Source organism: Lactiplantibacillus garii (genome assembly GCF_003885105.1).
Lineage (GTDB): Bacteria > Bacillota > Bacilli > Lactobacillales > Lactobacillaceae > Lactiplantibacillus > Lactiplantibacillus garii.
Genome location: NZ_QWZQ01000001.1, coordinates 57,672 through 149,175 on the forward strand (window position 1 = coordinate 57,672; position 91,504 = coordinate 149,175).

Annotated in this window: 94 protein-coding genes, 1 tRNA gene, 1 other RNA gene and 1 other annotated feature; of the genes, 21 read left to right on the plus strand and 75 right to left on the minus strand. The window is 48.1% G+C overall.

What is annotated here, in order from left to right:
• Positions 1 to 19 precede the first annotated feature (19 nt).
• Positions 20 to 1,645 carry a chaperonin GroEL gene (gene groL / locus D1831_RS00255; protein WP_125070531.1) on the minus strand — a complete coding sequence of 542 codons (1,626 nt, stop codon included), beginning with the start codon at positions 1,643 to 1,645 and terminating at the stop codon, positions 20 to 22.
• A gap of 56 nt (positions 1,646 to 1,701) precedes the next feature.
• Positions 1,702 to 1,986 (minus strand): co-chaperone GroES, encoded by a 285-nt coding sequence (gene groES, locus D1831_RS00260; RefSeq protein ID WP_125070533.1) that lies wholly within the window; start codon positions 1,984 to 1,986, stop codon positions 1,702 to 1,704.
• Between the two features lie 192 nt (positions 1,987 to 2,178).
• On the opposite strand from groES, the gene D1831_RS00265 reads away from it, so the two are divergent.
• Positions 2,179 to 2,817: a CPBP family intramembrane glutamic endopeptidase gene (locus D1831_RS00265; protein WP_125070535.1), complete on the plus strand. Its 639-nt coding sequence runs from the start codon at positions 2,179 to 2,181 to the stop codon at positions 2,815 to 2,817.
• Positions 2,818 to 2,863: 46 nt separating this feature from the next.
• Here D1831_RS00265 and D1831_RS00270 read toward each other — a convergent pair whose 3' ends face one another.
• On the minus strand, positions 2,864 to 3,529 hold the full coding sequence (locus tag D1831_RS00270) for a redox-sensing transcriptional repressor Rex (RefSeq protein WP_125070537.1): 666 nt from the start codon (positions 3,527 to 3,529) through the stop codon (positions 2,864 to 2,866).
• Positions 3,530 to 3,697: 168 nt separating this feature from the next.
• On the opposite strand from D1831_RS00270, the gene D1831_RS00275 reads away from it, so the two are divergent.
• Positions 3,698 to 5,677: an ABC-F family ATP-binding cassette domain-containing protein gene (locus D1831_RS00275; protein ID WP_125070539.1), complete on the plus strand. Its 1,980-nt coding sequence runs from the start codon at positions 3,698 to 3,700 to the stop codon at positions 5,675 to 5,677.
• Positions 5,678 to 5,859: 182 nt separating this feature from the next.
• Here the strand turns inward: D1831_RS00275 and D1831_RS00280 are convergent, their stop codons facing one another.
• The 7 genes from D1831_RS00280 to tsaB form a co-directional block, all read right to left on the minus strand.
• Positions 5,860 to 6,696, minus strand: a complete 837-nt coding sequence (locus tag D1831_RS00280) for an AraC family transcriptional regulator (RefSeq protein ID WP_125070542.1) — start codon at positions 6,694 to 6,696, stop codon at positions 5,860 to 5,862.
• Positions 6,683 to 7,768: a PTS transporter subunit EIIC gene (locus D1831_RS00285; RefSeq protein ID WP_125070543.1), complete on the minus strand. Its 1,086-nt coding sequence runs from the start codon at positions 7,766 to 7,768 to the stop codon at positions 6,683 to 6,685. The genes D1831_RS00280 and D1831_RS00285 overlap by 14 nt, the downstream gene beginning before the upstream one ends.
• Complete coding sequence (locus tag D1831_RS00290; RefSeq protein WP_125070545.1) at positions 7,765 to 8,559, minus strand: alpha/beta hydrolase; 795 nt, start codon at positions 8,557 to 8,559, stop codon at positions 7,765 to 7,767. Before D1831_RS00290 ends, D1831_RS00285 begins: the two co-directional genes overlap by 4 nt.
• Before the next feature lie 189 nt (positions 8,560 to 8,748).
• A complete protein-coding gene (gene tsaD, locus D1831_RS00295; RefSeq protein ID WP_125070547.1) occupies positions 8,749 to 9,786 on the minus strand; it encodes a tRNA (adenosine(37)-N6)-threonylcarbamoyltransferase complex transferase subunit TsaD in 1,038 nt (345 codons plus the stop codon).
• Positions 9,787 to 9,799: 13 nt separating this feature from the next.
• Positions 9,800 to 10,258 carry a ribosomal protein S18-alanine N-acetyltransferase gene (gene rimI / locus D1831_RS00300; protein WP_125070549.1) on the minus strand — a complete coding sequence of 153 codons (459 nt, stop codon included), beginning with the start codon at positions 10,256 to 10,258 and terminating at the stop codon, positions 9,800 to 9,802.
• On the minus strand, positions 10,251 to 10,829 hold the full coding sequence (rimI, locus tag D1831_RS00305) for a ribosomal protein S18-alanine N-acetyltransferase (RefSeq protein ID WP_125070550.1): 579 nt from the start codon (positions 10,827 to 10,829) through the stop codon (positions 10,251 to 10,253). Before rimI (D1831_RS00305) ends, rimI (D1831_RS00300) begins: the two co-directional genes overlap by 8 nt.
• A complete protein-coding gene (gene tsaB / locus D1831_RS00310; RefSeq protein ID WP_125070552.1) occupies positions 10,813 to 11,538 on the minus strand; it encodes a tRNA (adenosine(37)-N6)-threonylcarbamoyltransferase complex dimerization subunit type 1 TsaB in 726 nt (241 codons plus the stop codon). Before tsaB ends, rimI (D1831_RS00305) begins: the two co-directional genes overlap by 17 nt.
• A gap of 277 nt (positions 11,539 to 11,815) precedes the next feature.
• On the opposite strand from tsaB, the gene phnD reads away from it, so the two are divergent.
• The 6 genes from phnD to phnW are packed head-to-tail and all read left to right on the plus strand — an operon-like array spanning position 11,816 to position 17,263.
• A complete protein-coding gene (phnD, locus tag D1831_RS00315; RefSeq protein ID WP_125070554.1) occupies positions 11,816 to 12,871 on the plus strand; it encodes a phosphate/phosphite/phosphonate ABC transporter substrate-binding protein in 1,056 nt (351 codons plus the stop codon).
• A 37-nt stretch (positions 12,872 to 12,908) separates the two neighbouring features.
• Positions 12,909 to 13,682 carry a phosphonate ABC transporter ATP-binding protein gene (gene phnC / locus D1831_RS00320; RefSeq protein ID WP_125070556.1) on the plus strand — a complete coding sequence of 258 codons (774 nt, stop codon included), beginning with the start codon at positions 12,909 to 12,911 and terminating at the stop codon, positions 13,680 to 13,682.
• Positions 13,672 to 14,475: a phosphonate ABC transporter, permease protein PhnE gene (phnE, locus tag D1831_RS00325; protein WP_125070558.1), complete on the plus strand. Its 804-nt coding sequence runs from the start codon at positions 13,672 to 13,674 to the stop codon at positions 14,473 to 14,475. The genes phnC and phnE overlap by 11 nt, the downstream gene beginning before the upstream one ends.
• Positions 14,472 to 15,326 (plus strand): PhnE/PtxC family ABC transporter permease, encoded by an 855-nt coding sequence (locus D1831_RS00330; protein WP_125070560.1) that lies wholly within the window; start codon positions 14,472 to 14,474, stop codon positions 15,324 to 15,326. The genes phnE and D1831_RS00330 overlap by 4 nt, the downstream gene beginning before the upstream one ends.
• 26 nt (positions 15,327 to 15,352) lie before the next feature.
• Positions 15,353 to 16,147: a phosphonoacetaldehyde hydrolase gene (phnX, locus tag D1831_RS00335; protein ID WP_125070562.1), complete on the plus strand. Its 795-nt coding sequence runs from the start codon at positions 15,353 to 15,355 to the stop codon at positions 16,145 to 16,147.
• Between the two features lie 15 nt (positions 16,148 to 16,162).
• Positions 16,163 to 17,263 carry a 2-aminoethylphosphonate--pyruvate transaminase gene (gene phnW, locus D1831_RS00340; protein WP_125070564.1) on the plus strand — a complete coding sequence of 367 codons (1,101 nt, stop codon included), beginning with the start codon at positions 16,163 to 16,165 and terminating at the stop codon, positions 17,261 to 17,263.
• A gap of 71 nt (positions 17,264 to 17,334) precedes the next feature.
• On the opposite strand, the gene galE is transcribed toward phnW, so the two are convergent.
• The 14 genes from galE to D1831_RS00410 form a co-directional block, all read right to left on the minus strand.
• Positions 17,335 to 18,330 carry a UDP-glucose 4-epimerase GalE gene (gene galE, locus D1831_RS00345; RefSeq protein ID WP_125070566.1) on the minus strand — a complete coding sequence of 332 codons (996 nt, stop codon included), beginning with the start codon at positions 18,328 to 18,330 and terminating at the stop codon, positions 17,335 to 17,337.
• A 137-nt stretch (positions 18,331 to 18,467) separates the two neighbouring features.
• Positions 18,468 to 19,253 carry an acyl-[acyl-carrier-protein] thioesterase gene (locus D1831_RS00350; protein WP_125070568.1) on the minus strand — a complete coding sequence of 262 codons (786 nt, stop codon included), beginning with the start codon at positions 19,251 to 19,253 and terminating at the stop codon, positions 18,468 to 18,470.
• A gap of 1 nt (position 19,254) precedes the next feature.
• Positions 19,255 to 20,151: a 16S rRNA (cytidine(1402)-2'-O)-methyltransferase gene (rsmI, locus tag D1831_RS00355; RefSeq protein ID WP_125070570.1), complete on the minus strand. Its 897-nt coding sequence runs from the start codon at positions 20,149 to 20,151 to the stop codon at positions 19,255 to 19,257.
• 22 nt (positions 20,152 to 20,173) lie between these two features.
• Entirely contained in the window at positions 20,174 to 20,521 is a 348-nt protein-coding gene (locus D1831_RS00360) for a DNA replication initiation control protein YabA (protein ID WP_125070572.1), read from the minus strand.
• A 24-nt stretch (positions 20,522 to 20,545) separates the two neighbouring features.
• Positions 20,546 to 21,568, minus strand: coding sequence for a DNA polymerase III subunit delta' (gene holB / locus D1831_RS00365; RefSeq protein WP_125070574.1), 1,023 nt, complete (start codon positions 21,566 to 21,568; stop codon positions 20,546 to 20,548).
• A gap of 18 nt (positions 21,569 to 21,586) precedes the next feature.
• Positions 21,587 to 21,916 carry a cyclic-di-AMP receptor gene (locus D1831_RS00370; protein WP_125070576.1) on the minus strand — a complete coding sequence of 110 codons (330 nt, stop codon included), beginning with the start codon at positions 21,914 to 21,916 and terminating at the stop codon, positions 21,587 to 21,589.
• Positions 21,916 to 22,590, minus strand: coding sequence for a dTMP kinase (tmk, locus tag D1831_RS00375; RefSeq protein WP_125070577.1), 675 nt, complete (start codon positions 22,588 to 22,590; stop codon positions 21,916 to 21,918). Before tmk ends, D1831_RS00370 begins: the two co-directional genes overlap by 1 nt.
• A 175-nt stretch (positions 22,591 to 22,765) precedes the next feature.
• Entirely contained in the window at positions 22,766 to 23,017 is a 252-nt protein-coding gene (locus D1831_RS00380; RefSeq protein ID WP_125070580.1) for a YaaL family protein, read from the minus strand.
• A 15-nt stretch (positions 23,018 to 23,032) separates the two neighbouring features.
• On the minus strand, positions 23,033 to 23,632 hold the full coding sequence (gene recR / locus D1831_RS00385) for a recombination mediator RecR (RefSeq protein WP_125070581.1): 600 nt from the start codon (positions 23,630 to 23,632) through the stop codon (positions 23,033 to 23,035).
• A gap of 22 nt (positions 23,633 to 23,654) precedes the next feature.
• Complete coding sequence (locus D1831_RS00390; RefSeq protein ID WP_125070583.1) at positions 23,655 to 23,963, minus strand: YbaB/EbfC family nucleoid-associated protein; 309 nt, start codon at positions 23,961 to 23,963, stop codon at positions 23,655 to 23,657.
• Between the two features lie 100 nt (positions 23,964 to 24,063).
• Positions 24,064 to 25,752: a DNA polymerase III subunit gamma/tau gene (gene dnaX / locus D1831_RS00395; protein ID WP_125070585.1), complete on the minus strand. Its 1,689-nt coding sequence runs from the start codon at positions 25,750 to 25,752 to the stop codon at positions 24,064 to 24,066.
• A 99-nt stretch (positions 25,753 to 25,851) separates the two neighbouring features.
• Positions 25,852 to 25,949: signal recognition particle sRNA small type (gene ffs / locus D1831_RS00400), an RNA gene on the minus strand.
• 47 nt (positions 25,950 to 25,996) lie between these two features.
• Positions 25,997 to 26,503 carry a tRNA adenosine(34) deaminase TadA gene (tadA, locus tag D1831_RS00405; RefSeq protein ID WP_125070587.1) on the minus strand — a complete coding sequence of 169 codons (507 nt, stop codon included), beginning with the start codon at positions 26,501 to 26,503 and terminating at the stop codon, positions 25,997 to 25,999.
• A 2-nt stretch (positions 26,504 to 26,505) separates the two neighbouring features.
• Entirely contained in the window at positions 26,506 to 27,114 is a 609-nt protein-coding gene (locus tag D1831_RS00410) for a class I SAM-dependent methyltransferase (RefSeq protein ID WP_125070589.1), read from the minus strand.
• A 226-nt stretch (positions 27,115 to 27,340) separates the two neighbouring features.
• Between D1831_RS00410 and D1831_RS00415 the strand changes: the two genes are divergently transcribed.
• The 4 genes from D1831_RS00415 (at position 27,341) to D1831_RS00430 (ending at position 31,588) form a co-directional block, all read left to right on the plus strand.
• Positions 27,341 to 27,571, plus strand: coding sequence for a redoxin NrdH (locus D1831_RS00415; protein WP_125070591.1), 231 nt, complete (start codon positions 27,341 to 27,343; stop codon positions 27,569 to 27,571).
• Positions 27,572 to 27,710: 139 nt separating this feature from the next.
• Positions 27,711 to 29,876: a class 1b ribonucleoside-diphosphate reductase subunit alpha gene (gene nrdE, locus D1831_RS00420; protein ID WP_125070593.1), complete on the plus strand. Its 2,166-nt coding sequence runs from the start codon at positions 27,711 to 27,713 to the stop codon at positions 29,874 to 29,876.
• A 38-nt stretch (positions 29,877 to 29,914) separates the two neighbouring features.
• The gene (nrdF, locus tag D1831_RS00425; RefSeq protein ID WP_125070595.1) at positions 29,915 to 30,940 is read left to right on the plus strand and encodes a class 1b ribonucleoside-diphosphate reductase subunit beta; all 1,026 of its coding nucleotides are present in this window, start codon (positions 29,915 to 29,917) and stop codon (positions 30,938 to 30,940) included.
• A 72-nt stretch (positions 30,941 to 31,012) separates the two neighbouring features.
• On the plus strand, positions 31,013 to 31,588 hold the full coding sequence (locus D1831_RS00430) for an LOG family protein (protein WP_125070597.1): 576 nt from the start codon (positions 31,013 to 31,015) through the stop codon (positions 31,586 to 31,588).
• Between the two features lie 100 nt (positions 31,589 to 31,688).
• Here the strand turns inward: D1831_RS00430 and D1831_RS00435 are convergent, their stop codons facing one another.
• Together D1831_RS00435 and mprF are read right to left on the minus strand one after the other, a co-directional pair.
• Positions 31,689 to 32,357 carry a helix-turn-helix domain-containing protein gene (locus tag D1831_RS00435; RefSeq protein WP_125070599.1) on the minus strand — a complete coding sequence of 223 codons (669 nt, stop codon included), beginning with the start codon at positions 32,355 to 32,357 and terminating at the stop codon, positions 31,689 to 31,691.
• Between the two features lie 207 nt (positions 32,358 to 32,564).
• A complete protein-coding gene (mprF, locus tag D1831_RS00440) occupies positions 32,565 to 35,183 on the minus strand; it encodes a bifunctional lysylphosphatidylglycerol flippase/synthetase MprF (protein ID WP_125070601.1) in 2,619 nt (872 codons plus the stop codon).
• A 249-nt stretch (positions 35,184 to 35,432) separates the two neighbouring features.
• On the opposite strand from mprF, the gene D1831_RS00445 reads away from it, so the two are divergent.
• Positions 35,433 to 36,056 carry a sunset domain-containing protein gene (locus tag D1831_RS00445; protein ID WP_125070603.1) on the plus strand — a complete coding sequence of 208 codons (624 nt, stop codon included), beginning with the start codon at positions 35,433 to 35,435 and terminating at the stop codon, positions 36,054 to 36,056.
• A gap of 11 nt (positions 36,057 to 36,067) precedes the next feature.
• The gene (locus tag D1831_RS00450; protein ID WP_125070605.1) at positions 36,068 to 37,045 is read left to right on the plus strand and encodes a DNA/RNA non-specific endonuclease; all 978 of its coding nucleotides are present in this window, start codon (positions 36,068 to 36,070) and stop codon (positions 37,043 to 37,045) included.
• A gap of 116 nt (positions 37,046 to 37,161) precedes the next feature.
• On the opposite strand, the gene rplL is transcribed toward D1831_RS00450, so the two are convergent.
• The 17 genes from rplL to D1831_RS00535 form a co-directional block, all read right to left on the minus strand.
• Entirely contained in the window at positions 37,162 to 37,530 is a 369-nt protein-coding gene (gene rplL, locus D1831_RS00455) for a 50S ribosomal protein L7/L12 (RefSeq protein WP_125070607.1), read from the minus strand.
• A gap of 58 nt (positions 37,531 to 37,588) precedes the next feature.
• Positions 37,589 to 38,092 (minus strand): 50S ribosomal protein L10, encoded by a 504-nt coding sequence (gene rplJ, locus D1831_RS00460; protein WP_125070609.1) that lies wholly within the window; start codon positions 38,090 to 38,092, stop codon positions 37,589 to 37,591.
• 29 nt (positions 38,093 to 38,121) lie between these two features.
• Positions 38,122 to 38,236 (minus strand) — a sequence feature (ribosomal protein L10 leader region).
• Between the two features lie 56 nt (positions 38,237 to 38,292).
• Positions 38,293 to 38,982 carry a 50S ribosomal protein L1 gene (rplA, locus tag D1831_RS00465; RefSeq protein ID WP_125070611.1) on the minus strand — a complete coding sequence of 230 codons (690 nt, stop codon included), beginning with the start codon at positions 38,980 to 38,982 and terminating at the stop codon, positions 38,293 to 38,295.
• Between the two features lie 100 nt (positions 38,983 to 39,082).
• A complete protein-coding gene (rplK, locus tag D1831_RS00470) occupies positions 39,083 to 39,508 on the minus strand; it encodes a 50S ribosomal protein L11 (protein ID WP_003640942.1) in 426 nt (141 codons plus the stop codon).
• Positions 39,509 to 39,609: 101 nt separating this feature from the next.
• Positions 39,610 to 40,488: an alpha/beta hydrolase gene (locus D1831_RS00475; protein WP_225422741.1), complete on the minus strand. Its 879-nt coding sequence runs from the start codon at positions 40,486 to 40,488 to the stop codon at positions 39,610 to 39,612.
• Between the two features lie 48 nt (positions 40,489 to 40,536).
• Entirely contained in the window at positions 40,537 to 41,085 is a 549-nt protein-coding gene (nusG, locus tag D1831_RS00480) for a transcription termination/antitermination protein NusG (RefSeq protein WP_125070614.1), read from the minus strand.
• A 104-nt stretch (positions 41,086 to 41,189) separates the two neighbouring features.
• Entirely contained in the window at positions 41,190 to 41,375 is a 186-nt protein-coding gene (gene secE, locus D1831_RS00485) for a preprotein translocase subunit SecE (RefSeq protein WP_125070616.1), read from the minus strand.
• Between the two features lie 11 nt (positions 41,376 to 41,386).
• A complete protein-coding gene (gene rpmG / locus D1831_RS00490; RefSeq protein ID WP_057706903.1) occupies positions 41,387 to 41,536 on the minus strand; it encodes a 50S ribosomal protein L33 in 150 nt (49 codons plus the stop codon).
• 61 nt (positions 41,537 to 41,597) lie between these two features.
• On the minus strand, positions 41,598 to 42,161 hold the full coding sequence (locus D1831_RS00495; RefSeq protein WP_125070618.1) for a sigma-70 family RNA polymerase sigma factor: 564 nt from the start codon (positions 42,159 to 42,161) through the stop codon (positions 41,598 to 41,600).
• A 190-nt stretch (positions 42,162 to 42,351) separates the two neighbouring features.
• Positions 42,352 to 42,897 carry a YacP-like NYN domain-containing protein gene (locus tag D1831_RS00500; RefSeq protein ID WP_125070620.1) on the minus strand — a complete coding sequence of 182 codons (546 nt, stop codon included), beginning with the start codon at positions 42,895 to 42,897 and terminating at the stop codon, positions 42,352 to 42,354.
• A gap of 3 nt (positions 42,898 to 42,900) precedes the next feature.
• On the minus strand, positions 42,901 to 43,692 hold the full coding sequence (gene rlmB / locus D1831_RS00505; RefSeq protein WP_179950274.1) for a 23S rRNA (guanosine(2251)-2'-O)-methyltransferase RlmB: 792 nt from the start codon (positions 43,690 to 43,692) through the stop codon (positions 42,901 to 42,903).
• Complete coding sequence (locus D1831_RS00510) at positions 43,664 to 44,074, minus strand: Mini-ribonuclease 3 (RefSeq protein WP_125070624.1); 411 nt, start codon at positions 44,072 to 44,074, stop codon at positions 43,664 to 43,666. The genes rlmB and D1831_RS00510 overlap by 29 nt, the downstream gene beginning before the upstream one ends.
• A gap of 1 nt (position 44,075) precedes the next feature.
• Positions 44,076 to 45,488 (minus strand): cysteine--tRNA ligase, encoded by a 1,413-nt coding sequence (gene cysS, locus D1831_RS00515; protein WP_125070626.1) that lies wholly within the window; start codon positions 45,486 to 45,488, stop codon positions 44,076 to 44,078.
• A gap of 494 nt (positions 45,489 to 45,982) precedes the next feature.
• The gene (gene gltX, locus D1831_RS00520) at positions 45,983 to 47,473 is read right to left on the minus strand and encodes a glutamate--tRNA ligase (RefSeq protein ID WP_125070627.1); all 1,491 of its coding nucleotides are present in this window, start codon (positions 47,471 to 47,473) and stop codon (positions 45,983 to 45,985) included.
• Between the two features lie 170 nt (positions 47,474 to 47,643).
• Positions 47,644 to 48,858, minus strand: a complete 1,215-nt coding sequence (locus D1831_RS00525; RefSeq protein WP_125070629.1) for a PIN/TRAM domain-containing protein — start codon at positions 48,856 to 48,858, stop codon at positions 47,644 to 47,646.
• A gap of 19 nt (positions 48,859 to 48,877) precedes the next feature.
• Positions 48,878 to 50,254, minus strand: coding sequence for a DNA repair protein RadA (radA, locus tag D1831_RS00530; RefSeq protein ID WP_125070631.1), 1,377 nt, complete (start codon positions 50,252 to 50,254; stop codon positions 48,878 to 48,880).
• A gap of 118 nt (positions 50,255 to 50,372) precedes the next feature.
• On the minus strand, positions 50,373 to 50,909 hold the full coding sequence (locus tag D1831_RS00535) for a dCTP deaminase/dUTPase family protein (protein ID WP_125070633.1): 537 nt from the start codon (positions 50,907 to 50,909) through the stop codon (positions 50,373 to 50,375).
• A gap of 134 nt (positions 50,910 to 51,043) precedes the next feature.
• Between D1831_RS00535 and D1831_RS00540 the strand changes: the two genes are divergently transcribed.
• The 3 genes from D1831_RS00540 to D1831_RS00550 all read left to right on the plus strand — a co-directional run bounded on the left by D1831_RS00540 (position 51,044) and on the right by D1831_RS00550 (position 53,443).
• Complete coding sequence (locus D1831_RS00540; RefSeq protein ID WP_125070635.1) at positions 51,044 to 51,328, plus strand: GNAT family N-acetyltransferase; 285 nt, start codon at positions 51,044 to 51,046, stop codon at positions 51,326 to 51,328.
• A gap of 20 nt (positions 51,329 to 51,348) precedes the next feature.
• Positions 51,349 to 52,035 carry a ribose-5-phosphate isomerase RpiA gene (gene rpiA / locus D1831_RS00545; RefSeq protein WP_125070637.1) on the plus strand — a complete coding sequence of 229 codons (687 nt, stop codon included), beginning with the start codon at positions 51,349 to 51,351 and terminating at the stop codon, positions 52,033 to 52,035.
• A gap of 76 nt (positions 52,036 to 52,111) precedes the next feature.
• On the plus strand, positions 52,112 to 53,443 hold the full coding sequence (locus D1831_RS00550) for a C1 family peptidase (RefSeq protein WP_125070639.1): 1,332 nt from the start codon (positions 52,112 to 52,114) through the stop codon (positions 53,441 to 53,443).
• 227 nt (positions 53,444 to 53,670) lie between these two features.
• Here the strand turns inward: D1831_RS00550 and D1831_RS00555 are convergent, their stop codons facing one another.
• The 3 genes from D1831_RS00555 to D1831_RS00565 form a co-directional block, all read right to left on the minus strand.
• Entirely contained in the window at positions 53,671 to 54,348 is a 678-nt protein-coding gene (locus D1831_RS00555; protein ID WP_125070641.1) for a 2,3-bisphosphoglycerate-dependent phosphoglycerate mutase, read from the minus strand.
• Between the two features lie 141 nt (positions 54,349 to 54,489).
• Positions 54,490 to 55,521, minus strand: coding sequence for a DMT family transporter (locus tag D1831_RS00560; protein WP_125070643.1), 1,032 nt, complete (start codon positions 55,519 to 55,521; stop codon positions 54,490 to 54,492).
• A 79-nt stretch (positions 55,522 to 55,600) separates the two neighbouring features.
• The gene (locus D1831_RS00565; protein ID WP_125070645.1) at positions 55,601 to 56,563 is read right to left on the minus strand and encodes an AEC family transporter; all 963 of its coding nucleotides are present in this window, start codon (positions 56,561 to 56,563) and stop codon (positions 55,601 to 55,603) included.
• A 274-nt stretch (positions 56,564 to 56,837) separates the two neighbouring features.
• Here D1831_RS00565 and D1831_RS00570 point away from each other — a divergent pair, with 274 nt between their 5' ends.
• Positions 56,838 to 58,010, plus strand: a complete 1,173-nt coding sequence (locus D1831_RS00570; RefSeq protein ID WP_125070647.1) for an LCP family protein — start codon at positions 56,838 to 56,840, stop codon at positions 58,008 to 58,010.
• 66 nt (positions 58,011 to 58,076) lie between these two features.
• On the opposite strand, the gene D1831_RS00575 is transcribed toward D1831_RS00570, so the two are convergent.
• From D1831_RS00575 to D1831_RS00680, 22 genes are all read right to left on the minus strand, one after another.
• Positions 58,077 to 58,850 (minus strand): carboxyl transferase domain-containing protein, encoded by a 774-nt coding sequence (locus tag D1831_RS00575; protein WP_125070649.1) that lies wholly within the window; start codon positions 58,848 to 58,850, stop codon positions 58,077 to 58,079.
• Entirely contained in the window at positions 58,843 to 59,649 is an 807-nt protein-coding gene (locus D1831_RS00580; RefSeq protein WP_125070651.1) for an acetyl-CoA carboxylase carboxyltransferase subunit beta, read from the minus strand. Before D1831_RS00580 ends, D1831_RS00575 begins: the two co-directional genes overlap by 8 nt.
• On the minus strand, positions 59,646 to 60,971 hold the full coding sequence (locus D1831_RS00585) for an acetyl-CoA carboxylase biotin carboxylase subunit (protein ID WP_125070653.1): 1,326 nt from the start codon (positions 60,969 to 60,971) through the stop codon (positions 59,646 to 59,648). The genes D1831_RS00580 and D1831_RS00585 overlap by 4 nt, the downstream gene beginning before the upstream one ends.
• 2 nt (positions 60,972 to 60,973) lie before the next feature.
• Positions 60,974 to 61,363 (minus strand): acetyl-CoA carboxylase biotin carboxyl carrier protein, encoded by a 390-nt coding sequence (locus D1831_RS00590; protein ID WP_125070654.1) that lies wholly within the window; start codon positions 61,361 to 61,363, stop codon positions 60,974 to 60,976.
• Positions 61,364 to 61,375: 12 nt separating this feature from the next.
• Entirely contained in the window at positions 61,376 to 62,347 is a 972-nt protein-coding gene (locus tag D1831_RS00595) for a ketoacyl-ACP synthase III (protein WP_125070656.1), read from the minus strand.
• Between the two features lie 202 nt (positions 62,348 to 62,549).
• Positions 62,550 to 63,065: a PTS system mannose/fructose/N-acetylgalactosamine-transporter subunit IIB gene (locus D1831_RS00600; protein ID WP_125070658.1), complete on the minus strand. Its 516-nt coding sequence runs from the start codon at positions 63,063 to 63,065 to the stop codon at positions 62,550 to 62,552.
• Complete coding sequence (locus D1831_RS00605) at positions 63,062 to 63,481, minus strand: PTS sugar transporter subunit IIA (RefSeq protein WP_125070660.1); 420 nt, start codon at positions 63,479 to 63,481, stop codon at positions 63,062 to 63,064. The genes D1831_RS00600 and D1831_RS00605 overlap by 4 nt, the downstream gene beginning before the upstream one ends.
• A 67-nt stretch (positions 63,482 to 63,548) precedes the next feature.
• Complete coding sequence (locus D1831_RS00610) at positions 63,549 to 66,395, minus strand: sigma-54-dependent transcriptional regulator (protein ID WP_125070662.1); 2,847 nt, start codon at positions 66,393 to 66,395, stop codon at positions 63,549 to 63,551.
• Between the two features lie 194 nt (positions 66,396 to 66,589).
• Positions 66,590 to 66,973 (minus strand): DUF956 family protein, encoded by a 384-nt coding sequence (locus tag D1831_RS00615; RefSeq protein WP_125070664.1) that lies wholly within the window; start codon positions 66,971 to 66,973, stop codon positions 66,590 to 66,592.
• 146 nt (positions 66,974 to 67,119) lie between these two features.
• Entirely contained in the window at positions 67,120 to 68,034 is a 915-nt protein-coding gene (locus tag D1831_RS00620; protein WP_125070665.1) for a PTS system mannose/fructose/sorbose family transporter subunit IID, read from the minus strand.
• An 18-nt stretch (positions 68,035 to 68,052) separates the two neighbouring features.
• Positions 68,053 to 68,862 (minus strand): PTS mannose/fructose/sorbose transporter subunit IIC, encoded by an 810-nt coding sequence (locus D1831_RS00625; protein ID WP_125070667.1) that lies wholly within the window; start codon positions 68,860 to 68,862, stop codon positions 68,053 to 68,055.
• 30 nt (positions 68,863 to 68,892) lie between these two features.
• On the minus strand, positions 68,893 to 69,870 hold the full coding sequence (locus tag D1831_RS00630; RefSeq protein ID WP_125070669.1) for a mannose/fructose/sorbose PTS transporter subunit IIA: 978 nt from the start codon (positions 69,868 to 69,870) through the stop codon (positions 68,893 to 68,895).
• 290 nt (positions 69,871 to 70,160) lie between these two features.
• Positions 70,161 to 71,009, minus strand: coding sequence for a C39 family peptidase (locus tag D1831_RS00635; RefSeq protein ID WP_125070671.1), 849 nt, complete (start codon positions 71,007 to 71,009; stop codon positions 70,161 to 70,163).
• A gap of 151 nt (positions 71,010 to 71,160) precedes the next feature.
• A tRNA-Leu gene (locus tag D1831_RS00640) sits at positions 71,161 to 71,244 on the minus strand.
• Positions 71,245 to 71,299: 55 nt separating this feature from the next.
• Positions 71,300 to 72,175, minus strand: a complete 876-nt coding sequence (gene thrB / locus D1831_RS00645) for a homoserine kinase (RefSeq protein ID WP_125070673.1) — start codon at positions 72,173 to 72,175, stop codon at positions 71,300 to 71,302.
• 8 nt (positions 72,176 to 72,183) lie between these two features.
• On the minus strand, positions 72,184 to 73,470 hold the full coding sequence (locus tag D1831_RS00650) for a homoserine dehydrogenase (protein ID WP_125070674.1): 1,287 nt from the start codon (positions 73,468 to 73,470) through the stop codon (positions 72,184 to 72,186).
• Between the two features lie 69 nt (positions 73,471 to 73,539).
• Positions 73,540 to 73,986, minus strand: coding sequence for a SprT family protein (locus tag D1831_RS00655; protein WP_125070676.1), 447 nt, complete (start codon positions 73,984 to 73,986; stop codon positions 73,540 to 73,542).
• On the minus strand, positions 73,979 to 76,150 hold the full coding sequence (locus D1831_RS00660) for a Tex family protein (protein ID WP_125070678.1): 2,172 nt from the start codon (positions 76,148 to 76,150) through the stop codon (positions 73,979 to 73,981). The genes D1831_RS00655 and D1831_RS00660 overlap by 8 nt, the downstream gene beginning before the upstream one ends.
• A gap of 121 nt (positions 76,151 to 76,271) precedes the next feature.
• The gene (locus D1831_RS00665; RefSeq protein ID WP_125070680.1) at positions 76,272 to 76,706 is read right to left on the minus strand and encodes a hypothetical protein; all 435 of its coding nucleotides are present in this window, start codon (positions 76,704 to 76,706) and stop codon (positions 76,272 to 76,274) included.
• Between the two features lie 57 nt (positions 76,707 to 76,763).
• Positions 76,764 to 79,418 carry a cation-translocating P-type ATPase gene (locus D1831_RS00670; protein WP_125070682.1) on the minus strand — a complete coding sequence of 885 codons (2,655 nt, stop codon included), beginning with the start codon at positions 79,416 to 79,418 and terminating at the stop codon, positions 76,764 to 76,766.
• 238 nt (positions 79,419 to 79,656) lie between these two features.
• Positions 79,657 to 80,484, minus strand: a complete 828-nt coding sequence (gene nadE, locus D1831_RS00675) for an ammonia-dependent NAD(+) synthetase (protein ID WP_125070684.1) — start codon at positions 80,482 to 80,484, stop codon at positions 79,657 to 79,659.
• A gap of 13 nt (positions 80,485 to 80,497) precedes the next feature.
• Positions 80,498 to 81,964 (minus strand): nicotinate phosphoribosyltransferase, encoded by a 1,467-nt coding sequence (locus tag D1831_RS00680; RefSeq protein WP_125070686.1) that lies wholly within the window; start codon positions 81,962 to 81,964, stop codon positions 80,498 to 80,500.
• A gap of 157 nt (positions 81,965 to 82,121) precedes the next feature.
• Between D1831_RS00680 and D1831_RS00685 the strand changes: the two genes are divergently transcribed.
• A complete protein-coding gene (locus D1831_RS00685) occupies positions 82,122 to 82,856 on the plus strand; it encodes a WecB/TagA/CpsF family glycosyltransferase (RefSeq protein ID WP_125070688.1) in 735 nt (244 codons plus the stop codon).
• A 63-nt stretch (positions 82,857 to 82,919) separates the two neighbouring features.
• Here D1831_RS00685 and D1831_RS00690 read toward each other — a convergent pair whose 3' ends face one another.
• From D1831_RS00690 to proC, 4 genes are all read right to left on the minus strand, one after another.
• Positions 82,920 to 83,417 (minus strand): hypothetical protein, encoded by a 498-nt coding sequence (locus D1831_RS00690; RefSeq protein ID WP_125070690.1) that lies wholly within the window; start codon positions 83,415 to 83,417, stop codon positions 82,920 to 82,922.
• Positions 83,418 to 83,621: 204 nt separating this feature from the next.
• A complete protein-coding gene (locus D1831_RS00695) occupies positions 83,622 to 84,323 on the minus strand; it encodes a GntR family transcriptional regulator (RefSeq protein ID WP_125070702.1) in 702 nt (233 codons plus the stop codon).
• 25 nt (positions 84,324 to 84,348) lie between these two features.
• On the minus strand, positions 84,349 to 85,485 hold the full coding sequence (gene nagA, locus D1831_RS00700) for an N-acetylglucosamine-6-phosphate deacetylase (protein WP_125070692.1): 1,137 nt from the start codon (positions 85,483 to 85,485) through the stop codon (positions 84,349 to 84,351).
• Positions 85,486 to 85,564: 79 nt separating this feature from the next.
• On the minus strand, positions 85,565 to 86,356 hold the full coding sequence (proC, locus tag D1831_RS00705; RefSeq protein WP_125070694.1) for a pyrroline-5-carboxylate reductase: 792 nt from the start codon (positions 86,354 to 86,356) through the stop codon (positions 85,565 to 85,567).
• 207 nt (positions 86,357 to 86,563) lie between these two features.
• On the opposite strand from proC, the gene D1831_RS14335 reads away from it, so the two are divergent.
• Both D1831_RS14335 and pnuC read left to right on the plus strand, forming a co-directional pair.
• Positions 86,564 to 86,710 carry a hypothetical protein gene (locus D1831_RS14335; RefSeq protein WP_158610626.1) on the plus strand — a complete coding sequence of 49 codons (147 nt, stop codon included), beginning with the start codon at positions 86,564 to 86,566 and terminating at the stop codon, positions 86,708 to 86,710.
• 293 nt (positions 86,711 to 87,003) lie between these two features.
• Complete coding sequence (gene pnuC, locus D1831_RS00710) at positions 87,004 to 87,822, plus strand: nicotinamide riboside transporter PnuC (protein WP_125070704.1); 819 nt, start codon at positions 87,004 to 87,006, stop codon at positions 87,820 to 87,822.
• Positions 87,823 to 89,080: 1,258 nt separating this feature from the next.
• Here pnuC and D1831_RS00715 read toward each other — a convergent pair.
• The 3 genes from D1831_RS00715 to D1831_RS00725 all read right to left on the minus strand — a co-directional run bounded on the left by D1831_RS00715 (position 89,081) and on the right by D1831_RS00725 (position 90,979).
• Positions 89,081 to 89,407, minus strand: a complete 327-nt coding sequence (locus D1831_RS00715; protein WP_125070696.1) for a hypothetical protein — start codon at positions 89,405 to 89,407, stop codon at positions 89,081 to 89,083.
• A 706-nt stretch (positions 89,408 to 90,113) separates the two neighbouring features.
• Positions 90,114 to 90,473, minus strand: coding sequence for a DNA replication protein (locus D1831_RS00720; RefSeq protein WP_225422737.1), 360 nt, complete (start codon positions 90,471 to 90,473; stop codon positions 90,114 to 90,116).
• A 107-nt stretch (positions 90,474 to 90,580) separates the two neighbouring features.
• On the minus strand, positions 90,581 to 90,979 hold the full coding sequence (locus tag D1831_RS00725) for a hypothetical protein (protein WP_125070700.1): 399 nt from the start codon (positions 90,977 to 90,979) through the stop codon (positions 90,581 to 90,583).
• Positions 90,980 to 91,504: the final 525 nt, after the last annotated feature.

The window sequence follows — 91,504 nt, forward strand, 5'->3', positions numbered from 1 at the left end:
TAACCGGCTTAATAACGGTTTACATCATACCGCCCATACCTGGGTTTGGTGCGGCTGGTGCAGCTGGTGCTTGTGGTTCCGGCTTTTCAGCAACAACGGCTTCAGTCGTTAATAGTAAGGCTGAAACGGAAGCGGCGTTTTGCAAAGCAGAACGGGTAACCTTGGTAGGATCAACGATCCCAGCCTTGATCATGTCAACCCATTCGTCAGTTGCGGCGTTAAAGCCAACACCTGGCTTTTGTTCCTTGAGCTTTTCAACGATAACGGAGCCTTCAAGACCGGCGTTTTCAGCGATTTGCCGAACTGGTTCTTCCAACGCACGTTTAACGATGTTGATCCCAGTTTGAACGTCGCCGGTTTCCTTCAACGCATCAACGTCCTTGATAACGTTGATCAAAGCAGTACCACCACCGGGAACGAAGCCTTCTTCAACGGCCGCGCGGGTCGCGTTCAAAGCATCTTCGATCCGGTATTTACGTTCTTTTAATTCGGTTTCCGTGGCCGCACCAACGCGAACAACGGCAACCCCGCCGGCTAATTTAGCCAAACGTTCTTGTAACTTTTCTTTATCAAAATCAGAAGTCGTTTCACTGATTTGGTTACGGATAAATTCAACCCGTTCCTTGATGGCGTCCTTTGAGCCGGCACCTTCAACGATGGTCGTGTTATCCTTAGTAACCGTAACTTTGTTAGCTTGACCTAATTGGTCAATGGTCGTGTCTTTCAATTCAAGACCCAAGTCGTCAGTAATAACGGTACCACCAGTTAAAATGGCGATATCTTGAAGTTGTTCCTTACGACGATCACCAAAACCGGGTGCCTTGACTGCAACCACGTTGAACGTCCCACGCATCTTGTTTAAGACTAAGGTTGGTAAAGCTTCACCAGAAATGTCATCCGCGATGATCAATAATGGCTTACCTTGTTCAACGATTGATTGTAACAGTGGTAAGATGTCTTGAATGTTTGAGATCTTCTTGTCAGTAATTAAAACGTACGGGTTGTCGAGGTCGGCTTCCATCTTATCGTTATCGGTTACCATGTATTGTGATAAGTAACCACGATCGAATTGCATCCCTTCAACGACGTCCAAGCTGGTATCGACCCCACGGGATTCTTCAATGGTAATCACACCATCGTGACCAACCTTTTCCATGGCTTCGGCAATCAACTTACCAGTTTCTTGGCTTGCTGATGAAATTGAAGCAATTTGGGCAATGTCGTCTTGTGACTTAACTTCGTGTGACATACCGTGCAAGGAATCAACGGCCGTCTTAGTCGCTTCTTCGATCCCACGACGAATGCCAACGGGATTAGCACCGGCGGTCACGTTCTTCATTCCTTCGTTAACGATGGATTGCGTTAAGACCGTGGCGGTAGTCGTCCCATCACCAGCGATGTCGTTAGTCTTCGAAGCAACTTCGGAAACTAACTTAGCACCCATGTTTTCAAAGTGGTCATCCAAATCAATTGCCTTAGCAATCGTTACCCCATCGTTGGTGATGGTTGGTGAACCGTATGATTGTTCCAATACGACGTTGCGACCCTTAGGCCCTAACGTTGACTTAACGGTGTCGGCTAATTTATCGACACCTTTAAGCATAGCTGAACGTGCATCTTCAGAGAACTTTAATTCTTTAGCCATTATTTAATTTCACCTCATGAATAGTTTTTGTTTAGAATAAAATAATTTTAAATGGATTAGTCTTCGACTGCGACAATGTCCTTTTCATGTAAAACGAGGTACTTGGTTCCTTCGTACTTAACTTCAGTACCGGCGTACTTGTCGAACAATACTTGATCGCCGACTTTCACGCTTGGGGTAACCTTCGTCCCGTTATCTAAAACACGACCGTCGTTAACGGCAACAACTTTACCGCTTTGGGGCTTTTCCTTAGCGTTGTTGGCAATAACGATACCGCCAATCGTTTGTTCTTCTTCTTCTTGTTGTTGCAAGATAACGCGATCACCTAATGGTTTTAACACGTGAATCCCTCCATTTATTTTTCTTTTTTAGCACTCTTAATACTCAAGTGCTAATCACAAAGTCAACTATATCATTTTGATTTGAGAATGCAAGTGATTTGTCAATTATTAGTCAAAGAATGTCAAATCGACTATAATGGGAATACTTAAGTTGAACGACTTCTAAAATCAACCAATTAAGGACGTGAGTTAATGGCTAATCGCCGCCAATCGCTGATCATTTTGATCCTCTACTTTATTATTTACGCATTACCAAGCTTACTGGTCGCTTTTTTTCACCAGTTAGGTTCACAAGTTTTCATCATTCAAACGGTCGACTACTTAGTTGGGGCCGTCCTGCTGATCTGGGCCGCCTCCCGGATGCGCGAACGCAACCCGCTGGAACAGCACCCGCGTAACTGGCTAATCACCATTATTTGGGGGCTGGCCGGCACCATTTTGGTCATCGCGGGTCAGGCCGTGATCCTTCAAATCACTCAATTACTCGGTCAGTCGACGGCGTCTACTAATACGACGACCCTCCTAACCGTCGGGCAGCAGTACCCGTTCTTTTTCGCGGCAATCATGGTGGGCGCGCCAATCATGGAAGAAATCGTCTTTCGGAAAGTCATTTTTGGAAACTTTGCGCCGGTAACTGGTCAAATCGGGGCCGCGCTGATCTCCAGTGTGTTCTTCAGCTTCGCCCACGCGGATGGTCATTTTATCCTGTACGCTTTCATTGGCCTGCTATTCTGTTGGTTATACCGACAGACTGGTCGAATCCAAACGTCAATGATTGCCCACATTCTAATGAACACCGCCGTTATTTTACCAACTTTACTCGGAAAGTAATTAATAGCCAAATAAAAACGCCCGGATAAATTTCCGAGCGTTTTTGCTATTCGTCATCACTATCGCCGTGGTCACCTAATTGTTCACCGTAGTGTTCAATAAAGTAGATTAGCGTCTGTAATTCGTTGGTTAAATCAACGTTTTGAACCCGCACCGTATCTGGTACTGAGATGCGTAACGGTGTGAAGTTCATAATTCCCTTCACGTTAGCATCGACCAGTTCGTCAGTAATATCCTGAACAACGGTCGTTGGCACCGTTAAAATGGCGATTTCAATTTGCTGTTCGATCAGTTGTTTTTTGAGTTCCGTCATTGGGTAAACCGGCACACCGCTTTGTACCGTGTTAGCAATGGCTTCATTAACGTCGAAGGCCGCGGAGATCCGCACGTTACTATTTTTATGAAAGTTAAAGTTTAATAACGCGTGACCTAAGTTCCCAACCCCGATCAACGCCACGTTAGTTAGCGTGTCCTGATTCAAAATCTTCTTGAAAAAGGCCAACAACTTCTCAACGTCGTACCCGTAACCCCGTTTACCTAAAGCCCCAAAATACGAAAAGTCCCGCCGAATCGTTGCTGAATCGACCTTGACCGCCTCGGATAATTCCGTAGATGAAACCCGCTTTTTATCGGCATCCAAAAGGATATTAAGATAACGGTAATAAATCGGTAACCGTTTCGCCGTTGCCCGGGGAATTTTTGTTTCTGCCATTCGGACAATCCCTCCTTACCAAAAGTTTGTGAATTTGCTGACACTATTCTAGCATAATGCGTCACTTTGTGAAATAATAATTACCTATTATTCCGTATTACTAGGGCGCGCCGTTACAATATGCTACAATTATGTGACGAATCAAATGTGAAAGGAGCTTAAAAAAGCGTGATTTTACTACAAGTACAGCAAGTCATGCGGCGTTTTGGCGCCGATGTCTTGTTCGATAACGTACAAATGGACATCCAAGAACACGCCCGGGTTGCCTTAGTTGGTCGTAACGGGGCGGGGAAATCGACCCTGCTGAAAATGATTGCGGGCGAAACCGTGCCCGACGAAGGTCAGATCTCCATGCGCAAGGACTTGACGATTGGCTACTTAGCCCAAGACCAAGGTCTCGATAGTCACAATACGATCTGGGAAGAAATGAGCAGCGTATTTGCCGAGGTCCACGCCTTAGAGGATCAGATGCACCGCTTAGAAAACCAACTCAGCGACCCAGCCGTCATCGCGGATGAGCAGGCTTACCAACAAACCTTAAAAACCTACGACCAGGTCCAAACCACCTTTCAACAAAAAAATGGGTACGGCTACCGTGCCGAAATTCGGGGGGTGTTACACGGATTCCAATTCGGTGCCGACGTGTATGATAAATCAGTCACCGAACTTTCCGGTGGGCAAAAAACCCAGTTGGCGCTCGCTAAACTATTACTCGAAAAACGCGACCTCTTGATCCTGGACGAACCGACCAACCACTTGGACGTCGAAACGTTGACCTGGCTAGAAGGTTACCTCCAGTCTTATACCGGTGCGCTGTTAATCGTTTCCCATGACCGTTACTTCTTAGACCGGGTCGTTAACGAAGTCTACGACCTGTCCCACCACGAAATGGTCCACTACACCGGTAACTACGACCAGTACGTCCAAGAAAAGGCGGCCCGGATTCAGGCCCAGTGGAAACACTACGAAAAACAGCAGGCCGAAATTAGTAAGCTTGAAGACTTTGTCAATAAAAACATCGTCCGCGCATCCACCACGAAACGGGCCCAGTCCCGGCGCAAACAGCTCGCTAAGATGGACCGGCTCGAACGTCCTGACAGCGATGACAAGACTGCCCATTTTGGCTTTCACGCCGCTAAGCAGAGTGGTAACATCGTGCTGACCGTCAAGGACGCCGCCGTGGGTTATCAAGGTAAAGTCTTATCCGAACCGGACAACCTCAACGTGAAAAAGCACGAGGCGATTGCCATCGTTGGCCCGAACGGAATCGGTAAATCGACCCTGTTAAAAAGTATTTTAGGCCAAATTCCTTTCATTAAAGGGCAGGCCGTCTTCGGGACTAACGTGGTAACTGGTTATTACGACCAAGAGCAACGCAACTTACACGATAACAAGACCGTTTTAAGTGAACTATGGGACGAACACCCGACGACTCCCGAAAAAGATATTCGGACGATCCTCGGCAGTTTCCTATTTACTGGTGAAGACGTTGATAAACCGATTCACGCCCTCTCCGGTGGTGAACGGGCCCGCTTGCTGCTCACTAAACTAGCCATGCAAAACAACAATTTCTTAATTTTAGATGAACCGACCAACCACTTGGACATTGATAGTCGGGAAGTCTTGGAAGTGGCCCTTAACGATTTTGACGGGACCCTGTTATTCGTTTCCCACGACCGTTACTTTATTAACCAGGTCGCAACCAGCGTCGTCGAAGTTTCACCCACGGGGACCGAACTGTTCCTGGGTGATTACGACTACTACGTGGATAAAAAGCAGGAACAAGAAGAATTAGCTGCCGCGGCGGCCAGTTCAGCGGCAGAGCAGGAAGCAGCCGCAAACCCGGAGGCAACTCCCGTTTCAGCAGCCGCCCCGCTTTCCAAGGGTCAGCAGGACTACCAGGCCAGCAAGCAACAGCAACGTGACAAACGGAAGCTGGAGCGCTCAGTCGCGGCCCTCGAAGAAAAAATGAACGACTTGGAATCACAGGCCAACGCCATTCAAGAAGAAATGGCCCAGCCCGAAAACTTTTCCGACTCTGGTAAACTGGGTGACTTGCAAAAACAGTTAGACGCACTCAATGCCGAACAGGAACAAGCCGAAACGGAATGGACCGAACAGGCCGAGGAACTCGAAAATCTTGACTAACAAAAAATAACAGCGTGTGCCAAAAGTCGGTTAGCCGGTGAGCATTAACGGCGGATGGCGCATAATCCTGAGCTTGGATTGTTTGACATACGGGGTTAAGCGGAGCCCGTTGACTTTTGAAACCCGTTTCGACAATAATTATTCGAAGATGAATAAGAGGCTGTGACATAAGTCACAGCCTCTTATTTTTGGTTCCGGTTAGTCCCCTGACGCCGGTATTGCGTTGGCGATAGGCCGTAAATCTTTTCAAACGCCGCGATAAAGCGCTGCGCACTACTAAAACCGTTATCCAGCGCAATATCAATAATTTTCATCGAAGTGGTGTTTAATTGGTTTTCCGCCATCTCGACCCTTAAGTTTAGTAAGTAGTCCCGAAATCCCAAGCCCACTTCCTGTCGAAATAGGTGGCTAAAATATGTGGGGGATAACTGGTAGTGGCGGGCAAATTGTCGCAAAGTTAGTTTGGAACGGTAGTCCGCGTGCAGGGTCGTCAGCGTCGACTTGATCCGGTAGTCACAATGAATGTGCTCTTCACCGCCCCGGATGAGCCGGGCCCGCGTGGTTATCAGGTACAAAATTTGGTAAAGCTGCGCACCGATCCGCAACTGGTACCCCGGTGTCCGTTGCCGATACCAGTGTCCAATCAACCGCATCTGAGTGATTAATTGCCGTGTTAACGCCGAGTTTCCCCGCAATTCAAACTTTACCTGATCATAATTAGGCAAAGCACGTTTAATAAAATCATAGGAGATCAACAAAGTAACGGCCTTAACGTGTGCACTTGGTGACTTCATTTCGTGTAAGGCCCCCGAATTGACCAGTATTAATCCCGGTGCCGTAACGCGGCTCGTCTGGTTATCAATGGTCACGGTGACGTCCCCACTCGTAATTAAATCTAATTCTAAACTTCGATGCCAATGTAACGGGATCGTACGGGCCTTCCCGGTTAAATCTTGTAACAGTAACATGGCCGGAAACCGGGCGTTGACCCGGACACGTTCATAATTAGAAACTGACACTGAGTTTTGGCCTCCCAGCCCAACTATTCACTGCAAAACTAATCATAAATGCCACCGGTGCTCCAATCATCAGCCCCAAGTACCCGGGCTGACCAATGTAGGCCGGAATCGTAACCACACTCGGAATGATAAACGCCGTGACCTTTGTTCGAAACGCGCCAACGATTAAGCCGCCCACGGCCGCTGCCAGCATACTACCAACAAACTGCCGCCGATGATCCAAACCAATGCCAAAAACGGACGGCTCACCTACACCTAACAACGCCGTGACGACACCAGAAAGCGCGGCAACCCGTAACTGTGGTTCCGCCTTTGCCTGAACGTACACGGCCAGTGCCATTCCAGCTAACGCAAACAAGCTGACTCCTAGCGAGATCAAGATCGTATCATCGCCCTTAACCGCGATATTATTGATGGCAACCGGTGCCAACGCCGTACTGATTTCCAACATAATAAAGACTGGAAACAGCCCCGCTAATAGTGCCATTGCAATTACCGGACTGACTGCCATCGTATTGTTGTACCCTAGTGTAACGCCCTTAGCGACTAAATTACCAACGGGACCTAGGATAAACAGGGTTATTGGTAAAACAATTAATAAACTGATCAATGGGACAAACATCGCTTGGATCAATTTCGGCAAAACCTTTTTAAGCCCCCGTTCGACAAAGTGCAGTAGAATCACTGCAAAAATAATGGGTAATACGGTTGAGTCGTAACTTGTATTGGGTAATTTTAATCCTAAAAACGTCGTTCCCCGTTTTAACATCGCGGCCAACTGGGGCTGCACTAAGAAAGCCGCTAGTAAAACTGCCGTAAACCGGTTCGTCTGCAACACTTTCGCACTCGTAAAGGCTAAAAAGATTGGTAAAAAGTTAAAAAACACGTTCGATAATAACCATAAAACTTGGTAAGTTGGATTTTGAACCGTTAACCAGTGCAACGTGATGCAAATCGTTAACCCACCTTTTAACAAGCCCACGGCGCATAGAATATTAACGACCGGTCCAAAAATGTCGCCAATAAACTGAATCCCCTTCTCAAAATAGGGGTGTTTGTTAATGACCGTCATGCTGCTCGCCCCACTTTACTAAATGCTGCCAAAGTCTTTTTAATCGCGGCGTCCCAGAAATCCCAATCATGGATGCCGGGCCATTCTGCATAGTGGACGGGTAACTGATTAGCCAATAGTAACTGCTTAAAGTCCTGATTATCCTGATACATAAAATCCTGTTGTCCCTCATACTGTAACAATAGCGGTAGCCGTGCTTTATGTGCACATAGTTCCGGCGTAATCAGCGCCTTTAAACCGTACTGCGCATCACTCGGGTTGGGCGTCCCAAATACCGTTTGGTAGATTGGCTCAAATATGGACCGCATGTCAGCCGGTGCTTCTGCCTTCAAGTGTTCCAGTGAAACTACACTTGAAATTCCCGCAACGCCCTTGTACTTTGCTGGCTGTGTCAGTCCCAGTAACCACGCACCGTAACCCCCCATTGAAATTCCGGCAATAAAGGTGCGTTGCTGATCAATTGGGAACCAGTTTGCCATTCGATAGGGTAATTCTTGCTGAAAATAATCGTACCAGCGTTTCCCGTAAACCGCATTCCGGTAAAAACTGTGTTCCCCGTTTGCCATCACGACAATAAAGTGATAATCACTGGCATAGCGTTCAACGTTCGTCAGGCGCGTCCAACCACTCGCATTGTCACCGACACCGTGTAATAAATACAAAACCGGGTAGCGGGTAACCGCTGCTGGGGTGGTGAACTCCGTTTTGGACTTATCATCGGGAATAATCACCTGGGCCTCCGTATCGTGGCCTAAAATGCTGGAAAAATAATTCATTGTTAATAAAGCCATTCTTAAACCCTTCTCTTTTTGTAACCGATTACATTTCTTGCTAACGGTTATAGTATAGGTCGGTATTCTGGCTCTCAGTTAACGTTAGTTGCGCTATTTATGCCCGTTAGTTGCGCCTTACGTCCGTTTTTTTCGCTACTAAAAAAGTTCGCAAGGCGTTACCTTGCGAACTTTTTTAACGGACTCCCTTTAGCGTGGCATGTTCGGCATCCAATCAAATTCCAAACTCGGATCCGCGTTTAACGTGGCATCACCAAATTGGTGGTGCTGGTACTGAACGTAGCCGGCTGCACCAATCATGGCACCGTTGTCACCACAAAGTTTGAGCGGTGCCAAAATTAAATCGGTATCCGGAAATTCTTGTGGTAAAACGGCTTGTAGCCGTTCACGCAAGCCGTGATTAGCGGCAACCCCTCCGGCCAACACGAGTTGTTTAACCGGGTACTGCTTCAAGACTCGGAGTGTTTTACTGGTCAAAACGTCAACGACACTGGCCTGAAAACTAGCTGCCAAGTCGTTTTTATCCAAAGTTTCGCCAATCTGATCCGCATGGTGCACGGTATTGATAAAGGCACTCTTTAAACCACTAAAACTAAAATCATAGTTATCTTCATCGATCATTGCCCGTGGAAATTTAAAAGTGTCGTGGCCCTGGTGCGCCATTTCGTCAATCACTTTACCGGCTGGATACGGCACACCCAGCACCCGGCCAATTTTATCGTAGGCTTCCCCGGCAGCGTCGTCACGGGTCTCACCAATAATTTCAAACTGACCGTCCGCTTGCATGTAGACCAGTTCGGTATGCCCACCGGAAACCAGTAACGCCATCAGCGGAAACTCAAAGGGCTTAACGAAGCGGGCCGCGTAAATGTGGCCAGCCATGTGATTTACCGGAATTAACGGCAAGTTGTGGGCGTACGCCACGGTTTTAGCCGCGTTGACCCCCACCAACAACGCGCCAACTAATCCGGGACCGTACGTGACGGCGACTGCGTCTAAATCATCGTAGGTGACGTTTGCTTCGGTCATGGCTTCTTCAATACAAATTGTAATTTGTTCAATGTGGTGGCGACTGGCAACTTCCGGGACCACCCCGCCGAACCGTTTATGACTATTAATTTGCGTCGCAATAACGTTTGATAAAATTTCGTGCCCGTCGCGAATTACGGCGACACTCGTTTCGTCACAACTCGACTCAAACGCTAAAATCAAATTCTGTTTCTCCACCGGTTACCATCCTTTAATCTATAATTTTACGCATGATCCAAGCGTCTTCAGTTGGATCATGGTAATACCGTTTGCGCGTTGCAATTTGGCCAAATCCCGCTTTCAAATAGAGCCGCTGGGCCGCAACGTTACTTTGTCGAACTTCTAAAAAGACTTGATCACTAATTTTTAAACGGGTGAGTCCCGCATTTAGTAATTGCTCCGCCAGACCTTGCCGGCGAAAATCAGGGTGAACTGCCAAGTTCGTGAGTTCGACTTGGTCTAAAACGACCGTCCAACTCGCAAACCCCACCGGGTGCCCACCTAATAGGAGTAAATCATAACGGGTTTGGGGTGCTTCGATATCGGCCTGAAACGTCGCCTGCCGCCACGGTGCACCGTTAGGATAAGCCACCGCGGCGAGTTGGTAACACGTCGCCGCTAACTGCTTGGGCTCCCCGGAAGTTCCACTGACCAACTGTCCCTCAGTCATCAGCTGCGGCCGGTAAGTGGTAGGTCATGTCGATGGCATCTTCGTGATCCCCAAAGTAGTAGCGCTTTTTAATGCCCGTTTTTTCAAAGCCCATACTAGTGTAGAGACGCTGAGCGTTCGTGTTGCTGTACCGAACTTCCAACGTTACCGTTTTGTAGTTTAGTTCAACGGCACGGTCCACCATGGTTTTCATCATAAAATGACCAAGCCCGTGACCCTGAACGTCCGGATGAACCGCGATGTTCGTGATGTGCGCATCTAAACGCCGGTCATCAAAAGCACAACCACAAAACGCCACTAATCGGTCTTCGTGACGCATGACAATGTAAAAGCGACCGCTCTGACGTCGCAGTTCAGTCTTAAACGCGTTTTCGTCCCACGGCGTTTGACCCGCATACACGGCCCGTTCAATCGCTAACATTTCGGGAACGTCCGTGATCAGCGCCTGTGAAAGGTAGTATCCGGTCCCGGCTACCTGAACAATGTGGTTATCAATCGTCAAAACCTTTTGGCGGTGCTGACTATGATTAGTTGTAATTTTTTGAAAGTATTCCTTAAATCTTTTCAACATAGGGCGCATGATCCTCTTCTGGGTGCTTAGCTTGCCAATCGCGTTCGGCCTGTGTCAAACGTAAGTAGTTGGGCACGAAGGCGTGCAAGTGTTCTACGGGTTGGACCGTTTGTCCCAGTAACCCCAGGACGCCGGCTTGTGGCAAGTCGAGTTGGGGCTGGGCCCGAACAAACTGGTCCCCTAACTGTTCCTTTAGCGGTGCTTCATACTTCGCAACGTCGCTGCCAATGAAAACGACCGGTTCGCGGTAAGCCGCAAGCCGCTGTTCCCACGCCGCAAGACTAACGTGTTGGTCGGCAATGACGTTGACTGGCCGGTGATTTTGAATACGGTATAACCCCGTAAAAACGTTGTCGCGACGGGCGTCAAATAGCGGTGACACCAATTGGCCTTCCGTTAGAACGTTGCCAGCCAAAGCTTCTAAGCTTGATAAACCAACTAATTCCTTATGTAAAGTGAAGGCCAACGTTTTTGCAGTCGTCACACCGATCCGTAGACCGGTGTAGGATCCCGGGCCGGCAGCGACAACGACCCGGTCCAAATCAGCGGGTTGCATCCCGGCTTGGGCTAACGACCGTTCAATAATGGGTAATAACGTACTACTGTGGTTGCGACCAACGTTGGTGGTCGTCGTGGCCAGTATCTTAGTATCCTCTAAAACGGCCACACTTAGCGGACGGTTGGAAGTATCAATAGCCAACAACTTCATATTTTTACAGACTCCTCATTTTGAATTACTTCACATATCTTATCATAATTTGATTACTTTGAAAGCTTTCCGGCCGGAACCAACCAATTCGGGTTAGGTGTAAGTCGGAACCGTTTTTACTTGATCAAGAACGGCCTTACCAATTTAACCCGTGTAATCAATTCGTAAATATCATTTACACAACTTATACATATACTTCACTAATCCTTTTTAGCACATTTACATTGCCTTGTTATGCTACACAAGTAACTAAATTACTTGGAGGTAATTGAAAATTATGTCAAAGCTCAGCAAGTCTCTCTTAGGTCTTTCATTTGTATCGGTTCTAGGTCTCGGTCTAGCCGGCTGTGCGAGTGGTACTAGTACCAGTTCAAGCAGCAACAGCAGCGCCAGCAAGGGCAAAGCCATCACGGTCGTTTTCTACCCGAACGAATCGGCTAAAAGTTTCGCCGGTTCCCGTGACGCCTTAAAGAAATCCATCGAAAAAGCAACTGGTAAGACGGTTAAGTTACAAACTACGACCGACTACAACGTTGCCATCCAAGCGATTTCTTCTGGTAAAGCCCAATTAGCTTACATGGGGGCCAACGGTTACATCCAAGCCCACAAGTTAAGTAAGGACGTGGTGCCATTCGCCGCCCAATCTGATGGTGAAGGAACCTTGAAGAAAGCCACTTACAACTCATACTTAATGGTACAACAAAAAGATGCCAAAAAGTATGAAGAAAACGGTAAGTACAGCATTAAGAACATCAAGGGCAAGAAGATGTCCTACGTTTCAAACAGCTCCACTTCCGGTTTCTTAGTACCAACGGCCGAAATCACCCGTGAATTCAAGGTCAAGGATAGTGACAAGGATAAGTTAACTCAAAGTGGCCAGTTCTTCAGCAAAGTCCTTTACGGTGGTTCTCACCAAGGTTCAGCCGTCAACTTGATTAAGGGTGACGCCGACGTTGCCGCCTTTGATGACGCTGATTTGATGCCGTACTTGAAAGTAACTAAGGGTTCTTGGGATAAAGTTGGGTCAACCTTCACCGTTAAAGACGACGCCGAAGCACCGTTTAGCAGCTTAAAGGGCAAATCCGTTGTTAACATTGCGATGATGCCTGTTCAACAAGGTCCGTGGGTCTACAACACGAAAGCTTTGACTAAGGATGATCAAGAAAAGATTGCTAAAGAATTTACGTCACAATCATTTGCTGATAACGAAAAAATCTTCTCAAAACCAGGTGCCAAAACACCAATGATGTTCCCTAAGAAGACGAACAAGACCAAATTAGTTAAGGTTACGGATAAATGGTACGCCCCAACTCATAAGTTAGTTGGTTATTAAACCGATCTCCATTTAGGTATTCAGGAAAGGAACTGCTATGCTCAAGGTCATTCAACTAGATAAAACTTACGGTTCAAATAAGCACTCGCTCAAAAACGTCAACTTCACCGCACAACCCGGAGAAGTGACGGCCATCATTGGGCCTTCAGGTGCTGGGAAAACAACGATTCTGCGGAGTATTAATCAGTTAATTCGCGATGATAGTGGGCAAATTTTATTAGATGGACAGGATATTCGCCAGGCTAATAAAGCCGGCTTACGCAAAATTCGTCACCACATTGGGATGATCTTTCAAAACTATAATTTGATCAGCCCCCTCACCGCTTTAGAAAACGTCTTGCACGGGCGGTTGGGAGCCAAGTCCACGGTAGCGGGTATGCTGGGTCTTTACAGTAACGAAGAAAAGACTGAAGCCCTTGAACTTCTAGACGAAGTGGGCTTAAAAGAATACGCCTACCAACGGTGTGATCAACTTAGTGGTGGTCAACAGCAACGGGTCGGCATTGCCCGTGCCCTGATGCAACATCCCAAAATGATTTTATGTGATGAACCAATTGCGTCCTTAGACCCTAAGTCCACTAAAATCGTCATGGATATTTTACGCCGACTCGCGAAAGACAAACAACTGATTATTCTTATCAACCTTCATCAAGTTGACATTGCGATGGAATACGCCGACCACGTTGTTGGCATCAACAGTGGCGCCATCGTCTTTGAAGGGGCAACCAAAACAGTTGATGACGACGTTTTACAAAAGATTTATCGCCAAACTGACGACGCTAAAACGGTGGTGAGTGCAAATGAAAACTAGTTTCCAATCACCCCAACAATTTTTCCGTCAACGGCGGTTACGTTTATCAGTCGTTTTAATCATTTTGATTGGAATTTACGTCACTTCGATGGCCCTCGTAAACTTTCAAACTTGGACCTCGATTGCTAAAATTCCGGCAGGTTTAATTTGGTTGTTCCACAACTTTATTCCCACGGAACGTTCGATTTCTTACTTAGGACCCATTCTTTATCAGTTATGGCGGACCTTGCTCGTTTCAATTTCTTCCACCATCGTTGCGAGTCTGTTTGCCCTCATCTTTGCCATTCTGGGTGCTAAGACGACGACCCCTAGTCCCGTCTTCCGGATTGTGATCCGGTTTGGGGCCTCACTACTCCGGAATATTCCGGTGGTCGCGTGGGCAATGATTCTCCTGTTTTCTTTCAAACAAAGTGACTTCACCGGGTTCTTAGCCTTGTTCTTTATGACCTTAGGCTACCTCACCCGGGCTTTCACGGAAACCATTGAAGACCTCGACGCCGAAAAGTTACAAGCTTTACAAGCCGTCGGTGCTAACTATTTTCAATGCGTTTTCTGCGGCGTGTTGCCCGAAGCTGCCAGTACGTTGACCAGTTGGGTCCTGTATATGATTGAAAACAATTTACGGGACGCCACCCTTGTTGGGCTGTTAACCGGGACCGGTGTCGGGTTTCTCTTCGACTACTATTTCAAGAGCTTCCGCTATGACGCCGCCGGTCTGATCGTCTTGTTAATTGCCATCTTGGTTATTTTATTAGAGTTAACGTCCACTCAAATACGGAGGGCCATTGCATGATTGAAAATAGTCAACCTAAACCGAAAACAATTCAGCCAGTCGCACCCCAGACTAAGCACGTTTCCTTAGTCACCCGCCCCCGCAAAATTTTACGCGGGGTCCTCGCGGGTCTGGCAATCATCACTATTTACTCCCTCGCAACGTTAAATAACGGGAATTTAGTGTTTGCGGACGCTTTTAAAAGTCTCGGGGTCAACCTGAACGCCATGTTCTTACATCCCGGAGTTGGTCAGGATACCTTTGGGCAATTGTTACGCGCACTCGTTACGAGCGTTTCTTTGGCCATGCTGACCACCCTGCTCGGAGCGGTCATCGCCTTCTTCATTGCCGTGGGCGCCGCCCGCAACTTAGCACCTAGCTGGTTAGCCACTACCATCAAAGCGGTTATGGCCTTCATTCGCGCTATTCCGACCATTCTGTGGGTTCTGATTTATTCCGTCGTTATGGGTTTGGGGGCCAGTGCCGCCGTGGTTGGTTTGACCTTCCACAGTGTGGCCTACCTCGTTAAAGCGTACTCGGAAAGTATTGAAGAAACCTCTCAAGATACGATTGAAGCTTTAAAAGCTAGCGGCGTTGGTTTTTGGCCAATTGTTTTTCAAGCCATCCTGCCATCAATCGTTCCCGCACTGCTCAGTTGGACCTTCATTCGTTTTGAAATCAACTTTGCCAACGCGGTGGCCGTTGGGGCCGCTGCCGGCGCGGACGACATTGGCTACTTCCTCTTCATGGCGGGTAGTTTCTACTTTAACTTCCACGAAGTTGGTTTAATTGTCTACTTACTCTTAGCCGTTGCCATCGTCCTCGAATTGGTTTCCATGAAACTACGGGGCCACTATTTAAAGCATAACTAATCTATCGTATTCAAAGGAGTTTTCACATGACTATTCAAGCAGTTATTTTTGATTGGGCCGGTACGACCATTGACTATGGTAGCCGGGCCCCCATCGTCGCTTTCCAAAAAGCGTTCGCAAACGTCGGCATTACCATTACCGAAGCTGAAATTCGCCAGGATATGGGGCTTGACAAATACACCCACATCCACAAAATCATTAGCTTACCCGCCGTTCAAAACGATTGGCAAGCCCGTTTCCAAGTTTTACCTTCAAACGATGATTGTGACCGCATTTACCACGATTTTAAGTCCATTCTCTTGGCTTCCCTAACGGACTTTGCCCAGTTAAAGCCGGGTATGGATCAAGTGATCAGTTACCTTAATGAACACCACATCGCGTACGGCACCACAACCGGTTACGATGCCGAAATGTTAGCCTTAGTTTTACCGATTGCCGCAAAACAGGGCTACCGGCCGACCGTTAACATCACCTCAGAGCAAACCAACGGTATCGGTCGACCGGCGCCCGCCATGCTGGAATTGGCCAGTGATAAGTTAGAAATCACCGCCGCTAACAGCGTGATGAAAGTCGGTGATTCAATCAACGATATCCTCGAGGGTCAAAACGCGGACGCCATCAGCGTTGGAATCGTCGACGGGAGTAACTTAATGGGCCGTTCACAAGCTGAATTTGACGCCCTTTCAGCCGCCGAACAAGCCGCTTTACGGGCTCAGGTCGCTGGTGAATACGAAAAAGTTGGCGCGGATTACATTCTGCAATCAATGGCCGAGTTACCGGCCCTGATTGACAGTATTAACCAACCCGTTACGGATCAGTAGTTCGGAGGAAAAACAATGAAACAACCTTACTTATTATTAACACCCGGCCCACTAAGTACCACGCCCACGGTTAAAGAAGCCATGCAAATTGACTACTGTACCTGGGATAGTGATTACCGGCACGTTACGGAAACCATTCGCCAACAAATCTTAGCGCTTGCTCAGGCTAATCCCGACGTTTACACGACCGTCCTCATGCAAGGTAGTGGCAGCTACGGAGTTGAAGCTACGATTGGGACCGCCATTCCCCGTGAAGGCGCCGTTTTAATGGTTGCCATCAACGGAGCGTACGGCCGCCGGATCAGTGAAATTGCGGACTACTATGGGATTCACCACGTCGACGTGGTCTTTAACGAGGACGAAGCCGTTGATCCGGTCCAGGTCGAAGCAGCGCTTGCTGAACATCCCGAGGTCACCCACTTCGCTACCATTCATAGTGAGACCACGACCGGGATTCTCAATCCTATCGAGCAACTGATGCCCATGATGCACGCACGCGGTATTGTGACCATCATCGATGCCATGTCCAGCATGGGGGGCGTCCCGATCAACGTTGACGAACTGGACTGTGACTACATCATTAGTAGTGCTAACAAGTGTGTCCAAGGCGTCCCCGGCTTTGCCTACATCATTGCGAAGCAAACGACCCTCGCCCAAACGGCCGATAACGCCCGTTCACTGTGCTTAGACCTTTACGCGCAGTGGCGCGCGATGACTAAGCAACCTGGTAAGTGGCGCTTTACGTCACCAACCCACGTCGTTCACGCCTTTGCGCAAGCTTTAGTTGAACTGCAAGCGGAAGGCGGCGTACTACCACGCTACCGGCGTTACAGCGCTAACCAAGAGCTGCTTAGTCACGGTATGCAAGCCCTCGGATTTGACCTCGTAATCGATCCGGCCGTTCAGGGCCCCATCATTACGTCGTTTAAATACCCAACGCACCACTTTGATTTCGCTGATTTTTACCAATTCATTAAGGAACGGGGCTTTGTCATCTATCCTGGTAAAGTCTCAACTATTCCTAGTTTCCGGATTGGTACCATTGGTGACGTTGACACCACCGATATCAAACGACTACTCGCCATTGTTAGTGATTACCAACAATTAAACCAGTAGTTCAACGAGCAAAGAAGCTCCGGGATACACGTAAGCGTGTGTATCCCGGAGCTTCTTTTGACTGTTCAAGGTTAGTGACGATCGTCGTAACCGTTAGGGTGTTTCTGCGTCCACGCCCAAGCGGTTTTAATAATTTCGTTAACGTCATCGTAGTTTGGCTTCCAGCCTAAGACTTTACGGGCCTTATCACTAGCCGCAACCAGTGAATCCGGATCACCAGGGCGCCGTGGTGCGACTTGGGCAGGAATTGGTTGCCCAGTGACTTCACGGGCGGCCGCTAACATTTGTTTGTTAGAGAAACCGGTCGAAGAACCCAGGTTAAAGGCATTACTGTCGTTACCAGCAGCTAAGTACTTCAACGCTAAGATATGCGCGTCGGCTAAGTCTAAAACGTGCACGTAATCCCGGACATTGGTCCCATCCGGCGTGTTGTAGTCGTCACCGAAGATCTTCAGTTCGTCCCGTTTGCCTTGAGCCACTTGCAAAATAATTGGCACTAAGTGGGTTTCAGGGCCGTGGTCTTCACCAATACTCCCGTCCGGCTTAGCACCGGCAACGTTGAAGTACCGTAAAGCAACGAACTTGATGCCGTACGCCACGTCGGACCAGTGCATAATTTGTTCCATCATCAGCTTACTTGCGCCGTAAGGGTTAATTGGTTCTTGCGGATCAGTTTCCTTAATTGGAATCCGTTCCGGTGTCCCGTACGTTGCGGCGGTTGATGAGAAGACGATCCGTTTCACATCGTGAGCCCGCATGGTTTCAAGTAACGTAATCATACCACCAGTATTGTTATCAAAATACTTCAGTGGCTTAGCCATTGATTCGGGAACGACGGAGAACGCTGCAAAGTGTACAACGGCTTCGATCGGTTCTTCATCAAAAACGTGGTTTAAAAAGGTCGCGTCCCGGACGTCGCCTTCGTAGAACTTCGCAGCGGCGTTAACGGCTGCCCGGTGTCCAGTTACCAAATTATCCACAACCACGACGGAATAATCGTTAGCAACTAAACGATCGACCATGTGAGAACCGATGTAACCGGCTCCCCCTAAAACAAGAATTGACATAGTGTACCTCCCCTACATAGTTGCTTTAATCATAGCATATTCAGGGCCCCTGCGGCTTTAAAAATTGCCCGTTCGGTAAGCCAGTTTATTTGAACAAACAAAAAAGTCGTCACGAATGACGACTGCGTTTTAACTGCTTATTTAATGGGTTCCGCTAGCGTTTGCCATAAAATGGTCACTTCACAGCACTTTTCATCGCCAACCTGAATCAAATGACTGGTTTTAACTTGGTCAGCTTGCTCGGCGGGTAAAATATTGACCTTGGCATCAACCGTGTGCCCGTACTGGACTTCGTTCTCGTAACGGACGTCAACGTGTAATAAATCGTGCTGTAACAAAAACTCTGCCGGCAACGTATCCAGTAACCAGTCAAAGTAGTGCGCGTTGTTCACGTGCCGGTTCGGGTCAATGTCAAAGAAGCGCACCTGGTACGGCTTGCTGATAGTCGTTGCAGTTTCCTCAAAACTAATTGGTCGGGGTAACCGCGGAATCCGTTTGACCTGTTCCGAATGGTACGGCTCGACCAGCTCGGGTAAAATTTTAACAATGCGCCGGGTCGTCTGGCTCATCGTCACCCAAATACTCGTGATGTAAGCCAACTGGTTACCCTGAGCATCGCGAATCCAAAATTCCCGAAACGCAAAGTACGGGTTGTAGGCCGTTCCACGGACGGCAATCGTGACCACTTCGTCTTGACGCGGCATCCGGGTAATGTCAATGGCGTACTGGGTGACGACCCAGCCCACCCCGTGACTCTGGACAAAGTCGGTCGTTAACCCCAACGCGTCACTCTGATCTTCCGATGCCAAAACGGCAATGTCGATCAACGTGGCCAAGGTCGCCCGTCCCGTGCGGTCACATTCATAGTACGTGATGCGGTGTTCTTCGCTATATACGCTGGCTGCTGCGCCTAAATTGGCCATTTTAATTCTCCTCACCATTCATTTTTAAACCGTGAAATTCATTGTAAACTGCTTGCCGGGAAAGCTCCCGGCGCTTAGCAATCGCCTTAATTGCGGCGTTGGGCTTATCCCCCGCCGCAATCAGCGCTTCTACCTGGGCCTTAATTGGCAGCTGAGCTAGTTCGTCCGTTTGGGCCGGTTCACTCGTGTCAGGGTTAGCACTGATCAACAGTACGAACTCACCCTTTAGCTGGTGGTCCTGTGACCAGGCCACCATCTCATCCAACGTTCCACGGGCAAACTCTTCGTAGCGCTTGGTCAGTTCCCGGCAAGCCACAATTTGGCGGCTCCCCTCACAAACCGTTGCTAAGGTACTCAGGGTCTTCGCCACCCGGAACGGGGATTCGTAAAGGATCACCGTTTCGTGGCGTTTAGCTAAGGTGGCTAGGACGTCTTTTTGTTCGTGTTTCTTACGGGGTAAAAAGCCGTAAAAGTAAAACGGTTGGGGGACTAATCCCGAAGCAATCAACGCCGTTAACCCCGCGTTAGCTCCCGGTAACGGAACCACCGGAATCTGACTCGCGACGCAGGCCGCCACCAGTTCCTTACCCGGGTCACTAATCGACGGCATCCCGGCGTCACTAACTTGCGCTAGATTAACGCCGTCTTCCAACTTGGCAACCAGTTGCGGAATCCGTTCCTGGGTATTGTGTTCGTGGAAACTGATCTGCTTAGTCGTGATTTCAAAATGATTTAGCAACTTTTGCGTGTTGCGGGTATCTTCCGCTGCGATTAAATCGACCGTTTTAAGGGTTGCGACCGCCCGGTAAGTCATGTCCTGTAAATTACCAATCGGGGTGGGCACCAAGTACAGCGTCCCAACGCCCCCGTGATCAGCAAAGCTCTGTTGCGTTTCCAACCGTTCCTTCCTCCTCTGCGTACTAAGCCCGTTCCCGTTCGCCGTAAATAACTTCTAGGCAAAAGACACAGGATTCATCATCGTCACGCCGCTTACCGTAAAATTGGTTGCAGACGTGAAAGCCTTCGTCGTACAGCTTTTCTAAGTTTTGCCGGGATTTCGAAAGCGTGGTCGTGCCCGCGGGTTTCTTCGGCAGTTCGTTTTCAATTTCTACCATGTGCTCCCGTAAATGTTCGTTCTCAATGACCAATTCCGCATTTTTTTCCAACACGGTCGTCATATCGGCGCGTAACTTAGCCATCTTGTCTAGCATTTGTTGCATCTGTTGTTCCATATCGCCAAAACTATCGTATAAATCACGCTTATCCACGCGCTCACCCTCGTTTTCCTTTATTTAAGCGTTTGTCTGAAAAATGGGCCATAGCTTCAAGGTTAGGCCCTCTAATACGTTTTGAAAGCTAATGTTGCTGGCGAGCTGCCGTTTAGCCGTCAAAGCTAACTCGGTCGCTTCAACTAACTGCCGGGAGCCCAACTGATCGGTCAACGCCGTCAATTCGCTGGCATACTGACCAAACGTTAATTCCTGCTGCTCGTCAACTTGAAAATGTAATTGTAATAAGTCTTGAAAAAGTGCCGCAATCAGGTCCAGCATGACCGATTGATGACTCGCATCCTTCGCCAAGCCCACCAAATTGACTTGAACCGCCACAAAACTACGGGGCTCGCCCTTTACGACTTGATCAAACCACCGCCACAGGGCCTGAGCCGCTTGCGGTAACCAGTCCTCTTCCAATAACGCCTGGGCCTGGGTCACACTGTTAGTCAATCCCCGTAACATCTGAGCCATTGGGGGGGTGATTCCGGCCGCCTCAAACGTTTGTTGGAGGGCCTGGGCGTTTAGCGGTGGAAATTCGATCACCTGGGTCCGTGAAATGATGGTCGGTAAAATCAACTGCTTATTGGTCGTTAGTAAGAACGCCGTCACGTTGCCGCTGGGTTCCTCGATAAACTTCAATAAGCTGTTGGCGGCCGACGCGGTCATCTTTTCAGCGTCCTCGATAATGAAGAGTTTCCGGTTACCTTCAACGGCACTCTTGGAGAATTCGGACTTTAAGTAGCGGACCTGATCAACCTTGATGCTTTGTCCGTCCGGAGCCACCGTGACGATGTCCGGGTGTGAACCGTTGGCAATCCGCAGGCATTCTTCACAGGTGCCGTCCGGTTGGTCGTCAACGACGTGTAAACAGAACAGCCGCTGGGCGATCCACCGGGCGAGTTCCGGTTGTCCGGCCCCCTCCATGCCCGCAAACAGGTAGGCGTGAGCCAAATGATTTTGTTTAATGATGTGTTGAAACGCCGCTAGTAACCGTGGTTGTTTGGCAGCCAACGTTGCGGCTAACGAATCAGTCGTTGCCATTTAAACCACCCTTAGTCTTTAAAATTGATGGAACTGTTCGATTGGTAAGACGAAGACGGTCGCGCCGCCCACTTGCACCTCGACCGGGTACGCCGCGGCTCCGTCCATCGTTACGTCCAAGTTAACGGGGGGCGTCATAAACTGCTCACGGGCGTGGCTGGTCTTTTTAATCATTTCTAGGACTTCGTTGACCCGGTCATCGTCGATTCCAATCATAAACGTCGTGTTACCGGAACGCAGGAAGCCCCCGGTGGTTGAAAGTTTGGTTGCCCGGACGTTAGCTTCGATAAACTGGCTACTCAGCCGGTTACTATCCTTATCCTGCACAATGGCAATAATTAGTTTCATTATTTCGACTTCCCTTCCGTTCCTAAATATGCCGGTAGCTGGGCCGTCATAATTTGTAAGGCTTGTTGAACGACCCGTTCCAACGGCTGACTGGCATCGACCCGCTTAATACGCGCCGGGTGATCGGCTAAAAGCCGTAAGTAGGCCGCCTGGACCTTATGGTGAAAGCTCAGGGCTTCCACGTCTAAGCGGTTAATTTCATTTTGTCGGTGGGTCTGAATTCGTTGCAAGCCCACGGCCGCGTCAACGTCAAAGTATAACGTCAAGTCGGGGGTCAGCCCCTTGGTCGCAAACTGATTCATATCATAAACGGCCTGCTCACCAATACCACGACCAGCCCCCTGGTACGCAATTGAACTATCGATGTAACGGTCGCATAAAACTAACTGGTCATTTTGTAATGCGGGTAAAATTTCTTGCACAATGTGTTGCCGCCGAGCCGCCGCGTACAATAACGCTTCGGTACGATCGTCCATCATCGTGTTCTTACGGTCCAAAATAATCGCGCGAATGGCTTCTGAGATGTGGTTACCACCGGGTTCACGCGTCACCACTAACCGATCCCCCAACCGCGGCTGTAAGTCAGCCACGATGGCGTTCAAAGCTGACGTTTTACCGGCTCCATCCGGGCCTTCAAAAGTAACTAATTTTCCTGTCAACGTTCCCCATCCCATCTAGATTCTCTAATTTACGTATATGTGATAATTGTACTTGATTATGGAAGCCATGTCTAACCCGCTCACCACTAGCGAGGGTATTTTGAGTGGTGATTTTTTCCATTAACCACTACCAATTGTGTTTTTACTAGTATTAAAAAAGTTCGGGAACGTTGTCCCGAACTTTTTAGGCTTAATTATCAATAACCGACCGCTGGATCGTCTGCCCGTGAACCTGCCGCCGGCGCGCTTCACGGTACAAGTATAAATACTTAGCCCGGGCGAGCGCCGTTTGGGTCACCAGTTCACTAGTATTATTGTCGTAAATCGCCTGTTCATTTTCCTTAGCGCGGTCCCAATCAACCTTGGCCGTGTTTAAGGTATTTAATAACTGCTGGTCAAAAACTTCCTTGGGTTGTTTGATCTTCTTGCTTCTTCTAAACATCTCTTATGCCCCCAATTACATCTCTTGACGTCCCTCAACCGCTTTAAACAGCGTCATTTCATCGGCATACTGGATATCACTACCAACCGATAATCCGTGGGCTAAACGGGTGACCTTGATGCCCGCCGGTTTAACTAGCCGTGAAATATACATGGCAGTCGCTTCCCCTTCCGGCGTGGCGTTCGTCGCAATGATGACTTCCTTAATGGCATCGTTTTGTTGCAGCCGTTTTAACAAGCTGGCAATGTTGATGTCTTCAGGGCCCTTGCCGTCTACCGGTGAGAGGACCCCGTGTAACACGTGATACAAGCCGTTGTATTCCTTGATCTTTTCCATGGCCATAACGTCCTTGGCTTCTTCAACGACCAGTACGGTACTTTGATCACGGGACTTATCGCGACAAACCACGCAGGGATCGTCCTCGGTAATGTTCCCGCAAATGCTGCAAAAGTGCAGGTCCCGTTTAGCCGCGACCAGTGACTTGGCAAATTCAGTCACGTCGTCACCATCCATGTCGATCGTATAAAATGCTAAGCGGGTCGCAGTCTTACCACCAATGCCGGGCAGCTTCATGTAACTATCGATCAACTTAGCAATTGGTTCTGGATACTGCATGCAATTACCTCACTCTAATGTTTTACTTTAATCCCTTGGTGTACTTGCCCATCGTGCTCTGGGTCTGAGCGTCGACCTTCCCCAAAGCGTCGTTAACGGCAGCTAACACTAAGTCTTGTAACATGTCCACGTCGTCGGGATCCACGGCATCGGGGTTAATGGTGATATCCTGCATCTTCTTGTCACCGGTAAAGGTCACTTTGACCATGTCGTCGGGAGCCGTGCCTTCAAAAGTCTGTTCGTTTAAAGCTTCCTGTTCGGCGGACATTTGTGCCTGCATCTTCTTCATTTGTTTCATCATGTTTTGCATATTACCCATACCACGCATCATAAGTATCAGTTCCTTTCAGGATCAAAATTAGTTGTTATCAATTATTATCGTTATTTTAACGGAAACCTTTGAAGTTTTTGTTACCCAGCACGTGACTTTCTTAGTCCGGCTTAACTTCAACTAAGTCGCCGAACATGTGCTTAGCCTGGTCCACGACCGGTTCGGCTTTGGGGGCCGGCTTTGCGGCCTGACCACCGGGTTGGTGGGTAGCCAAGTAGTCCTTACGAATCTGGGGCCACTGGTCCTTCGGAACGCAAACAATCTTTGGTGACTGTCCCATTAACCGGTCTAAGCCGTTACTGAGGGCGTCGATCAAGGTTTGGTCATCGGTCGCCTTTTGGTAAATAAAGGCGTAGTCAAACGCGACGACCAGACCGTCGTCACTCGCCGCAACTGGTTGGGCCACGTGCATTAGGGCCCGCTGCGTCACACTGAGAATGTTCATCAAATCGCCCCAGACGTCGCGAATCTTCAGTAAGTCGTTCTTTTTCGCGCTATCCAAAATCGGGTAGATCTGGCTCACGTTAACTTTGCGCACGGCGGGACCATTCTTCGGTGTTTGTTTGACCCGGTTGGCCTTGGGCGCGCCGCCCTGACTCTTAAGGGTCTTAAGTTCACTTTGGAGCTGTTCAACCTGACTCGCCAGCTTCTGTACGGTCGGGTCGCCGGGGTTAACGGCGGCCGTAGCGGCTGGTTGCGCCGACTGCCCGTCTAACTGGGCTAACTTGACCGTCAGTACTTCCAAATAAACGTCCGGGTGAGTCGTAAAGCGCATCTGCTGCTGAATATCGTTCAACGTTTTGATCATTTGATACAACACTTCGGCGTCGATTCCCTTAGCGAAGTCTTCAAACCGTTTGTCGTCTTCCCCCATCGCCACGCTGTCGACCATTTCCGGGGCCTGCTGATAGAGTAACACGTCGCGCATGTAACTAATCAAATCTTCGATAAATCGGTTAGCATCTTTACCTTCTTGTAAGATTTCCCGCATCGTTTCAAGGGCCGGCTTAGTGACGTGGTTCGTAACTTCCTCAACGTAATCGGCAATTAGTTTTTTGGTTACGCTCCCGGTCACCATTAAAGCGTCGTCAAGCGTAACGGTATTATCACCAAACGAGATCACCTGATCCAAAATACTGAGAGCGTCCCGCATCCCGCCTTCCGCGGCCTGGGCAATCACCCGCAGTGCCTTTTCGTCGTAGGTAACGTCCTTCTGGTTCAAAATGTACACCATCCGGTCGTAACTATCCTTGGCCGTGATCCGGCGGAAATCAAACCGCTGAGTTCGCGAAATGATGGTCAACGGAATTTTATGTGGTTCGGTCGTGGCTAAAATGAAGATCACGTTAGCCGGTGGTTCTTCCAGCGTTTTTAGTAAAGCGTTAAAGGCCCCGGTCGATAACATGTGGACTTCATCAATAATGTAGACTTTGTAGTCGGCCTCGGTCGGCGCGTACTTGGCCTTGTCCCGGATGTCCCGAATTTCTTCGACCCCGTTATTGGAAGCCGCGTCAATTTCGATGACGTCGTTGAGCTGGCCGTTTGTAATGGCCTTACAAGTGTCACACTCGTTGCAGGGTTCCCCGTCCACGAGGTGGTGACAGTTAATGGCCTTGGCAAAAATTTTAGCAGCGGACGTTTTCCCCGTCCCCCGCGGCCCAGTAAACAAATACGCATGACTCGTTTGGTGGGTCATGATGGCATTTTTTAACGTTTGGGTAATCATTTGTTGACCAACGATCTCATCAAAGCGTTGGGGGCGCCAAACCCGGTATAATGCCCGATACATGCGAATCTTCCTTTCTCACTAGCCCACTGGCTGCACGTTGTTTGGTTCGTTTGATTTTAAATAAAAAGCTCTCAACCGAATGGCTAAGAGCTGTTACATTTCATAAAAACTTAAGGCACAAGATGAAGCAAACTTAGTGCTGCTTCCTTCCGGACCTGACACGATTCGTAAATCCACCCTTGCCTTAAGGCCTTACGGCAAATACTATAATACATGATTTAAAGGGAGATTACCAGCCATCGGTTTAATTTTTTTCGGCCGCGGCTTTGCGGGCTTTCTTCTCGGCCTTCTTCCGTTTACGAATACTGCGAAAGAAGTTTTCTAGCATTTCGCCAGCTGGCCGGGCCAAGACCCGTTCGTGTACCGTGACCTGGTGATTTAAGCGGGTATCGTCCATCACTTGGTATAAACTCCGGACGGCCCCGGCCTTGGGGTCCCGCGCGCCGTAAAACATCTCCGGAATGCGCGCGTTAATGATGGCGCCACTGCACATCAGGCACGGTTCCAACGTGACGTAAAGTTGGCAGTCTTCCAAGCGCCAACTGCGCAAGTACTCACAAGCTTCCTGAATCGCAATGATCTCCGCGTGCATCGTCGCATCCTGACCATGTTCCCGTAAATTATGACCCCGGCCGATAATCTCGCCGTCGTGCACGATGACCGCCCCAATCGGAACTTCCCCGATCAAGTACGCCATCCGCGCTTCGTGAAGGGCTTCCTGCATCCAGTCTTCCGCCGTTTTTTCACTCACCGTTAACCCTCCTTTACACTTTGTAAAATATAGTACCCCTTATCCTTCTTAATAATTTGGCAATTACCAAAGGTCGTCTGCATCAACTTTTTAGCCGACGGGGCCCCCTGTTTTTTTTGCAGAACGACCGTCAGTGTGCCGCCAACGACTAGGCGTGGTAACGCTCCCGTGAGCATCGCGTCTACCACGTGCTTTCCAGCACGTACGGGCGGGTTGGTTACAATGGCCGCGTAGTTGGTCTTCGTTACCTGTTCATAAACGTCGGACGTAAAAATGTTAACGTTAGTGATTTGATTTAACGCCGTGTTTTTTCGGGCCAGGCTCAGTGCCAGTTCGTTGACGTCCACCATGTCAACCGTCCGTTCGGGCGACTGGTAAGCTAACGCCATCCCGATTGGGCCGTACCCGGTCCCCAGATCAAGAATCGCGCCAGCCGGTAAGGCACTAGGATCAAAGGCCGCTAACAGCGTGCGGGAACCGTAGTCCACGGTCCGCTTAGAGAACACCCCGTTGTCGGTTGTAAATTTAAACGGGTGGTTAAAAATTTCAAAATTCCATTGTTTTTCGTCATGCACAACTTCGGGATTGTGTGTATAATAATAGTTAGTCATAAATATTTTCCTCTGATTTTTAATCTATATCTATGATAACTGATTCTCAGAAGGAACAACAATAAAATAAAAAAAGTTTTTTAACAATGGTTAAAGGCCGTCATTAACACAACATCTTGTAGTTTGAGCTCATCTCAAGCCCCCCAGATGTTGTGTTTTTTGATTGTTTTTTCCCCCACATGTTGTATACTGTGTTTATCGAGAAAACGAATTAAGGGTGATAACAATGAAAAAAGTAACGGTTTTTACTAAAAACAACTGCATGCAATGCAAAATGACCAAAAAGTTCCTCACGGCGCACAACGTGGCCTTTGAAGAAAAGAACATCAATACTAATCCGGAATACGTGGACTACTTGAAGGATCAAGGCTTTCACGCGGTTCCAGTGGTCGAAATTACCGGTGAAGACAGCATTGCCGGCTTCCGTCCAGACGCTTTAAAACAATTAGCTGTTTAACTTACCGCGCTTTTTTGCGTGGTTACATAGCCGGTTAAAGGATAACTTTTTATAACGACCCACAATCAATAGCCATACTGATTGTGGGTCGTCCACTTTGACCCGTCTCCACTCACACTGAATAGAAAGAGGATTCCTTATGAGCTTAAAAGATTTAAAGGACGTTACGTATTACGACTTAAATAATGAAATCAACATCCCCGTTAATAATCAGATTCCGTTAAACAAGGATCAGGACGCCCTGGCCGCGTTTTTGGAACAAAACGTCAAACCCAACACCAAACAGTTTGCGAGCTTAAAAGACCGCTTCGATTACCTCGAAAGCCATAATTACTTAGAAATGGACGCCGTTAACAAGTACGACTTTAGCTTCATTGAAAAACTCTACGACTACTTGAAGGCGCAGAACTTTCATTTTAAGACGTTCATGGCCGCGTATAAGTTTTACGCCCAGTACGCGTTAAAGACAGACGACGGTGATTACTACTTGGAAAACTTCATTGACCGGGTAGCCATGAACGCCCTCTACTTCGCGGACGGCAACGAAACCCTCGCCATGGACCTCGCTAACGAAATCATTCATCAACGTTACCAACCCGCAACGCCTAGTTTCTTAAACGCCGGCCGGGCCCGCCGTGGTGAATTAATTTCCTGTTTCTTGATCCAATCAACCGACGACATGAACTCGATTGGCCGGACGATCAACTCCGCCTTACAATTATCCCGAATCGGCGGCGGGGTCGGGATCAACCTCAGCAACTTGCGGGGTGCAGGTGATCCCATCAAGCACATTGATGGTGCGGCCAGCGGCGTTGTCCCAGTCATGAAACTATTGGAAGACAGCTTTTCCTACTCGAATCAACTGGGCCAACGTCAAGGTGCCGGGGTCGTTTATCTCAGCGTCTTTCATCCCGACATCATCGCCTTTCTTTCCGCTAAGAAGGAAAACGCCGACGAAAAGATCCGCTTAAAAACGTTGTCCCTTGGCGTCACCGTTCCGGACAAGTTCTACGAATTAATCAAGGAAGACGCCGACATGTACCTCTTCAGTCCTTACGGCGTGGAGCGCGAGTACGGCAAACCGTTTTCCTACGTTGACATTACCAAGGAATACGACAACATGGTCAAGAACCCGAACATCAAGAAAACCAAGATCAAGGCCCGCGACCTCGAAAACGAAATCAGTAAGTTGCAACAGGAATCCGGTTACCCGTACGTCGTTAACATCGATACGGCGAACCGCGATAACCCAATTGACGGTAAAATCGTGATGAGCAACCTCTGTTCCGAAGTCATGCAGGTCCAAACACCGTCCCTGATCAACGACCAACAGGAATACGAAAAGCTGGGTACCGATATTAGTTGTAACTTGGGGTCCACCAACATCGTTAACTTAATGGCCTCCCCCGACTTTGGGCATTCCGTTGAAGCCATGGTTCGCGCGCTGACCTTCGTCACGGACCATTCGAACGTTGACGTCGTCCCTTCCATTCAAAAGGGGAACCACCAGGCGCACACGATCGGCTTAGGAGCCATGGGCTTACACGCCTTCTTCGCTAAGAACCAGATGGAATACGGCAGCAAAGAATCGGTTGATTTCACGAACATCTACTTCTTGCTTTTAAACTATTGGACACTGAAGGCTTCCAACGAGATCGCCCGCGAACGCCACGAAACCTTCGTTAACTTCGACAAATCGAAGTACGCCGACGGTTCCTACTTTGATAAATACATTAATAATGACTGGCAACCGAAGTACGCTAAAACGGCCGCATTATTTAAGGGAATCTTTATTCCAACCAAGGCCGACTGGGAAGCGTTAAAGACGGCCGTTATGCGTGACGGCTTATACCACCAAAACCGCATGGCCGTAGCACCGAACGGGTCTATTTCGTACATCAACGACACGACGGCCAGCCTCCATCCAATCATTAATCGGGTGGAAGAACGCCAAGAAAAGAAAATTGGTAAGATTTATTATCCCGCTCCGTACCTATCTAATGATACAATTGGTTACTATAAGTCAGCTTATGATACTGACATGCGCAAAGTCATTGACGTTTACGCCGCCGCACAACAGCACGTTGATCAGGGCATGAGTTTGACCCTCTTCATGCGTTCAACGATTCCAGCTGGCTTATACGAATGGAAAGACGGTCGGACGAACAAGATGACGACCCGTGACTTAAACATTCTTCGCAACTACGCTTACCGTAAGGGTATCAAGTCGATCTACTACATCCGGACCTTTACGGATGATGACGGTGAAGTCGGCGTTAACGAATGTGAAAGCTGCGTAATCTAGCACTGCAGTACCTTAGATCATTAGGAGGATATCAAACGATGGCAACAGACTTGGCTTACTACCAAAAATTGCTCAGTAATGGTAACTACAAAGCTATCAACTGGGATCAGGTTTCAGACGCAATCGATAAAAGCACTTGGGAAAAATTAACTGAACAATTCTGGCTAGACACCCGGATTCCGGTTTCTAACGACATGGCCGACTGGCGGAACTTAGACGATGACCACCGTTGGGTCGTCGGTCACGTTTTTGGCGGGCTAACTTTGCTCGACACCTTACAGTCTCAGGATGGTTTACAATCGCTCCGGCGACACGTGCTGACTTCCCACGAAACGGCCGTTTTAAACAATATCCAATTCATGGAATCAGTTCACGCCAAAAGTTACTCAACGATTTTTGAAACGCTGAACACGCCGGACGAAATTAACGAAATTTTTGACTGGAGCGACAGTGAAGAGTACCTGCAAAATAAGGCACAGTGGATCTACAAGATCTACGATAACGTTGACGAAGACCCCCTGAAGCAAAAGGTGGCTAACGTGTTCCTAGAAACGTTCCTGTTCTATTCTGGGTTCTACACCCCGCTCTACTATTTGGGTCACAACCAGTTACCAAACGTCGCCGAAATCATTAAGCTGATTTTACGGGACGAAAGTGTCCACGGCACCTACATCGGTTACAAGTTCCAGTTAGGCTTTAAGGAACGTAGTGAAAAACAACAGGCCGAATTTAAGGACTGGATGTTTGACTTCCTCTACAAGCTCTACGAAAACGAAGAAAACTACGTCCACTTAGTTTACGACCAAGTGGGCTGGTCCGACGAAGTGTTGACCTTCAGTCGTTACAACGCGAACAAGGCGTTGATGAACTTGGGCCAAGACGCCCTCTTCCCGGACACCGCGGAAGACGTTAACCCGGTCGTCATGAACGGGATTTCAACCGGGACCTCCAACCACGACTTCTTCTCACAAGTAGGAAATGGTTACCGTCTGGGCCAAGTTGAAGCAATGCAGGATACCGATTACGACATTGGCGAACCCGATGACGAACGGGACCGCGATTAACTTTTAGTCAAAAAATGCGGCGCCACGCGTGGGCCGCATTTTTAATTACAGTTTTTTATTGGAGGAACAGGCATGGCAATTCATAACGTTTGTGTTTTTTGCGGGTCCAATTCCGGATTAGACCCTAAGTTTGCGGCTAAAACGGTCGCCCTCGGCAAGTACTTGGCCGACAACGATTACCAATTAGTTTACGGTGGCGGCGATCACGGGTTAATGGGGAAAGTCGCCACGGCAACGCTCGCAAACCACGGTCGGGTCATCGGCATTATCCCGCACTTCTTAGTTGAACGCGGACTCGCCCTCAAAGACGTGACCACCTTTGTCGAAACTAAAACGATGACCGAACGTAAAGAAAAAATGTTACACCTAGCGGACGCTTTCATCGTCTTACCCGGTGGCTTTGGGACCTTTGAAGAATTCCTTCAAATGTTATCCTGGAGTCAGATGGACATTCACCAAAAACCAATCGCGCTCTACAACGTTGACGGTTTTTACGACGACCTGGTCGCCATGCTCAAAAAGAGTACGACCATGGGCTTCGCTCCAACCGCAAACATGGACCTCTTCATCGACGGTCACGACCTTGACGAGATTTTCACCGGGTTCCAAAACTTTAAACACGTGTTACCACCCAAATATACGAACTAAATTGCAGATCACGCATGCTTAATTAAAATCAGCGGGCTACTCATTAAGAGTGACCCGCTGATTTTAGTTGACGATACTAAATTCAAACAAAATCTTGGCGTTAGTCCCAGAACTTCCAGCTCGCTCGGGGGCCGTCCTGACGGAAGTGGTACTTTAAATAAACGTTGCCGGCCTGCTCACGCATGACGCCGGGAATTTGCTTGCGCGTCACTAACCGAATCCCACTAACCGACGCTCCCCGGTGCTGAACGAGCGCCCAGCGGTACTTGGTGCCGTGCTGTCCCGTCGTTAGTTTTAACCAGCTCCCCGCACCAAACGGGTCATCCGCCACGAAGGCGTCCACCGTCTGAGTTGTTTGGCTAGCAGGTAACACGGCGTAACCCCGCTTAGTGGTTAAAAACGGGTTGTAGCGGTCAACCAAGCTGTTTTGGTAGCGGTGACCCCAACTCAACAATCCCAGCCCCCCGCTAATTAATAGAATGACGCAAATTAGGCCCACCAACCACCGCTGATAACGCCGTTTTAAGCGGACGTCCCGGCTAATTTGTTGTACGACCGGTGCTACCGTGACCCGCTTTGCCTTCAGCAACGTGTCTAGTGAAACTGCCAAGTGGTCACTTAACGCCACTAGCGTATCTAAATTGGGGTAGGTACTCCCATTTTCCCACCGTGAAACGGTCTGCCGGGTCACGTGCAATTGGTCAGCCAGGGATTGTTGCGTCCAGCCCCGGGCCTCCCGCTCCCGTTTTAACTGCGTTCCTAAATCCATCTGATCAAATCCTTTCCACCCTTCCAGCATGCAACCCTACGCCCGCTTTGTCGAGCAACTCCCCCGTTACATCCCGTCACGACGGACGTTACAATGCCAAAAAACGGGGCTGTGACAAAAGCCACAGCCCCGTTTTCATCTCCAAATAATTATGCGCTAAAAGTCAGCGGGCTCCGCTTAACCGACTTTTGGCACACCCTGGCCGCATTAATGCCGTGAATTATTTTGTAGCCGCTTCGGTACTAGGAACGTGTGGTGACCCCTGCGCTTATTGACCCGCGTGTTAACCACTTGTAAGAGTTGCAGGATCGTAAAGATCAGTGAATTCCGTTTGCGGTACGCAATGTATTTCGGTTCCCATTCGGTCACGTATTTTTCCTTATACGACCGCAAGCCTTGAAAACCATACAGCTGATACCCGTACTCGTAAATCAAGTGGGCAATTTTTTCCTGGATAAAACTGTAACGCGAGACCCCCACCCCGGATAACGGGGCCATTCCCATGTTAAAGGTTGCAAAACCCTGATCACGGGCCTGTTCAAACAGGTGCACAAAGACTGTATCCATGATCCCAGACGGGGCGTCCGCACTCGACCGCATTAAGTCGATCGACGTCACCTGGTCATTCCCCTGGGGCATAATGTTAGCAAACGCCACGATCTTGTGTTCGGGACTGTATACGACCGCAATTGGGGCCTGATTGAGGTACGTTTCGTCAAAGAATCCTAGGGAAAAGCCCTTTTCGGTTTCCCCAGCGAGCCAACTATCCGAAACGGCTTTGAGTTCGCGCATCGTTTCCGCGGTAAACGGTGGTTGTAACAATTCAAACTGGTAGTTATCCCGCTTAAACTTATTCATCAAGGCCCGCTCACCGCGTAGGCGTTTACCAGCCAAGCTAAAATCAGCTAACTTAACGTGGCCCTCCTCACCCGTTTTGATGAAGTCAAAGCCCATTTCGTGCAAGCGCATCGTTAAGCTTTCACTAATTTCGTAAAAGACCAGTGAGCAGCCGTCGCTATCGGCATCGTCCATCAGTTGTTCCAACCCGGCTTGGAGTTGATCCTGGTTGCCGAACGGTTCTCCCATAATGATCAGTTTATCCGCCTTTTTTTGGTATAAAAAGATCAACTGGTCCTCACCAGCCACTTGGTAATAGTAGGCTAGCTTATCATTTAAATAGGCCAAATGTGAAATTTCATTGCCACCATACGTGTCAATGACGTGCTTGACTCGTTGAGCATCCATCGTTTGACCAATTCGAGCGTTATGACCGGCCGCAAAGTAGCGGTACATTAAAATCAAAATCATGGCCGCTAAAACCAGCCCAATGACCCCGAAAACCCACAGCTTTTGCGACGGGAAGAACAGGGCCTCCGGAACCGCGTGGCGGTGGTGAATCTGGGGAGCGTTATAGACCCCAACGATCGTGTACAGAATAAAGGTGATCACGTACACGCAACCGACCCACAGCGTTTGTCCCCACGAAAATGACAAGTGTTCCCGGTAATAGGCCCGCCTGGACAGGACAACTAGTGCCAGGATCACCACTAGGAAAATAATGAATTTCATTGAAATTGCGTCGTAAACTACCAACCAGCGAATGGTGTTCAAAATGGCCACGAGTAAAACGACCACGGTCGGCCAAAACGCCTTTTTGACCCGCCCAGCGGTTCCTAAGGCCACCCCAATCAGTAGAAAGGCCATCACAATACTGCTGGCCTGGTTAATGAAGAAAAAAGTGTACGGGTAGAATTGCAGAAACAGTTTATTGTTGTACGCAAAGTTCGGCACCGTCGACATCAGTAACATCAAGAAGCCCGACGCGTACAAAAAGACCGTTAACGCCATCTGTGCGAAGCGTTGTAATGCAACCTTGGGGATGCCTTCCAAATGTTCGTTAAACCGGTGACCGGTATCGTGTACGAACAACGCCAACCCAATCGCAAACGGGATGATATAGTAGAATAATCGGTAAAACAGGAGCCACGCCACCGCGTCCGGTCGCGAAACTCCGACCGCGCCCAGTCCAAAGATCATGAACACGTCAAAGGACCCAATTCCTCCGGGGACCATCGAAACCTCCCCGACAACCGAGGCAATCACAAACAACGGTACGACGGCGGCAAAGTCGATCGGTAAGTGCATAAAGTTCCCAATCAGTAAGAAAAACAGGACACACCCGGTCCACTCACCAAATGACCCACTCAGCAACCGGACCACGTTGCCCATGGTCAACCCATCGAAAAATTCCGAGTCGTTAACGCGGGTAAAAATGAAGATGGCCGGGAAGTACAGCGCCCCACCGACTAACCAGATCCAGTAACTACCGTACACGTTCCCGATGCCAAAACCGTAGACCAGAACTAACGAGATCATACAGTAAATTGACAGTCCAGAAACTAAAAATAACGCGATTTTCGAAATGGCAAAAACAATTTGCTTCTTCGTTGCCGACTTATTATAAAAATTTGCTCGCAATGAGGCGCCTAAGACCCCACCGAAGCCCCCAATGTTAGTAAACGTATTCGTAATCCACCCGGCTTTAAAAATGTACCCGAGAGAATAGTGATTGGGCAAAAATTTGGTGATCATCACGTCGTACGTCAACATTGGCGTAACCGCAATGATCCCAATGACGACCATGCTGAGGAGGTGCCACCAACTTTGCGAAGCGAGGGCGGTAGCTAATTGTTCCCCACTAACTTCCTTCGCAATTTTGCCGACCTCCGTGATCACAAACAACAGGACGGAAAAAACGAATAGGGCTTTGATCATACCCATCCGTTTATTCAGTACCGCGCCCATTTTCTGTAACGCTGCCTTCAAAGTTAATTCCCCCAATAGTTTAATTGTTCTTATTATCGCAATCTTATCAGATTTATACAACCGTTGACGGGAGTTTTAAAGGGAGCTTAACCAGCAGTGTAATTGACTTTTAATAAACTGACATTATCATCACCACGCTCACGACGGTTCATCACGTCAGTGTTTGTTCATCACAACTAAAAAAGCGCTTTACCCCACTTTTTCCTTCTTATATAATTAAATTAATAATTTACATAGGGGGGAACCACCATGCATGGTCCAAAAAGGATTTTAATGACCCTACTGAGTTTGACGTTACTGGCGGGATGCACGTCAACCACCAGTAAGGGGACGTCAGCCAAGGATACCAGTATCAAGACCACCTACGTTTCGAAACGCACAAAGGCCAACCGTGCCGCCTGGGCGTCCGCTAAGGCGGCTAGTCGGGCCTGTGCCGCGTCCGCTAAGAAACTGGATGAATCAGCAAGCACCCTCGCCAAAGCCGATGATCAGGCTAGCTCACAGGCAGAATCGCTGAGTGACCGGCGCGCCTCGTCAATTGCCGCCGTCAAAGCAGCCTCGTCTTCGGCCGCATCCGTTGCCTTGGCCCAGTCAAAGGCTGCGTCTAAGACCGCTGCCAGCGCCGCAAAAGCTAGTTCAACGGCAGCCAAGCAAGCCGCCGCAACTCAACGCAGTTCCACTAAGACCACCCGGGCTAATAATTTTTCGGGTGACACCAATACGGCCCAAAGTGGCCGCATCGTCGGCAACAGCCGCTCAAAGATCTACCACGTCGAAACCGGGCAGAATTACCGGATGGCGGGTAAAAATGCCGTTTACTTCAATACGGAAGCCCAGGCTCAGGCCGCCGGTTACCGTAAGTCATTACGCTAGGGGGGGCTAATATGGAAATCTTAATGCTGTTAGCACTAATTAGCGCCCTCATCTGGGTTGGCTGGCACGTTACGTTGCCGTCTGAACGTCAGCGCCACCGAAAATTATGGTTGCTTGCCGGACTGTTGCTATTGACGTTAGGGACGTTGGGCGGTTGTGGCAGTCCCACTTCTACCAAAACGCAAACCAGGCACGTGACCAAGACCCACTGGGTCACGCCCACCAACGACCACGAGTTGGCTTCTTTAAAATCTGCCAACTCCAGTTCCATGAGCAGTTTAAAGGCGGCAGCGACCAGCTTAGCTAAGCACCAAAAAAAGGTTGATCAATTAAAGGCTAAAAATCAAGCCGCGGGGGCAACCAAGCCAACTGCGGCCACGACCGTTAAAACGGGTAGTAATCCAAGCAACGCAGCGTTAGCTGATAAAACGTATGCGGGCCAACAAACCGTGGCCGTTAACCATAACCAACCGGCGTTTAGTCGGAGTGACCTCGGTACGGGTCACGGGGCTTGGCAAAAATACGGCGCTCTCGATAACTTAAACCGGGCGACGGGCGCCGACGCCCTCCTCAACCAGTCGTTAATGCCCACAACCAAGCGGGAAGCTCTCAACGTGGACCCCACCGGCTGGCATAATAAACGAATCAGCAGCGGTTGGCTCTATAACCGCAGCCACCTGATTGGTTACCAACTAACCGGTCAAAATAACAACTGGAAAAATTTGATCACTGGAACCCGAAGCCTTAACGATCCGGAAATGGTCACCTACGAAAACCAAGTGGCCGATTACCTCAAGGAAAACCCTAAGCACTACGTTCGCTATCAAGTTAAACCAATTTTTAAGGGTAACGAACTGTTAGCCCGGGGCGTTCAAATGCGGGGCCAATCCATCGGCGACAACCGCGTTAGTTTCAACGTTTATATTTTTAACGTTCAACCAGGCGTTACTTTGAATTACAAAACTGGAACCAGTCGCATTAGCAATTAATCGCAAAATAGCCATTGAAGCGGTTGAAGTCCGGGTTCAATGGCTATTTTTTCGCAAAAAAAAGCGCACTCACCGAAGTGAGTGCGTTTTTAGATGTCGTTCCTTTAAGTAAGAAATTACTTAAGGGTAACCACACCACCAACTTCTTCAAGTTTAGCCTTGATATCGTTGGCTTCGTCTTCTGAAACGCCTTCCTTAACAACTGAAGGTACGTTGTCAACAAGACCCTTAGCGTCTTTCAAGCCAAGACCAGTGATGTCACGAACGGCCTTAATAGCCTTAACCTTTTGGTCGCCAGATTCAGTTAATTCAACATCGTATGAATCCTTAGCAGCGGCAGCGTCGCCACCAGCAGCGCCGGCTACGGCAACTGGAGCTGAAGCTGAGACATCGAATTCGTCTTCGATAGCCTTAACTAAGTCGTTTAAATCTGAAATTGAAGCTTCTTTTAATGAGTCGATAATAGCATCTTTATCAAAAGCCATTTTGTGTTCCTCCATTTTGTATGAACTTATATTAGTTTTATTTTTTTACACCGACAGCCTAAGCTGCGTCTTCGTCGCCTTTTTCAGCAACCGCCTTAACAGCGTATGCAACGTTACGAACAGGTGCTTGTAACAAGTTGGCAATAGTAGCCAATAATTCTTCGCGTGATGGCATCGTAGCGTATTCTTGAACAGTTTCAAGACTAGCAACTTTACCTTCGATAACGCCACCCTTAAGTTGTAAGGCATCGGCAGTTTTGGCGAAGTTAGCCAAGATTTTAGCAGGAGCAACTGGGTCTTCATCAGAGAAGGCAACGGCAGTAGGACCAGCAAAAACGGGCTTTAAGTCGTCGTAACCAGCTTTTTCAGCGGCACGCACCATGATCTTGTTCTTGATAACGCGCATCTTAACACCGGCTTCACGTAATTGCTTACGTAAATCAGTTACTTGTTCAACAGTTAAACCACGGTAGTCAACCACAACGGCTGAAACGGCGTTCTTTAATTGTTCCGTAACTTCTTCGACTTCTTTTGCTTTAACAGCAATCGTTTCTTTACTCAACAGATTCACCTCCCAGAATTTTGGTTCAGGGATTTATAAAAAAATCCCTATGTCCACCAAGACATAGAGAAAAAACAATGTCCTCGGCAGGTAGATTAAGGCCAATGTGGCCGCCTGAGTCTTAGGTAGAGATATTACTTAACCTCTAGTAATCTATCACAGATCACCTACGGGGTCAATTGTTTTCAGAAAATTAATCCTTAAAATGATGCTAAGTCAACCCGTACCGCTGGGGTAAAGGTTGAAGTAACAACCAAGTTTTGGATGAAAGTCCCACGTACTGAGGCTGGACGAGCTTTAACGATGACGTCTTCAATGGTCTTGAAGTTGCCAACTAACTTGTCAGTATCAAATGATACCTTGCCAACAGGAACGTGAACGTTACCGTCACGATCAGTCCGGTAAGTAACCTTACCAGCTTTTGAATCATTAACAGCCTTAGCAACGTCCATCGTAACCGTACCAGTCTTAGGGTTAGGCATTAACCCCTTAGGACCAAGCACCCGACCTAAACGACCAACTTGGGCCATCATGTCTGGCGTTGCGATTGCGACGTCAAAGTCTAACCAACCGTCTTGGATCTTCTGAACTAAGTCAGCTTCACCAACAAAGTCAGCACCGGCTTCTTCAGCTTCTTTAGCCTTGTCACCCTTAGCAAAAACGATAACCGTTTGATCTTTACCAGTACCGTTAGGAAGGACAACCGCGCCACGAAGTTGTTGGTCGGCTTGCTTTGTATCAACGTTTAATTTGAACGCAACTTCAACGGTTGCATCAAACTTTGCGAAATCCATTTTTTTGACCAAGTCTACCGCTTCCGTTACATCGTAAGCTTTGTCACGATCAACGAGCTTAGCGGCGTCTTGGTATTGTTTACTTTTCTTTGCCATCTAAGTGTTTTCCTCCTTGCAAATGTGGTTCAAACGGAGATTTCCTCCCACTTGACACATTCATTTTGATGAAGTGTCCGACGTACTCATCAGTATTGAATTAGCCTTCGACAGTGAATCCCATACTACGAGCAGTACCTTCGATCATGCGCATAGCTGCTTCAACGTCAGCTGCGTTTAGATCTTGCATTTTAGTTTCGGCGATTTGCTTAACTTGATCTTTGGTTACAGTTGCAACCTTCTTCGTGTTAGGTTCACCGGAACCACTTTCAACACCGGCAGCTTTCTTTAAAAGAACGGCAGCAGGTGGGGTCTTAGTGATGAAGTCGAATGAACGATCTTCGTACACCGTGATCACAACGGGGATGATCATACCTGCTTGATCAGCAGTACGAGCATTAAAGTCCTTTGTGAATCCCATGATATTGATACCTGCTTGACCTAAAGCTGGGCCAACTGGCGGAGCAGGTGTTGCTTTGCCCGCAGGAATTTGTAATTTAACAACGTTAGCTACTTTTTTAGCCACGAGACATTCCTCCTTAGTCCGTGATGTGGTAAATGGAGCTGAGTTTTTGCTCCTCCCACGTAAACGTGCATACGTGACGCACAAATGACATTGTAGCATATCTATTTTTGACCAGCAACCATTTTTGTGGAATCCGGGTACAAGAATTGAACGATTTGGCGATCCACCGCGTAGTTTTCGTGTAACCGGGAATGCCGGGCGTTTTTTCCGTGGACCACGAATTCCTGGTACTGATCAATGGCCGGTCGCAGTAAAAAGCGCAGGGACAACGCACTGTTAAGGGCGACCGCCCCGTCACTTTGCGCCGCATCACCAATGTTACCGGCGATGTTTAAATAAGAAATCGTATTGGGTAACCGTTGCAACGTCCGTAAAAAATAATTATACACGGGCGTCGTCTGCGCCGGTCCGTCCTTCGTTAACGGATGGTTTTCAATCGGGTAGGTATTCTGACCCACTTCACTATCGTTAAAGGGGGCCCCAATCGTCACGACCTTGCGTACTTCCGGTAAATTGACCAGTTTAGCCGCGGTAGTCAGGTACTGGAACAGGACCACCCCACCCATCGAATGAGCAACTAAGTTAATCGTTTGAACGTGTTCGTGGGCAATCAGGTACTGCACTACGGCTAAAATACCGTTAGCCTGTTGGCGCACCGCGACCCGCGGCGTAGCAAAAATAACTTGGACCATTGGACGATACGGGTCCAAGTGACCGGTCACGTGCGGCTGATTATGCCGATCAACCATGACCACCAGCGATTTATTCGCAATGCCACCGGTCACAAACCGTTGCAGCATCCCGCCAAACGAGAACCGGTTTCCGGCATACCCTGGAATAAATAGTGTGACCGCACCGTCATCCGCGCAAGTCGCTTCCGGAACGTGTTTTAAGTGTTGGGGCCGGCCGTACTGCCAAAACTTGACCCCGATACGTGCCAGAATTCCAAGAATCAAAACGCCGATGATGATTAAAATCATTTCTGCCAAGGTGGCCCACCAGCTTACTTAATAGTTTTGTCCGACAACCTACTTAATTTCATCAACTTGGTCAAAGTCTAATTCGGTACTAGTTTCGCGACCGAACATGTTGATGTTGACCTTTAACTTCATCTTTTCGTTGTCGATTTCCGTGATTTCACCAGAAAGACCGGAGAACGCCCCGTCAATGATGGTAACCTGTTCGCCAACTTCGACGTTTAATTCAGCGTGCCGGGCACTCATCCCTAATTGATGCAGAATTTGTTCCGCTTCTTCTGGCAACAACGGCGTTGGTTTACTCCCTTGGCCGTGAGACCCTAAGAAACCGGTAACGCCGGGCGTGTTCCGCACAATGTACCAAGCTTGGTCGGTCATGACCATTTCAACTAACACGTAGCCGGGGAAAACTTTCTTCATTTCAACTTTATCTTTCCCATTTTTAACTTCGTGGGCTTCTTCTTCAGGAACGACCACGCGGAAAATATTGTCTTCCATGCCCATTGACTGGACCCGGGATTCCAAGTTAGAACTAACTTTGTTTTCGTAACCAGCGTAAGTATGTAAGACATACCACTTTTTTTCTACAGATTCGACCATGATTGAACTCCTTTAACCTTGTTTTGGGTAAAATAAAAAAACCTCGTCAAGACGAAGTTTTCTCTCAATAAATCCATTATACCAAATTGCCGACTAAAAAACCATTAATGTAATGTGGTCAGCGTCTGCAATAAGAGTTGAATGATCCAATCAAACAAAGCGAAGAACGCCACGAAGAACAGGGACGTTGAAATAACCGTCCACGAGTCCCGCCGGTTTTCCCGCCAAGTTGGCCAGGTCACTTTTTTCATTTCATGGCCAACTTGACCAAAGAATTTAAACAAGCGCATGCTTTAACCCCCTACCGCGTTTCACGATGAAGTGTATGTTTTCCACAATATTTACAAAATTTCTTAACTTCTAAGCGGTTAGTCCGATTTGGATTGGCGTCCACCGTGTAGTTTCGCGAACCACAAACGGTACAAGCCAGTGCAACTTTTTTCTGAGCCATCGTCAAAACCTCCATAATAAATCAGGTTTAACAGTAGCATGGAATTTTTCGAATGTCAATTTCACGCCTGACTCCGTAGCAGGAGCCGCAATTTACGCCGGCACCGGTCAGCTGCGTTGGTGACCGGTGCTAGTTCCACTTGCAGCATCGTTGCGATCCCCTGGGGCGTCATCCCCGTTAACATTGCTGCAAAGACCTGCCCCTCAAACTGGGAACAAAGCTGTCCAAACTCACTTAAGCGGTCGTGAACGTAAACCACGTCGACCGCCGACAACGTGGTCACTAACGCGTCACTCAAGACGTCCTCTTCCTCATCGTCTAAGGACAATACTTCCTGTTCGGGACGCCGTTTTTTGGCTTGGGACCGGCGAATCAAATCAATAATCTGGTTATTAAGCAGTAACCGGTAAAACGACCCAAAACTGCAGGGTTGCGCCACGTCGTACTGCTGGGCCGCCCGGTGAATCGCAATCCGGGCTTCCTGTAACCAATCGTCATCATCAAAATTACGAATGAAATACTGGCGCCTTAACTTTAAAACTACTGGCAAATATTGATCAGCTAAACGGATAATACTGTAATCGTCACCTTGTGCTGCCAACGCAATCAATTGCTGCTCGTTCAAATGGCATTCCTCGTTTCTGTAATTTCCAGAAACCGCACCCCAATGAATCTGTAACCCCAATATACAGGGGCTTTTTCAGCAGCACAAGCGAACGAACGTTTTTATTTCATACTAAAAACCAATGTACCAATTAATTAATTTGGTGTTATTAACATGCTCGTTATAACGTGCCGGTTACCACCATATAAGACTATTTATGATGGTGTTTAACGTGGTCGCGTTCCAAACGTTCTCGATACTGGTTCAATTCTGACAATTGATCGGCGTTCCACGGTGATTTGCGCACGGAGCCTAAGTCCTGAGTTCGAACGGCCGCGTGGCGCACTTCCTTTAACGCGTCGTGGACCCGTTTACGGAGCTCTAAGGCCGGCACGCGTAAGGCCCCCTCAGAAAAGATGACCCACTGTTCGGCCTGATCACTAGTAGCGACCGTCACTTGCAAGACCCGTGACTGCTTATCGGCCGCGTACTTTTCAATGTAGCTATCCGCCGTTTGGTCCTTACTTGTCCAGACGATTTCTAAATCAGCCTGCCGGTAGCTTTTGGAATTGCCCGGAACGTACATTGCGTCAAAAATCAGGCTAATATTGAGACCCGTGATTTTTTTATACTCCGTTAAAACGTTGATCAGCTCATCCCGGGCTTCAGGGAGCCGACCAGCCTGTTTTAACCGCGCAAGTTCCGGCCAATTACCAATCATATTATATGCATCTACGATTAATAATTGTTGTTTCATCGTTTATTTTCCAAGTGGGTGCCGGGACGTGAAGCCTTGATAGATCAGTAAGCTGGCTGCCACGCTGGCGTTCAAACTTTGAACGTGCCCAACCATCGGAATTGTCAGCATTTCATCAACGCTCTTCTTCAAGAGCGGCGAAATACCTTTACCTTCGTTCCCAATGATCAAACCAACCGCACCGGATGCGTCCCACTGCCGATAATCGGTCCCGTTCATATCGGTCCCGAAAATCCATAGTCCGGCCGTTTGTAGCTGTTTGACCGTCTGAACTAAGTTAGTGACCCGGGCGACCTTGACGTGTTCGATGGCCCCGGTTGACGTTTTAGCAACCGTACTGGTTAAACCAACCGCCCGGCGTTTGGGAATAATGATTCCGTGAACGCCGGCCGCGTCGGCGGTCCGCATAATTGATCCCAAGTTATGGGGATCTTCAATGTTATCGAGGATCAGGAAAAACGGGGCTTCGTCCTTCTCCTTAGCAACGGCAAATAAGTCGTCAATCGTTGCGTATTCAAAGGCGGCCACCCCGACGGCGACCCCCTGGTGGTTAGCGTTATCGGTCAGCCGGTCGAGTTTTTGTTTCGGGACGTACTGAACAATTAAGTTGCGCTTCTTGGCAATCTTAGCGATATCGTTTAAGACGTCCGCCTGTAACCCACTCTGAATAAAGACCTTATTGATCTGCTGGTCGCTCTTAATAGCGGCCATGGCCGGATGCCGGCCAATCACAAAGTCCCCGGTCTCCTGCGTTTGGTTTCGTTCATTATTTGACACTTGAAATCCTCCCTTCATCAACTTGTTGTATACACCAGTTCGCGAGTTCCGCGATGCGGTCCGTTTGTTTCGTGAGTTGCAAATAACCAAAGACCGCTTCAAACCCGGTTGAGACCCGGTACGTGAGTACGTCGGTATGTTTCGCTGACGTGTGGCTCTTGGCATTACGACCACGTTTAAACACGTCGGTCTCCGTGTCCGTCAACACGTCGTCGGCCTGCATTCGTTCGATCAGCGCGGCCTGCGCCTTAGCTGAAACGTAGTGCGTCGCGTGGTGGTGTAACTTTGTGGGTTTAGTATACCCAATTTCAATCAAATGTTGGCGAATAAACGGTTCGTACACCGCGTCACCGAGGTACGCGAGGGCGATTCCGTTTAATTGCTGATAATCAACTTGCATATTATTCCTTTCTGAACCGAACCCCTTGGGGCGTATCTTCTAAAATAATCCCCTGGGCCTTTAAATCATCACGAATCTGGTCAGCCTTGGCAAAGTCTTTTGCCTTGCGCGCGGCTTGTCGGTCATCGATCAAGGCTTGAATATCCGCGTCCGCCAATTCATTAGCGGGAGCTTCAAGCTTAACCCCGAAGACACTTGCCAGTTCGGCCAACGTCGTCGTTAGCTTCGTTAACGTTTGTTCGTGGACCGTTGTTTGAGCGGCGTAAACGTTGGCCAACTTAGCAAGTTCGTACACGGCGGCAATCCCATTTTGCACGTTAAAATCGTCGTTCATCGCGTTGACGAAGTTGCCTTTAAGTGCCTGTAACTGCGCTAATACGTCCGCATCGCTCCCCGCTTGAGCATCCGTTAACCGGAAGCTTAAGTTGCGGTACGCGTTTTGCAGTTTGCTTAAGTTATTAGCCGCCTCGTCCAAGTTTCCTTGAGTATACTGGATTGGTCGCCGGTACTGGGTCGTTGCCATGAAGAAACGGAGGACCTGGGGATCGATTTTTTTAATAATATCATGAACGGTCACAAAGTTGCCGAGTGACTTGCTCATTTTTTCGTTGTCGTCCCCAACGGTTACAAAGCCGTTGTGCAACCAGTAGTTGGCAAATTTCTGACCGGTCTTGGCCTCACTTTGCGCAATCTCGTTTTCGTGGTGTGGAAACTCCAAGTCCTGACCACCACCATGAATATCAAAGGTATCACCCAGGTACTTCGTCGACATGACGGAGCATTCAATGTGCCAACCCGGACGTCCGGCACCCCACGGGGAGTCCCAGGAAATTTCTCCCGGCTTGGCGGCTTTCCAGAGGGCAAAATCAATTGGATCTTCCTTACGGTCGGTTTCCTCGTCGGCAGTGTGCTGACTAGCCCCGACTTCCAAGTCGTCAATTCGTTGATCAGACAATTGCCCGTACTTCTTGAATTTCCGGGCGCGGTAGTACACGTCGCCGGCGGATTCATAGGCGTAGCCCTTATCAATTAGCACTTTCACAAAATCAATAATTTCCGGAATGTTTTCCGACGCGCGCGGGTGAGCGGTAGCTGGTTCAATGTTAACCGCGGCGGTGTCTTCCATAAAGGCCTTAATAAAGCGGTCGGCTACCTTGGGCACCGTGGTATGGTCCGCGGCGGCGCGCTTAATCAACTTGTCATCTACGTCGGTAAAGTTAGAAACGTAATCGACGTGGTAGCCTAAATATTCAAAGTAGCGCCGAATCGTATCAAACGCAATGGCGGAACGGGCATTCCCGATATGAATGTAGTTATAGACGGTCGGTCCACAAACGTACATTTTAACAACTCCGGGAGTCAGTGGTTTGAACGGTTCCTTTTGACGCGTTAGCGTATTAAAAACATTTAACATGCAGTGGCACTCCTTTCCATTTCACAATTGCTTTGTTGCTAGTTTACCATGTTCTACCCACGGGTGAAATTGGGACCCGGTTGGTTCACACTTTAAAATTTACTAATAATTGGCCAGATCACTTAAATCTGTCGCAATTAATCAACCTTAAAATCAACCTTAAACTAAACGGCGTGGATGGATTTTAAATCAGTGCGACTTGTCGCCTTTCAGCGCCAATCAAGCGACGGCATCATTCCACTCGTCAGACTATTGCGGCTCATTTTTCCGTGGGTCGTAATAAAAAACGCCTCCGCACCACGGAAAATCCGTAATGCAAAAGACGTTTAACGCGTGCTTCCACTCTTGCTTCGCCGGTCAAGCCGGCCTCATGATGGGATAACGACCACCCGGCTGCTTTCGTGATAATCGCACTTCAATTTGTAACGGTACGACTTTGCAGTAACCGTCGCTCCCTAAAAGCCGTTCACAAACTTACTCTTATTATCAAACAGTTATTTGGCGAGTTCCGCGATCATGGCATCGAGGTGCTTCATCGTGGTTTCGCGACCTAATAATTCGATGGTTTCTGGTAATTCTGGCCCGTGCATTTCGTGGGAAACGGCAATCCGAATCGGCATATAAAGTTGACGACCCTTGATCTTAGTATCCTTTTGAATGCTCTTGATAGTCTTTTGAATGGCGGTTGCTTCAAAGACGTCAATGTCTTCGATCCGTTGACGGAATTCTTTCAACACAACCGGTGCCGTTTCGTTATCAAGTTCCGCTTTAGCTTCATCGTTGATGTCGGCCGGACCATTGAAGAACAGGTCGGCTAAGTCCACGATTTGGCCGGTGTAACTCATTTGGTTCTTGTAAAGTGAAACTAACGTCCGGGTCCATTCAATCTGACTCATGTCGGGACGCTTTGGTAACCGTCCGGCTTTGATGAGTTGACGAATGGACATTGCAAAGACTTCGTTTTCGTCGGCCTTCTTAATGTACTGGTTGTTGACCCATTCAAGCTTTTTACCGTCAAACGAAGCCGGTGACTTGCTCAAACGCTTTTCGTCGTACATTTTAATGAATTCGCGTTTAGTGAACAATTCGTTTTCACCCACTGGGGACCAGCCCAAGAGGATGATGAAGTTCAGCATGGCTTCTGGCAAGTAGCCCAATTCCCGGTATTGTTCGATAAATTGAAGCACGGTTTCATCCCGCTTACTCAATTTCTTACCGGTTTCGGTATTGATGATCAAGCTCATGTGACCAAACTTCGGGGCTTCCCAACCGAAAGCTTCATAAATCATTAATTGCTTAGGCGTGTTGGCAACGTGATCATCACCACGGAAAACGTGGCTAATCTGCATCATGTGGTCGTCAACCACAACGGCAAAGTTGTACGTTGGCATCCCGTCACGTTTTTTAATGACAAAGTCGCCGCCGACCGTCTTGGATTCAAAGGAAACTTTCCCCTTGACCATGTCATCCCAAGCATAAGTTTTACCTTCAGGGACGTGGAAGCGAATAACGGGCTTTAAACCGGCCGCTTTAGCAGCGGCAATCTTGGCCTGCTTTTCTTCTTCCGTCATGCCAGCAAATTCGTAAACGTAGTGTGGCATTTCCTTGTTGGCTTTTTGGGCTTCACGCTGAGCTTTTAATTCGTCTTCCGTCATGTAAGACTCGTAAGCCTTGCCTTCATCGATCAATTGTTGAATCAACGGGTCGTAGATGGACTTCCGTTCGGATTGACGGTAGGGACCGTAGTCGCCACCGATATCCGGACCTTCGTCCCAATCCATGCCTAACCATTTCAGGTTATCCATTTGACTCTTTTCACCGTCAGCGACGTTGCGCTTTAAGTCGGTGTCTTCGATCCGAAGAATAAACTTCCCCTTATTATGCCGGGCAAATAAATAGTTAAACAATGCTGTCCGGGCATTACCAATGTGTAAATGGCCAGTTGGACTTGGTGCGTAACGCACACGAATCTTGCTCTTTGCCAATGTGATTAACGCCTCTTTCATTTTTTTATCACGTCTAGTGACGATACAGAACCGGCGACCACCCTTTTAGAACGGGGCCATCGTCCAGTCCACTTGCTTATTCAGTTTACCATGTTTACCGCTAAAAATTAAGTTCTGGCCTTGATTTCACGACGATAAACTAATCAACGCTAGCGTTTCTTATTATGGTTATTCTCGTTAGCATGGTTGTTACCGTTATTGTGGTTTCCACGGTTATTGTTATGTTTATGACTACCGTTATGGCCACTTTCATTTTCGGTATGGTCCGGGATTCCCCGGTTAGCGTGGGCTAAGCGGGCAAAAATCATTCGTCCGGCGTCGGTTTGCAGCGCACTCGTCACCACCACGTCAACCTTTTCGTTGATGTAAAACTTCCCGTCTTCCACCACGACCATCGTTCCGTCATCCAGGTAACCAACCCCCTGTTGACGTTCACTCCCGTTCTTAACCACCATCACGTTCATTTCTTCACCCGGAATCACACGTGGTTTGAGTGACTTGGCGAGTTGATTGATGTTTAAGACTTGCACGTTTTGAAACTCGATGACTTTATTTAAATTGTAATCGTTAGTCACAATGACCCCGTTGACCTTTTTAGCCAGTTGGATCAACTTACTATCGACTTCCGGAATGTCTTCAAAGTCGCCCTCGTACATTTCCACCGGAATGATGTTTTCGTTTTGTAACTTATTTAAGATGTCCAAACCGCGCCGACCCCGGACCCGTTTAATACTGTCGGCCGAATCCGCGATGTACTGTAATTCGTACAACACAAAGTTCGGAACGAGCAGGGTCCCTTCTAAAAAGCCGGTTTTAACGATATCGTAGATCCGACCGTCAATTAAAATATTAGTATCCAAAATTTTATAGTGGTGGTAGTTTTTATCCGGCTGTGCATCCGTAATTTCCGGATCAGCTTCCTTCTCCCGACGTCGGAAGTTAAAGACCTTACGCCACTCGTCAATCCGCGTCGTCCCTACGCGGGCACCAATGTACCCGAAGAACAACATCAGAATGATTGGGACGACCGTGTTCAATAAAGGTAGCGGACTACGATTGAATAATTGCGAAATCAGAACCGCGATCAGTAACCCAATAATAAAGCCGATACTGCCAAACAACAGTGTCATGGGGTTTTGCTTGGACAGATTTTTTTCAACCCGGTCCACTAACCGCATCGCGGCGTTCGCTAAGAATAGCGACAAAACCCACAGAATCAAAGCACCTAACAAGAAATTCGTTAAAATATTATTTAATAGCGTATTTGGTTGCGACCACAGCGTGTCCCATAAATACGGCAGGTACGTTAACCCTAACGTCCCACCGACAACGATAAACACGAGTCGCACCGTTAACTTTTTCATGGCGACAACCCCTTTTTAATTAATTTGGCTGCTGTAATGCTAACTGGAGGGCTTCCTTCAAAGTGGCCACCCCAATCACGTCAATTCCCTTCGGAATATCCCAGCCTTGCAGATTATTCTTAGGAATAAAGATTCGTTTAAACCCTAATTTAGCCGCTTCACCGACCCGTTGTTCGATCCGGTTGACCCGGCGAATTTCACCGGTCAACCCAACTTCACCCACGAAACAATCCGTTGGGCGGGTCTGCTGGTCCCGGTAGCTCGAAGCCACGCTGACCGCAATGGCCAAGTCAATGGCCGGTTCATCCAACTTAACGCCACCAGCCGCCTTTAAATAGGCATCCTGATTTTGTAACATCAAACTAGCCCGCTTTTCAAGCACCGCCATCAGTAAGGAGACCCGGTTATGGTCCAACCCGCTGGCCGTCCGCTTAGCATTACCAAAAACGGTCGGCGTGACTAACGCCTGAACTTCGACCAAAATTGGCCGGGTCCCTTCCATCGAAACCACGATGGCCGATCCCGTTGCGTCCTTCAAACGTTCTTCCAAAAAGATCTCCGACGGGTTAGCAACTTCGTACAGGCCGCCCGTCCGCATTTCAAAAATCCCTAATTCGTTGGTTGAGCCAAACCGGTTCTTGACCGCCCGTAGAATCCGGTACGTATGGTGCAGGTCCCCCTCAAAGTAGAGCACCGTGTCCACCATGTGTTCCAAAATCTTGGGCCCGGCAATTGCTCCGCCCTTAGTGACGTGTCCAACGATAAAGATCGTAATGCCGTTTGTTTTGGCAATTTGCAACAGTTCCGCGGTAATTTCACGAATCTGAGAAACCGACCCAATGGCAGAATCCACGTCGGGTTCCTGCATTGTTTGTACCGAATCAATGACGACGAACTGGGGTTTCATCGATTCAATGGTCGTGCGAATGTTAGTCATATCGGTTTCCGGGTACAGGTAAAAGTCCTCGCTGTCAACGGCTAACCGGTCCGCCCGCATTTTCACCTGGGAGGCACTTTCTTCACCAGTTACGTATAGAACCGAACCACCGGTTTCTGCTAACTGCCCCGATACTTGCAGGAGCAACGTGGACTTACCAATGCCGGGATCCCCACCAATTAAAACTAGTGAACCCGGCACCACGCCGCCACCCAGGACCCGGTTAAATTCGCGCAACTTAGTCTTGACCCGCGGCGTTTTAGTCAAAGAAACTTCCTTTAACCGTTGGGGCTTAGCCGTTTTCCCGGCAAAGCTCACCCGAGACTTCCGATCGGGCTTTTTATCAAAATGTTCTTCGACCAACGTGTTCCATTCGCCACAGTTAGGACAACGCCCAAGGTAGCGGGGGGTTGAATACCCACAGTTGGAGCAGACAAACTGAGTTTTAACTTTTGCCACTAAAATGGGCCTCCCATCCGTGCACCGTTTTGGCACTTAATCGATATTCAATGTACATCACTTTATTTTACCATTATTAACCATTAAAGCTGGTAAATCGAACTAGTTTAATGGATTTTTATTTATTAGTGGAACCAAAGCCCCCGGAACGGGTCGTCGTAACGTCCGCCTCGTTAGTTGCCGTTAAGTACTGGGTAAAAATCCCCTGTGCGATTCGTTCCCCCTTCTTAATGTGGACGTCCCGAATACCCATGTTAATCAGTTGGACGTAAATGGCCCCTTCATTTTTAGCGTTATTGTAATAATCCGCGTCAATTACCCCGATGCCGTTTGGTAAGATCAGGTTACGTTTAAGCGGGTTACTGGAACGGTTGGCAATCAATAAATATTCACCATCATTCATGTACGACTTAATTCCGGTAGGGACCAACCAGGGCTTTAAAACCTTCGCCGCAGCGTCTAAATCGGCTTCCGAACTGGTTTCACCGTGGTGCATCTGCCACAACACCTTGATGAAGTTCTTTTTCCAAATCGATGGCAGCGTAAAGTCTTCCGCCGCCTCAAAATCGTATCCAGCCGCCTGCTTCGTTGTCCGGTAAGGGACGTGCAAACCTTGGTTAGCATACGCACTGACAATTTCAAATCCTCGGGCCATTCTAATTCCTACTTTCGTCTTTAATTTCGTGTCCCAATTTTACCATACTTTGATTAGTAGATTCGTTGACAAAACGGGCATTTACCGGTTTAATTAGCTTAAGTTATAAAACCCTTTACAAGGTGGTGACAGCAATGGAATTCACGCGTGAACCGCACCGTTTTTTCTTTAACGATGACCAGGGAAAATTAGCTGGTGAAATTACTTTTCCAGCCATCAACGACGACCAAGTTTGGGTCATTGAGCACACCTTTGTTCGTGACGATTTTGGTCACCAGGGCTTAGCTGCCCAACTGACCGAAGCCGTAATCGACGCCGCACGGGCTGAGCACAAACAAATTCAGCCCCTCTGCACTTACGCCAAGGCTTACTTTGATCGTCACCCCGATACACAGGATGTTTTAGTCACTAAGTCTTAATTTAAGGAGCACGGATACTAATGAATCAGCAGGATCAGTTAAAACAACTCGTTGGGCAAAAGGCCGTTGAATATATTCACGATGGCATGCAAGTTGGGCTTGGGACCGGTTCGACCGTGAAATTCATGGTCGACGCCCTCGGTGAACGGGTCAAAAATGAACATTTAAACATTGTCGGCGTTTCGACTTCCGAACGGACCGAAGCACAGGCCAAAAGTTTAGGCATTCCAATGAAGTCGGTTGACGAAGTCGATCACCTTGATCTAACCATCGACGGAGCCGACGAAATTTCCGCAGACTTCCAAGGGGTCAAGGGTGGCGGGGCCGCCCTACTCTTTGAAAAAATCGTTGCCATCAACTCGGACAAGATCATGTGGATCGTTGATGAAAGCAAGATGGTCAAGCAACTCGGCGCGTTCGGGTTACCAGTGGAAGTCATCCCTTACGGCAGTCAGCACGTCTTTGAAAAGATGGCCGCTCGCGGTTACCACCCGGTTTTTCGCAAGGTAAACGGTGAATTTGTCCGGACCGATTCCAACAACATCATTATCGACCTCCACGTTGACCCGATTACCGATCCACACGCGTTAGCCGAAGATTTGATCCACATGGTCGGCGTCGTGGAACACGGGCTGTTTCTTGACATGGTCAATACCGTTATCGTCGGTCACGAAGATGGTCCCGAAGTGATTGAGACCCGCCCATAAATTTAAACGACCGCATGGCTTGTCGGTGCCCGCATAAACCGATACAATTAGAATAAGATTAAAGGAGCGTGATTTTTTGAGTAAAGAAATTAGCATGAATCAAATCGCCAATTTTCAAGCCGATTTAGATCAACGTGCCGATGCCAAAGTCATCGAACGTAGTGTCACGAAAAACGGAATCTTGGCCAGCAGCCAGGATATCCAGGCCATGAGCCAAACGACCCCGGTCTTTTCCATTGATTTGGACACCGGTGACGTCGCTAACCAAAAACAAAGTGGGCGTTGCTGGATGTTCGCCGCTTTAAACACGATGCGTCACGATTTAGCCGTAAAGTTCAACTTAAAGCACTTTGAACTTTCCCAGAACTACACTTTCTTCTGGGATAAATTCGAAAAAGCCAACTACTTCTACGAAAACGTCTTAGCGACCGCTGACCAGCCAACCAGCAGCCGCAAAGTAGCTTGGTTAATGACCACACCCCAACAAGATGGTGGTCAATGGGACATGTTAGTCGCCATCATTCAGAAGTACGGGATCGTTCCTAAGAGTGTCATGCCCGAAACTTATAACAGTTCCAAGTCCGCTGAAATCAACGCCACTTTGAACTTAAAGCTCCGCAAAGACGCCGTTGAATTACGTGAATTAGTTGCCGCTGGGACTAGTGCCGACGCCATCCAAGACCGTAAGGAAAAGATGCTAAACGAAGTCTACCGGATGTTAGCCTACGCTTTTGGCGAACCCGTAACTGAATTTGACTGGGAATACCGTGATGACAACAAGCAATACCACATCGACCAAAAGCTGACGCCGCAAAGCTTCTTTAAGAAGTACGTTGGTTGGAACTTGGACGATTACGTTTCAATCATCAACGCCCCAACCGCTGACAAACCTTACAACCACACCTACACGATTGAAATGTTAGGCAACGTTTTAGGTGGCCGGGAAGTTAAACATTTAAACGTTTCAATGGCCGATTTTAAGCAACTCGCCATCAAGCAACTCGAAGCTGGTCAAAGTGTCTGGTTCGGTTGTGATGTTGGTAAGTCCTCCGACCGGCAAAAGGGCGTTATGGCTATGGACGTTTATAACCAAGACGAACTGTTTGACGTAGACTTGGCCATGTCCAAAGCGGAACGCTTAGACTACGGTCAAAGTTTAATGACCCACGCCATGGTACTAACTGGTGTTGACTTAGTTGACGGCCAACCAACCAAGTGGAAGGTTGAAAACAGCTGGGGTGACAAAGTTGGGACTAAGGGCTTCTTCGTTATGAGTGACGCTTGGATGGACGAATACTGCTACCAAGTTGTTGTTAACAAACAGTTCTTACCTGACGAACTCAAAAAGGCCCAAGCCGAAGAACCAACCGTGCTCGCACCTTGGGACCCAATGGGTGCTTTAGCTTAATTAACTTAACAAGTTAAATTTAAATCCCCAACCGGTAATTAAACTGGTTGGGGATTTTTCTATACCCAAACACACGCTAATAATAAGCTCTAGTTAGTCCTAACGATTCAGCATTGACACTAACGTGCGGCCCACCACCACGCTTCGGCCAATTCCGTGCCTTGCTCAACCATTTGATCCTAAGTCACAAAAAAAGACACCACAACTCGGTTGCGATGTCAGCTTCTTTAAAACTCTTCTTTACCGGTGATCCGTAATTGATCATCGAGGTGGTAACAAATCGGAACACCGTTAGCCACTTCGACGCCGTCAATGCCGGTGTCGCTAATGTGTTCGAGGTACTTGATCATCGCGCGTAACGTACTGCCATGAGCCACTACCAGTTGGTTTTTACCGTCGAGTAATTGCGGCGCAATGACGTCGATCCAATACGGCATAATCCGGTCGTACGCCATTTTAAGACTTTCACCACGCGGCTCAATGGCCGGACCGTACTTCATGTAGCGCCGGTCATGATCCAGTTCCGCGGGCGTTAGTAACGGCGGGACCGTGTAAAAGCTGCGTCGCCATTTCTGAACCTGCGCTTTGCCGTATTCTTGCCGGGTGGCATCCTTGTTTTGTCCTCGCAATGCACCGTAATGCCGTTCGTTTAGCCGCCACGTTTTGTATTCGGGTAACCACGCTTGCCCAATTTCATCCAACATAATGTTGGCCGTTACGATGGCCCGTTTCAAGACCGACGTGTGGACCGCGCTAAATTGGAGACCCGTTTCCCGGAGCCGTTTACCAGCGTGGTGCGCCTGTGCAATTCCGACCGTCGTTAACGGAACGTCGCTCCAGCCCGTATACGTATTATCGCGGTTTGCCGTACTCTCCCCGTGTCGTACTAGTACCAGTTCTGTCATTCTCTACACCTGCCATATTAATTAACTCTTATGATAATCGATTTTAGCCGTTTTTCAAAGTCGCAGCCGGTTGGTTTCCATTAAAAAACGGCTAAACCAGTGTTGCCACCGAGTTAACCGTTCATCAATTTTACTGTTAAATTAATCTTCTTGATCAGAAATTGCGTTCGAGTGTTGCACTAACTTGGATTCAGCACTCGCCGTTTCACCAGCCGATTGCGCAACTTTGCCCATGGCACTGTCGCGTTCGCGGAACCGGTTGCCAACGAAGGTTACGATCGACCCAATCAAAATAACCACAATCCCAACGATCGTCGTTAATAGGATTTGCTCGTGAAGAATCAGGGCCGCCAAAATTGGAGCTAAACCTGGTTTGATAAAGAATACCAGGGAAGCCGTTGATACGTCGGTCTTTTCCATGGCCAGGAAATAAAAGGCAAACCCGCCCCCGGTAACACAGACCCCGATGAAAAATAGTAACCAAAAGTAGGTCATATTAACGTTGACCAGAATTGGAATGGCTGCAAATTGGCGTAAGCCCATCGCCGTTAAACCGTTAGCGACCGCCGGAATTTTCGTGATCCAGGCGAGCACTAACAGTTCAAACGCCCCGGCAAAAAACGTAAAGCACGTCATCGTCAAGCCGTTGAGTCCCCGTTTAACGGAACCGTAGCGTGAAACGATACTGTACAAACCGAAAGTCACCGCGGAACTAATGGCAAGGATCAACCCCAAGCCGTTCGTTAAATGGGCGGGATTCACAATGATCAACAGCCCGATAACGGAAATGATCACCGAAATCAAGTTGGCCCGGCCTAACCGTTCGTGCAAAATCAGGTAGGAAAAAATAAGTGCAAATACCGGGTTGCAACTAAACAGCACGGCCACCGTAGAAGCCTGATCCACGGTAATGGCTAACTGATACAGGGACATACTGACAATTACGCAGACAAATCCGGTTAGTGCAAAGAGCCGCCAATCGGCCCCCACTAACTTCCGTCCAGATTTTTTAAGCGCACTTAGCGCGAACGGTAATAGAATTACCGCCCCAATGAAAAATCGAATTAAGTTCAATTGAATCGGATTAAAGGCACTACCGGCCATCTTTAGTGCAATTTCCATTGAACTGAACATCAACGTCGAAATTGCAATGTAAAGATATGCTTTCTTCACGAAACGTTCGCTTCCCTCTTAATAAAAATTTAATAAGTCACGTTTGCTAGTATAGCACCATTTTCAAGGGATTTTCAAACTACCTAATAAAATTAGACTGTACAACCACCATTAAAATTGGAATAACGATCAGACTCAGCAACGTCGTTTCCGTCACCATTACGGCGGCGTAATCAGCATCGGCCCCGTAAAGTTTGGAAACGACCGGTGCGTTAGTCATCACGGGCATGGCGGATTGTAAAATGAAAACTTGTTTCATTTCCACCGGAATCGACATTGGGATCAGCATCAACGTCATCAACACCGGCGCGAAAATGAACCGCCCTAGTAAAATCCCGATACTATCCCGGTCAAAGCGCATACTACTTAAGCCGGCCTTAGCCATGGAGATTCCAATAAAGATCATCGATAGCGGTACGGTTAATCCCCCAACGTAGGAGAAATCGTCCATTAGGAACTTTGGCAGTTTAATTTGCCATAATACCAGTAAAACTCCAATCATGAAGCCTAACAGCGGTGGTGAAAAGATCTTCTTTAACGTCTGTTTCAAGTCAAACTTAGCCGCCCCGACGCCATCACGTTGAATCAAATAAACCCCCAACGTCCAAAAAATCGTGGTATTGGCCATGTAGTAGACCAAAACATACGGTAACGCGCTGTTACCGAACAACGCCTCGTTAACTGGTAAACCAATAAAAACGGTGTTGGAGTTCAGAAACATCGAGGAGAATAACCCCCGGTGTTCCTTCTTAATGTTCAACGCCCGCATCACCCCAAAGGAGATTCCGAACAGGATCGCCATGTTTAGGACGGGAAAACGTAATCCCGGTAACGTGGCCAATAGCTTTTGCGCGGTAAACTGCTTCGTAATCGTCGCAATCATGTACGCCGGTAACGCAATTTGCGTGACTAACCGGGCAATTAATTTAGTAGAATCTTCACTAAACCAGCCCCAACGTGCTAATAAATAACCCACGGCAATCATGATAATGATTGTCATAACCCCTTGGATACTATGTAAAAATATCGGTAAGATTTGCATTTTCGCACTCCTTTCACGTGAAAATAATAATTCCATGAGAATTAGTCAAGTATACCACTGTTTTTTAACGGCTTGAACCTAATTTCGCATTGGAAACGTTTGACGTTCGCAATAATTTTAATTATAGTGTTCTATAATTGTGTACTGGTCGATTCGTTTACTAATTGACTAGTCGATTGTTAAAATCTTATTAAGTCAGCCGTTTTTCGAACCAAAAGTTTGATATCCGTCATAAAATAGGATTGGTGAAAATACGAAATGATGAGGAACGATTATGTCAGAAAATAACAATAATAATGAGATGGGGCCCCGTGAACGGCGCTATCGGCAACAACAGCAACGTAACCCGCACCTGAAGCCCCGTAAAAAGCGTCCCTGGCTAGTTGGACTCTTAGTCGTACTTGGCCTCATGATCGTTTGGGGGGCTTACTGGGGAACCAAAACTTGGAACGCCGCTAAGGACACCATGAACACGACCTACCAGTCAACCGGCTCGACTAAGGCGCGTAACGTGGACGCCGTCATTAAAAAGGGCAAACCATTTTCCATCTTACTGCTCGGAACCGATACCGGAGCCCTGGGTCGCGGTAAGAACTTCTCCGCGCGGACCGATACGATGATCATCGCAACGATCAACCCTAAAAAGGAAAGCATGACGTTGACGAGTATTCCCCGGGACACTCAAGTCATGATCAATGGCCAGTCCCAAAAAATCAACGCCGCCTACACCATTGGCGGTGCGAGTGGCGCGGTTAAATCGGTCGAGAAATTACTCGACGTCCCAATTGATTTCTACGTGTTGATCAACATGGGTGGGCTAAAACAGATTATTAACGCGATGGGCGGCGTGACTATCACACCGAAGATGACCTTCAAGTACGGTCATGCCAACGTGAAGAAGGGCGTTAAAATCAAGCTTAACGGTGCGGCCGCCCTCGACTATTCCCGGATGCGTTACTATGATCCGTTAGGTGATTACGGTCGGCAGAAACGACAACGGCAAATTATTATGGCGATGGTTAGTCAATCTAACTCACTTGGGTCGATTGCCAATATTGAGAAGATTACAAAGCAGCTTTCCAACAACATGCGGACCGACCTGACTTGGAACGACATGGTTGCTTTAGATACTAAGTACAAGAACGCCTCGCACCATGCCAAGACGTACACGTTACAAGGAACCGACGCCACCATCGACGGCCTTTCTTACCAAGTTGCCTCCGCTTCGGAGCGTTACAAAATTTCTAAAAAGCTGCGGACCCAGTTACAACTTTCAACCAGCAGCTTATCCGAATCCGACTTCACGGACACCGCGTCAATTACGACCGGCAGCAGTAGTTCGAGTTCGTCATCGTCCAGTTCCACTACTACCGACAGTACGCAGGAAACTACTACTGACAATACCACGACGCAGGATTCAACCACTACGCAAGGCACCCAGTACTAAAGACAGTTATCAAACTAATTAGGGTAAACAAAAAGCTCGCCATTAACGGTGAGCTTTTTGTTTACCCTAATTAACGGGCCACGTTGCTAATAATTGTTGAAACTTTGCTTTCCGCTGTTCAATTAGCGCGCTAGCACCCATCCGCTCCAGTGTGGCTAACTGTGCTGTAATGGCGGTAACCAGCGTCGCCACTAAGTCGGTTGCCTGGTGTTTGATCACCTGATCGACTAACCCGCGGTTGGCAAGTTTCGCCGCCGTCATCGGCAATAAGTCGATGGCGGCGCTAACGGTCTGTTGACCATGCAAAATGGCGGCCACCGCCTCGGGGGACGCCACGTTGAAAAGCGCGTCGTCTAACATGATGATCCGGTTAGCATTGGCAAATGCCAAGGCCCCACCACTGTGACCCTCACCTAAAAACACGACCACGTTCGGCACGGTCAGTTGTCCAGTGGCAGCCATTAAGTCGGCAATGGCCTGACTCTGACCAAACCGTTCCGAAGTTGGACTGGCATCCGCTCCAGGCATGTTGATCAAACTCACGACCGGCAGATTAAACTTTTGGGCGTGTTCAACTACCCGTAACGCCGTTCGGTAGCCGGGAACCGTTAACGCCCCGCCATTTTTAGCCCGGCGAGCCGCTAAGTCGGCCCCCCGATCAACACCTAAAACGGCTAAAGACTGACCCGTAACACTTGGTCCAAATCCGGCCGTTAACGCCGCGTCCCGTCCAAGTAACCGGTCGCCGCGCTGAACGACCATTGTTGGCAGCAACGCTTTGATCACCGTGGGCGCACTGATACGATTCGCAGCGCGTAACCGCCGTAACCGTTCATCCATGATTAACGTCCCCCTCTAAATGATAAGCTGCTAAAACGTTGGCCAGGTAGGCCCGTAACCGTGGGCGTTCAACCACCGCGTCCAGCATCCCGTGGTCTAATAAACTTGCCGCCGTTTGAAAATCGGCGGGGAGGTCAACTGGCATGGTTTGCTGAATGACCCGGGCACCGGCGAAACCGATTTTAGCACCGGCTTCGGCCACCACGACGTCGCCCCTAAACGCAAAGCTGGCGGAGATTCCGCCCATCGTAGGGTCCGTTAAAACCGTGATCAGTGGAACGGGCACCGCGGCTAACCGTGCGAATTCCGCTAAAATCAAGTTCATGCCAACTAGTGCGTAAACGCCCTCTTGCATCCGGGCACCTCCGGAAGCGGTCACGATGATCAAGGGGAGGTGCCGCTTGCGAGCCACCCGACTCGCGGTCACGATGCGCCGGGTCACCGCCGTGTTTAACGTTCCCATCATGAAATAACTGTCCATGACTGCAAAGACCGCCGGATGATGGCGAACGGTGGCCGTCCCAATAACGACCGCCTCGCTAGAAGTGGTTCGTTGAGCTGCCCGGGCTAACTTTTGATCGTAACCGGGAAAATGGAGTTCATTGACCGGGCGTTCCGGCATGGGCAACGCGTGAAAACTGCCGGGATCCACCAACTGATCAAGCCGCCGTTGCGCGGTCAACCGTTGCCAATGTTTACAGTACGGGCACTGACGAAGCGGCCCCCACTGGCTGTGGTGCACGTGCCGTCCACAGGCCACACAGGTCGTCCAAGTCCCCGGTTCTGGATAATGACTCATTTTTCCCCCACCTTCCAACGACTTAAGCTATGGATTGAATACTCATCCTGAACGTACTCGGGACGGGCGACCGTCGCCCGCAAAAAGGCTAAGTCGGTTTCCGGACCAAGCAGTTTTACAGTGGTTAGTGCTCGGCGTAAAGCCGTTACTGCAACTTTCCGGGTTGGCCCGGTCACCATTAACTTGGCAATTAAGCCGTCGTACATGGTCACTAAATCGTCACCCGTCCGGTAACCGGTATCCACACGCACGTTTTGGGGCCAAGTTAACCGTTCAATGGTCGTTCGCCGAATAGGTAACGTGGCGGTAATCCGGGCTTCAATCGCGGTACACCGGGGATGTAACCCGGTATCGGGTGCAATTTGCACGGCAACGCCCGCCGCCTGCTTAATTTGTGCCTGCACGATGTCTACCCCGGTCGTTAACTCGGTCACACCGTGTTCAACTTGTAAACGGGTATTCATTTCCATAAAGTAGAACTGGCCGTCTGCAAACAAAAACTCGACCGTGCCCAAGCTTTCATACTGGGTCCCGGCTAACAACTGCCGGGTCAACTGATACAGACTTTGGCGCTGTGCGGTGGTTAAAATACTTGCGGGGCTTTCCTCGATCACTTTCTGTTTGTGCAATTGCAGACTACAATCCCGATCCCCCAAGATCAATAAACCTTGGGCCGTTCCTAGTACCTGCACTTCAACGTGACGAGCCCGCTTTAAGTAGTGTTCTAGGTACATTGCATCGTTCAAAAAGGATGCGGCCGCTTCCTGACGCGCTACCCGTAACTGCTGGTGAAGTGTGTGAACGTCTTGAATCACCCGGATTCCCTTACCACCACCACCATGACTGGCTTTTAGTACTAACGGAAAACCTAACCGTTGGGCAATCGGTTTAATCTCTGACCAGTTTGACCCTTGAATCGAGCATCCCGCTAAAACGGGAACGCCCTGCCGACGAGCAAAGTCTTTCGCCCGGGCCTTATCCCCCATCAACTTGATTTGGGCCGGCTGGGGACCAATCCAGGTTATCCCGCACTCCGCGCACATGGCGGCAAATTCGGCGTTTTCCGATAAAAAACCGTAACCGGGATGGATGGCGTCCGCGTGAGTATTAATTGCAGCCATCAGAATGGCTTCGGCGTTTAAATACGACTGATTCGCGGCGGCCGGCCCGATACACACCACTTCGTCTGCAAGCTGCGTATACCACGCCCCCCGGTCCGCCGTGGAACAAACCGCGACCGTTTGAATATTTAATTCTCGGCAGGCTTTGATGATTCGAACGGCAATTTCACCGCGGTTGGCAATTAAAAGCTTGCGAAACATACTTACCGGTCCTTTCGCACTGTAAATAACGGCTGTTCAAATTCCACGGTGGCGTCATCCGCCACCAAAATCCCCGTCAAGGTCCCGGTAATTGGACTCGTCAACGGGTTAAACAACTTCATACTTTCAATTTGCCCCAGTTCCTGTCCCGCTTTCACGGGCTGGCCAACCGCGACGTCATCAGCTAAATGAACCACCCCGACCATTGGACTGGTCACGGTCGTTGCCTGGTCATCACTTTGACGAGCCGGTTGCGCTGCTGACGTTACGGCCATAGATTCACTACTGGGTTTGGTGACCTCAATTTCAAGTTCACCCGCTTTAATTCGGATTTGTTGATACCCTTGGCGCGCGTACTTTTCAACCAACCGGTCTAAATCCCTTAATTCCATCACTGCACCCCCCTACTTTTTAATTAACACCGACCCGTACGCCAAACCACCACCAAAGGCGGTCAGTAACGTTGGTCCCGTTAAGTCATCAAAAACCTCAGCAAGTGCCATCGCAACCCCGGCAGACGACGTGTTTCCGAACCGTTCGACGTTATGTGGGAACTTTGTCATCGGTAACGCTAAGTTAGCAGCAATCTTTTCAATGATGCGCAGGTTCGCCTGGTGGCAGATTACGTACTGCAACTCACTGGGTAACACGTTGGCCGTCTTTAGTAGCGTCTTCATCTGCTCAGGAACGACGTTAGTGGCAAATTGGAAAACTTCCCGCCCATTCTGGTAAAAGGCGTCGGTCTGAGGATAATTACTAGCAGCCACTGCCGTAATCGGTTGAACCCGCCCCGAATGAATCACTTCGGCGTTGCCCCGTGTTTGTAATTTTTCTGCCAGAAGACTATTTTCGGCAATGTTCGGCGTGGCTTGGAGTAACGCGCCACCGGCACCATCCCCAAAGAACACCGCGGCCGTTCGATCTTTAAAATCCATCATTTTCGAGTTTACTTCGGCACTAATAACCATGACGTTACGGTACTGCCCACTACGAATAAACTTGTCGGCGGTCGCTAGGCCAAAGGTAAAGCCCGCACAGGCGGCACTCATGTCAAACGCAAACGCGTTATCCGCGCCAATGTTTGCTTGAACAATGCAAGCCGTTGCCGGCGTCAAAGCGTCCGGCGTGATCGTCGTCACAATGATCAAATCAATCGCACCGGCGGCTAAGCCACCTTTAGTGAGCAACTGTTGTGCGACCTGGGTCGCTAAATCCGACGTATTTTCTTGGTCCATGGCAAAGTGGCGGGTTTTAATCCCGGTATGGGACTGAATCCACGCGTCGCTCGTATCCATAATAGTTGCAAGTTCATCGTTATCAACAACGCGCTCAGGAACGTACCGTCCCATTGCCGTGAGTTTTGTGTAAATTGGCATCTTTTTCGCACCCCGTTACTTTCCGTTTCGTTATTAATTCAATTACGTTAATTTTATCAATAAAAGTCCATTGGTCAAAGTTAGCGGCCGCTTTTTTAGGTAAATCCTTATAATCATAAAAAAGCGACTAGCCCGCGACCCTACGCATAAATAAAGCAGTGAGACTAACCGGTACCGCGGTCAGTAATCACTGCTTACTTAACTAATTAACGGGCGCTTCAAAGCCATTCTTAACTAGCAATGGCATGACGTCGACTTTTTTATCGGTTGGGACTTTCTGGGCAAAGATGGGCAACCCGGCAGCGTGTATGGCGTACAACGCGTCGGCCTCAGCCGCACCCACCGCGATGGCATTGGTGACCATCACCATCCCAGCAGAATAGGCTAGGCTCCCAATATCCACCCCGGTCGCGCGAAAATCCAGTCCCCCCGCCACCAACCGGGCCATATTTTGCGGCGTATCCGTTAAAATTAGCGGTTTGACCCCGTCAAACAGCGGGTTCTGATAAATTTCAATCATCTTATCAACCGTAATAACGTTCGCCTTGACACCCGGCGGCGCGGCTTGCACGATCAGCATCTTACGCAGCGCGTCCTGGGCCACCGCGTCCGACACCACCAAAATGCGGTTAGGGTTAACGCTCTTCGTCCAAACCGTCGCGACTTGCCCGTGTAGCAGGCGGCTATCGATCCGGGCTAAGCGGATTTCCATCGTCATAGGGCGTCATCTTCTTCATCATTCTGGAGCAACTCCAAGTGCTTGATGCCGATCTTACCAGTTTCTTCCAAATGAGCAATTACTTCGGCTAACGGTTTATCCCGCACCGTGTACGCCTCAATCAGCATTGGTAAGTTTAAACCGGTAATGAGTCCCATCCGGTCCGTATGCTCCGCTACAATTCGACTCGCCGCGTTAAACGGTGAGCCCCCCCATAGATCAACTAAGAATAATACCTGATCATCGGCGTCAAAGTGCGCGACCGCCGCCGTCAAGTTCCGATTTAAATCCTCGGTGTCTTCATCTAGTTGAAACGTCACCACTTGGACTTTTTCTTGGGACCCAAAAATCATGTAGGACGAGTCCACCACGCCCCGGGCAAATTCACCGTGGCTGACTACGACAAACGCTAACATCAAAATTTCCTCCTTTTCATTCAAACCGTTCATCTTTATTTATGCAAAAAACGTGCCAATTAGTGTATCAATCGGCTATTACTTCAGCCTGGTGGGTTTCTAGTAATTGAACAATGTAATAATTTTCAGCGTCGGAAAACGTTAACTGTAACTGATCACTGAGTTGCTGATTGGCATCACGAACGATTGGATACCATTTAGATTCCGTCACGCTGGGTAACTCTTCGGCGGGAGCCGTAATTTCATCCTTGATGGCCGTCCGTTCCAACGCACCGGCTAAGTGCATGATCAGGTCAATTCGAAACGCGTTGGTCATATCGTTTGCTAAACTTTTTTCGATGGTTTCGCTATACTGCCATAAAATCGGGGTCAGTTTCCGGGGATTTAAAAAGGTGAAATAGTCTCCCAAGTAGCGTTCACATAGTTCCGGCGTTAACGCCTGACTTTCCGCGACCGTACTCTGGGGAGCGTTAATGCCCGTGGCTAACTGGTCAACAAACTTTTCACCGCCACCCTGTAAGAGTTCTTCTAAGGAAATAAACGGAACGTCCAAATCCGGGCGAGTAATCCCAGTAGCCGCAATAATTTGGTAATTTTGGCTAATTTGTTTTAAGCGGGTCGCCATGTTAACGACCGAGATTGGGAAGACCGTAATTCCCTCAATAAAGTTCTGGGCCAGTAAACTATCTAAAATAGACTTAATTCGTTCCGCCGTCCCCACCCCGGTTGAGCAAATTGCAACAATGGCGCGTTGTCCGGCACTCTCAGTAGCGGCTGCCGGTTTAGCAGGCGTCTTCTGGTCTTCAGTGGGTAAATTACGGGAAATCCGGGAGTAGCCCTTAAACCCAACCAACTCTTGGTAAATGGAGTCTAAGTTACTATCAATTAAGCTAGCCTTGCGAACGGCCTCCAGAACGACCGGCGTGGTAACCATGTCAATGGTTCGAATCTCAATCCCGGTTTCGGATTGAATCCGTTCGCCAAAGGTAGTCAGCGACCCCATGTCAACCAACAATAACACCCCGTTGCCCGCGTCCAACGTTTGGACCTGTTTTTTTATATGGCTGTACGCGACGGTGGGATCCATGTCCAGTGGCATGTCAAACGCCCGAACGTCGTAATCATCTAGTAGTTGCCCCACCACCTGGGCCATTGACGACGCGGTACTCATCCCGTGTGCCGCCACCAGTACGCCCACTTTACCATTCAGCTGCATGGATTTTAACGAAATCAAGAGAATGGCTAAGTAGTAAACTTCCGACTGTGGAATTGGCAAATGGTAACGTTCATCGAGGCCCTGCTTCAAGACCTCGGCCGCCTTAATTTCCGCCGGGTACTCCTTGACCATGGCTAACATATCAGAACTCATTTGCCGCATGGGTTTTCCTGCCTGGATACGTTTAATGAACGAGCTAACGTGCAAGCTAACGGCGTAAATAAAGTTGTCCTTAAAGTTATAACCCAGCATGTCCTGAATCGTCGCCTGCGCGGTTTTGGTAAAGTCAATCACGTCCTGATCAACGATTTCAGCGAGCTTATTTTCGGGTGAAACTTCCATCTGGGTCTGCTTGTAAAACGACTTCAAATGCAAGTTAATGTCGGTCGTAATGAAGCGGTTAATGTGTTCTTTATCCAGGCCTTCTCGACGTAACAACGACGCCTTATCCCCAATAATTTCATACAAATTATAGGGTAACTCGTAGTTATCATTTTTGTTTCGCATCGGCGTGGGACCGTCGTTCGGTTTGACCGTTAGGATTGGGTCCAGCAATTCGGAGATGGCTCCCAGTTCATGCCGGTTGGAAGCCACCGTCATCAAACCGCTACGGATATTCTGTGGTAAGTCATCCATCGTAATGTTGATCTCACTGTCATTTTCAATACTGTTAACGAAGCCCTGCGCACAAACGAGTTGAATATTAGACTTTAACTGTCCAACGTTCCCAAACGTTACGGAGCCTAATAGCGCTTGGACCACGTCTTCGGTTAGCTTAATTTGTTTATTGATTCGGTTAGCTTCAAGTGAAAGCAGCGCCTTTAAAAGTTCCAACCGTTCTTGGGCGGAACGGTTATTAAATGCTGGTAACTGGATCGTGATTGGAATCCGCCGGACAAAGGTTTGGAGTAGGGTACTCTCCGGATCCTCAGTCGTCGCACAAACCAGCCGGACGTTAGCGTGGTGATTCTTCGCCGTTTCTCCTAAGCGAGAATACGTCCCGTGGTCCATGAAATAAAAGATCATTTCTTGACCTTCCGGTGGTAAGCGGTGAACTTCGTCCAGGAACAGCATGCCCCCGTCCGCTTCTTGAATTAATCCGTCCTTATCTTCATTGGCACCGGTAAAGGATCCCTTAATGTAGCCAAACAAATGGGACATTAACAGCTCGGGGTTGTGCGCGTAATCCGCACAGTTAAACGTGATCAATCCCTGGGGATTAGTCAAAACATCGTTAGTTTCGGCGAAACGATACATGGCGTTTGCAAAGTAAGTTTTCCCGGAACCGGTAGGCCCAATAATTAACGTATTCAGCCCCCGCGGCGGGTATAAAATGGCCGCTTTAGCTTGTTCCACTTGGTTTGATAAGCTTTCATGCGAACCAATCATGTTATTAAAAACGTCGCCCTTTTGGACCTGCGTTGGTGTCACCGTCGACGCAGTAACGCTATCCTGGGTCGTATTCGCTACACTCGTTGCTGATACCGTCGCCTTGGTAGTTTGCGGCTGGGATTGCACGGCGTAGTGAACCGGGCGACCGCTCAATTTTTGGAGCTGGCCCTCCCGTACCAACGTGTTCAACTCCTTACTAACGTTAGACCTGGCCAACGTTAAAGCGTTGGCCACCGCTTCGGTGGTTAACCCACTCGCGTCACTATGCTGACAAAGATAGTCAAATATCCGTGCTTTTCTGGTCAACTTCGCCACTCCTTTACGTCGCAGTACGTCAAATTAATTTGAGAACTTCAGTTAAGTCTAATCTTACCACACAGTGTATTAACACACTATTAATTTTCTTGTTATTCAGCTAATAATTGTTAGCGATTTCAGTATCAATTAAAAAAAGAGTTACTAGGCTTACGCCCAGTAACTCACTGACTGTATCACTACCACTACTTTAGATAGTCGTCGTTATTTTTACGTTTAAACGAACGCCGTAAAACTTGAAAAAAGGTTAACGACTTAACAATGTTCTCCGGCTTGATGTAAACCCGAATTGCACGTAACACCCGTTTCGGGTCCTTAGATGAGAACGTGAACATACCGTTTTTCTTAGTTTTAAAGGCAAAGCGGGGAATCCAGCGACCACCAAACATCACCGAAACGACGACCCGGTCCACTTCGCTCCAAGGAATCTGAATGTAGTTTTTAACGTTGCGACTATCATAAAATTCGAACCCCTTATCGCCGACCATAATCTTGCCATAATCGGTTAATCCCATGTGGGAGTTCGCATCCATGACTAAATCAACTTTGTGATTGAGTGATTGAACCATTTATCTGACTCCATTTCTTTTACTTGACTACACCGATTATACGGCGCCAACGCCGCCGATGCAAAACCGTTACTACGAAAAAGGATGAACTCCACGAGTCCATCCTTTTTTGCCTAAGCCTGCGACTCAGATTCAGAAAACACTGATTACATAACACCAATAACGTGCATTACAACCCCAAATACGAAGAGGCCAAGAATGATGATGATTGGTGAAACTTTCTTCTTGAGTAACCACATGCATAAGAAGGTCAAGAGTAAGGCAGCTAACCCTGGAATCAAACTGTTTAAGTTATCTTGCAAAGTCGTTGTCTTGTACTTGTCAAGTGAAAGGCCGGCCTTTTGTTCAGTCAAGGCTTTCTTGATTCCTTCAGCACCTGCTGGCAAGTTGTTCCAGTCAATGTAAGCACCACTTTGTTGCTTGATGGTCGAAACCTTAACCGGACTGAAGTCCACGTTAACCCACCGTTCAATTAAGGCGGCTAAGATGAACATCCCTAAAATTGAAGCACCCTTAGTAATATCTTGTAAGATACCACCTGATAAGTCTTCGGTGATCTTAGAACCAGCTTTGTAACCAAATTCTTGCGTGTACCACATGAAGCCCATCCGGATCGCGTTCCAAACAACGAAGTACAGGATTGGTCCCATGATGTTACCAGCCATGGCAAGTGAAGCCGCTAAGGCCCCAACAATTGGCTTAACCGTGTACCAGAATACAGGGTCACCAACACCGGCCAGCGGACCCATCATCCCAACTTTAACCCCTTGAATGGTAACGTCATCAATGGGAGCCCCATTGGCACGTTCTTCTTCAAGCGCTAAGGTAACACCAATAACTGGTGAAGCCACGTATGGGTGGGTGTTGAAGAATTCCAGGTGACGCTTCAAAGCAGCGGCACGGTCTTCTTTAGTTGTATATAATTTCTTTAAAGCTGGAATTAAGGAATAAGCCCAGCCACCGTTTTGCATACGTTCGTAGTTCCATGAACCTTGGAGGAACGTTGAACGCCACCAAACACGCCGACGATCACTTTTTGATAATTTAACTTGATCAGCCATTATTAGTTTCCTCCTTTATTAATACTTGTCGATGATGTCGCCAACGGGGTCACCCGTGTTGGATCCACCACCACCATTGCCAGAGTTACCACTCTTTTCAAGGTGTAAGTAAACTAAGGCTAATGACACACCAATAGCACCTAAACCAATCAAAGTGATTTCACTAACAGCGGCTAAGACAAAACCTAAAGCGAAGAATGGCCACATTTCGCGTGAAGCCATCATGTTGATAACCATCGCATAACCAACGGCAACAACCATACCACCACCAATTGACAAACCATCAGTCAACCATGAAGGCATTGAGTTCAACATTGCTTTAACGGGACCAGCACCAACGGCTAAGATGGCAGCAGCTGGAATGGCAATCCGTAAACCTTGCATGCAGATGGCGATCCATTGCCAAACATCGATCTTGGCAAAGCTACCTTCTTCAGCAGCACGGTCCATGATGTGGACAATGGCAGTTGCTAAAGTCCGGGCGATGATGGTTAAAAGTAAACCAGCAACGGCTAAAGGAACGGCGATCGCAATGGCGGAAGAAACTCCGGCACGGCCTTGACCACCTAAAACTAAAATAATTGCAGATGCAACAGCGGCTAAAGCGGCATCGGGTGCAACGGCGGCACCGATGTTAGCCCAACCTAAGGCGATCATTTGAAGTGACCCACCTAAGATCATGCATGGTACTAATTGACCGGTAACTAAACCGATTAACGTACATGCGATAACTGGTTGATGGAAATGGAATTCATCCAAAATACCTTCCATACCAGCTAAAAATGAGACCAGTACGACTAGAATCACTTGAATAAAATTCAAAGTCATGATTTAATCCTCCATTTTTCTTCTGATAGTTTATTTCTGTTCGTTTAACATGTTTTGCGCTTTTTGAAGAATGTTATCCATGTTATCTTTACTGTCCGTTGGGACTTTACGAACGTCAAACTGAACGCCGTCTTTTTCCAACTTCTTGTAAGTATCGATATCTTCTTGACTGAAAGCCAAAACCTTGTTTGGTTGAACCTTACCAACGGAGTGAGCCATTGACCCGATGTTCAAGGTCTTAATTGGAACCCCACCCTCGATTGCAGTTAACGCATCTTCCGGTGTTTCGAATAATAGCAATGCCTTTTGACCACCGAAGTGTTTGTCGTCCTTAGCAATCTTAATCATTTGTTTGATTGGGATAACGTGCGCTTTGATTCCGGCAGGAGCAGCCTGCTTAATCATGCTTGAACGTAATTCGTCCTTAGCAACGTTATCGGAAACCACGATGATCCGGGTTGGGTTAATCGTTTTGCTCCAAGCAGTGGCAACTTGCCCGTGTAATAACCGGGAGTCGATCCGAGCCAAACCATATTCGAGCGAACCAGGACGACCGGCGTTATTCGCGTTAGTCGTAGCGGCTGCGGCGGCCTTATCTTCCTTAGGTGCTAAAGCTTCTGGACGAACCTTAACGCCATCCTTCGCCGTTTCAATGATGTGGGTGGCAATTTCGTGAGCCGAGTTCATCGAAAGCCGTGAAGCGTAGGCTTCAATTAACATTGGCAAGTTCAAACCAGCAACGATTGCCCATTTGTCCTTGTGTGCTTCGAACAAGCCGTTGACTTGGTTAAACGGAGTTCCGCCCCAAAGGTCAACTAGGAATAAGACTTGGTCTTGATCGTCGAAAGAAGCAATGGCTTTTTCCAACTTAGCCTTGATGTCGTCAGGGCCTTCACTAGGCATCAACGTAACCGGTTGAACGTTTTCTTGTTCGCCGAAAATCATTGAACCAGATTGAAAAATGCCTTTAGCGAATTCGCCGTGACTAGCAATGATAATGCTTACCATCTTTGTACCTCCTATTTTTCGTTACAGTCAAATGAACCGAATAAATAATATCTAAATCGCCTGTAACTGTTTTGGTTAATACTGAAAGCGCAATCTTTTTTGCCCTCACTTATATAGATGCAACTTCCGTGCCAAAATACACTAAAACTAAATTGCCGGTATTGCGGGCTTTCCGATTGATACACAAGCTTGATACAGTATTAGTTTGTTCATTTTGTGTATCAATTAGCGTATTTTTAAGACTAATTTACGAAACACTGTACTTTCTTAACGATTTTTTCAGCTATTTTTTAATAACTCAACGCGCGCCGTCCGTTTTGCTGCCAAATCGTTTCAAACGAGTGGTTCGTAATAGTGGCCCGCTGCCCGGTCCACGGATCATTATAGCGGAGCGTCGTCGGTGTGTACCCGACCACGGTGACGGTATGACTCGCAAAACCATCGAGACCAGTCACCCAAACTACGACCGGGTGCCGTTTGCCTAACTGGGCTTTTAGTTGGGACAAGCTCATACCACTAAGATTGACCGCCGTTGGCAAATAGTGGCGAACTGTACTTAATAGTCCCTGCGGATAAACGTATAGTCCGACACCAACGTTACTGGTGGGCTCGCCCACAAAACCCACGTTAGGATCAGAACTCCGTGGAACCGCCGCTGCCAACTGTAATTTATCCAATTTCACACCGGCATATTGTAACATCATCGTCGTTGCCGTCATTTCACAACCGGTCGGTAATTCTGGTAACTGGCTAATTAGGGGCACCGTTAAGTTTAAAGTGGTTGGGACCGCAGCTTTTAAATCACTTGCCCGCACCCAACCGCTTTGGTGAGCCGTGTTGTGGACGTAATAAAAGCGCTGTTTTTTACCGTGCTGCGTAATCCAGGCCTGCTCTTCCCGCGTCCAAACGGTATGTTGATGATTTTTTAGATGTAAAGTGACCCGCAGACGCGCCCGTTGATGTTGCTGCACGGTGAGGTGATAGCCCTTACCACGCCAATTTGCCGACAAGTACGTTTGGCGAGTCGTCACTTGAATGCCATTAATCGGGTACGTCGCGGCGGCTTGGGCTGGCTGGATCAGCTGACAACCAGCCCACAAACTAACTGTTCCAACGATCACGCAACCAAACTTATCCAATCCGTTACGCCGCCTTTCTTTTATAATTTTTCAACCGTTTTCATTATAATGCTGGCAAAAGTGAGATAAAAATAAAAGAATACATTAATTTTAGTGAACAGAAAAAGGACGTAACCAGGAAAACCTGATTACGTCCTTCGATATTCGTTAGTGCGGCCAAGAAGATTCGAACTTCCACCGAGTTGCCCCGACAAGATCCTTAATCTTGCGCGTCTGCCAATTCCGCCATGGCCGCATCATAACTCACAAAAAATATCATAACAAAATTTTGTGAGTCTGACAAGTCTAAATTAAGAATTCTGAACTTTTACCCCGGTCGCATCCACGGGCAATAAGTAGTATTGACCACTCAACGCCACGTTTTGTTGCAACTTTTGCTGTAATTCGGTCAGCTGACCGTAATCCCCCAACGTTAAGACCGTTGGGCCGGCTCCGCTAAGGTACGTACCCACGATACCTAGCTGGTGCGCCGTTTCACGGATGGTTGCCAGGGCCGGGACTAACTTGGCCCGGTACCGTTCGTGGAACTGATCGGCTTCTAGTAACGGCAGCGCCACGCCCCAGTCCTGGGTCGCCAGGGCTGCGACCAGGGTGTTAGCCACGCTGCTCCCGGCAATCGCCTGCTTAAACGGCAAGCTGGTCGGTAACGCTTCGCGACTGGCCGACGTCAACAACTCTTCGTTGGGAACGTAGACGCTGGCAAACAGGTTCGGTAAGGGCAGTTTTACCGCGTGAACCTGCTCATTGACGTAGGTTGCCACGACCAGGCCGCCTAAAATGGCCGGTGCCACGTTATCGGGGTGCCCTTCTAGCCGGGTCGCCACCGCTAATAACTCGTCAAGGGAGCGTTGCCTTCCACTTAGCTCGTTAGCTAAGACCAAGCCAGCCACGATGGCCGTTGAGCTGCTTCCTAACCCCCGAGCTAACGGAATCTTAGACGTCATTTGTAAGTGTTGTGGTTTTAGCTTAGGTTCCAACGTGAGCGCCGTCTTAATAATTAAGTTGTGTTCATCATTCGGGACCTCTTCACCAAACGGGTGGTCAATCCGCCAGTGGTCACTTGGTTGGATCACTTGCAACGTCAACTGCATATCCACGGCAATCCCAATCGAGTCAAAGCCCGGACCAAGGTTGGCCGAAGTTGCGGGTACTGAAATGGTTAACATTTACTCACCTACGCATTCTTCAAAACTTTATAACTAGCCAATAGTCGCATGTTATCCTGCTCACCAATGGCCGCCGTGATCTCCGCTAACTGCTGGTCGTTCATTGCATGGGTAATGATGACGACACGCGCGTTACCGTCACTGAGCTGGTTTTGAATGATCCGACTAAATGAAACCTCCGCCTTCGTCATAATGGCGGTCAGCTTCATCATCATCCCGGGAACGTCCCGCATTTTTAGCGCGATGAAGTGTGGATAAACCACGTCTTCCGGTGCCGCCAAAACGGTCTCCTGCCGGTACGAATTAAAAGTGTTACCGGTCGTATTCAGGGCGATGTTCTTGGCAACGGTCGTAATGTCACTCAGCACACTGTTGGCGGTAGGTAATTCTCCGGCACCCGGCCCGTAAAACATCGTATCCCCCACGGCCGTCCCGGTCACCATCACGGCGTTGTTTTCATTTTGGACCGTGGCGAGCGGGTGTTGATCTGAAACAAGAACGGGTCCCACCGAAACGGCGATGCGGTCATCCACTTCTTCAGCAATTCCTAATAACTTAATGGTGTAACCAAGCTGGTTGGCCTCACTGATGTCTTCGGGACTAATGTTGGTAATCCCCTGAACCTGCACGTGGTCCATTGATAAACTCATTCCGAACGCAAACTGGGTCAAAATAATCATTTTATAGGCCGCGTCCAAACCCTCAACGTCGTTCGTCGGGTCACTTTCAGCAAAACCCAAGTCCTGCGCCGAACTGAGGGCCTGTTCGTACGACCATTTCTTTGTCAGCATCTGGGTCATAATGTAGTTCGTCGTTCCGTTGACGATTCCCATGACCCGTTGAATCTTGTCAGCCGCAAAACTGTTATCAATGGTCCGTAAAATTGGGATCCCGCCGGCCACGCTGGCTTCGTAAAACAGGTCACGGTGGTTTTCACGCGCAATCTGAACGAGTTCGCGACCGTACTGGGCAATTAAGTCCTTATTCGCCGTAACCACGTGTTTGCCGGCTTGCAGGGCCCGGGTAATGTATTCCTTGGCCGGGTGAATCGAGCCCATCACTTCCACCATGATTTGAATGGACGGGTCGTCAATCAACGTCTCAATTTGGTCGGTCAGCTGCACGTCCCCTAAATCAACTTGGTCGTGCTTTTTTAAGTTGTGGACAACCACGCAAGCCAGCTCCAGCTTGCGGCCGGTGATTTCAGAGATTTTTTCCTGGTGCGCTTGTAACATCTTAACAACGCCGGTACCGACTGTCCCCAGTCCGACTATCCCAATTTTAATCGTTTCCATGCTAAACCCTCCATTAATCTTAATAGTTAAGCCCATTCTATCGGAAGCCCGGGCGTTAAGCAATCCCTTTCAAACTAATTTGATGGGACCCCGACAACGACCGCACGTATAACGACTAGTATCCATCCGCCGTTTGCGCCGGTAAAGCTGGCCACAACGTTGGCACTGGTACGTATACCGGTACGCCTGAACAACCTTCTCCTTTGGCGTTGGCGCGTACCGTGAACCCTTAACCGCCGCTAACAATTGCTTGAAATCACGGTCCCGGTGCTGATAGCCGCGGTGTGCTAAGTGCAAATGGTAGTGGCACAGTTCATGCTTGATGACCCCGACCAGCGTCGCTTCCCCGAAATCCGTTAACATCTTGGGATTAATATCGATGTCGTGGCTTGCTAGCTGGTAACGGCCACCGGTGGAACGTAAGCGCCGGTTAAAATAAGCTCGGTGGCGAAACGGTTGGTGAAATGCCCGTTGTGAGATTTCCATAACCAGCTGTTGGAGTTCAGCGTCAGTCATCGCTCGGTGCCACCATCGTCAGGGCAATTCGTTGCCGTTGTTCGTCAACACTTTCGACCCAAACGGTCACGATGTCGCCGACCGCTACGGCCTGACGGGGATCCTTCAAGAATTTATTGGTCAGCTTCGAAACGTGGACCAAACCATCCTGCTTCACGCCGATATCCACGAAAGCGCCGAAATCGACAACGTTGCGGACGGTCCCCTGTAATTGCATCCCCGGCTTCAAATCACTCATTTTTAAAACGTCTTGACGCAGTAACGGGGCCGGCATGGTATCCCGCACGTCACGCCCGGGTTTTTGCAACCCACTCACGATATCCTTTAAGGTCAGCACGCCCACTCCGGTCGTTTCGGCTAACTGCTTTAAATTTAACTGACTTAATTTCTGTGCCTTAGCCGTTCCAACGTCGGTCGGTTGTAACCCAGCCGCTTTTAGTAAAGCTTTGGCTGCCGGGTAACTTTCCGGGTGAATGTCGGTGTTGTCAAAGACGTTTTTTCCATCAATGATCCGTAAGAAACCGACCGCCTGCTCGTAGGCCTTGGGTCCCAAGCGGGGAACTTTTTTTAGCTGTGGCCGACTGGCAAACTCGCCGTTTTCATTCCGGTACGCCACCACGTTATTGGCAATCGTGCTGGATAATCCCGAGATATGGGTCAATAGTTCCGAACTAGCCGTATTTAAATTGACACCAACCTGGTTAACAGCGGTTTCAATCACCGTATCCAGTTGTGTTGTCAGCGCCTTTTGCGGGACGTCGTGTTGGTACTGGCCGACCCCAACGGACTTTGGATCAATTTTGATCAGTTCGGCCAACGGGTCCTGTAACCGGCGGCCAATACTAATGGCACTCCGCTGTTCCACGTGTAAGTCGGGAAACTCTTCGCGAGCCTTTTTACTGGCCGAATAAACGGAGGCACCGGCTTCGTTGACGATGACGTAGTAAACCGGCCGGGTAATGGTTTTTAGCACCTGCGAAACGAATTCTTCGGATTCCCGGGAGGCCGTCCCGTTCCCGATGGCAATCATTTCGACGTGGTACTTTTCGATGAAGGCTTTAAATTCACCCGCGGCCGCTTCCCGCTTGGCCGTTGGCGCCGGCTTATGCGGGTAAATGACCAGTTTATCTAAAAATTTACCGTTCGCGTCCATCACGGCGAGCTTGCAGCCGGTCCGGTACGCCGGGTCAAAACCTAAAACGACCCGGCCCTTTAACGGCGCCTGCATTAACAAGTGGTACAGGTTATCACCAAAAACTTTAATTGCTTGTTGATCAGCCGCTTCACTTAGTTCGTTACGCAGTTCTCGTTCAATTGCCGGCCCGATAAACCGTTTATAAGCATCCTGGTAGGCCGCTTCAATCACGGCCACCGCCGGCCCCTGGTGCTGACCAATGAAGCGGAAGTGGCAGTAACGGTCAATGCCGGCCTGGTCAACTTGAATACCGACTCGCAGGACCTTTTCCTTTTCGCCCCGGTTTAAGGCTAATACCCGGTAGGACACCAGTTGCTTGATTGGACTGGTAAAGTCGTAATACTGTTGGTAAACGCCCTGTTCATCCAGTTCCTTTCCCTTAGGCTTCACTTTCGCCACTAACGCTCCGCGGTCCCGCGTGTAGTTGCGCACCCAGTTTCGTAGTTGGGCGTTATCGCCAAACGCTTCGGCCAAAATTTCGTGGGCACCGGCTAAAGCGGCCTCGGCGTCGACAACTTCCCGTTCCGCGCTGACAAACTGTTTAGCCCTTTTCAATACATCTTCTTGCGGAAACTTCAATAGCCACGCTGCGAGCGGCTCTAATCCGGCTTCTCTTGCAATCGTCGCCTTAGTTCGCCGTTTTTGTTTATACGGCAAGTATAAGTCTTCGACGTCCTGTAACTTTTCGGCTTTTTGAATCGCCGCCTTCAACGCCGGTGTTAACTGCTGCTGCTCATCAATTAACTTGATTACGTCGGCCTTGCGACTTTGCAAACTTGCTAGCCGGTCGTAGTTATCCTTAATTTCACGAATTTCGACTTCGTCCAGGTCACCCGTGCGCTCTTTCCGGTAACGTGCAATGAACGGCACGGTATTGCCCTCACCCATCAAGCCCAACACCGCTTTGATCTGTTGCGGTTTAAACTTGGTCAAAGTCTGATTTACTAAAGTTAAAATCTGATTATCCATTTTTTCACCCATTCTATTTGAGACTCACGCTTTCTATTATACGCGGTAGAAACCACAAAAAGGACCTGGAAAGCCAGATCCTTTTGAGGTAAAACTTGGTTGATTTTTAGAACATTCCTATTTACATCACGACGTTCATGATCCGTTGAACGTCACTCGATACGCGTTCCATTTCCGCTTCCTGGTCCTTTTCAGCTTGGTTGAACGCGGCCACGTCAATGGTTTGGTCCTCAACGTTCATACTGGCAGTCATCGCTGCACAAGCATTCGCGTACGCTTCGTAAGCCGTCAACAAGTTGCGGTGGCGTCCCATTAACCGCACGGGGACTTGGGCCTTTTTTAACTGAGCGACGTTTTGCTGGTACTGTTCGGTTCCGTCACTAAATTCCATTTGAATATCGTTAAATTCGGCGGGAACCATCTTAGCAACTTCGTCCGCGTCAATGGCCTTCCGTAGTTTTTCAAACGACGGGTTCAACTGTTCCCCCATCTTTTCCGTGCTTTCAATCACCTTAGATAGTACCGGCATGTAAGTCTGAACCGTTGCTTTTCGCATTATTAGCAACTCTTTTCTTTAATTTTTGTTATTTCCATTTTACCAGTTAACGCGTCCCTATGCTTGCCGCATGTGACGTCGTTGGAAGAACTTAACAATTTCCACGACCACCACCATTGATAAGGAGGCGACCACAACAATTCCCCACTGGTAAGCGTCTAAGTGGCTCACGTGGAATAGGCTGTTTAGGCCCGGTACCATGATTGTCACGGCTAACATGGCAAAGGCAATCAGGATCGCCCAGTTGAAGAACTTGTTTTTAAACAAGCCGACCGTAAATAACGATTCGTGAATCGACTTCGAGTTAAACGCGTGGAACAGCTGAATCAAGCCTAAAGTGGCAAAAGCCATCGTTAAAGCGTCGGCGTGGGCCATTGAAGCCGTTGCGTGAACCGGGTACGTTAATGCCAGCCAGTAAACGAGCAACGTAATTCCGCCTTCCAGTAATCCCTGGTAAATAATACTACTGAAGACCCCACCGGAGAAGAAGTTCGAGTTTCGCCCCCGTGGTTGGTGCTTCATAATGTTCTTTTCGGTCGGTTCAACACCCAGTGCGATTGCTGGCAGCGTATCAGTCACCAAGTTGATCCATAAAATGTGGACCGGGGCTAAAATCTGCCACCCCAGCATGGTCATCATAAACAGGGTCAGCACTTCCCCCAAGTTGGCGGATAACAGGTACTGAATGGCTTTTTGGATGTTAGCAAACACCTTGCGGCCCTCTTCTACGGCAACCACGATGGTGGCAAAGTTATCATCGGCCAACACCATGTCACTGGCCCCCTTAGAAACTTCGGTCCCGGTAATGCCCATCCCGATCCCGATATCGGCAGCCTTCAACGCGGGCGCGTCGTTGACCCCGTCACCGGTCATGGCCACGACCTTTCCGCGTTTTTGCCAAGCGTTCACGATTCGAACCTTGTGCTCCGGTGCGACCCGCGCGTAAACGGAATATTGGCTAACTTGCTTATCAAACTGTTCGTCACTCATGGCGTCTAATTCGGCCCCGGTAATCACGGCAGCGTCGTTGCCGGCTTCAATAATTCCTAAACGAGCGGCGATGGCTTCAGCCGTATCCCGGTGGTCCCCAGTAATCATCAGTGGGCGAATACCAGCCGACTTAGCGTCGGTCACGGCCTGTTCAACTTCCGGTCGTTCCGGATCAATCATCCCGACCATTCCGGCAAAGACCAGGTCGTTTTCTAACGTATCGGTATTGACCGTTTCCGGAATCACGTTGATCACCTTGTAAGCAAAGGCTAAGACCCGCAGCGCCTGAGTGGCTAAATCGTGGTTGGTTGCCAAAATTTGGTCGCGCACCGGTTTAGTCAACGGGCTAACGGTACCGTCCGTTTCAACCTGGGTGACCCGTTTGAGTAATTCGTCGGGAGCCCCCTTAACGGCAACTAAGAAGCGCCCGTCTTCCAACGGGTGAACCGTCGACATTAATTTTCGTTCGGAGTCAAACGGCACTTCGTTGACCCGGGGTTTGTCCGCCAATAATTGATCAACCGGATAACCTTGGTCTAAGTTATATTGAATCAGCGCGGTTTCGGTGGGGTCACCGGCTAAACCATCCGTCATGATTTTAGTATCGTTACTCAAAATCATTACCTGGGCCAAGTGGCTATCAATTGGTAATTCGGTTGTCCGGGCGTCGACGAGTTTTTGATTGACCACTAATTTTTCAACCGTCATCTTGTTTTGAGTTAACGTCCCGGTCTTATCAGAAGCAATGATGTCGGTACTACCCAACGTTTCCACGGCGGGTAACTTCCGTACCAACGCGTGGCGCTTCGCCATCCGCTGGGTTCCTAACGCTAAGGTGATGGTTACGATGGCCGGCAAGCCTTCCGGAATAGCAGCCACGGCTAATGAGATGGCCGTTAACAGCATATCAATCAAACTTTCGGAACCACGTAACATCCCGATACCAAACACGATCGCCGCAATGACCAAAATCAGGATGGTCAACGACTTCCCTAACTGGGTCAGGTTAGCCTGCAGTGGCGTGGTGGTTTCGTCGGCCGCCTCAATCATTCCGGCGATTCGCCCGACTTCGGTGTGCATTCCGGTCGCCACAACGATCCCGTTGGCCCGGCCGTAAGTCACGTTACTATTCATGTAAGCCATGTTTAAGCGGTCCCCAATTGGCAGGTCGCCGGCTTCTAGCGTGGCCGCGTTCTTTTCAACCGGCACCGATTCACCGGTCAAAGCGGATTCTTCCACCTTTAGCGAGGCACTTTCAATTAACCGTAAGTCGGCGGGCACGATGTCACCGGCTTCTAACGACACCACGTCACCGGGAACCAGTTCATCACTCTTAACGGTTTGAAGCTGGCCGTCCCGTAAAACGGTCGCGTCCGGGGCCGCCATCTCCTTTAACGCGTTGATGGCCTCTTCGGCTTTGGATTCCTGAAACACCCCGAAAATGGCGTTTAAGATCACCACCATCAGGATAATGATCGCGTCGACAACTTCACCACTAAACGCGGCGACTAGGGCGGCGACTAACAGCACGATGATCATAAAATCTTTAAACTGGGCGATAAACTTTTGCAAGATCGACGTTGTTTTTTGCTGGTTCAGCGCGTTTTTACCGTACTGCTCCAGACGTTGCTTAGCGTCAGCGGTTGCTAAACCGTGTTCGTCGGTTTTAAGTTCGGTGTAAATAGCCGACAACGGTTGTTGGTACTTCGGTTGGTTACTCATAGTAAGCTCTCCTCCTGGCATCTGAATCTCATTTTCTAAATGGTCCGGATATAGAAAATGAGACCCATGTATGCACGCAAAATGTGTGAACATACATAAGTCTCACTATTTAAGACAATACCGGATTGGCTTCTTGCTGACGATATTGCCGCGAATTTAACTCCGCTAGTTACTCCCTTATGATTATACCGTTAGTATAACGGATTCATTTAAGACTGTCTACCGATAATCGTTAAACCTATTTCCAAAAATCGTCGTAAACGTTAATGGCCGCGTGCCGCTTGTGGGCCGTCTTGCGGTACCAAGCTTCGATTTTTTCAGCCGCCGCGTCCGCAATTTGTTTACCTTCCAAGTAGTCATCAATGTCGTCATAATGCACGCCCAACGCCACTTCGTCCGGCAACGCGGGCCGGTCGTCTTCTAAGTCGGCCGTAGGAACCTTTTCGTACAAGTGCTTAGGGGCGTTTAAGAAGGCCAACATACTTTTACCCTGGCGTTTATCTAGCCGCCACAGCGGTACCACGTCGGCCCCACCATCACCGTACTTGGTGTAAAAGCCCGTTACGGCTTCCGCCGCGTGGTCGGTCCCGACGACGGCACCGTGGGTCTCACCGGCGATGCCGTATTGCACGATCATGCGTTGCCGGGCCTTGATGTTACCCTTGTTAAAATCGTGGATGGTCAGGTCGTTAGCTTCCAACGCATGCACCATTGCATCGGTTGGTGCCTTGATGTCGACCCGGTCCGTCGCGTCGGCGTGCATAAATTCAATGGCTTCCATGGCGTCCGATTCGTCGGCCTGACTACCATACGGTAACCGCACGGCGATAAATTGATAATCGTCGTCACCGGTTTCGGTCCGCATCTCGCTAATAGCCATTTGGGTGAGTTTACCAGCTAAAGTGGAATCTTGACCGCCCGAAATGCCTAATACGTACGTCTTTAAAAAGCGATTCTTCTTTAAGTACGCTTTCAAAAAATCAACACTGCGCCGAATTTCAGTTTCGGGATCAATGCTGGGCGCAACGTGTAACGTTTTAATAATTTCTGCTTGTAATGGCCGCATCGGCAAATTCCTCCTAATAGTCTTTCTTGCTTACCCAATCCCGAACGGAATTGATAATGTTCATTTTATGGTCGTAGAGCTTTTGCGACAAATCGACCGGGTAGTCTTGCGGATTTAAGTCCCGCTTGTATTCGTCCCACAGGGAGTCTAAACTCTCGTAAGCGTACTGCTTAATGGCGTCTAAACTTGGTAGCTCATAGACCTGCTTGCCATGATCATAAATGGGAACTAACACCGGACGAGCATCAAAATCACTGACCGTCTTGTTAATGTAAGTGTAACTCGGGTGGAACATGTATATAGAATCTTCGTTACGCGGGTCTTCATCATACAAGGTCACGTAATCCCCTTCGGACTTCGCATCCGCCCGTTTCGTGATTCGCCAAACCTGTTTTTGTCCCGGCGTGGAAACTTTCTCCGCGTTGTTGGACAATTTAATGGTGTCCACCATCTTATGGTGATCGTCTTCAATCGAAACCATCTTATAAACGGCCCCTAAAGCGGGTTGGTCAAACGCGGTGATCAGCTTGGTCCCAATCCCCCAGACACTAATCTTGGCGCCCTGCATCTTGAGGTTTTGGATGGTCTTTTCGTCCAAATCGTTAGAAGCGTAGATTTTAGCGTCCGGGAACCCGGCTTCATCCAGCTGTTCACGCACCCGCTTAGACAAGTAGGCCATGTCACCACTGTCGATCCGGACTCCTTGGAAATTGATCTTATTACCCATTTCCTTAGCCACTTTAATGGCACTTGGAACCCCGCTGCGTAACGTATCGTAAGTATCTACTAGAAAAACACAGTCGTGGTGGGTTTCCGCGTAAGCTTTAAAGGCTTGGTAATCATCGCGGTAAGTTTGCACTAACGCGTGGGCGTGGGTCCCGCTAATGGGGATTCCAAAAATCTTGCCGGCCCGCACGTTACTGGTGGCGTCAAAGCCCCCAATATACGCGGCCCGGGTTCCCCAGATAGCGGCGTCAAACTCCTGCGCGCGCCGGGTCCCGAATTCCAGTAGCCCGTCTTCACCGACGACCGACTTAATCCGGGCGGCTTTGGTGGCAATCAGCGTTTGGTAATTAATAATGTTTAATAACGCCGTTTCAATTAACTGACACGTCGCTAACGGCCCTTCAACTTGTAATAACGGTTCATTGTTAAAGACCAGGTCACCTTCCCTAGCCGAACGAATCGTCGCGTCAAATTTAAAATTCTTTAAATAATCCAGAAAACCGTCAGAATAACTGCCGGTTTCGCGGAGGTAGGCAATATCCGTATCCGTAAAATGTAAATTATTGATATAATTAACTACCCGTTCCAGGCCAGCAAAAATCGCATACCCATTTTGGAAGGGCATCTTACGAAAGAAGACTTCAAACACCGCGTGCTTGTTGTGGATTCCCTCTTCCCAATAGGTCTGGATCATGTTGATCTGATAAGCATCCGTATGCAAGGTTAAACTATCATCCGGATAGATTTGCGTCATGAGTTTATTTCTCCATTTCGTCATTGTAAAGATGTTTACAGTAAGTTAAGCCTATTTTAGCATTTTTTATAATGGTAATGAATGTAAGCACCCGAAAAAGTTGCAGAAATCCACGATTTACTTATACTTTAATTATGATTAGAAAGTGAGGTCGCTTATGTCAGCCCCTTTTGACACGGTTTCCATTTTAAACGTTTCGTTTATTAACACGACTAACGCCGCCTTTATTCAACAACTTCAACAAGACGTGACCGCCCACCGTAACCGGTTCGTAGTCACGGCTAACCCTGAAATTTTAATGTACGCCCGGGAACATCCCGACTACCAACGAGTTTTACAACGTGCCGACTACGTTACACCGGACGGCATTGGGGTCATCCAGGGGGCTCAAATTCTCGGGACCCCGCTCCCCGAACGGATCACCGGTTACGACACCTTACTGAAACTTCTTGAGTGGGGGAGTTTAACCCACCAGCGCATCTTCCTGCTAGGTGCCAAGCCGGCAGTTCTTAAAACGGTCGTTAATAAGATTAAACACGACTATCCCGGCGTCGTGCTGGCTGGTGCCCGCGACGGTTACTTCCAAGATGAAGCGGCGGTGGTCACTGAAATTACCGCTGCTAAACCCGACATGGTCTTTGTTGCGACTGGTTTTCCTAAACAGGAATTTTTCATTGCCAAGTACCGGGAACGTTACGCCGCCCTTTGGATGGGTGTTGGCGGTAGTTTCGACGTCTTGGCGGGTGCGGTCAAGCGGGCCCCAAAATTTTGGCAAAAACACCACGTTGAATGGCTGTACCGTTTGATCCAAGAACCCAGCCGTTATAAACGCATGTTAGTTCTTCCCCGTTATTTACGGTTAATTAAAAAGATTGCGCGCCAACAACGGTAAAATCGTCACATCGCAAAAAATAAGACTGCAAGTTCTCTGCTTTGAGAATTTGCAGTCTTATTTTTAATACCCGTATTTGAAGCCTGGGTAACGTTTATGCGTCATCTTTTTAGCAACCCGCTTACTACGGTAGTAATTCGTACTGTCCCACACGCCGGCGCCACCCGCAGTGGTCAGAACCTGGTGTTTACCAAATTTATGCAGGTTAAAGTAATCACCGGCACCAGCAGTTTGTTGCCAACCGTACGTGTGAATCCAACGGTAACCGTGAATCTTGCCCGTCTGAGTGGCGGTCCAATACTTAGCCGTCTTTCGTGCCTTTTTTCCAATGTAGACCTTGTGTTTTTTATACTTACGCAAATTTTTATTGGTCATGTGCAGTTTGTAGATCTTCTTTTTACCGTAGCCAAAGTTCGTATAAGTGTACCAAGTCCCCCGCATCCGCTTAGGTAAACGGCTATATGAATAGCCCACGCGTTTGGCCTGAACGGTCGTGTTAGCCGCCCCCATTACCAATAAAAACATGGCCGTTAATAAAACGAGCCTTAATATCTTTTTCATTTCCCAAAAACTCCCCTCTAAGTTATGGGACACTGACACCAACGCCCGAACTTCACTTGAAGACGCCAGCCCAGTTCCCCCTTAACACCCCACTTAGAATATCACATATATTATTTACATTTAGCTATATTTTAATATTTATACTAAGACTACGCAAAAAGGGCCTGCGACGTTAGTCTCAAGCCCTTAAAAAATCTTTAAGCGTTATTTTTCGAGGTAAAACTCAAACCGGTTACCGACGTATTGTGTTCGAACGTACTCAAACGGTTCACCCGTTTGTAAGTAAGAAATTTGACGCAACCGTAGCAGGGCGTCCCCCCGACGAACGGAAAGAAATTCGGCAATCCGTTCCGACGCCGACATGGCCGACACCGTTTGCTGCGCTTTCCCCGGTACAAACCCGGCCTTTTCTTCCAACGTCCGGTACAACGAACTGGTAATTTCGTCCTTAGTGAATTGTTGGACGAGCCGTTCTGGTACGGTCGCCACTTCAAAACAAATCGGGACATCATCCCCGTAACGAATTCGCTCCATCCGTAAAACTTGCTCGTTAGGTTTTAGGGCTAACTTTTCGCTCTCGGATAACGACGGACTCGTCACGTGGTACGAGATGGTTTTACTAGAGGGAACCTTCCCCTGAGCTAACATTAGGTCGGTAAAACTGGTGACGCCGGACATCTTTTCTTGAACCTTTTGATTGGCCACGAACGTGCCGGCTCCGACCCGCCGCTCTAAGATTCCTTCATCAACCAAGGTTTGAATCGCTTGGCGAAGCGTCATGCGACTCACATCAAACTGACCAGCCAGCTCACGCTCGGACGGAATCCGGTCACCAACGGCCCACCGTCCAGCCTCAATGGCTTGCTTAATTTGGTTGTGAATTTGAATATAGATTGGCGAACTCATGGTACTCATCCCTTACTTCATAAATTTATTTCGTTGCTTTTTGGCCGTAACTATAAGTTGCGACTAAGTTTTGATTAGCATCCAAGACGTTAATATCAGCGTCTTTCCCGGCTTCCAAGGAGCCTTTCTGGGTCAAACCGAATTCACGGGCTTGGTTTACGGAAGACATCTTAACGGCTTCCGCAATACCACAGCCGGTGAACTTTTGAACGTTCTTGAAGGCGTTAATATAAGTTAACACAGAGCCGGCTAAGTTACCAGCTTCAAGGCGGGCTTGGCCGTCCTTAACGATCACTTTTTGGCCACCTAACTCACTCACACCATCGGGTTCACCCTTGGCACGCATGGAGTCGGTAACTAATTCGATTCGGTCGGCACCCTTTTGTTCGTAAGCCAATTTGATCATGTCAGGCACGATGTGGAAACCATCACAGATCAATTCACAGTACATGTTATTTTCAAGCATGGCGTGACCCGTAACCCCGGGTTCGCGGTGCTTAAATTCACGTTGAGCGTTGTATAAGTGGGTAACGTGAGTGGCTTTACTTGCTAATAATTGTTCACGAGTTGCGTTACTGTGACCTACTGAAGGAACGATGCCGTTTTCAAGGCAATACTTTTCGAAGTCCCGCGAACCAGGATCTTCCGGTGCGTAAGTAATTAACTTAACCCGGCCGCCGGATAACTTATTCCAGTTGTCCAGTAATTCCACGTTAGGATTCTTAATGTACTTTTCAGGTTGAGCACCCTTAAAAGTTGCTGAAATAAATGGGCCTTCCAAGTGAACCCCTTGGATCACTGGGTTTTCTTGGGCCGCCTTGTTGATTCCTTCCATCGAGTGATTCAAGTTTTCGTTGGATTGGGTCATGGTCGTACAGAAGTATGACGTAATCCCTTCACGGGCCACCATGTCATTGACCATTTCGTTAATTTCAGCTGGATTTCCATCCATTGAATCAAAACTATAACCACCATGGCTATGAACATCAATAAAGCCCGGCACAATCGTCTTGCCACTCACAAATTCGATATCGTCGTCGGGTTGGGCAACGTATTCGTCCATTGGACCAACCGCTTCAATTTCCTTACCAAAACGAATGTAGCCGTCATCGATCTTTTCCAGACCGGTATAGATGATGGCATGTTTTAACACTTTGCTCATGAACAATTCCTCCTTGGATTTACTGATTATATTATAATCGGTATAGACCAAACTTGCAACCGCTAGCACCAAGTAATTTTTATTCACCTAATTCTTTTGCAATCGTTGCGTCAATCCCCTTGACTACCGAAGTCATGAAACCAGCTTCTTCCATTGCCAGCAAGCCGGCCACCGTGGTCCCACCCGGAGAAGACACCTGGTCGATCAGGTCAAACGGAATTTTATCTGACTTCAAGACCATTTCGGCACTGCCCAACGTCGCCTGAGCCGCAATTTTAGTCGCAGCAGCTTTGCTTAAGCCGTGTTTAACGCCGGCCCGCGCCATGGCATCGATGAAAAAGTACACGTAAGCCGGTGAGCTCCCGGCTAGCGCGGAGAAGGTGCTAAAATCTTTTTCGGCGACTTCGCTAGTGGCACCAATGGCGTCAAATAGTTTCTGTCCGGCCGCGTACTGTTCAGCGGTTAAAGCGGCGTTGCCAATTAGAGCGGTCATCCCGGCGCCAATTGCGACATTCACGTTCGGCATGATTCGTAGTACCGGTACATTTGGAACTACCGTCGCGTAGTCGGCTAAGTTTAAGCCGGAGACCATTGTAATAACCCACTTGCCCGTCGTTAACGCAGCTTGGACTTCCTTCAATGCGTCTAAGGCAATGTTGGGCTTAACGGCCAAAACAACCACGTCAGCAGCCTTAGCCACCGCTAAGTTGGAGTCTACTGCGTTTAACCCGTTTTGTTTTGCGTAGGGCTCGTAACTGGCCTTGTGCGCACTGTGAATATAGATGTCCTTCGGGGAAACGGCGGCTACTTTTAACCAACCATCGATGATGGCCCGCCCCATGTTACCGGCGCCAATAAATCCAATTTTCATAAGCAATTGCTCCTTTAAAATTTACAGTTAAATTTGTACCACTTCTAATTTACACTATCCTAGTCCGAAAACGAACTCAACTCCAAACTTTAAACCGGACATAATTTATCTGTTTTTTCCGTTTTCGTTAATCAAACCACCCGATTTTCTTCATACTTAGCAGTTATAATTAAACTAACACATCCTAACAGAAAGGTTGGTTTAATGATGAAAAAGCTGAAGGAAAAATTAGTCATTGCCGTTGTGGGACTCGCCATCATCGGCAGCTTAAATTGGAGTGGTAACTTTTTACAAGACCACCCTAACGTTCTAGTGGAACAAACGAAGCCAACGACCACGCGTGTCAACAGCTAGGCGTTGTTAACGTTGAATATTGCCACACTATAAATTAATTAAATAATATTAAGTGGTTACCGCAAACATCCATTTTAAACTTCCAGCACAAATGAACGCTTTAGGACCATTATCTATCACCATTAATCATCTAAATCACTAAAATAACTTTAATTATATAGTTATATGCACAATGCTCAACAGCGTTGACAATGTCTACCGGTACGCTTACCCTTACATACTAATAACGACCCGTTCCAACAGCGTTGCATCCGAACACGGCTGTCTAAAAACAATTAAGGAGATTTTTTATGATGAATAATAGTGCCAAACAGGATTCCAACGTCACAACGCAACAACTCGTGACTAACTTTAAAACCGATTTACGCGGTTTACCAGCTGCCACCAAGGCAGTTTTTAACGTCAAACGGAACGTGACCGAGTTACGCACACTCCAACCCGCAACTAAATTGATGATGAGTTTAATGTTACTCGCTAACATCGTGGGTTTTGTGCTGGGACGCGACTTCAGTGTTAACGGCTGGATTGGCCTCATTACCGGTCTTGCCGTTGTTTTAAACCTGATTCTCGTAGATCAAGGCCGGCTAACCAATTACAGCTGGGGCATCTTGGGTTGCGCCGTGTGGCTGATTATCGCCATCAATAATCGTCTAATTGGCGACATTGCTTCACAAACCTTTTACTTAATCATGCAATTCGTTGGCATCGCCGTGTGGCACCGAAAAATCAACGAACAATCCGACACTCACGAACTGGCTTCTCGTAGTTTTAGTAAACTAAGCGGTGTTTGTTGGCTGATTACCACCATTATTATTTATTTGATCGTGCTATATTTCAGTAAACGTTTAAACGGGACTCAGATTTATTTAGACGCAACTTTGTTGCCACTGGGTATCGTTGGAATGGTACTGATGGTCTATGGCTACCGCTCTCAATGGTACGCTTGGATCGCGCTAGACGTCATTAACGTCATTATTTGGTTTAACCAGCTGAAAGGCTTCAGTCCGGCTTCCGCTTCGATGTTTGCCCTTCAACTAGTCATGCTAGCAAACGGGCTCTATGGCGCCTATTTGTGGTTCTACGGACAATCTCGGGCTAGTACAAGTAACTAAGTCCACTTTGTGATCAGTCGACTGGAACGGGTCGCTAGTTCCACGTCATTTTCACCCCACCGCGTTTCTGTCGGTGGGGATTTTTTGTCGACTAGTCATACAGTTTTGGTCAAACAATTTGGATTTTTATGCACAAAAAAACAATCATCATTCCTGATGATTGTTAACCGCTTTGGTAGTTATTGGGCTAGCTGGGTTCGAACCAGCCTTGAATTAGAACGCCGGTATATCAACGCTGACGGCCTATATTAACGTTTAAAATATGTTTGTGGTGCACTTTTTGGTGCATTTCATTCTAAAAACACATAATTTCATACAAATAAACGTGCTGGCGGGCACTACATAAGTCTTTTAAAGGGATGCATCTTTAAGCATCCACTATTACCACAGCATACAACCTAATGGCGTTAAAGTAATCATCTATTTATCATATTTATACATTTTAGTCAGATATAACAAACGTAACTATGTTTACAGTTGTATTAATCACTCCGCAAAACACTTGGTAAGTTCCTTCTATATTAATGCCTTTTTATAGCCTGCCATATCTGCCCTATTGTCCGTTCCCACTTGTGGGCACGGTGTAATACTACATTAGCGGATGGCTTTTCTATTTGCCTAGATCATTCTTAAAAGCGTTGCTATATATGGCTAAAATCATTTTTCACTTGTGGTAACTAGATAAATTAGATTTTGCCTTATATAGCTGTTATAATGTATTTGCGATAAAGATTGAAACAGTGTACACACCAATACCCCCAACTACAGCCATAGTTGAGGGTATTTTTTTACGCTTATGTACTAAACGGGTGGGTTAGAGTGTTGCCTGTGATACTACTTGTGACGTCTACGGTCTAACCAGTCCGTAAACAGGGCTACAAGCGGTGCGATAAAAGCTTGAAACAATGTACTCACCTCCCCACCGTTGCGGGTGTAGTGGAGGCAACTTCTATATTATCCAGTGTTCAAGGATCAATTACAATAGCAAGTCCGCTGTGAGCATCCGTATTTTCCTTTTTTTAGGGACTACAGAATCTACAGATAGCATCCCAGCAAATTGCCTTACGAATCGGAGCGCTCCCTTTCGTGAATCGTAACGCTCCGATTGAAATAATCACATTTAATAGTAACGTTATGGCATTGCCAAGGCTTACGAATGGCGGTGCTACAGCATTGCTAACAATAATCTGTGTTGAGTTGTGTTATGTTTGAATCCGTGTTGTTTTGAAATGGATCCGTGTTTGTTTTGTAACGGCCTTTAATATAACTCATTAGCTAGCCGCCACCACTCCCGCACTGCTTGTTTTCGTAGCGTGCAATAATAACCGGCACTCACATTTAATTTAGCTTGTGCTAGCTTACGCCCGCCACCCGGTATTATGTATTCATCCCGGATCAGTTCTGCTAGTTTAGGGTTAGCAATCGCATCTACTGCCCCAGTAACTTGCTTACACCACACTTCCAGTCGCTTAATCCGTTCAGACTTTCCCACATTCAACGAATCGTTAAACGGCATTCCCGTTATTTTATGGTACAAACGGTAGTGCTGTAAGTATTCCCGCGCTTCTTTATACCACTGTTCCAAGTTAGCCACCTCAATATACAAAAAGAGAACGCTAGCCACCCCGCAAACGCTCTCTAATGTGTCACCGTCACTGGCAACGCTACAATTACTCTCAACAAGGCTATTATACCACGGGCTATACTACAACAAACTGCGCGAACTACTGTATGCACTATTTGCACGCAACCAGGTACCCCAACTAGTAGCCCAACAACTACTTAAGCAGTGACAAAATTAAAAAACATTCCTACATTTTCCAACATTTAGTTTATCCGTTTTCTCGGAAATACCTGTCCTTATCCTCTTTAGGGTGTCCGATTTGTCCGGTTTATTCAAAAAACACAGGTTTTAACAGGTTCTTACTTAAATAGTTTCAGGTTTTTGCAGGTAGTTCTAAAATTGATATGAGGTTTTATGAGGTAGTATTTTGTATTTAAAGTGCACCCTTTTATGACTTAGGCGCATCCCTTTTTATTCAGCAAAATACTGATATACCACTGTTTAAGGCTGTGCACCCTAGTGTTTGTTTCGTAAATTCGCTCTAACTAGGGGTGCACCCTAACATCTCGCATAAACGTTGCTATATCAAGCATTTCAGCAAGTGCACCAAAGTGTTGTTTCGTATTTTCTTTCTATATCAGTAAGGCACCTCAGCCGGGATGCAAAAAGGCCGTCACTTACTAACTTGTGACGGTCTTTGCTTAACATTTACTAACATTTTCCGTATTTAGGCACCCTGATTACGTTGAACATTGTCCGTTAATCGTTCAATATCCGGCTTTAAGGCCAGTTCCCAGCCATTTAAATCAGCTCGCTCAATAGCCCTGATACGGGCGTTCATAGTAGCGACTTGGCTCTTAAACGCTGAAATACCAATATTACGTTCATCTTCATTGGTAGCAATAAACATACCGGTGTTAATACCGTTCCGGTTCGCTACAATTGGTACCCCATGATCATTGATCAAGATACTAACCGCTTGGCGAACGTCCCGTACTCCTAACTGAGTAACTTTACAAATATTAGCCGTAGTCATTGGATAACCGGCGCCCCGTGGTAAGATACTCAATACTTTAAATTCATTCATTGATAACGGCATTCCGTCACTCCCATTCTTATTCAGTCATTCAATAAATACTTTTCACCAAAAATGGCGTAAAGTCTGCAACTCATGGTCCGATAATTAGTTAGCTATTATTTACTCGCTATATTGAACTCCTGATCAATGATCCTTTTCACTGAACGTTCCCTAATATTGAACCACCAATTAGTGTATTCTAAGCCGTCTGCTTTAAAGCCAGCTAATAGCATGGCTCCTTTAAAGGCTCCATTATCAACATAAAATCCAGTATGGCCAAAAATATGTTTTAGTCCGTAACTGGTACGTCCCTTATAAATACGCTGCCGCTTTTCCAATCTTTTGCACCATGCCAATAATTCGGTTTGCTGTTCATCCGTCAACAGCCAAAACGCATTAGGTGAATCATATTTATCAAAATCCGGTCGGCTACGCTCGGTATTTCCGTATAAAGAATCAATTGGCATTGGTAACTTTTTGCCGTAACACTTTATCTCTAAATCAATCTTTTTCATGATATATCTTCCTTTTACTACTACTCTCCAAAATGAAGTTAGGTTCAAAAGTGGTACCGATTAACAAAAACACACGCTCCGGCCTTACGTACCAAAGGATTAAGGCGGTACCACTTTCATTTTTCAAAGTGGTACCACTAATTTTAAATACAGTATTCTATCCCTTGTGTCCCAAGGCTTTAAGGCGGTACCACTTTTGAAAGTTAAAAGTGGTACCAAGTAGTACCGAAACTGGTACCTTTTGGCAGCGGTACTACTTTTTCCTAATTTGGTACCACTTTACTATTTCAAAAGTGGTACCGCTCTAACGCCAGCCATATCAATGGTTACAGACGTTTTTTTAAAAAAGTGGTACCACTTTCGTTTTTTAAAGTAGTACCGCCTCCATCCCCGTCATAGCAACAATTACAGTAATTTATTTCAGTTTGGTACCACTTTTAACCTCAATTTCATTTTGGGAACTATACTATTTTTTCTTTTTTACCAGGCAATTATACTTAAATCCGTGAATTGGCTCTCTCGGAT

Coding starts and splice junctions, on each gene's coding strand:
- D1831_RS00590 (WP_125070654.1), bottom strand. CDS start 61,363: ATGGAATTAAGGGATTTAGACCGGTTGGTTGAAAAGTACGCGCGCCAA.
- D1831_RS00570 (WP_125070647.1), top strand. CDS start 56,838: ATGTCAGAAAATAACAATAATAATGAGATGGGGCCCCGTGAACGGCGC.
- recR (WP_125070581.1), bottom strand. CDS start 23,632: ATGCAGTATCCAGAACCAATTGCTAAGTTGATCGATAGTTACATGAAG.
- D1831_RS00330 (WP_125070560.1), top strand. CDS start 14,472: ATGATTGAAAATAGTCAACCTAAACCGAAAACAATTCAGCCAGTCGCA.
- D1831_RS00510 (WP_125070624.1), bottom strand. CDS start 44,074: ATGCAAGTTGATTATCAGCAATTAAACGGAATCGCCCTCGCGTACCTC.
- holB (WP_125070574.1), bottom strand. CDS start 21,568: ATGGCAACGACTGATTCGTTAGCCGCAACGTTGGCTGCCAAACAACCA.
- rlmB (WP_179950274.1), bottom strand. CDS start 43,692: ATGAAGGGAGGATTTCAAGTGTCAAATAATGAACGAAACCAAACGCAG.
- D1831_RS14335 (WP_158610626.1), top strand. CDS start 86,564: ATGAAAAAGCTGAAGGAAAAATTAGTCATTGCCGTTGTGGGACTCGCC.
- secE (WP_125070616.1), bottom strand. CDS start 41,375: ATGCGCTTGTTTAAATTCTTTGGTCAAGTTGGCCATGAAATGAAAAAA.
- D1831_RS00290 (WP_125070545.1), bottom strand. CDS start 8,559: ATGGCTTTATTAACAATGAATTATTTTTCCAGCATTTTAGGCCACGAT.
- D1831_RS00605 (WP_125070660.1), bottom strand. CDS start 63,481: ATGTTAGCGTTTGTCGTAGTCAGCCACGGTGAATTTGCCCGGGGCGTG.
- D1831_RS00265 (WP_125070535.1), top strand. CDS start 2,179: ATGGCTAATCGCCGCCAATCGCTGATCATTTTGATCCTCTACTTTATT.
- D1831_RS00565 (WP_125070645.1), bottom strand. CDS start 56,563: ATGCAAATCTTACCGATATTTTTACATAGTATCCAAGGGGTTATGACA.
- rimI (WP_125070550.1), bottom strand. CDS start 10,829: ATGTTGAAAAGATTTAAGGAATACTTTCAAAAAATTACAACTAATCAT.
- D1831_RS00600 (WP_125070658.1), bottom strand. CDS start 63,065: ATGACGATGGAAATCCGCTTAGCCCGGATCGATAGCCGCCTGCTACAC.
- dnaX (WP_125070585.1), bottom strand. CDS start 25,752: ATGTATCGGGCATTATACCGGGTTTGGCGCCCCCAACGCTTTGATGAG.
- nadE (WP_125070684.1), bottom strand. CDS start 80,484: ATGCGGCCATTACAAGCAGAAATTATTAAAACGTTACACGTTGCGCCC.
- D1831_RS00525 (WP_125070629.1), bottom strand. CDS start 48,858: ATGAAAAAGTTAACGGTGCGACTCGTGTTTATCGTTGTCGGTGGGACG.
- D1831_RS00450 (WP_125070605.1), top strand. CDS start 36,068: ATGGAAATCTTAATGCTGTTAGCACTAATTAGCGCCCTCATCTGGGTT.
- D1831_RS00625 (WP_125070667.1), bottom strand. CDS start 68,862: ATGACTTTGAATTTTATTCAAGTGATTCTAGTCGTACTGGTCTCATTT.
- galE (WP_125070566.1), bottom strand. CDS start 18,330: ATGTCAATTCTTGTTTTAGGGGGAGCCGGTTACATCGGTTCTCACATG.
- D1831_RS00500 (WP_125070620.1), bottom strand. CDS start 42,897: ATGAAACAACAATTATTAATCGTAGATGCATATAATATGATTGGTAAT.
- pnuC (WP_125070704.1), top strand. CDS start 87,004: ATGAATAATAGTGCCAAACAGGATTCCAACGTCACAACGCAACAACTC.
- thrB (WP_125070673.1), bottom strand. CDS start 72,175: ATGTTAACCATTTCAGTACCCGCAACTTCGGCCAACCTTGGTCCGGGC.
- D1831_RS00350 (WP_125070568.1), bottom strand. CDS start 19,253: ATGGCCAATTTAGGCGCAGCAGCCAGCGTATATAGCGAAGAACACCGC.
- D1831_RS00535 (WP_125070633.1), bottom strand. CDS start 50,909: ATGGCCCGAGGATTTGAAATTGTCAGTGCGTATGCTAACCAAGGTTTG.
- rplA (WP_125070611.1), bottom strand. CDS start 38,982: ATGGCAAAGAAAAGTAAACAATACCAAGACGCCGCTAAGCTCGTTGAT.
- cysS (WP_125070626.1), bottom strand. CDS start 45,488: ATGTTAAATGTTTTTAATACGCTAACGCGTCAAAAGGAACCGTTCAAA.
- nrdF (WP_125070595.1), top strand. CDS start 29,915: ATGGCAACAGACTTGGCTTACTACCAAAAATTGCTCAGTAATGGTAAC.
- D1831_RS00540 (WP_125070635.1), top strand. CDS start 51,044: ATGGAATTCACGCGTGAACCGCACCGTTTTTTCTTTAACGATGACCAG.
- D1831_RS00630 (WP_125070669.1), bottom strand. CDS start 69,870: ATGGTAAGCATTATCATTGCTAGTCACGGCGAATTCGCTAAAGGCATT.
- phnE (WP_125070558.1), top strand. CDS start 13,672: ATGAAAACTAGTTTCCAATCACCCCAACAATTTTTCCGTCAACGGCGG.
- phnD (WP_125070554.1), top strand. CDS start 11,816: ATGTCAAAGCTCAGCAAGTCTCTCTTAGGTCTTTCATTTGTATCGGTT.
- rimI (WP_125070549.1), bottom strand. CDS start 10,258: ATGACTGAGGGACAGTTGGTCAGTGGAACTTCCGGGGAGCCCAAGCAG.
- D1831_RS00415 (WP_125070591.1), top strand. CDS start 27,341: ATGAAAAAAGTAACGGTTTTTACTAAAAACAACTGCATGCAATGCAAA.
- D1831_RS00655 (WP_125070676.1), bottom strand. CDS start 73,986: ATGACTGACGCTGAACTCCAACAGCTGGTTATGGAAATCTCACAACGG.
- D1831_RS00380 (WP_125070580.1), bottom strand. CDS start 23,017: ATGTTTAGAAGAAGCAAGAAGATCAAACAACCCAAGGAAGTTTTTGAC.
- D1831_RS00390 (WP_125070583.1), bottom strand. CDS start 23,963: ATGATGCGTGGTATGGGTAATATGCAAAACATGATGAAACAAATGAAG.
- proC (WP_125070694.1), bottom strand. CDS start 86,356: ATGAAAATTGGATTTATTGGCGCCGGTAACATGGGGCGGGCCATCATC.
- D1831_RS00270 (WP_125070537.1), bottom strand. CDS start 3,529: ATGGCAGAAACAAAAATTCCCCGGGCAACGGCGAAACGGTTACCGATT.
- rplL (WP_125070607.1), bottom strand. CDS start 37,530: ATGGCTTTTGATAAAGATGCTATTATCGACTCATTAAAAGAAGCTTCA.
- D1831_RS00475 (WP_225422741.1), bottom strand. CDS start 40,488: ATGATTTTAATCATCATCGGCGTTTTGATTCTTGGAATTCTGGCACGT.
- D1831_RS00665 (WP_125070680.1), bottom strand. CDS start 76,706: ATGCGAAAAGCAACGGTTCAGACTTACATGCCGGTACTATCTAAGGTG.
- nrdE (WP_125070593.1), top strand. CDS start 27,711: ATGAGCTTAAAAGATTTAAAGGACGTTACGTATTACGACTTAAATAAT.
- tsaB (WP_125070552.1), bottom strand. CDS start 11,538: ATGAAGTTGTTGGCTATTGATACTTCCAACCGTCCGCTAAGTGTGGCC.
- D1831_RS00430 (WP_125070597.1), top strand. CDS start 31,013: ATGGCAATTCATAACGTTTGTGTTTTTTGCGGGTCCAATTCCGGATTA.
- D1831_RS00690 (WP_125070690.1), bottom strand. CDS start 83,417: ATGAAAAAGATATTAAGGCTCGTTTTATTAACGGCCATGTTTTTATTG.
- groL (WP_125070531.1), bottom strand. CDS start 1,645: ATGGCTAAAGAATTAAAGTTCTCTGAAGATGCACGTTCAGCTATGCTT.
- D1831_RS00285 (WP_125070543.1), bottom strand. CDS start 7,768: ATGACGGTCATTAACAAACACCCCTATTTTGAGAAGGGGATTCAGTTT.
- D1831_RS00410 (WP_125070589.1), bottom strand. CDS start 27,114: ATGACTAACTATTATTATACACACAATCCCGAAGTTGTGCATGACGAA.
- phnX (WP_125070562.1), top strand. CDS start 15,353: ATGACTATTCAAGCAGTTATTTTTGATTGGGCCGGTACGACCATTGAC.
- D1831_RS00695 (WP_125070702.1), bottom strand. CDS start 84,323: ATGAGTTCGCCAATCTATATTCAAATTCACAACCAAATTAAGCAAGCC.
- D1831_RS00435 (WP_125070599.1), bottom strand. CDS start 32,357: ATGGATTTAGGAACGCAGTTAAAACGGGAGCGGGAGGCCCGGGGCTGG.
- D1831_RS00580 (WP_125070651.1), bottom strand. CDS start 59,649: ATGAGTCATTATCCAGAACCGGGGACTTGGACGACCTGTGTGGCCTGT.
- D1831_RS00670 (WP_125070682.1), bottom strand. CDS start 79,418: ATGAGTAACCAACCGAAGTACCAACAACCGTTGTCGGCTATTTACACC.
- D1831_RS00575 (WP_125070649.1), bottom strand. CDS start 58,850: ATGGATGAACGGTTACGGCGGTTACGCGCTGCGAATCGTATCAGTGCG.
- D1831_RS00615 (WP_125070664.1), bottom strand. CDS start 66,973: ATGGTTCAATCACTCAATCACAAAGTTGATTTAGTCATGGATGCGAAC.
- D1831_RS00685 (WP_125070688.1), top strand. CDS start 82,122: ATGTCAGCCCCTTTTGACACGGTTTCCATTTTAAACGTTTCGTTTATT.
- D1831_RS00650 (WP_125070674.1), bottom strand. CDS start 73,470: ATGGAAACGATTAAAATTGGGATAGTCGGACTGGGGACAGTCGGTACC.
- nagA (WP_125070692.1), bottom strand. CDS start 85,485: ATGAGCAAAGTGTTAAAACATGCCATCATCTATACCGGTCTGGAAAAG.
- D1831_RS00370 (WP_125070576.1), bottom strand. CDS start 21,916: ATGAAACTAATTATTGCCATTGTGCAGGATAAGGATAGTAACCGGCTG.
- D1831_RS00660 (WP_125070678.1), bottom strand. CDS start 76,150: ATGGATAATCAGATTTTAACTTTAGTAAATCAGACTTTGACCAAGTTT.
- D1831_RS00720 (WP_225422737.1), bottom strand. CDS start 90,473: ATGAATGAATTTAAAGTATTGAGTATCTTACCACGGGGCGCCGGTTAT.
- rpmG (WP_057706903.1), bottom strand. CDS start 41,536: ATGGCTCAGAAAAAAGTTGCACTGGCTTGTACCGTTTGTGGTTCGCGA.
- D1831_RS00725 (WP_125070700.1), bottom strand. CDS start 90,979: ATGAAAAAGATTGATTTAGAGATAAAGTGTTACGGCAAAAAGTTACCA.
- rpiA (WP_125070637.1), top strand. CDS start 51,349: ATGAATCAGCAGGATCAGTTAAAACAACTCGTTGGGCAAAAGGCCGTT.
- D1831_RS00595 (WP_125070656.1), bottom strand. CDS start 62,347: ATGCCAATTTACACAAAACTCACGGCAATGGGACGGTACGTTCCTGAG.
- nusG (WP_125070614.1), bottom strand. CDS start 41,085: ATGGTCGAATCTGTAGAAAAAAAGTGGTATGTCTTACATACTTACGCT.
- D1831_RS00620 (WP_125070665.1), bottom strand. CDS start 68,034: ATGGCTGATCAAGTTAAATTATCAAAAAGTGATCGTCGGCGTGTTTGG.
- phnC (WP_125070556.1), top strand. CDS start 12,909: ATGCTCAAGGTCATTCAACTAGATAAAACTTACGGTTCAAATAAGCAC.
- D1831_RS00585 (WP_125070653.1), bottom strand. CDS start 60,971: ATGTTTCGCAAGCTTTTAATTGCCAACCGCGGTGAAATTGCCGTTCGA.
- tmk (WP_125070577.1), bottom strand. CDS start 22,590: ATGGGATGGGGAACGTTGACAGGAAAATTAGTTACTTTTGAAGGCCCG.
- phnW (WP_125070564.1), top strand. CDS start 16,163: ATGAAACAACCTTACTTATTATTAACACCCGGCCCACTAAGTACCACG.
- D1831_RS00680 (WP_125070686.1), bottom strand. CDS start 81,964: ATGACGCAAATCTATCCGGATGATAGTTTAACCTTGCATACGGATGCT.
- D1831_RS00445 (WP_125070603.1), top strand. CDS start 35,433: ATGCATGGTCCAAAAAGGATTTTAATGACCCTACTGAGTTTGACGTTA.
- D1831_RS00555 (WP_125070641.1), bottom strand. CDS start 54,348: ATGACAGAACTGGTACTAGTACGACACGGGGAGAGTACGGCAAACCGC.